111 protein-coding genes, 3 tRNA genes and 1 pseudogene (1 of these 115 running past the window's edge) are annotated in these 110,691 nt (G+C 72.6%); 51 read left to right on the top strand and 64 right to left on the bottom strand.

The genetic code is table 11. The annotated features are described in order from the left end of the window. The 3 genes in view from ACH34S_RS19715 to ACH34S_RS19705 are tightly spaced (each overlapping or abutting the next) and all read left to right on the top strand, a layout consistent with a single transcriptional unit that may run on beyond the window. On the top strand, positions 1-705 hold the 3' portion of the coding sequence (locus ACH34S_RS19715; protein WP_395954141.1) for an AAA family ATPase. Its footprint begins 279 nt before the window's first position; 705 of the gene's 984 nt are visible here — the last part of the coding sequence; its start codon lies beyond the left edge, outside the window; its stop codon occupies positions 703-705. Continuing rightward, entirely contained in the window at positions 702-2,033 is a 1,332-nt protein-coding gene (locus ACH34S_RS19710; RefSeq protein WP_395954140.1) for a DUF58 domain-containing protein, read from the top strand. Before ACH34S_RS19715 ends, ACH34S_RS19710 begins: the two co-directional genes overlap by 4 nt. Further along, positions 2,030-2,356, top strand: a complete 327-nt coding sequence (locus ACH34S_RS19705; protein WP_395954139.1) for a hypothetical protein — start codon at positions 2,030-2,032, stop codon at positions 2,354-2,356. The genes ACH34S_RS19710 and ACH34S_RS19705 overlap by 4 nt, the downstream gene beginning before the upstream one ends. Here ACH34S_RS19705 and ACH34S_RS19700 read toward each other — a convergent pair. After that, positions 2,304-2,804, bottom strand: coding sequence for an inorganic diphosphatase (locus ACH34S_RS19700; RefSeq protein ID WP_395954138.1), 501 nt, complete (start codon positions 2,802-2,804; stop codon positions 2,304-2,306). The genes ACH34S_RS19705 and ACH34S_RS19700 overlap by 53 nt on opposite strands. A 46-nt stretch (positions 2,805-2,850) precedes the next feature. Further along, complete coding sequence (polA, locus tag ACH34S_RS19695; protein ID WP_395954137.1) at positions 2,851-5,484, bottom strand: DNA polymerase I; 2,634 nt, start codon at positions 5,482-5,484, stop codon at positions 2,851-2,853. A gap of 63 nt (positions 5,485-5,547) precedes the next feature. Between polA and ACH34S_RS19690 the strand changes: the two genes are divergently transcribed. Further along, entirely contained in the window at positions 5,548-6,387 is an 840-nt protein-coding gene (locus tag ACH34S_RS19690) for an LLM class F420-dependent oxidoreductase (RefSeq protein ID WP_395954136.1), read from the top strand. 88 nt (positions 6,388-6,475) lie between these two features. Here the strand turns inward: ACH34S_RS19690 and ACH34S_RS19685 are convergent, their stop codons facing one another. Then, positions 6,476-7,990, bottom strand: a complete 1,515-nt coding sequence (locus tag ACH34S_RS19685; protein ID WP_395954135.1) for a M20/M25/M40 family metallo-hydrolase — start codon at positions 7,988-7,990, stop codon at positions 6,476-6,478. Positions 7,991-8,247: 257 nt separating this feature from the next. On the opposite strand from ACH34S_RS19685, the gene ACH34S_RS19680 reads away from it, so the two are divergent. The 8 genes from ACH34S_RS19680 to ACH34S_RS19645 all read left to right on the top strand — a co-directional run bounded on the left by ACH34S_RS19680 (position 8,248) and on the right by ACH34S_RS19645 (position 16,312). Then, positions 8,248-10,878: a nitrate- and nitrite sensing domain-containing protein gene (locus tag ACH34S_RS19680; protein ID WP_395954134.1), complete on the top strand. Its 2,631-nt coding sequence runs from the start codon at positions 8,248-8,250 to the stop codon at positions 10,876-10,878. Next, positions 10,875-11,318 (top strand): roadblock/LC7 domain-containing protein, encoded by a 444-nt coding sequence (locus ACH34S_RS19675; RefSeq protein WP_395954133.1) that lies wholly within the window; start codon positions 10,875-10,877, stop codon positions 11,316-11,318. Before ACH34S_RS19680 ends, ACH34S_RS19675 begins: the two co-directional genes overlap by 4 nt. Before the next feature lie 13 nt (positions 11,319-11,331). After that, on the top strand, positions 11,332-11,706 hold the full coding sequence (locus tag ACH34S_RS19670) for a DUF742 domain-containing protein (protein WP_395954132.1): 375 nt from the start codon (positions 11,332-11,334) through the stop codon (positions 11,704-11,706). Positions 11,707-11,860: 154 nt separating this feature from the next. Beyond that, positions 11,861-12,475, top strand: coding sequence for a GTP-binding protein (locus ACH34S_RS19665; protein ID WP_395954131.1), 615 nt, complete (start codon positions 11,861-11,863; stop codon positions 12,473-12,475). Positions 12,476-12,537: 62 nt separating this feature from the next. Beyond that, positions 12,538-13,680: an acyl-CoA dehydrogenase family protein gene (locus tag ACH34S_RS19660; protein ID WP_395954130.1), complete on the top strand. Its 1,143-nt coding sequence runs from the start codon at positions 12,538-12,540 to the stop codon at positions 13,678-13,680. 176 nt (positions 13,681-13,856) lie between these two features. Beyond that, complete coding sequence (locus ACH34S_RS19655) at positions 13,857-14,666, top strand: 4Fe-4S dicluster domain-containing protein (RefSeq protein WP_395954543.1); 810 nt, start codon at positions 13,857-13,859, stop codon at positions 14,664-14,666. Then, positions 14,663-15,673, top strand: coding sequence for an NrfD/PsrC family molybdoenzyme membrane anchor subunit (gene nrfD / locus ACH34S_RS19650; RefSeq protein WP_395954129.1), 1,011 nt, complete (start codon positions 14,663-14,665; stop codon positions 15,671-15,673). Before ACH34S_RS19655 ends, nrfD begins: the two co-directional genes overlap by 4 nt. Positions 15,674-15,712: 39 nt before the next feature. Next, on the top strand, positions 15,713-16,312 hold the full coding sequence (locus ACH34S_RS19645; protein ID WP_395954128.1) for a TetR/AcrR family transcriptional regulator: 600 nt from the start codon (positions 15,713-15,715) through the stop codon (positions 16,310-16,312). Here ACH34S_RS19645 and ACH34S_RS19640 read toward each other — a convergent pair whose 3' ends face one another. After that, positions 16,313-16,852, bottom strand: coding sequence for a DoxX family protein (locus tag ACH34S_RS19640; RefSeq protein WP_395954127.1), 540 nt, complete (start codon positions 16,850-16,852; stop codon positions 16,313-16,315). Positions 16,853-17,052: 200 nt separating this feature from the next. Between ACH34S_RS19640 and ACH34S_RS19635 the strand changes: the two genes are divergently transcribed. Then, positions 17,053-17,721 (top strand): hypothetical protein, encoded by a 669-nt coding sequence (locus ACH34S_RS19635; protein ID WP_395954126.1) that lies wholly within the window; start codon positions 17,053-17,055, stop codon positions 17,719-17,721. Between the two features lie 97 nt (positions 17,722-17,818). After that, a complete protein-coding gene (locus ACH34S_RS19630; RefSeq protein ID WP_395954125.1) occupies positions 17,819-19,549 on the top strand; it encodes a cytochrome bc complex cytochrome b subunit in 1,731 nt (576 codons plus the stop codon). 12 nt (positions 19,550-19,561) lie between these two features. Here ACH34S_RS19630 and ACH34S_RS19625 read toward each other — a convergent pair whose 3' ends face one another. The 3 genes from ACH34S_RS19625 to ACH34S_RS19615 all read right to left on the bottom strand — a co-directional run bounded on the left by ACH34S_RS19625 (position 19,562) and on the right by ACH34S_RS19615 (position 22,095). Further along, complete coding sequence (locus tag ACH34S_RS19625) at positions 19,562-20,134, bottom strand: TetR/AcrR family transcriptional regulator (RefSeq protein WP_395954124.1); 573 nt, start codon at positions 20,132-20,134, stop codon at positions 19,562-19,564. A gap of 38 nt (positions 20,135-20,172) precedes the next feature. Beyond that, positions 20,173-20,877: a Crp/Fnr family transcriptional regulator gene (locus tag ACH34S_RS19620; RefSeq protein WP_395954123.1), complete on the bottom strand. Its 705-nt coding sequence runs from the start codon at positions 20,875-20,877 to the stop codon at positions 20,173-20,175. 243 nt (positions 20,878-21,120) lie between these two features. Next, positions 21,121-22,095, bottom strand: coding sequence for a helix-turn-helix domain-containing protein (locus ACH34S_RS19615; protein WP_395954122.1), 975 nt, complete (start codon positions 22,093-22,095; stop codon positions 21,121-21,123). Between the two features lie 260 nt (positions 22,096-22,355). Between ACH34S_RS19615 and ACH34S_RS19610 the strand changes: the two genes are divergently transcribed. Continuing rightward, positions 22,356-23,000, top strand: coding sequence for a dioxygenase (locus ACH34S_RS19610; RefSeq protein ID WP_395954121.1), 645 nt, complete (start codon positions 22,356-22,358; stop codon positions 22,998-23,000). A 230-nt stretch (positions 23,001-23,230) separates the two neighbouring features. Beyond that, positions 23,231-24,421 carry a DUF2637 domain-containing protein gene (locus ACH34S_RS19605; RefSeq protein ID WP_395954120.1) on the top strand — a complete coding sequence of 397 codons (1,191 nt, stop codon included), beginning with the start codon at positions 23,231-23,233 and terminating at the stop codon, positions 24,419-24,421. A gap of 70 nt (positions 24,422-24,491) precedes the next feature. Here ACH34S_RS19605 and ACH34S_RS19600 read toward each other — a convergent pair whose 3' ends face one another. From ACH34S_RS19600 to ACH34S_RS19565, 8 genes are all read right to left on the bottom strand, one after another. Continuing rightward, entirely contained in the window at positions 24,492-25,094 is a 603-nt protein-coding gene (locus ACH34S_RS19600; protein ID WP_395954119.1) for a YbhB/YbcL family Raf kinase inhibitor-like protein, read from the bottom strand. A gap of 218 nt (positions 25,095-25,312) precedes the next feature. Then, positions 25,313-26,455 (bottom strand): hypothetical protein, encoded by a 1,143-nt coding sequence (locus ACH34S_RS19595; protein WP_395954118.1) that lies wholly within the window; start codon positions 26,453-26,455, stop codon positions 25,313-25,315. A 36-nt stretch (positions 26,456-26,491) separates the two neighbouring features. Further along, positions 26,492-28,579, bottom strand: coding sequence for a hypothetical protein (locus tag ACH34S_RS19590; RefSeq protein WP_395954117.1), 2,088 nt, complete (start codon positions 28,577-28,579; stop codon positions 26,492-26,494). A 10-nt stretch (positions 28,580-28,589) separates the two neighbouring features. Next, positions 28,590-29,222 (bottom strand): SRPBCC family protein, encoded by a 633-nt coding sequence (locus ACH34S_RS19585; protein ID WP_395954116.1) that lies wholly within the window; start codon positions 29,220-29,222, stop codon positions 28,590-28,592. Next, entirely contained in the window at positions 29,219-29,581 is a 363-nt protein-coding gene (locus ACH34S_RS19580) for an ArsR/SmtB family transcription factor (protein WP_395954115.1), read from the bottom strand. Before ACH34S_RS19580 ends, ACH34S_RS19585 begins: the two co-directional genes overlap by 4 nt. A 50-nt stretch (positions 29,582-29,631) precedes the next feature. Continuing rightward, a complete protein-coding gene (locus ACH34S_RS19575) occupies positions 29,632-30,225 on the bottom strand; it encodes an FMN reductase (RefSeq protein ID WP_395954114.1) in 594 nt (197 codons plus the stop codon). After that, positions 30,222-31,301, bottom strand: a complete 1,080-nt coding sequence (locus ACH34S_RS19570) for an LLM class flavin-dependent oxidoreductase (protein WP_395954113.1) — start codon at positions 31,299-31,301, stop codon at positions 30,222-30,224. The genes ACH34S_RS19575 and ACH34S_RS19570 overlap by 4 nt, the downstream gene beginning before the upstream one ends. Before the next feature lie 34 nt (positions 31,302-31,335). After that, a complete protein-coding gene (locus ACH34S_RS19565) occupies positions 31,336-31,506 on the bottom strand; it encodes a MerR family transcriptional regulator (RefSeq protein WP_395954112.1) in 171 nt (56 codons plus the stop codon). A gap of 114 nt (positions 31,507-31,620) precedes the next feature. On the opposite strand from ACH34S_RS19565, the gene ACH34S_RS19560 reads away from it, so the two are divergent. Beyond that, entirely contained in the window at positions 31,621-31,983 is a 363-nt protein-coding gene (locus ACH34S_RS19560) for a hypothetical protein (protein WP_395954111.1), read from the top strand. On the opposite strand, the gene ACH34S_RS19555 is transcribed toward ACH34S_RS19560, so the two are convergent. Beyond that, positions 31,980-32,546, bottom strand: a complete 567-nt coding sequence (locus ACH34S_RS19555; protein WP_395954110.1) for a YceI family protein — start codon at positions 32,544-32,546, stop codon at positions 31,980-31,982. The two genes, ACH34S_RS19560 and ACH34S_RS19555, sit on opposite strands and share 4 nt — an antisense overlap. A 109-nt stretch (positions 32,547-32,655) precedes the next feature. Between ACH34S_RS19555 and ACH34S_RS19550 the strand changes: the two genes are divergently transcribed. The 5 genes from ACH34S_RS19550 (at position 32,656) to ACH34S_RS19530 (ending at position 34,857) form a co-directional block, all read left to right on the top strand. Next, positions 32,656-33,459: a universal stress protein gene (locus ACH34S_RS19550; protein WP_395954109.1), complete on the top strand. Its 804-nt coding sequence runs from the start codon at positions 32,656-32,658 to the stop codon at positions 33,457-33,459. 155 nt (positions 33,460-33,614) lie between these two features. Then, positions 33,615-34,571, top strand: a complete 957-nt coding sequence (locus ACH34S_RS19545; RefSeq protein WP_395954108.1) for a CHAP domain-containing protein — start codon at positions 33,615-33,617, stop codon at positions 34,569-34,571. A gap of 33 nt (positions 34,572-34,604) precedes the next feature. Continuing rightward, a tRNA-Gly gene (locus ACH34S_RS19540) sits at positions 34,605-34,677 on the top strand. Between the two features lie 29 nt (positions 34,678-34,706). Continuing rightward, positions 34,707-34,777 (top strand) — tRNA-Cys (locus tag ACH34S_RS19535). Positions 34,778-34,782: 5 nt separating this feature from the next. Continuing rightward, a tRNA-Val gene (locus tag ACH34S_RS19530) sits at positions 34,783-34,857 on the top strand. 475 nt (positions 34,858-35,332) lie between these two features. On the opposite strand, the gene ACH34S_RS19525 is transcribed toward ACH34S_RS19530, so the two are convergent. Both ACH34S_RS19525 and ACH34S_RS19520 read right to left on the bottom strand, forming a co-directional pair. After that, the gene (locus tag ACH34S_RS19525) at positions 35,333-35,671 is read right to left on the bottom strand and encodes a TraR/DksA family transcriptional regulator (RefSeq protein ID WP_395954107.1); all 339 of its coding nucleotides are present in this window, start codon (positions 35,669-35,671) and stop codon (positions 35,333-35,335) included. Positions 35,672-36,262: 591 nt separating this feature from the next. Then, positions 36,263-36,349, bottom strand: a complete 87-nt coding sequence (locus tag ACH34S_RS19520; RefSeq protein WP_395954542.1) for a hypothetical protein — start codon at positions 36,347-36,349, stop codon at positions 36,263-36,265. A 152-nt stretch (positions 36,350-36,501) separates the two neighbouring features. Between ACH34S_RS19520 and ACH34S_RS19515 the strand changes: the two genes are divergently transcribed. Both ACH34S_RS19515 and ACH34S_RS19510 read left to right on the top strand, forming a co-directional pair. After that, positions 36,502-36,852, top strand: coding sequence for an ArsR/SmtB family transcription factor (locus ACH34S_RS19515; protein WP_395954106.1), 351 nt, complete (start codon positions 36,502-36,504; stop codon positions 36,850-36,852). Between the two features lie 2 nt (positions 36,853-36,854). Continuing rightward, on the top strand, positions 36,855-38,198 hold the full coding sequence (locus tag ACH34S_RS19510) for an alpha/beta fold hydrolase (protein WP_395954105.1): 1,344 nt from the start codon (positions 36,855-36,857) through the stop codon (positions 38,196-38,198). 132 nt (positions 38,199-38,330) lie between these two features. Here ACH34S_RS19510 and ACH34S_RS19505 read toward each other — a convergent pair whose 3' ends face one another. After that, complete coding sequence (locus tag ACH34S_RS19505) at positions 38,331-38,525, bottom strand: hypothetical protein (RefSeq protein WP_395954104.1); 195 nt, start codon at positions 38,523-38,525, stop codon at positions 38,331-38,333. A gap of 667 nt (positions 38,526-39,192) precedes the next feature. Between ACH34S_RS19505 and ACH34S_RS19500 the strand changes: the two genes are divergently transcribed. Both ACH34S_RS19500 and ACH34S_RS19495 read left to right on the top strand, forming a co-directional pair. Beyond that, entirely contained in the window at positions 39,193-39,807 is a 615-nt protein-coding gene (locus ACH34S_RS19500; RefSeq protein WP_395954103.1) for an RNA polymerase sigma factor, read from the top strand. Between the two features lie 56 nt (positions 39,808-39,863). Further along, positions 39,864-40,676 (top strand): hypothetical protein, encoded by an 813-nt coding sequence (locus ACH34S_RS19495; RefSeq protein ID WP_395954102.1) that lies wholly within the window; start codon positions 39,864-39,866, stop codon positions 40,674-40,676. 186 nt (positions 40,677-40,862) lie between these two features. On the opposite strand, the gene ACH34S_RS19490 is transcribed toward ACH34S_RS19495, so the two are convergent. Continuing rightward, a complete protein-coding gene (locus ACH34S_RS19490) occupies positions 40,863-41,267 on the bottom strand; it encodes a hypothetical protein (RefSeq protein ID WP_395954101.1) in 405 nt (134 codons plus the stop codon). A 132-nt stretch (positions 41,268-41,399) separates the two neighbouring features. Then, the gene (locus ACH34S_RS19485; protein WP_395954100.1) at positions 41,400-42,836 is read right to left on the bottom strand and encodes a protein kinase; all 1,437 of its coding nucleotides are present in this window, start codon (positions 42,834-42,836) and stop codon (positions 41,400-41,402) included. Positions 42,837-42,919: 83 nt separating this feature from the next. On the opposite strand from ACH34S_RS19485, the pseudogene ACH34S_RS19480 reads away from it, so the two are divergent. Further along, positions 42,920-43,087, top strand: a pseudogene (locus tag ACH34S_RS19480) (hypothetical protein); the annotation flags it as partial. A 443-nt stretch (positions 43,088-43,530) separates the two neighbouring features. Here ACH34S_RS19480 and ACH34S_RS19475 read toward each other — a convergent pair. The 16 genes from ACH34S_RS19475 to ACH34S_RS19400 form a co-directional block, all read right to left on the bottom strand. Then, the gene (locus ACH34S_RS19475) at positions 43,531-43,851 is read right to left on the bottom strand and encodes a DUF5955 family protein (RefSeq protein ID WP_395954555.1); all 321 of its coding nucleotides are present in this window, start codon (positions 43,849-43,851) and stop codon (positions 43,531-43,533) included. Between the two features lie 47 nt (positions 43,852-43,898). Then, on the bottom strand, positions 43,899-45,380 hold the full coding sequence (locus ACH34S_RS19470) for a hypothetical protein (protein ID WP_395954099.1): 1,482 nt from the start codon (positions 45,378-45,380) through the stop codon (positions 43,899-43,901). Between the two features lie 345 nt (positions 45,381-45,725). Next, positions 45,726-46,199 (bottom strand): flavin reductase family protein, encoded by a 474-nt coding sequence (locus ACH34S_RS19465; RefSeq protein ID WP_395954098.1) that lies wholly within the window; start codon positions 46,197-46,199, stop codon positions 45,726-45,728. A 30-nt stretch (positions 46,200-46,229) separates the two neighbouring features. Beyond that, a complete protein-coding gene (locus tag ACH34S_RS19460) occupies positions 46,230-47,387 on the bottom strand; it encodes an LLM class flavin-dependent oxidoreductase (protein ID WP_395954097.1) in 1,158 nt (385 codons plus the stop codon). Positions 47,388-47,391: 4 nt separating this feature from the next. Beyond that, a complete protein-coding gene (locus ACH34S_RS19455; RefSeq protein WP_395954096.1) occupies positions 47,392-48,378 on the bottom strand; it encodes an ABC transporter substrate-binding protein in 987 nt (328 codons plus the stop codon). Continuing rightward, positions 48,375-49,145: an ABC transporter ATP-binding protein gene (locus tag ACH34S_RS19450; RefSeq protein WP_395954095.1), complete on the bottom strand. Its 771-nt coding sequence runs from the start codon at positions 49,143-49,145 to the stop codon at positions 48,375-48,377. Before ACH34S_RS19450 ends, ACH34S_RS19455 begins: the two co-directional genes overlap by 4 nt. Beyond that, positions 49,118-49,954: an ABC transporter permease gene (locus tag ACH34S_RS19445; RefSeq protein WP_395954094.1), complete on the bottom strand. Its 837-nt coding sequence runs from the start codon at positions 49,952-49,954 to the stop codon at positions 49,118-49,120. The genes ACH34S_RS19450 and ACH34S_RS19445 overlap by 28 nt, the downstream gene beginning before the upstream one ends. 78 nt (positions 49,955-50,032) lie before the next feature. Further along, complete coding sequence (locus ACH34S_RS19440) at positions 50,033-50,560, bottom strand: NADPH-dependent FMN reductase (protein WP_395954093.1); 528 nt, start codon at positions 50,558-50,560, stop codon at positions 50,033-50,035. A 64-nt stretch (positions 50,561-50,624) separates the two neighbouring features. After that, positions 50,625-51,530, bottom strand: coding sequence for an ABC transporter substrate-binding protein (locus ACH34S_RS19435; protein ID WP_395954092.1), 906 nt, complete (start codon positions 51,528-51,530; stop codon positions 50,625-50,627). After that, a complete protein-coding gene (locus tag ACH34S_RS19430) occupies positions 51,527-52,720 on the bottom strand; it encodes an LLM class flavin-dependent oxidoreductase (RefSeq protein ID WP_395954091.1) in 1,194 nt (397 codons plus the stop codon). The genes ACH34S_RS19435 and ACH34S_RS19430 overlap by 4 nt, the downstream gene beginning before the upstream one ends. Further along, positions 52,710-53,639: an LLM class flavin-dependent oxidoreductase gene (locus tag ACH34S_RS19425; RefSeq protein ID WP_395954090.1), complete on the bottom strand. Its 930-nt coding sequence runs from the start codon at positions 53,637-53,639 to the stop codon at positions 52,710-52,712. The genes ACH34S_RS19430 and ACH34S_RS19425 overlap by 11 nt, the downstream gene beginning before the upstream one ends. Continuing rightward, positions 53,636-54,664, bottom strand: coding sequence for an ABC transporter substrate-binding protein (locus ACH34S_RS19420; RefSeq protein WP_395954089.1), 1,029 nt, complete (start codon positions 54,662-54,664; stop codon positions 53,636-53,638). Before ACH34S_RS19420 ends, ACH34S_RS19425 begins: the two co-directional genes overlap by 4 nt. After that, complete coding sequence (locus ACH34S_RS19415) at positions 54,661-55,425, bottom strand: ABC transporter ATP-binding protein (RefSeq protein WP_395954088.1); 765 nt, start codon at positions 55,423-55,425, stop codon at positions 54,661-54,663. The genes ACH34S_RS19420 and ACH34S_RS19415 overlap by 4 nt, the downstream gene beginning before the upstream one ends. After that, positions 55,422-56,291: an ABC transporter permease gene (locus ACH34S_RS19410; protein ID WP_395954087.1), complete on the bottom strand. Its 870-nt coding sequence runs from the start codon at positions 56,289-56,291 to the stop codon at positions 55,422-55,424. The genes ACH34S_RS19415 and ACH34S_RS19410 overlap by 4 nt, the downstream gene beginning before the upstream one ends. Further along, positions 56,288-57,337, bottom strand: a complete 1,050-nt coding sequence (locus tag ACH34S_RS19405; RefSeq protein WP_395954086.1) for an ABC transporter substrate-binding protein — start codon at positions 57,335-57,337, stop codon at positions 56,288-56,290. The genes ACH34S_RS19410 and ACH34S_RS19405 overlap by 4 nt, the downstream gene beginning before the upstream one ends. Positions 57,338-57,625: 288 nt before the next feature. Beyond that, positions 57,626-57,802: a hypothetical protein gene (locus ACH34S_RS19400; RefSeq protein ID WP_395954085.1), complete on the bottom strand. Its 177-nt coding sequence runs from the start codon at positions 57,800-57,802 to the stop codon at positions 57,626-57,628. Between the two features lie 110 nt (positions 57,803-57,912). Between ACH34S_RS19400 and ACH34S_RS19395 the strand changes: the two genes are divergently transcribed. Then, positions 57,913-58,680 carry a FadR/GntR family transcriptional regulator gene (locus ACH34S_RS19395; RefSeq protein ID WP_395954084.1) on the top strand — a complete coding sequence of 256 codons (768 nt, stop codon included), beginning with the start codon at positions 57,913-57,915 and terminating at the stop codon, positions 58,678-58,680. Between the two features lie 144 nt (positions 58,681-58,824). Next, entirely contained in the window at positions 58,825-59,664 is an 840-nt protein-coding gene (locus ACH34S_RS19390) for an enoyl-CoA hydratase (RefSeq protein ID WP_395954083.1), read from the top strand. A 15-nt stretch (positions 59,665-59,679) separates the two neighbouring features. On the opposite strand, the gene ACH34S_RS19385 is transcribed toward ACH34S_RS19390, so the two are convergent. Next, complete coding sequence (locus ACH34S_RS19385; RefSeq protein WP_395954082.1) at positions 59,680-60,300, bottom strand: class F sortase; 621 nt, start codon at positions 60,298-60,300, stop codon at positions 59,680-59,682. An 85-nt stretch (positions 60,301-60,385) separates the two neighbouring features. Next, positions 60,386-60,895: a hypothetical protein gene (locus ACH34S_RS19380; protein WP_395954081.1), complete on the bottom strand. Its 510-nt coding sequence runs from the start codon at positions 60,893-60,895 to the stop codon at positions 60,386-60,388. A gap of 266 nt (positions 60,896-61,161) precedes the next feature. On the opposite strand from ACH34S_RS19380, the gene ACH34S_RS19375 reads away from it, so the two are divergent. From ACH34S_RS19375 to ACH34S_RS19355, 5 genes are all read left to right on the top strand, one after another. After that, entirely contained in the window at positions 61,162-61,452 is a 291-nt protein-coding gene (locus ACH34S_RS19375; RefSeq protein ID WP_395954541.1) for a 2-oxo acid dehydrogenase subunit E2, read from the top strand. Between the two features lie 94 nt (positions 61,453-61,546). Beyond that, positions 61,547-62,914 (top strand): FAD-binding oxidoreductase, encoded by a 1,368-nt coding sequence (locus ACH34S_RS19370; protein ID WP_395954080.1) that lies wholly within the window; start codon positions 61,547-61,549, stop codon positions 62,912-62,914. 228 nt (positions 62,915-63,142) lie between these two features. Further along, on the top strand, positions 63,143-64,279 hold the full coding sequence (locus ACH34S_RS19365; protein WP_395954079.1) for a Glu/Leu/Phe/Val dehydrogenase dimerization domain-containing protein: 1,137 nt from the start codon (positions 63,143-63,145) through the stop codon (positions 64,277-64,279). Positions 64,280-64,394: 115 nt separating this feature from the next. Further along, positions 64,395-65,297 (top strand): TenA family transcriptional regulator, encoded by a 903-nt coding sequence (locus tag ACH34S_RS19360; RefSeq protein WP_395954078.1) that lies wholly within the window; start codon positions 64,395-64,397, stop codon positions 65,295-65,297. Between the two features lie 86 nt (positions 65,298-65,383). Beyond that, entirely contained in the window at positions 65,384-66,397 is a 1,014-nt protein-coding gene (locus ACH34S_RS19355; protein WP_395954077.1) for a DMT family transporter, read from the top strand. On the opposite strand, the gene ACH34S_RS19350 is transcribed toward ACH34S_RS19355, so the two are convergent. After that, positions 66,369-67,313, bottom strand: a complete 945-nt coding sequence (locus ACH34S_RS19350) for a D-2-hydroxyacid dehydrogenase (RefSeq protein ID WP_395954076.1) — start codon at positions 67,311-67,313, stop codon at positions 66,369-66,371. The two genes, ACH34S_RS19355 and ACH34S_RS19350, sit on opposite strands and share 29 nt — an antisense overlap. A 74-nt stretch (positions 67,314-67,387) precedes the next feature. Here ACH34S_RS19350 and ACH34S_RS19345 point away from each other — a divergent pair, with 74 nt between their 5' ends. From ACH34S_RS19345 to ACH34S_RS19330, 4 genes are all read left to right on the top strand, one after another. After that, positions 67,388-68,041 carry an O-methyltransferase gene (locus ACH34S_RS19345; protein WP_395954075.1) on the top strand — a complete coding sequence of 218 codons (654 nt, stop codon included), beginning with the start codon at positions 67,388-67,390 and terminating at the stop codon, positions 68,039-68,041. Continuing rightward, positions 68,038-68,955: a branched-chain amino acid transaminase gene (locus tag ACH34S_RS19340; protein ID WP_395954074.1), complete on the top strand. Its 918-nt coding sequence runs from the start codon at positions 68,038-68,040 to the stop codon at positions 68,953-68,955. Before ACH34S_RS19345 ends, ACH34S_RS19340 begins: the two co-directional genes overlap by 4 nt. Before the next feature lie 111 nt (positions 68,956-69,066). Continuing rightward, positions 69,067-70,032 (top strand): RNA polymerase subunit sigma-70, encoded by a 966-nt coding sequence (locus ACH34S_RS19335; RefSeq protein ID WP_395954073.1) that lies wholly within the window; start codon positions 69,067-69,069, stop codon positions 70,030-70,032. Positions 70,033-70,101: 69 nt separating this feature from the next. Further along, positions 70,102-70,713, top strand: coding sequence for a maleylpyruvate isomerase family mycothiol-dependent enzyme (locus ACH34S_RS19330; RefSeq protein ID WP_395954072.1), 612 nt, complete (start codon positions 70,102-70,104; stop codon positions 70,711-70,713). Between the two features lie 43 nt (positions 70,714-70,756). On the opposite strand, the gene ACH34S_RS19325 is transcribed toward ACH34S_RS19330, so the two are convergent. Further along, a complete protein-coding gene (locus ACH34S_RS19325; protein ID WP_395954071.1) occupies positions 70,757-71,473 on the bottom strand; it encodes a VOC family protein in 717 nt (238 codons plus the stop codon). 72 nt (positions 71,474-71,545) lie between these two features. Between ACH34S_RS19325 and ACH34S_RS19320 the strand changes: the two genes are divergently transcribed. After that, complete coding sequence (locus ACH34S_RS19320; RefSeq protein WP_395954070.1) at positions 71,546-72,013, top strand: MarR family transcriptional regulator; 468 nt, start codon at positions 71,546-71,548, stop codon at positions 72,011-72,013. A gap of 105 nt (positions 72,014-72,118) precedes the next feature. Here ACH34S_RS19320 and ACH34S_RS19315 read toward each other — a convergent pair whose 3' ends face one another. The 3 genes from ACH34S_RS19315 to ACH34S_RS19305 all read right to left on the bottom strand — a co-directional run bounded on the left by ACH34S_RS19315 (position 72,119) and on the right by ACH34S_RS19305 (position 76,513). After that, positions 72,119-73,126 carry an SMP-30/gluconolactonase/LRE family protein gene (locus ACH34S_RS19315; protein WP_395954069.1) on the bottom strand — a complete coding sequence of 336 codons (1,008 nt, stop codon included), beginning with the start codon at positions 73,124-73,126 and terminating at the stop codon, positions 72,119-72,121. Between the two features lie 224 nt (positions 73,127-73,350). Beyond that, a complete protein-coding gene (locus ACH34S_RS19310; protein ID WP_395954068.1) occupies positions 73,351-74,964 on the bottom strand; it encodes a serine/threonine-protein kinase in 1,614 nt (537 codons plus the stop codon). A gap of 82 nt (positions 74,965-75,046) precedes the next feature. After that, positions 75,047-76,513 (bottom strand): amidohydrolase, encoded by a 1,467-nt coding sequence (locus tag ACH34S_RS19305; protein WP_395954067.1) that lies wholly within the window; start codon positions 76,511-76,513, stop codon positions 75,047-75,049. Positions 76,514-76,678: 165 nt separating this feature from the next. Between ACH34S_RS19305 and ACH34S_RS19300 the strand changes: the two genes are divergently transcribed. Both ACH34S_RS19300 and ACH34S_RS19295 read left to right on the top strand, forming a co-directional pair. Then, positions 76,679-77,467: an alpha/beta fold hydrolase gene (locus ACH34S_RS19300; RefSeq protein WP_395954066.1), complete on the top strand. Its 789-nt coding sequence runs from the start codon at positions 76,679-76,681 to the stop codon at positions 77,465-77,467. A gap of 76 nt (positions 77,468-77,543) precedes the next feature. Further along, positions 77,544-78,011, top strand: coding sequence for a nitroreductase family deazaflavin-dependent oxidoreductase (locus ACH34S_RS19295; RefSeq protein ID WP_395954065.1), 468 nt, complete (start codon positions 77,544-77,546; stop codon positions 78,009-78,011). Between the two features lie 89 nt (positions 78,012-78,100). On the opposite strand, the gene ACH34S_RS19290 is transcribed toward ACH34S_RS19295, so the two are convergent. Further along, the gene (locus ACH34S_RS19290) at positions 78,101-78,331 is read right to left on the bottom strand and encodes a phosphopantetheine-binding protein (protein ID WP_395954064.1); all 231 of its coding nucleotides are present in this window, start codon (positions 78,329-78,331) and stop codon (positions 78,101-78,103) included. A 179-nt stretch (positions 78,332-78,510) separates the two neighbouring features. On the opposite strand from ACH34S_RS19290, the gene ACH34S_RS19285 reads away from it, so the two are divergent. Genes ACH34S_RS19285 through ACH34S_RS19270 form a run of 4 tightly spaced genes read left to right on the top strand, consistent with a single transcriptional unit; the run spans position 78,511 to position 82,726 of the window. Beyond that, the gene (locus ACH34S_RS19285; RefSeq protein WP_395954063.1) at positions 78,511-79,269 is read left to right on the top strand and encodes a 2,3-dihydro-2,3-dihydroxybenzoate dehydrogenase; all 759 of its coding nucleotides are present in this window, start codon (positions 78,511-78,513) and stop codon (positions 79,267-79,269) included. A gap of 16 nt (positions 79,270-79,285) precedes the next feature. After that, positions 79,286-80,455, top strand: a complete 1,170-nt coding sequence (locus ACH34S_RS19280; RefSeq protein WP_395954062.1) for an isochorismate synthase — start codon at positions 79,286-79,288, stop codon at positions 80,453-80,455. Next, positions 80,455-82,068: a (2,3-dihydroxybenzoyl)adenylate synthase gene (locus tag ACH34S_RS19275; protein WP_395954061.1), complete on the top strand. Its 1,614-nt coding sequence runs from the start codon at positions 80,455-80,457 to the stop codon at positions 82,066-82,068. The genes ACH34S_RS19280 and ACH34S_RS19275 overlap by 1 nt, the downstream gene beginning before the upstream one ends. Positions 82,069-82,075: 7 nt before the next feature. After that, entirely contained in the window at positions 82,076-82,726 is a 651-nt protein-coding gene (locus tag ACH34S_RS19270; protein WP_395954060.1) for an isochorismatase family protein, read from the top strand. A gap of 84 nt (positions 82,727-82,810) precedes the next feature. On the opposite strand, the gene ACH34S_RS19265 is transcribed toward ACH34S_RS19270, so the two are convergent. Together ACH34S_RS19265 and ACH34S_RS19260 are read right to left on the bottom strand one after the other, a co-directional pair. Further along, a complete protein-coding gene (locus tag ACH34S_RS19265; protein WP_395954059.1) occupies positions 82,811-83,914 on the bottom strand; it encodes a PQQ-dependent sugar dehydrogenase in 1,104 nt (367 codons plus the stop codon). A gap of 261 nt (positions 83,915-84,175) precedes the next feature. Next, a complete protein-coding gene (locus tag ACH34S_RS19260) occupies positions 84,176-88,657 on the bottom strand; it encodes a cation-translocating P-type ATPase (RefSeq protein ID WP_395954058.1) in 4,482 nt (1,493 codons plus the stop codon). Positions 88,658-88,785: 128 nt separating this feature from the next. Here ACH34S_RS19260 and ACH34S_RS19255 point away from each other — a divergent pair, with 128 nt between their 5' ends. Continuing rightward, a complete protein-coding gene (locus ACH34S_RS19255) occupies positions 88,786-89,349 on the top strand; it encodes a dihydrofolate reductase family protein (RefSeq protein ID WP_395954057.1) in 564 nt (187 codons plus the stop codon). Here ACH34S_RS19255 and ACH34S_RS19250 read toward each other — a convergent pair. The 3 genes from ACH34S_RS19250 to ACH34S_RS19240 form a co-directional block, all read right to left on the bottom strand. Continuing rightward, complete coding sequence (locus ACH34S_RS19250) at positions 89,346-90,629, bottom strand: RNA polymerase sigma factor (RefSeq protein WP_395954056.1); 1,284 nt, start codon at positions 90,627-90,629, stop codon at positions 89,346-89,348. The two genes, ACH34S_RS19255 and ACH34S_RS19250, sit on opposite strands and share 4 nt — an antisense overlap. Before the next feature lie 17 nt (positions 90,630-90,646). Then, a complete protein-coding gene (locus ACH34S_RS19245; RefSeq protein ID WP_395954055.1) occupies positions 90,647-91,066 on the bottom strand; it encodes a YciI family protein in 420 nt (139 codons plus the stop codon). A gap of 126 nt (positions 91,067-91,192) precedes the next feature. Next, a complete protein-coding gene (locus tag ACH34S_RS19240) occupies positions 91,193-92,587 on the bottom strand; it encodes an MFS transporter (RefSeq protein WP_395954054.1) in 1,395 nt (464 codons plus the stop codon). A gap of 84 nt (positions 92,588-92,671) precedes the next feature. Here ACH34S_RS19240 and ACH34S_RS19235 point away from each other — a divergent pair, with 84 nt between their 5' ends. Next, positions 92,672-93,268 carry a TetR/AcrR family transcriptional regulator gene (locus ACH34S_RS19235; RefSeq protein ID WP_395954053.1) on the top strand — a complete coding sequence of 199 codons (597 nt, stop codon included), beginning with the start codon at positions 92,672-92,674 and terminating at the stop codon, positions 93,266-93,268. Here ACH34S_RS19235 and ACH34S_RS19230 read toward each other — a convergent pair. Next, on the bottom strand, positions 93,251-93,751 hold the full coding sequence (locus ACH34S_RS19230) for a GNAT family N-acetyltransferase (protein ID WP_395954052.1): 501 nt from the start codon (positions 93,749-93,751) through the stop codon (positions 93,251-93,253). The genes ACH34S_RS19235 and ACH34S_RS19230 overlap by 18 nt on opposite strands. Before the next feature lie 102 nt (positions 93,752-93,853). On the opposite strand from ACH34S_RS19230, the gene ACH34S_RS19225 reads away from it, so the two are divergent. Beyond that, positions 93,854-94,408: a CGNR zinc finger domain-containing protein gene (locus ACH34S_RS19225; RefSeq protein ID WP_395954051.1), complete on the top strand. Its 555-nt coding sequence runs from the start codon at positions 93,854-93,856 to the stop codon at positions 94,406-94,408. A gap of 11 nt (positions 94,409-94,419) precedes the next feature. Here ACH34S_RS19225 and ACH34S_RS19220 read toward each other — a convergent pair whose 3' ends face one another. From ACH34S_RS19220 to ACH34S_RS19195, 6 genes are read right to left on the bottom strand one after another with little or no spacing between them, the layout of a single operon-like run. Then, positions 94,420-95,613 carry an acyl-CoA dehydrogenase family protein gene (locus ACH34S_RS19220; protein ID WP_395954050.1) on the bottom strand — a complete coding sequence of 398 codons (1,194 nt, stop codon included), beginning with the start codon at positions 95,611-95,613 and terminating at the stop codon, positions 94,420-94,422. A gap of 5 nt (positions 95,614-95,618) precedes the next feature. Continuing rightward, complete coding sequence (locus ACH34S_RS19215) at positions 95,619-96,680, bottom strand: acyl-CoA dehydrogenase family protein (RefSeq protein ID WP_395954049.1); 1,062 nt, start codon at positions 96,678-96,680, stop codon at positions 95,619-95,621. Between the two features lie 49 nt (positions 96,681-96,729). Further along, positions 96,730-97,161, bottom strand: a complete 432-nt coding sequence (locus tag ACH34S_RS19210) for a nuclear transport factor 2 family protein (protein ID WP_395954048.1) — start codon at positions 97,159-97,161, stop codon at positions 96,730-96,732. Next, a complete protein-coding gene (locus ACH34S_RS19205) occupies positions 97,161-97,697 on the bottom strand; it encodes a Zn-ribbon domain-containing OB-fold protein (protein ID WP_395954047.1) in 537 nt (178 codons plus the stop codon). The genes ACH34S_RS19210 and ACH34S_RS19205 overlap by 1 nt, the downstream gene beginning before the upstream one ends. 2 nt (positions 97,698-97,699) lie before the next feature. Beyond that, complete coding sequence (locus tag ACH34S_RS19200; RefSeq protein WP_395954046.1) at positions 97,700-98,932, bottom strand: thiolase C-terminal domain-containing protein; 1,233 nt, start codon at positions 98,930-98,932, stop codon at positions 97,700-97,702. Continuing rightward, on the bottom strand, positions 98,932-99,819 hold the full coding sequence (locus ACH34S_RS19195; RefSeq protein WP_395954045.1) for an LLM class F420-dependent oxidoreductase: 888 nt from the start codon (positions 99,817-99,819) through the stop codon (positions 98,932-98,934). Before ACH34S_RS19195 ends, ACH34S_RS19200 begins: the two co-directional genes overlap by 1 nt. Positions 99,820-99,913: 94 nt before the next feature. Between ACH34S_RS19195 and ACH34S_RS19190 the strand changes: the two genes are divergently transcribed. Beyond that, the gene (locus ACH34S_RS19190) at positions 99,914-101,626 is read left to right on the top strand and encodes a thiamine pyrophosphate-binding protein (protein ID WP_395954044.1); all 1,713 of its coding nucleotides are present in this window, start codon (positions 99,914-99,916) and stop codon (positions 101,624-101,626) included. 15 nt (positions 101,627-101,641) lie between these two features. Next, positions 101,642-101,989, top strand: a complete 348-nt coding sequence (locus ACH34S_RS19185) for a DUF6907 domain-containing protein (protein ID WP_395954043.1) — start codon at positions 101,642-101,644, stop codon at positions 101,987-101,989. 65 nt (positions 101,990-102,054) lie between these two features. Here the strand turns inward: ACH34S_RS19185 and ACH34S_RS19180 are convergent, their stop codons facing one another. From ACH34S_RS19180 to ACH34S_RS19170, 3 genes are read right to left on the bottom strand one after another with little or no spacing between them, the layout of a single operon-like run. After that, complete coding sequence (locus tag ACH34S_RS19180; RefSeq protein ID WP_395954042.1) at positions 102,055-102,972, bottom strand: enoyl-CoA hydratase; 918 nt, start codon at positions 102,970-102,972, stop codon at positions 102,055-102,057. Beyond that, entirely contained in the window at positions 102,969-104,492 is a 1,524-nt protein-coding gene (locus tag ACH34S_RS19175; RefSeq protein WP_395954041.1) for a class I adenylate-forming enzyme family protein, read from the bottom strand. The genes ACH34S_RS19180 and ACH34S_RS19175 overlap by 4 nt, the downstream gene beginning before the upstream one ends. A gap of 8 nt (positions 104,493-104,500) precedes the next feature. After that, positions 104,501-104,809 carry a hypothetical protein gene (locus ACH34S_RS19170; RefSeq protein ID WP_395954040.1) on the bottom strand — a complete coding sequence of 103 codons (309 nt, stop codon included), beginning with the start codon at positions 104,807-104,809 and terminating at the stop codon, positions 104,501-104,503. A gap of 151 nt (positions 104,810-104,960) precedes the next feature. Between ACH34S_RS19170 and ACH34S_RS19165 the strand changes: the two genes are divergently transcribed. After that, complete coding sequence (locus ACH34S_RS19165; RefSeq protein WP_395954039.1) at positions 104,961-105,860, top strand: VOC family protein; 900 nt, start codon at positions 104,961-104,963, stop codon at positions 105,858-105,860. Positions 105,861-105,948: 88 nt separating this feature from the next. On the opposite strand, the gene ACH34S_RS19160 is transcribed toward ACH34S_RS19165, so the two are convergent. The 4 genes from ACH34S_RS19160 to ACH34S_RS19145 form a co-directional block, all read right to left on the bottom strand. Further along, positions 105,949-106,839, bottom strand: coding sequence for an SDR family oxidoreductase (locus ACH34S_RS19160; RefSeq protein WP_395954540.1), 891 nt, complete (start codon positions 106,837-106,839; stop codon positions 105,949-105,951). A gap of 176 nt (positions 106,840-107,015) precedes the next feature. Next, on the bottom strand, positions 107,016-107,696 hold the full coding sequence (locus ACH34S_RS19155) for a TetR/AcrR family transcriptional regulator (RefSeq protein ID WP_395954038.1): 681 nt from the start codon (positions 107,694-107,696) through the stop codon (positions 107,016-107,018). A 62-nt stretch (positions 107,697-107,758) separates the two neighbouring features. Beyond that, a complete protein-coding gene (locus tag ACH34S_RS19150) occupies positions 107,759-108,991 on the bottom strand; it encodes a CaiB/BaiF CoA transferase family protein (RefSeq protein WP_395954037.1) in 1,233 nt (410 codons plus the stop codon). A 4-nt stretch (positions 108,992-108,995) separates the two neighbouring features. Then, positions 108,996-110,645 (bottom strand): AMP-binding protein, encoded by a 1,650-nt coding sequence (locus tag ACH34S_RS19145; RefSeq protein ID WP_395954036.1) that lies wholly within the window; start codon positions 110,643-110,645, stop codon positions 108,996-108,998. Positions 110,646-110,691: the final 46 nt, after the last annotated feature.

Genomic DNA, 110,691 nt, shown 5'->3' with positions numbered 1-110,691 from the left:
GATCCCCGCACGTCGGACGTGGTGTTCCGGCCCGGCCCGGTGTTCACCCAGTTACTGCTGGCGGACGAGATCAACCGGACGCCCCCGAAGACCCAGGCCGCGCTGCTGGAGGCCATGGAGGAGCGGCAGGTCAGCGCGGACGGCGAGAGCCGCCCCCTGCCCCGTCCCTTCATCGTGCTGGCGACCGACAACCCCATCGAGTACGAGGGCACCTATCCGCTGCCGGAGGCGCAGCTCGACCGGTTCGCGCTCCGGATCCGGCTCGGCTACCTCAGCTCCGCCCAGGAGAGCGAGATGATCTCCCGGCGGCTGTCGCGCGGCGCGGCGCCGCCCCGGCTGCGCGCCCTCGCCGGTCCGGACGACGTGCTCGCCATGCGCGAGTGCGTCGAGCGTGTGCACGTCGACGACGCGATCGTCCGGTACGCGGTCGCGATCTCGGCGGCCACGCGTGAGCACCGCAAGGTGACGGTCGGGGCGAGCTCGCGGGCGACGCTCGGCGTCGTCCAGCTCGCGCGGGCGCGCGCGCTGCTCGCGGACCGCGACCACGTGCTGCCGGAGGACGTGAAGGACGTCGCGGTCCCGGGACTGGCGCACCGGCTCGTGCTGCAGCCGGAGATGTGGGTCCGGCAGGTCAGCGGCGAGGACGTGGTCACCGAGATCCTCGGCCAGGTCCCCGTGCCGCGCGCCGCGGACCAGCCGGCGTGAGCGAGCTGAGCTGGCGCCCGGCGCCCGCCGCGCGCGGCCTGGCCACGCTCGCGGTGCTGGCCGGCCTGGCGGCGCTGCTGCTGTCCCGCGCGAACCTGCTGCTCCTGGCCGCCCCGCCCGTCGGGGTGCTGGCCGCCGGGATCGCCGCGCGGCGTCCGGCGTCCGTCACCCTGCGGGCGACGGACTACCCGCGGCGGTGCTTCGAGAGCGACGCCCTCGAGATCACCGTCACCGCCGACGCGGGCGGCCCGGTGGACGAGATCGCGCTCCGCCTCGACGACGCGCCCGCGTTCGGCGTCGAGATCGCCGCCTACGTCGAGGACCACGCCGCAGGGACGGCGCGGGCCACGTTCGTCCTGCGGCCCGGATACTGGGGCCGCCACCGCCTGCCCCGCGTGGTCGTCGACTGCCGCAGCCGCTACCGCGTCGCGCAGGCACGGGCGGCGCTGCCGCTCGGCGATATCAGCGTCTATCCCGCCGGGCCGCCGGTCCGCCCGCGGCTCGTCCCGCTGGACCTGCCGCGACGGCTCGGCGACCACGTCGCCCGCGCGACGGGGTCCGGGGTGGAGTTCGCCGGCATCCGCCCGTACCTGCCGGGCGACCGGGCGCGGGACGTCAACTGGAAGGCCAGCGGGCTGCGCGGACGGCTGCACGTCACGACGCGCGCCGACCAGCGGCAGGCCGAGCTCGTCCTCGCCCTGGACGCCTACACCGACCTGGGCGAACGCGACCGTCCTCCACCCCCCACCCACCGCCATCCAACGGACGAGCTTCGCCAGACGCTGCTCGACCGCGCCGTGCGCGGCGCGGCGACGGTCGCGACGGCCTACCTGCGCGGCGCCGACCGCGTCGGGATCGTCGTGTTCGGCGGCGCGCTGCGGTGGCTCGCGCCCGGCCAGGGCCGGCACCACTTCTACCGGCTCGCCGAGGCCGTCATGGACGCCCAGAGCCTCGGCGCCGACCTGGCGGGCGGCATGGCCGGCGACGAGGCGGGCGACCTGCGCCGGGCGCCGCGGTCCGCGCTGCCGCCCGGCGCGCTGGTGATCGTGTTCTCGCCGCTGCTGGACGACCGGGCGGTGCGCACCGTCCAGGACCTCCGCCGCCGCGGCACGCCCGTCGTCGTCGTCGACACGCTCGACCGGGAGCCGCCGGGCGGCGGCCGCGAGGAGTACCTGGAGCTTTCCCTGCGGCTGTGGCGGCTCGACCGCCGGGCGCTGCGGGCCGGGCTCGCCGACCTCGGCGTGCCCGTGGTGCCCTGGGCTCCCGAGGACTCGCTGGACGTCGTCGTCGGGTCGTTCGGGCACCGGGTCTCGGGGAGGCACTCGTGAACCGGCCGCGGCCCCGGCTGACGACGGTGGCCGCGGTGGCCGCCGTGCTGGCCTGCGTGCTCTGGGACCCGGGCGTCCCGGCGGCGGCCTCCGCAGGGCTGCTGGTCACGGCGCTGCTGCTGCTCGCGGACGCCTTCGGCGCGTACGGCGGCGCGGGCCGCTACCTGCCGCCGATGATCGCGGGCGGTGCCTGCACCGTCCCGGTCGCCGCGGTGCTCGTGCTGCCCGCGGCGTCCAGCGCCCTCGCGGTGGTCGCCGGGCTGGCGGCGCTCACCGGGGCGTTCCGGCTGACGTACGCCGGGCGCGGTCGGCGGCCTCGGTGATCGTGCGGTCGGCGACCTGCTTGTCCTGCCAGCCCCGCACGTCGGAGCCCTTGCCCGGCTCCAGGCTCTTGTAGATGTCGAAGAAGTGGCCGATCTCGTCGAGGACGTAGTCCTGCACGTCCCGCAGATCGCGGATCTCGCGGTAGCGGACGTCCCGCGCCGGGACGCTGAGGATCTTGGCGTCGGGCCCGCCCTCGTCGTGCATCCAGAACACCCCGAGGCTGCGGACGGTGATCTCGCAGCCGGGGAAGGTCGGCTCCTCCAGCAGCACCATCACGTCCAGCGGGTCGCCGTCCTCGGCGAGCGTGTCCGGGATGTAGCCGTAGTCGACCGGGTACTGGGTCGAGGTGAACAGCATCCGGTCGAGCCGTATCCGGCCGAGCCGGTGGTCCATCTCGTACTTGTTCCGCGATCCTCTCGGGATCTCCACGACCATCTCGATGTCCATCGGTTTCCTCCCGGGATGGCCCTGCCCGGCGGGGCGGGCTTGATCGTCAGTGGGCGGCGGCGTCCCAGTCTGGGCCCGTGCCGATCGCGACGTCCAGACCGACCGACAACGGATACGCGGTGGTCATCCGATCGCGGACGATCTCCTCCACCGCGTCCCGCTCCCCCGGCGCGACCTCCAGGACGACCTCGTCGTGGACCTGGAGGAGCAGGCGGCTGCGGAGCCCGGCGGCGGTCAGCGCCCCGTCCACCCGAAGCATAGCGATCTTGACGATGTCGGCGGCGGAGCCCTGCACCGGCGCGTTCAGCGCCATCCGCTCCGCGGTCTCGCGGCGCTGCCGGTTGTCGCTGGTCAGATGCGGCAGGTAGCGGCGGCGGCCGAGGAGCGTGCGGGTGTAGCCGGTGACGCGGGCCTCGGCGACGACGTGGTCGAGGTAGTCGCGGACGCCGCCGAGCCGCTCGAAGTAGGCGTCCATCAGCGGCCGCGCCTCCCCCATCGGGATCCGAAGCTGCTTGGCCAGCCCGAACGCCGACAGCCCGTAGGCGAGGCCGTACGACATCGCCTTGATCTTGCGGCGCATCTCCGGGGTGACGGCGTCCGGGGCGACGCGGAACACCTGCGCCGCCATCGTGGTGTGCAGGTCCTCGCCGGACTCGAACGCGGCCAGCAGCGTCGGGTCCTGCGACAGGTGCGCCATGACCCGCAGTTCGAGCTGGCCGTAGTCGGCCGTCATCAGCGACTCGTACCCGGGCCCTGGCAGGAACGCGCGGCGGATGCGCCGGCCCTCCTCCGTCCGGATGGGGATGACCTGGAGGTTCGGCTCGATGGACGAGAGCCGCCCGGTGGCCGCGACCGTCTGCTGGAAGCTGGTGTGGATCCGGCCGTCCGCGCCGATCTCCCGGATCAGCCCGGCCACCGTCGTGCGCAGCCGCGCCTGGTCGCGGTGCCGCAGCAGGGTCTCCGGGAGGCCGTTGTCGGTCTGGGTGGCGAGCCAGGTCAGCGCGTCCACGTCGGTGGAGTGCCCGGACTTGATCTTCTTGGTCTTCGGCAGCCCCAGCTCGCCGAACAGCACCTCCTGGAGCTGCTTGGTCGAGCCGGGGTTGAAGGGGTGCCCGGCGATGTCGGCGGCGTCGTCGGCGGCGCGCTGCATCTCGGCGGCGAAGTGCTTCTCCAGCTCGTCCAGCATGCCCGCGTCGACGTGGACGCCCGCCCGTTCCGCGCGGGCCAGCAGGGCCGACAGCGGCAGCTCGACGTCGCGGAGCACCTCGTCCATGCCGGTGGAGGCGAGGTCGGCGGCGGACTTGCCGGCCAGGTCGAGGACGGCGCGGGCGTTCAGCATCAGCCCGGCCGCGCCCTCCGCGGACGGGCGGCGGCCCAGGTGGCGCCCGGCGAGGTCGGCGATGCCGTAGGCGGCGAGGCCCGGCAGGAGCAGGTAGGCGGCCATCGCGGTGTCGGTGGCGACGCCGTCGAGGCGCCACCCGCGCTCGCCGAAGACGCGCAGCAGCGACTTCACATCGTGCAGCGCCTTGGGGCGGCCGGGGTCGGCCAGCCATTCCGCGAACGCGCGCTCGTCTTCTCCGGTGAGCGCGGACGGCTCGAACGACGCGGCATGGTCGTCGCCGGTCGCGAGGGCGATCCGGGTGATGTCGCCCGCGCCGCGCTCCCAGGTGTAGTCGGCGGCGAGCCCCGTCAGCCCGGTCGCTCGGGACGCCAGCCAGGGCGCCATTTCGCCCGGCTCCAGCTCACGGCCCTCGATCGTCTCCGGTTCGGCGGCCTCCTGCGGGCGGCCGCCGCCGGGGTCGGCGGCGAAGAGGCGCTGGCGGAGGCTGACGTTGCGGAACTCCAGCTCATCCAGCAGGGACGTGAACGCGGACATGTCGTAGGGCCGCCGCCGCAGGTCGCCGAGCTCCACCGGCAGGTCCAGATGGCGGACGAGCTCGGTCAGCCGCCGGTTCAGCCGCACCGTGTCCGCCGCCGCGCGCAGCTTCTCGCCCGCCTTGCCCTTCACCTCGTCCGCGCGCTCCAGCAGCGCGGCGAGGGAGCCGAACTCGCGCACCCACTTCGCGGCCGTCTTCTCGCCGATGCCGGGGATGCTCGGCAGGTTGTCGGACGGGTCGCCGCGCAGCGCCGCGAAGTCGGGGTACTGCGCCGGGGTCAGCCCGTACTTCTCCTGGACGGCGGCGGGCGTGTAGCGGATCATCTCCGACGCCGTCCGGTAGAAGTAGAGGACGGTGACGTTCTCGCTGACGAGCTGCAGCACGTCGCGGTCGCCGGTGATGATCAGCACCTGGTGGCCGTCCGCCTCGGCCCGGACGGTCAGGGACGCGATGACGTCGTCGGCCTCGTAGCCGGGCGCGCGCAGCACGGGCATGTTCATCGCGGCGAGGAACCGGTCGAGGATCTCCAGCTGGCTGCCGAACTCGTCCGGCGACTTCGCCCGGCCGGCCTTGTACTCGGGGAACGCCTCGGTGCGGAACGTGCGGCGCGACACGTCGAACGCGACGGCCGCGTGCGTCGGGCGCTCGTCGCGCAGCGCGTTGGCCAGCATGTTCGCGAACCCGTACACGACGTTCGTCGGCTGGCCCGCGGTGGTGCTGAAGTTCTCGACGGGCAGCGCGTAGAACGCCCGGTAGGCCAGTGAGTGGCCGTCCAGAAGCAGCAGGCAGGGCCGGTCTTCCATGCGCTCATCCTGGCACCTGGGTAGGAGGGCATGAAACGGCCGGACGACGTGTTAGGGCGGAACATGACCAAGACCCAACTGGGGCGCCTCGGGATCTGGCGTCCGTGGAACCAGCTCGACCCGGCGCTGGCCAAGGACGTCGAGGACCTCGGCTACGGCGCGATCTGGGTCGGCGGCTCACCGTCCGGGGATCTGGACGACGTCGAGCGGCTGCTGGCGGCGACGGAACGCATCGTGGTCGCGACGGGCATCGTGAACATGTGGAAGACGCCGGCCGCTGAGGTCGCGGCGTCCTACCACCGGCTCCACGACGCCTACGGCGGGCGGTTCCTGCTCGGCGTCGGCATCGGCCATCCGGAGCGGACGCAGGAGTACCGGAGCCCGTACGAGACGATCGTCCGCTACCTCGACGACCTGGACGCCGGGAACGTCCCCGCGGAGGGGCGGGTGCTCGCCGCGCTGGGGCCGAAGGTGCTGCGGCTGGCGGCGGAGCGGACGGCGGGCGCGCACCCGTACCTGACCACGCCCGAGCACACGCGGCACGCGCGGGAGGTGCTGGGCGGCGGGCCGCTGCTCGTCCCGGAACAGAAGGTCGTGGTCGACGCCGATCCCGCCCGCGCCCGCACGCTGGGCCGGCGGACGCTCGACCACTACCTCGGGCTGGCGAACTACGTCTCCAGCTGGAAGCGGCTCGGCTTCACCGACGCCGACGTGGCGGACGGCGGCAGCGACGCGCTCGTGGACGCGGTCATCGGGCACGGCGACGCGGCCACGGTCGCGGCGCGGCTGAGCGCCCATCTGGACGCGGGCGCCGACCAGGTGGCGGTCCAGGTGCTGACCGCGCCCGGTGGCGATCCGCGTCCCGCGCTGCGCTCGATCGCCGAGGCCGTGCCACCGCGCTGAAAGCAGGCCGCCGCACTGAAGGAATGCGAGAAAAGGATGAGGGACGCACCCTGCGGGGGTGGGCGCGTCCCTCAAGCCGATCCGGCGGTTACCGGGTCGCGTAGTGACCGAGGTGGTCGGGCAGGGCGCGCTTGGCGGGCGCCTGCCGCCGGGCGAACTCGTTGCCGTTGACCGTCAGGGTGCTGAGCGCGAACCCCTGGGTGACCGCCGCGGCGGCGTCGATCATCTGGTCGTAGCCCTTGAGGTCGACGTTGCCGTAGGTGTCGCACTCGGAGTGGTAGCACGGGTCGTAGGCCTCGCCGGCCGTGCCGCCGTACACCTTGGCCTGCTCGGCCGTCTTGATGCCCTCCGCGCCGGTGAACAGGCCGCCTGCGGGGATGCCCACGGTGATGAAGGCGTTGTAGTCCGACCGGCCGTTGAACGCCGACTGGTCGGAGGCCAGCTTCTTGCTCGCGAAGTGGTCGTGGAACGCCTTCTCGATCGCGCCGGAGCCCGCGGGCGGCGGGACGGTGCTGCCGCCCGTGCTGTTGTCGCCGTCGTAGACGAACCGCACGAAGTTCGGCGAGCCGATCATGTCGAAGTTGAGGTTGAGCGCGATCTTGTTCCGCTCGGCCTCGGGAAGGTTGTCGACGTAGTACTGGGATCCGAGCAGGCCTTCTTCCTCGGCGCCCCAGAACGCGAACCGCACCTTGTTGCGGAGCTGCTTGCCCTTGAGCTTGTTGATCTGCTTGGCCATCTCCAGCAGCGCCGCGATGCCCGACCCGTTGTCGTTGATGCCGGGCCCTTCGAGGACGCTGTCGTTGTGCCCGCCCACGACCACGACGTTGTCGGGGTTGCCGCGCTTGGTGTCGGCGATGACGTTGGCGGCCGTGCGCTTCTGGGTGAAGGTGTCGGTCTTGACGTTCAGCGTCACGCCGCCGTTCTGCGCCTGCTCGACCAGGGCCTTGCCGACGTCGTTGGTCGGGCCGACCACCGGGATGCCGTACGGCTTGCCGAGCGTGCCCGCCACCGGGCCGGGCGTGCCGGGGAGCTGGTAGATCACGACGGCGCTCGCACCCGCGGCGATCGCGTTGTCGGCCTTGACCGAGAAGAAGCAGCCGCCGCGCTGGATCAGCGCGATGTTGCCCTTGGTGAAGCCGGTGAAGTCGTCGGCCTCGCACCCGCTGCCCAGGCCGGTCGCGCCCGGGTCGACGGGGCTCGCGGCGGCGGTGACGTCGCCCTTGCCGGAATACTGCAGGGTCAGGAAGTCGGTTCCGGGCGTGAACGTCTTCTGCCCGGGAGCGGTCTGGGCGAAGGCCGGTTCGGAGACCTCCTGCCAGAAATCGAACTCGAACTCCTGGACCGTCGGGCTGTATCCGGCCCGTTTGAGCTGGTCCGCAAGGTACTTCACAGTGATCACGTTGCCGGGAAGTCCGGCGGCGCGGTTACCGCCGTTGGCATCGGAGATCTTCTGCAGGTTGTTCTGGTGGTGACGGACGTTCTTGAGCGTCACTAGGTCGGCGAGCACCGGATTGTTCGGTGCGGCCTGGGCCTGGGTGGCCACCGCCAGCGTGGTCGCGGCGAGGGACAGCCCGAGAAACGTTGCGAGCGCGGCTCTGCGCATGACTCGGTCTCCGTTGGTGGGGGGACGAAGCATGCCGCAGCCTTGCACGGCGACATTTCGCACAACAAGTCACAACTCTCACATAACTTCGGCCAACATCGGCCTCTCCGAATTCGGAAAGTGAGCGCGGCGTCGCGGTGCGCACACTGAAACGCCCCGACTTGTCCTAAATCGGTACCGCCTCTGGCTTTCCGCACGTCAGCGTCTATAGGCTCCGTGCACTTCGGTGATGACCGATATACGCATGGGAGTGACCAGTGGGGAAGTCGGAGGCAGCAGGCACGCTGCGCGGGCGTCGGCGCACCTATCCGATCTGGCGCAGGATCGCGCTGCTTCTCGCGGTGCCGCTGACCGCGCTGTTCGTGCAGTGGGGCATCCCGGCCTCCGTCACGGTGTCCAACGCGCTCCAGCGCTTCGACTTCTCGACCGTGTACAACAACGTCGCGGTGCCGGCCACGCAGGTGACCGAGACGCTGCAGGAGGAGCGGGCGGGCGCCGTCCAGTTCCTGTACCGGTTCAAGATCGCCGACCGGCAGCGCTTCGGTGACCTGGTGGCCAAGACGGACGCGGCGGTGGCCGCGTTCCGCAAGCGGGCCCTGTCGTCCGACACCAGGGGCGCGATGGACGACACGATGGAATCGCGGGTGCGCAAGCTCAGCGACGCCTACAACCACCTGATCACGCTGCGGGAGCGGGTCGGCATCGGCGGCACCACGCCGCTCGGCGCGATCGAGGGGTACAGCCAGGTCGCCGACATCACGATCCGGCTGCTGACCACCCTGGTGAGCATCGACGACAGGACCGTCTACCTGCACACCACCGCGCTGCTGCACAACTTCTGGGCCCGCGAGTTCATGCTGCGCGAGCACGCGCTGCTGTCCTCGCTGCCCGAAGGGCAGATGACCGGCAGCAGCCGCGCGGCGTTCGCCGCATGGTCGGAGGCCCGGATCCAGTACTTCGAACTCGGCCGCGCGCAGTCCTCGGGCGAGATCGAGCAAATCATGTACGATCTGGCGAACTCGGGGGAGTTCACTGCGTATACGACCATGGAGAACAATGTCGTGAACAACGGCATCGTCCCCAATCCGGCCGAGTGGCGCGCCGCGATCGACGCGCTGCGCCCGGCCTGGGCGAGGGACGCCGCCAAGGCGGAGTCCGTGGTGAACAACACCGACGTCAAGCCCGCCGGCCGCCGGATCATGCTCCAGTTCTTCGTGATCGCCGTGGTCGGGCTGCTCGGCGTGATCGCGTCGGTGATCCTCTCGCTGCTGTTCGCGCGGCGGCTCAGCGCCGAGCTGCGCGAGCTGCAGGAGTCCGCGCAGCGGCTGGCGAACGAGCGGCTGCCGCGTGTCGTGGCCAGATTGCGCCGCGGTGAGCAGGTGGACGTGGAGGCCGAGTCGCCGGCACCGGTGACCGGACGGACGAAGGAGGTCGCCCTGGTCGGCGAGGCGTTCGGCACCGTCCAGCGCACCGCGGTCGCCACCGCGGTCGCCGAGTCCGACCTGCGCGCCAGCATCAACCGCGTCTTCATCAACCTGTCGTGGCGGAGCCAGTCGCTGCTGCACCGCCAGCTCAGGCTGCTCGACCAGATGGAGCGGCGCGCCGCCGGGCCCGAGGAGCTCGACGACCTGTTCCGGCTGGACCACCTCACCACCCGCATGCGCCGGCACGCCGAGGGCCTGGTCATCCTTGCCGGGTCGCCGACCGTCCGGGCCTGGGACCATCCGGTCGCCGCCGAGGACGTGGTCCGCGCCGCGGTCGCCGAGATCGAGGACTACACCCGGGTGGAGCTCAGCGGATCCGCCACGGTCGCGGTGACCGGCGACGTCGTCGCCGACATCATCCACCTGCTCGCCGAGCTGATCGAGAACGCGGCCGTGTTCTCCCCGCCCACCACCGAGGTGACGGTCAAGATCGAGACGGTCGCCAACGGCCTCGCGGTCGAGGTCATCGACCGCGGCATCGGCCTGCACCCCGACGAGCTGGACCAGCTCAACCTCCGGCTGGAGGGCGGCGGCGAGTTCGACCTCATCGACACCGAGCGGCTGGGCCTGTTCGTCGTCGCGCGGCTGGCCGCCCGGCACGGCGTCAAGGTGTCGCTGCAGCCGTCCGCGTACGGCGGCACCACCGCGGTCGTGCTCATCCCGCACGCGCTGGTCACGCTCGACGACGACCTGGCCCGCAACAACCCCATCCCGGGGACGGCCCGCACGATGGTCGCCGCCATGGCGACCTCCGACGGGCGGCAGCGGCTCGGCCGCCCGGCCCGCCCGGCGATCCCGGCCCCGGCCGCGCGGCCACAACCGGACGAGACCCGGGAGGACCCGCAGGACGGTCCGCCGCTCACCGGAGCACCGCCGATCGTGACGTCGCCGTCGCCCACGCTCGACCAGCCCGCGCCGTGGTTCGACGACCACTCCGCTCCATACGAGGAGCCGGCTCCTCAGTACGACACGCCGCAGTACGACTCACCTCGGTACGAGCGGACACCCTCACTGGACCCGCCCGCCGTCGCGTTCGAGCAGCCCGCCGTCGCGTTCGGCCAGGCCGCGCCGTACGACCCGGCCGACCCGTACGGGTCGCGCGGTGACCGGCCCCGGCCGCCCGCCGGGGACGAGGAGCCGACCGAGGCGGAGTCCAGCGAGGTCACCGGCAGGCTGCCACGGCGCGTCCGCCAGCGCAGCCTCGCCCCGCAGTTGCGCCGGGGGCCCGCCCCCCAGCGCGCCGAGCCCGCCGAGGTCGCCGCGCCGGACGACGACTTCGACGAGCCCAGCCCGGAATCCAGCCGCGCCCTGATGTCCTCACTACAGTCGGGATGGCTGCGCGGCAGGGTCATGGACGACGAACCGGACGACTCCGGTCCACGCGATGAATGGGGGGAACGATGACGCAGCAGGGCCACGCATCCGGCGAGCTCGACTGGCTCCTCGAAGATCTGGTGCAGCGGGTCGGCGAGGTTCATCAGGCCGTCCTGCTGTCCAGGGACGGCCTGGTGATGGGCGCCTCGAACGGCGTCACCCGCAAGGACGCCGAGTTCCTCGCGGCGCTGTCGTCGGGGTTCCACAGCCTCGCCAACGGCGCCCGCGAGCACTTCAAGGCCAAACAGGTCCGGCAGACGGTCGTCGAGCTCGACGGCCTGCTCTTCTTCGTCATGCCGGCCGGCAACGGAAGCTGCCTGGCGGTGCTGAGCGACGCGGGCGGCAACGCCGGGCTGGTCGCCTACGAGACGACCATGCTGATCAAGCGGGTGCGGCGGCACCTGGCGACCTCGCCGCGCGCCGCCGCCGAGGCTCAGGATCCGACGCTGCGTACGGGCGCCTCGGGCTGAGGCTGAGGCCGCCGTGGAGACTCCCAGAGAACGCTGGGTCGGGCAGGACGCGGGCCCGGTCGTCCGGCCGTACGCGGTGACCCGGGGGCGCACCCGTCCCCAGGGGATCGTCATCGACCTGGTGACGATCCTGGTCGTCACCGGCCGGACGCCCGGTGAGCGGGTGTGGCTTTCCCGCGAGCACCGGCGGCTGCTGGAGCTCTGCGCGCGGCCGTCCACCCCGGCCGACCTCGCCTCGGAGATCGATCTGCCCTTCCGCGTCGTCCAGATCCTCCTGGAGGACCTGTTCCAGCACGGACTGATCGAGGAGACGACCCGCACCGAGCAGCCCGACCGCCCCGACCCTCGAATCCTGATGAGAGTGCTCGATGAACTTCGCCGCCTCTAACCGAACTCCGGGCGAAGCCCGGGGGGTCTGGGAACCCGCTCCCGGGAACGAACCCGCGCCGCCGCCCCCGCCGACCGCTCCCCCGCCGAACCACCTCCCGCCTCCCCCGCCACTCTCAGCCCCGCCCATGGCCCCGGCCCCGATGCCGCCGCCCATGGCCCCGTCCACCATGCCGCCGCCCGTCGCACCGTCGGCGGCTCCGTACCCGGAGCAGGACGTCGACGTCCCGCTGCACACGCTGAAGATCCTCGTGGCCGGCGGCTTCGGGGTCGGCAAGACGACGCTGGTCGGCTCGGTCAGCGAGATCCGGCCGCTGCGCACGGAGGAGACGCTCACCGACAAGTCCGTCGGCGTGGACGACACCGAAGGCGTCGAGCAGAAGACGACCACGACCGTCGCGATGGACTTCGGGCGGCTGACGTTCTCCGGCGGCGTCCGGCTCTACCTGTTCGGGACGCCCGGGCAGGAGCGGTTCTGGTTCATGTGGGACCAGATCTCCTACGGCGCGGTCGGCGCGATCGTCCTGGTCGACACGCGGCGGCTCACCACGAGCTTCGCCTCCATCGACTTCTTCGAGCAGCGCCGGATCCCGTTCGTCATCGCCGCCAACGTGTTCGACGGCGCCCGCCGCTACCGGGTCGAGGAGATCCGCGACGCGCTGGACGTCGACCCGGACGTCCCGATCCTGCTGTGCGACGTCCGGCACCGGGACACGGCGAAGGGCGTCCTCGTCGCGCTGGTCGAGCACGCCCTCCAGTCGTCGCGCTGACGGACCCGGGCGGGGCGAGCGTCCGGGCGGCATTACTGTGGTGGGCGCGAAAGGAGCCGCCAATGCCCGCCACCCGCCAGCTGCCCACCCCCGAGGCCGAAGGCCTCCTCGCGCTCACCCGTGAGATCGCGGCGAAGGAGCTGGCGCCGCGGGCCGCCGACGCCGAGCGCACCGGGACCTTCCCCCGCGAGGTGTTCACGACGCTGGGCCGGGCCGGGCTGCTGACGCTGCCGTACCCGGAGGAGTTCGGCGGCGGCGACCAGCCCTACGAGATCTACCTCCAGGTCCTGGAGGAGATCGGCGCGGCCTGGGCGAGCGTCGGCGTCGGGGTCAGCGTGCACGCGCTGTCGTGCTTCCCGCTGTTCGCCTACGGGACGGCCGAGCAGCGCGCCCAATGGCTCCCCGACCTGCTGTCCGGCGAGCGGCTCGGCGCGTACTGCCTGTCGGAGGCGCACGCGGGCTCCGACCCGGCGGCGATGCGGACCAGGGCCGTCCGCGACGGCGACTCCTACGTCCTCAACGGCGCGAAGGCCTGGACGACGCACGGCGGCAAGGCCGACTTCTACACCGTCATGGCCCGCACGTCCGACGACGGGTCGCGCGGCATCTCCTGCTTCCACGTCCCGGCCGGCACGCCGGGCCTGGAGTTCGACCGGCCCGAGGACAAGATGGGCCTGATGGGGTCGACGACCGCGACCGTCCGGTTCGTGGACGCCCGCGTCCCGGCCGGCAACCTCGTCGGCCGCGAGGGCGAGGGCCTGTCGATCGCGCTCGCCGGGCTCGACGCCGGCCGCCTCGGCATCGCCGCCGTCGCCACCGGCCTCGCCCAGGGCGCGCTCGACACGGCCGTCGCCTACGCCAAGGAGCGGGAGGCGTTCGGCCGCGCGATCATCGAGCACCAGGGCCTCGCGTTCGTGCTGGCCGACATGGCCGCCGCGATCGAGTCGGCGCGCGCCACCTACCTGTCGGCGGCGCGGCTCAAGGACGCGGGCCGCCCCTACGGCCGGGAGGCGTCGATCGCGAAGCTGGTCGCGACCGACAACGCGATGAAGGTGACGACCGACGCCGTCCAGGTGCTCGGCGGCGCGGGCTACACCCGCGACTTCCCCGTCGAGCGCTTCATGCGCGAGGCGAAGGTCATGCAGATCTTCGAGGGCACCAACCAGATCCAGCGCCTCGTCATCTCCCGCCACCTCGCCCGCTGACCCGCCCCGGCCCGGCCTCCCCCGGCCGGGTGTAGGAGGCGCGCGGCGGGGAAGTCGGTGAAGGTCGCCGCGCGGATGGGAGGCCGGGTATGGGCAGTTTGGTGGGACGGAACCTTCTCGCCGGTCCCGAACCGGACGTCGCCGCGAACGCGGGCCATCCCGACCCGCCGCCACGGATGGGGTTCTTCACCGACACGTCCGTGTGCATCGGGTGCAAGGCGTGCGAGGTGGCGTGCAAGGAATGGAACGCCGTGCCCGAGGACGGCCTGGAGTTCACCGGCATGTCCTACGACAACACACAGGGCCTCGGCGCCGACACCTGGCGGCACGTCGCGTTCATCGAGCAGAACAAGCCGATGGGCCACGCCGAGACCGGCGTCGAGCACGGCGACGGCGGCCCAACCGACCTCCGCTGGCTGATGGCGTCCGACGTCTGCAAGCACTGCACGCACGCCGCCTGCCTGGACGTCTGCCCCACCGGCTCGCTGTTCCGCACCGAGTTCGGCACGGTCGTCGTCCAGGAGGACATCTGCAACGGGTGCGGATACTGCATTCCCGCGTGCCCGTACGGGGTCATCGACCAGCGCAAGGGCGACGGCCGGGCGTGGAAGTGCACGCTGTGCTACGACCGGCTCGGCGCGGGCATGGAACCCGCGTGCGCGAAGGCGTGCCCGACCGACTCCATCCAGTACGGCCCGCTCGACGAGCTGCGCGAGCGTGCCGCGCTGCGCGTCGACCAGCTGCACGATCTCGGCGTGGACGACGCCCGCCTGTACGGCCACGACCCGGACGACGGCGTCGGCGGCGACGGCGCGTTCTTCCTGCTGCTGGACGAGCCCGAGGTTTACGGCCTGCCACCGGACCCGGTCGTCACGACCCGCGACCTGCCGTCGATGTGGAAGCACGCGGGCGTGGCGGCGGCCGCGATGCTCGGCGGGCTCGCCGCCGTGTTCGCCGCCCACGGCCGCGCGGGAGGCGGGCGATGAGCACCGCGGAGGTCGGCAAGGGCCCGCGGCGCTCCGGCCGCGGGCGCGGCAGGCACCGGGGCGAGAAGGCGATGGTGCCGGACGCCGAGTTCACCTCCTACTACGGCAAGCCGATCCTGAACCCGCCCGTGTGGAAGGCGTCCGACGTCGCCGCGTACTTCTTCCTCGGCGGCCTGGCCGGGGCCGGTTCGGTCCTGGCGGCCGGGGCGCAGCTCACGGGGCGTCCCGTCGCGGCGCGGGCGCTGAAGATCTCCTCGCTGGCCGCGATCGGCGGGTCCACGGCCGCGCTGATCCACGACCTCGGACGGCCGAAGCGGTTCGTCAACATGCTGCGGGTGATGAAGCCGACGTCGCCGATGAGCATGGGCTCGTGGCTGCTGGCCGCCTACGGTCCCGCCGTGGGCGCGGCGGCCGTCCTGGACGTCACCGGCCTCTTCCCGCGCCTGGGTGGGGCGGCCACCGCCGGAGCCGCCGCGCTCGGCCCGGCCGTCTGCACCTACACGGCCGTGCTCGCCGCCGACACGGCGGTGCCCGCCTGGCACGAGGCCCATCGCGAGCTGCCGTTCGTGTTCGCGGGGTCGGCGGTGGCGGCGGCGTCCGGCATGGCCCTGGTCGCGGCCCCGCCGCGCGAGACCGGGCCGATGCGCACCGCCGCCGTGCTCGGAGCGGCCCTGGAACTGGCCGCCGCGAAGGTTTTGGGGCGCCGGGCCGGGCTGGCCGCGGAGCCGTACAGGACGGGCAAGGCCGGCCGGTTCGTGCGCGCGGGCGAGATCCTGTCGGCCGCGGGCACCGCCGGTAGCGTCCTGCTCGGCGGGCACGTCCTGCCCGGCGGGCGCGTGTTGTCCGAAAGGCGCCGCCACGCGGCGGCGGCGCTCTGCGGCACGGCGCTCCTGGCGGGCTCGGCCTGCACGCGCTTCGGCGTCTTCCACGCGGGGATGCAGTCGGCCCGCGATCCCAAGTACACGGTGATTCCACAACGGGAGCGTGTCCGGGCCGCGGCTGGATAGGCTGGCCCCCCACCGCAGGCGCAGGAGAGGGGCCGTCCCGTGCCCGGTCAGGCCGCCGCCGAGCGAACGCGCATCATCGAGGCCGCGTACCGGTGCCTCGCCGAAGCGCAGGGCGCCCCCGTCTCCATCACCGAGATCCTGACCGCGGCGGGCCTGTCGACCAGGGCGTTCTACCGGCAGTTCGAGTCCAAGGACGCGCTGCTGCTGGCGATGTTCCGGCGCGACGGCGGGCGGGTGATGGCCGAGCTCCGGGAGCTCGCCGCGTCCGCCGGGTCCCCGGCCGAGGCGCTCGGCGCGCTCATCGCGGGCATGCTCGGCATCACCGCCGACGAGCGCCGCCGGCAGCGCGTCCTGGCGCTCACGTCCGGCGAGGCGACCCGCGCGCGGGGCTACGCCGCGGAGCGCGGGCGCGTCATGGCGGAGCAGGAGGCGATCATCGCCGAGATCCTCGCGGCCGGGCGGGCCTACGGCTCGTTCCCGTGGGCCGACCCCGGACCGGACGCGCGGTTCGTCCTCGCCGCGCTCGGCCAGGCGTTCGAGGACCAGATGGCCGGGACGGCCGAGGTCACGGCCGCCGAGGCGGCGGCGCAGCTCACGAGGTTCGCGCTGCGGGCTCTCGGCGCGCGCCCGCCCGGCTGATCAGGCCGCGGATTCGTCCTGCGCCTTCGCGGCCGGACGCCAGAAGACCGCCAGCAGCAGCGCGGCGCCCAGGCCGCCGGCCGGCGCGGTGATCGCGAGGCCCGTCCACCCGGAAAGGTCGTCCGCCACCCCAAGCGCCCGGTCGAGCGACACGGCGCCGCCGCCGAGCGCCCCGGCCGCGCACGCCACCATGATGATCATCACGACGTACTCGTAGCCCTGGCCGGGCCGGAAGATGAAGAAGCCGTTGCGCAGGTGCGCGGTGAGGAACGCGACCGCCATCGTCCCGACCGCGCCCGCGGCGGCGAGCGGGGTGAGCAGCCCGAGCAGCAGCAGGACGCCCGCGCCGAGCTCGGTGCCGGTGGCCATCAGCGCGTGCAGCCGGCCCGGCCGCAGCCCCATCGACTCGAACCAGCGCGCCGTGCCCGCGATCTTCCCGCCGCCGAACGCGTGGTTCCAGCCGTGGGCGACGAGCGTGCCGCCGACGGACACCCGCAGGATGAGGGACGCGATGTCGGCGCCCGCCGCGTCCACAGCCATGAGCGGCCCCTTTCCGGCCCCGGGACGTCACGTCCCCCTGCATCGACCCCGACAACGTACAGGGCGCCCGAATACCGGACGAACCGTGGGGCAAGTCACAGGGGTCGAACTCTGGATCGCGTCACATTTCGGGGTGCTCGGCACATCTTCTGTACGGGTGCCCTCCGGCGGCGCCCAGGGGTGCGGAGCTGGGAGGCGGCATGGGCACTGAGCCACGGCGGTTCGACCTGACGATGCTGCACGCCGCCTACGACGCCTTCCGCCGCGACACCGCCCAGTTGGAGGCCGCGGCGGAGTCGGACGACGTGCTCGCCAAGACGGCGGTGGAGAACACCTGGGCCCTGTTCAGGTTCCACTGGCACGTCCAGGACGTCGCGGAGAAGCGCGCCCTCTGGACGGTGATGTACGCCAAGGAGCCGGACCCCGAGCCCGAGCAGGGCGGCGGCGGCGTGGGACGGCGGCTGGGAGTCGTCCTGGAGGCGATGGACCTGCACGCGCTGCGCGTCGTCCCGATGATGGACGGCGTCGACGCCGCGCTGGAGCAGCACGACCGCGCCATGTTCGCCCGCTACGCGCGCGACCTCCGCGCGACGGTGGGCACGCTCCTGGACTTCAAGGAGTCGGCCGTCCTCCCGCTGATCCCGGACACGCTGACCGCGTTCGAGTGGGGCACCTTCGACGTCGAGTTCCGCGGCGAGCTGGGCCTGCGGGGTCTCGGCGTGTTCCTGCCGTGGCTGCTGGACGGCGCGCCCGAGCCCACCCGCCGGGCGGTGCTGCGGCTGCTGCCGCCGCCGATCCGGCTCGCCTACCGGGCCCGCTGGCGGCCCCGCTACCGGCGGCGGAACCGGCCGGTCGGAACCACCGGCTGACCCCCGGAGTCCGCTCGCCCGCGATGTGACGGGACCCACATGAGGTCGATCCGGCCGGGATGTCACATTCCCTCGCCCCGATAAGTCTCCTGTGTGGATGCGCATGCGCATCCAGCTCGACGGCGACGAGAGGACGTTGACGATGGCGGGATATCGGACGGCCGGCGCCCGGCCCGGCGGGCGGGAACCATCGAAGCTCGTGGGCGGGACGGCGCGGGCCCTCGACGAGCGGTTCGGCACGAACGGCTTCGTCCGCAAGGCCATGCGCAAGGCGTTCCCCGACCAGTGGAGCTTCCTGCTCGGCGAGATCGCGATGTACTCGTTCGTGGTCATCCTGCTGACCGGGGTGTACCTCACGCTGTTCTTCAAGCCGAGCATGCACGAGGTCATCTACAACGGCTCGTACACCAAGCTGCAGGGCGTGAAGATGAGCGAGGCGTACGCCTCCACGCTCGAGATCAGTTTCGACGTGCGGGGCGGGCTGCTCGTCCGGCAGATGCATCACTGGTCGACGCTGATCTTCATGGCGGCGATCCTCATCCACATGCTGCGGAACTTCTTCAGCGGCGCGTTCCGCAAGCCCCGCGAGCTGAACTGGCTGATCGGCATCCTGATGTTCATGCTGGTCATGCTGAACGGCCTGTTCGGCTACTCGCTCCCGGACGACCTGCTGTCGGGGACGGGCCTGCGGATCCTGGAGGGCGTGCTCGCGGGCATCCCGCTGGTCGGCTCCTACGCGGTGATGTTCGTGTTCGGCGGCGAGTTCCCGGGGACCGACATCATCCCGCGGCTGTACGTCGTCCACGTGCTGCTGATCCCGGGCATCCTGGCCGCGCTGATCCCGCTGCACGCGATCGTGCTGACGTGGCGGCAGACGCACACGCAGTTCCCCGGCAAGGGCAGCTCGAACACGACCGTCCGCGGGTACCCGTTCTTCCCGGTGTTCATCGCCAAGACCACGGCGTTCTTCCTGTGGGTGATCGGCGTGACGGTGCTGCTGGCGGCGTTCGTCCAGATCAACCCCGTCTGGCTGTTCGGCCCGTACGACCCGGGCGCGATCAGCTCCGGCTCGCAGCCCGACTGGTACATGGGCTGGCTGGAGGGCGCGCTGCGGACCATGCCGGGCTGGGAGATCAACGCGTGGGGCCACACCGTCTCGCTGAACGTTCTCGTCCCGGCGCTGGTGGTGCCCGGGGTGCTGTTCACGGGCCTCGCCCTCTACCCGTTCCTGGAACGGTGGGTGACCGGCGACCACCAGATCCACCACCTGCTCGACCGGCCGCGCGACGTCCCGGCGCGCACCGGCATCGGCGTCGCCGGCGTGGTGTTCTTCGGGCTGCTCTGGCTGGCGGGCGGCAACGACATCCTCGCCGAGCGGTTCCACATCTCGCTGTTCGCGACGACCTGGTTCTTCCGCGTCGCGATCATCGTCGGGCCGATCATCGGCTACATCGTCGCCTACCGGATCTGCGTCGGGCTGCAGCGCCGCGACCTCGGCGTCGCCGAGCACGGGCTGGAGACCGGCATCATCCGCATGTCGCCGGACGGGAAGTTCAGCGAGGTCGAGCGGCCCATGCCGGACGAGGCCATCGCCGCGATCACCGACCCGCGCCCGGCCGTGGCCGTCCCGCTGGAGGTGCCGCCGCCGAAGGAGGGCGTGGAGAGCCCGCGCGCCCGCAGCGGCGTGCAGCGGGTCCGCGCGGCGCTCAACCGCCGGTTCCGGGCCGATCTGGTGGCCGTCCCGGAGCGGCACCCGGAGGGGGACGGCGACGGCCGCGGACGCGAGCTCACGAGCGCGGAGGACGCGGAATCCGTCTCGCGGCGGTGAGCGGCGGGCCGGTCAGCGCTCGTCGAAGAGGAGGCGGATGACGGGACGGGCCACCGCCACGGGATCGTCGCCGACATCGGCCAGCGCGCCGCTCAGCCAGAGATGCGCGAAGCCGTGCACGATCGACCAGGCGGCGAGCCCGGCCGTCCGCTCGTCCTCGGCGCCGCCGACCGACACGCTGCGGACGCCCCCGGCGAGGACCCGGGCGGCGCGGTCGCGGGCGGCGGCGACGTCCGGGTCGTCGGCGCGGTAGAGCGCGGGCGTGAACATCACCTCGAAGTAGGCGCGGTGGCCGACGGCGAAGCGGATGTAGGCGAGGCCCATGTCGTGCAGGTCGTCGCCGGCGGCCTCGAGGGCGTCCGCGAACCGGGCGTAGCCCTCGGCGGCGACGGCGGTGAGCAGGCCCGCCTTGTCGCCGAAGTGGTGCGCGGGCGCGGCGTGCGAGACGCCGGCGCGGCGTGCGATCTGACGCAGGCTCCACCCGGCGGTGCCCTGCTCTGCGATCGCCTCGACGGCGGCGTCCAGGACGGCCCGGCGCAGGTTGCCATGGTGGTAGCCCTGATTGCGGCTGAGCTGGTCGGTCATACCCCGACCATATCTTGTCATTGACAAGATATGGGGGTTCAGTCGGGTTCTTTGGCGAACTCGCGCAGGCCCGGCAGATCGATGACGGTGATCTTCCGCCAGCCGGTCCGGATGAGGCCCTTGCGGCGCAGGCCGTTGAGGGCGCGCGCGACCGTCTCCCGGGAGGCGTCCATCCAGCTGCCGAGCTCCTCCTGGGACAGCGGCGGCCCGATCTCGATCGAGCCGTCCGCCGCGGGCGGGACGTGGTGCGCCGACAGCTCCGCCAGATCGGTCAGCAGCGCGGCGAGCCGCTGCGCGCCGCCCCTGCTCATGTGGGCGGTCAGCCGCCGGTCGGAGTCGTCCAGGCGCTGGACGAAGGTGCCGGTGACGAGCATCCACACGTCCGGGTGGACGTCGAGGAAGCCGGTGAAGCGGGCGGCGGGGACCACCAGCGCGCGGACGGGCGACAGCGCGGTCACCGTGGCCGACCGGGTCCGGCCGCCGAGCACCGCGCTCTCGGCGAGCAGGTCGCCGGGCCCGCGGACGGCGAGGACCACGTCATGGCCGTCCTCGGTCGCCGAGGTCACCTTCGCCCAGCCCCGCTCGATGATGATCACGTGGTCGGACTCGTCGCCCTGGTACACCAGGGGCGCCTTCACCGGGTACTGCCGGGGCCGTCCCGCGGCGCGCAGCGCGGACCGCTGCGCCGGATCGAGCGCGGCCCAGAACCCCGCGCGCGGGGAGGACGCCGCGTACGGTGCCACCAGCCGCCTCCCTTGCCTGTGGCCTACCTGAACAGTAAACCCGACGAGGGCGCGCGGGCACGGCGCCGACCGGCCGCCGCGTCCGCCTCCGGCCGCGGCGCGGAGCCGTCGGCAAAAAGTGACAGAATTCGCGGCGGCCCGTATCCGTGGCGGCCCGCAGGCGCGCAGCGCGCGCCCGTGCCCCGGATCGGGCGCCGATGCGACCGATCCGGGGCGGGGTGCGGCAGGGGCGCGACGGGGGCGCTAGGCGTCCCGCAGGATGCCGGTGGTGGCCGCGCGGTAGGCCGTCGGGGTCACGCCGTAGGCGGCGCGGAAGGCGCGGCTGAACGCCGCCGCGTCGGGCAGGCCCCAGCGGTTCGCGATCGCGCCGATCCGCTGCGTCCCGAGGAACGGGTCGCTGAGCTCGCGCCGGCAGTGCTCCAGGCGGCGGGTGCGGACGTAGCGGGCGACGGTCGTGCCCGCCGGCTGGAACACCCGGTACAGCTGCCGGACGGAGATGTGGTGCGCCTCCGCGATCGTCGCCGGGCACAGCGCCGGATCGTGCAGCCGTCCCTCGATCCACTCCTTGATCGAGCGCAGCATCTCGGCTCCCTCCGGTGACGGTGACGGCGGCGCGCCCAGCCATTCGCTGGCCGCGCCGGTGACGAGCTCGACGATCGCGCCGCCGAGGTGGTGGGCGTAGGGCTCGTCGGTCGCCGCGCCGTCCTCGACGCCGTCCTCTGCGAGGGCGCCGAGGAGCGAGGAGACCAGGCGCCCATGGCGGGTGCGCTCGGCCATCAGCGTGCCGCCGAAGGCGGCCAGGCGCTCGGGCGGGAGCGGGACGGCCCGGTGCGGGATCACCACCGTGAAGATGTGGTGCGCGTCGAAGGAGATCTCGACCGGGCGGGTGAGGTCGTAGAACACGACGTCGCCGACGCCGACGCGGGCGTGCCGGCCGTTCTGGCGCAGCACGCAGGAGCCGCGCAGGACGAGGCCGAGCTTGTAGCACTCCCTGGTGTCCCGGGCGATCTGGCGGGCGCTGCGGCGCACCGCGTGCGCGGGCGCGTACACGTCGCCGGCCTCGACCGGGCCGAGCGTGCGGCCGGCCAGCCGGGCGGAGAACCCGCCGGCCAGACGCGGGTGAATATGGAAAGGACCGAAAGCCGACGTGATCAGGTGGCGCCAGTACTCGGCCTGATCGCGGGCAGCATGATCCGAGGTGTCAGCGAGCGTTGACATGACGCTCCTCCGAGGTGAGCGGGCGGGGGGTCTCGGACGCCACCCGCCAGGTTTCTACGAGGTTTCGGGAAGGTCAATGAGCGAGTCGGCACGAGGCTCGCGGCGGGCTTTGTCACTCGGCGCCAAATGTCGGGCAGGGAAACCCAAGACCCACCCCTCGTGACCGGCCTATACATGTCGCGACGACTCCTGGGAGCCCCGCCAGCCGGGTATCGGAAGATCCCGAAACACCCGGATAGACCTCGAGAGGAAACCTCCCCATGCCAGAGGACGAGCAGGAACAGCTGGAATCCGGCATCAGCCGGAAGAAGTTCATCGTCGCCGCGGGCATCGGCGCGCTCGCCGTCCCCACGGCCGTGACGGCTGTGACCTCGGCGACCGCGTCAGCGGGCACCACCGCGCCGCGACGGCTGCCGCTGACGCCCAAGTGCACCGACGGCGACGACGAGCCCACGCCGGCCCAGACGGAAGGCCCGTACTTCACCCCGGGCTCGCCTGAGCGGACGGACATCCGGCAGGGCAAGCAGGGAACCCTGCTCACCGTGACCGGGATCGTCTACTCGCAGGACTGCAAGCCGGTGAACCGCGCGCTGCTCGACTTCTGGCAGTGCGACGCCGCGGGCGTGTACGACAACGTCGGCTACGTCCTGCGCGGGCACCTGTTCTCGGGCGCCGACGGCCGCTACAGCCTGACGACGATCGTGCCCGGCCTCTACCCCGGCCGCACCAAGCACATCCACGTCAAGGTCCAGGCGCCGAACGCCCGGATCCTCACGACGCAGATGTACTTCCCGAACGAGCCGCGGAACAACACCGACACGATCTTCGACCGCCGGCTCCTGATGACCATGAGCCAAGGCCCGACCGGTATGACCGGCACGCTCGACTTCGTCGTCCGCGTCTGACCCCGTCCGGCCGTCTGACCGCCTACTGAAGCAAGGTTCCGTCGCTCCCGCGGAATCCAGTCCCCGCCCGGGCACCGGCGCGCCCCGGCGGGGACTTCCGCATGCCCGGAGGAAAAACGGCCCGGATGAAACCGGGAAGTGATCCGAATCGGCCGCGAACCGCCATAGAAATGGATAGTCTCCCTCCGATCACTTTCCGTTGTGTAAGGAAAACTGGGAGCACACGCGGCATGAACGCTGCCAACCGGGCACAGGTCATCACACGGTGGGGAGCCATCTCCTTCATGGCGGCCGCGGTGCTGACCGCCACCGCGGGCGGCTTCGCCCAGTCCTACGCGGGCCTCTACCACTGGGCGCTGGAGCACGGCCTGCGCGGCTGGAAGGCCGAATCGTTCCCGCTGCTGGTCGACCTTTTCATCATCGTCGGCGAGCTCGGCCTCTTCCTGCTGGCGATCGACGCCTTCGTGCTGCGCCGCCGGCAGCTGATGAGCTGGCTCGACTTCTCCCTGCCGCTGACCATCGCCCTCGCGGGCTGGACGGCGAGCCTCATCTTCAACGTCGGCCACGTCGGCCAGCAGTCGTTCTCCTTCCAGGCGACCGCCGCCGTCCCGCCGATCGTGTCGATGCTCGGCCTGTTCGTCCTGCTGCGGACGCTGCACCGGTACGTGTCGCGCGAGGTCGAGATGGCGAACGAGAAGGCCAAGCCCGAGCCGCAGACGCGCGCCATCGCCGGGCCCGTGACGCTGAACCAGATCACGCTGATGCCGCTGCGCAACACCGGCCCGTTCCCGCAGATCCAGGTTCCCGGCCATTCCGGGCGGGCGATCGAGTCGGGCGCGCCGTCCACCGCCACCGCGACCCGGCAGGCACCGGACGGGACGGCCGAGGGCGCCGAGCCCGCGGAACCGGCGGAGTCCGCGGACGGAGCCGCGCCGAGCCCGGCCGCCGCCCAAGCGGCGGCAGCCGCGCCCGCGCCCGCTGCGCCGCCTGTGCCAGCGCCCGCCGCGTCACCCGCGCCCGTTCCGGACCCCGAGCCCGAACTGGCCGTCGTCAGCGCCGCGGCGCGCGGGAGCGTCAACGGCCGCAGCGGCTACGGCGCCACCGTCGAGGAGCCCGCCGCGCCGCCCGCCGCCGTGCCGGTCGCCGACCCGGAGACCCTGCGGGCCCTGGTCATCGAGGTGCTCGAACGCCGGCATGGCGACGTCGCCGCGACGCTCGCCGACGTCAGGGCCCAGGGCCACGTGTGCGGCGAGGCCGACATCCAGCGGATCAGCGACAACCACTGGTTCCCGTACGCGGTGTACCGGCTGCTGGCCAAGCACCACGGCGACGGCGCGCTGGTGGCGCAGGAGCTGAGGGCGCAGGGCATCCGCTACGACCAGGCCGCGCTGGACGAGCTCGTCCGCTCCTGGCGCGTCTGACGCCCTCGGTGCGTCCGGCGCGCCGGGTGCGTCCGGTGCCCGCCCAGCGCTTCGGGACCTTCCGGACGGCCTACGACTCGCCGGAGATCACGGCCGAGCCCAGCGACGCCTGGGTGATGCTGTTGGCGGCGGTCTGGATCGTGGAGTTCTCGTTGAGCTCCGTCAGCGTCGCCCGGTTGAGGGCGTAGACGGTGAACGTGTAGGTGTTCACCGAAGAGGGCGAGCACGGGCCCTGGTATCCGAACAGGCTCGCGCTTCCGCGGTAGTAGATCTGCCTGGATCCGGCGGGGACGGCCGGCTTGTAGACGTGCTCGACGTTCTGCGGGAGCTCGGCCACCGTCGCCGGGATGTCGTAGATGATCCAGTGCAGCAGGTTCCGGTTGTCGACGTCCCGCATGATGATCGCGTAGCTCTGCGTCTCGGCCGGGCCGCCCGTCCACGCCAGCGGCGGGGACTCGTTCTTCTTGCGGGGGTCGTTGTCGCCGCTGCTGGTGCACTCGTGGACGATCGGGATCCGCCCGCCGTTGGTGAAGGCGGTGCTCGTGATGGCCAGCGCGGCGCCGTCCGGCCCGGCGTCGGGCGACGCGGACGAGGGCGACGTGACGGCGGCGACGGCGGAACCGCCTGCGCAGACGACGAGCAGAGCGGACAACACGACTCGTTTGATGGTCACGGAGGGCTCCTAGAGGGTTGCGAAAGCTGACTCCCCCGCCCTTCACCCAGGTGGTTCTGGCCGCAGCGTAGGAAACGCGTCCGGCGTCCGCCATTGCAGGCAGTGCCGGATGCGAATCCGTTCTTGTCCCTCCCTGCCAGACCCGTCCCGGCCGGACCCGGCCACCGTCAACAGCCGTGCGCGGTCGACAGGCGTAGGCGGTCAACGGGCGGGCGCGGTCAATAGGCGTAGGCGGTTCCGCACAGCGGGACGTCGTCGGCCTCCGAGAGGTCCCCGCCGATCGCCCTGCCGAACGGGTCGACGCCGGTCAGGCAGGCGTACCGGGGCGGATCATGCGCAATGAGCACCCCGACCGAGGTCGCGACGCCGGCCTTGGGGGTGATCGTCCGGGTGACGCGCATCGGCTCGCCTTCCTCGAACTCGAAGAAGATCGTGCTCTCCGGGGAGCCCTTCCGCAGCACGCCGTAGCCGGTGCGTCCGTCCGGGCCCATCACGGCGCTGGTGAGGACCGCGGCGGCGTCCCGCTGCCGGAACAGGACACGGCCCGCGCGCAGGTCGGCGCCCTGCGCCTCGGTGTCCAGGGCGTGCACGGCCGCGTTCCCCACGTCGAATCCCAGCCCCCCGCGGCCGCCGCTCCCGACGTCGATCCCGGGCGTCGCGCCCGGCCGGACGTCGCTGATGACATAGCCGAGCGTCCGGTCGTTCTCCGCCCAGACGATCTGGCTGACGAGCGCCGGGCCGGGCGTGCTCCACGTCCGGCGGCGCCCGGAGCCGATGTCGAGGACGGTCACCGAGGCGCCCTGCGGCGGCGCGGCCGAGCCCTTCCCGTCCGCGCAAGGGGCCGTCGTGTAGGCGAGCCTGCCGCCGTCCGGGCTCATCGCCAGCCCGCCGACGCGTGCCGGGACGGCGTCCGGAGTCAGTGGCGCGGTACCCGTCGCGTGCCCAGCGCTGGTGAGCTTGAAGCGGTAGAGCCGGGTTTCGCACGGCTCGTCCCGGGTGGAGGCGACCACGAACGTCCCGCCCGGGCCGCCGACGATCTCCCGTGCCTTGCCGGCGGACGGCGACGGAGACGGAACCGAGCCCACCGGCAAGTAGCGCCCGTCCTGCCGGTACGCCTCGACCCTGATCCACGGCTCAGGCCCGCCCTGCCGGGAGGCCGTCGGGAGGCTTCCCACGCTGAGGACGAAGCGCGGCTCCCGGCCGCCGGGCCACCCGCCGGACGAGGCGCCGTCGCCGACCAGCAGTTGCACCGCGCCGATGGAGGCCGCGACCGACACGGCCAGGGCCACCGGCGCCGCCCATCGTCGGAGCCGCCAGGACGGGGGTTCGCGGTCCTGCGGCTCATCCCGTACGTCAGCCATCGGATGATCATGCCGTGCCGGATGCCCACCGTGTGGCTATACGCCACGATTGGTAACGGATTCCTCCGGATCGGTGAGCAGCCGGGACGCGAGGGCGCGCAGCTCCCGGTCCTCGTCGAAGGCGCGCCAGCCACCGTCCCAGTGGTGGCGCCGGTCGGAGTCGAGCAGCCGCCGCGCCGCCGCCGCTTGTCCCGCCGTCGCCGGTCCCAACTCGGCGAGGTACCGCATGGCCGCCCACCGCATCGGCAGGTACCGGCCGTCGGCCAGCTCGTGCAGTTCCGGCCACAGCATGCAGGCCGCCGCTTCGGTGTCGCCCGTGACCCGATGGTAGGCATGCGCGGCCCTGACCCCCGTCCAGTCCTCCCGGACGTCGAGGAGCGGCCGCAGCCGTGCGGCGTGGACGGCCGCGAGCGGCCCGAGGTCGGCGACCCGGGCGAGCACGATGGGAGCGTCGCCGGGGTCCTCGAAGCGGCCCTCCACGGTGGCGAGCAGCGGCTCCGGGTCACCGGTCACCTTCCAGAACGCCCAGGGCAGCACGACCCTCCCGTTCCGCGCGGCCCAGTCGTCGCCCGGCTCGAGCGGCGCGGCGAGCGCGGGCGCCGCGTCGATGGCGGCCGGGCCGATGGCGCCGAGCGCCTCCGCGGCCTCGACGACCGCGTCCGTCCGCAGCAGCGGGATGAGATCGGGGACGGCGGGCGCCGCCGCCGGTCCCCACTCCGCCAGCACCCCGGCGAGGCCGCGGGCGAGGGCGGGCTCGCCGAGCCGCGCGCGGATCGCCGGGAGCAGGACGTCGGCATGCCCGCCGAGCAAGGCCAGTACGTGCCGGATCGATGGGGGGCTCGTGCTGAACGGGCTGGACGAGCCGGTCGTCACGTCGATGTCGGACGGTGCGCCCCCGAGCCGGTCCAGGAGCCGCGGGAGGCAGCGCGGATCCCGCCGCCGCGCCAGGCCCCAGACGGCGAGGTCGGCGATCCGGCGGTTGCCGTGGCGGGACAGGCGCGCATCGTCGTCCAGGCGGGCGGCGAGCAGGTCCGAGCGGGTTCCGGGCGGGCCGGTGTCGTCATCGTCGAGCACCGCGAGGAGGTGGGTCGCGTAGGCGCGCACCACCGGCACCGCGTCCGCGGACGCCCGGACCAGATCGGGCAGGAGCCGCCGCGCGGGCGAGCGCCAGTGGACCAGGACATCGGCGGCGATCCGGACGGCCCCGCGCCGCCGGTCGGCGTCCGGCGCGCCGATGAACGCGGCGGCGAGGTCGGTGCGCGCCTCGGCGGCGCCCGCCGGGGCGATGGGGCCGGCTCCCCCGGCTCCGGATTCTCCGGGACTGGTGGCCGCGAGCCGGAACGAGATCCAGCCGAGCAGCCGCGCCGCGACACCGCCGTAGAACTCGACCAGTTCGGGGGGCGTGTCCCCGACCCACGGGACGTCCCGCCACACCGCGACGTCGCCGCGGGCGGCCGCCATGAGCGCGCCGAGATCGGGACGGTGCGCGCCGACCGCCTCCGCCAGCGCGATCTCGGCGGCCGGCGCGACCTGCCCGCCGGCGCCGTCGTCATGGCGCAGGTCCCGGAGCCAGCCGAGGGTCTCCGGCAGAACCTCGGCGGTGCAGCCCTCGGCCAGCCTGCCGGCCGCGAGCACGATGCAGATGCGTGCCGCGCCGTCGTCCTCGCCGGGCCATCGCCCGCGCAGCGCGGGCACGATCACGTCGGCGTCGCCGGTCGCCTCGGACAGCGCCTTCGCCAGCCCCCGCCGCACCGCGACGTCCGGGTCACCGACCAGCGTCAGGAGGCGCGGGAGGGCGGCGGCCCACGCGTCCGGCCATCCGGCGTCGACGCTCCGCACCAGGTTCGCCTCGCCGACGAGGCTTCCGATGAGCTCCAGCACACCGGGCCGCACCGCGATGGCGGGCGACGCCGCCATCGCGGTCAGGTAGGGCAGCGCGGCCGTCGCGGCCGAGCAGACGAACCCGCCCTGATGGAAGATCTTGACGTCGAGCCGGTTCAGGTCGCGGCCGGGATCGGGGCCTTCGGCGATGCCGCGCAGCAGGCCGGGGACGTCGTCCGCAGGCCCGTACGCGTGCTCAAGGGCGGTCCAGTCGATGTCGTCCAGGCCCCGCAACAGCGTCACAAACCGGAGATCATTCCATGGTCCCGGTGTAGGCGGCGATCGTATTGTCCGCGGCGGACCGGGCGGTCGCCTCGTCGTCCCCCGACTCGACGTGGGCCCGGTACCAGCCCTCGCCGCTCTGCCGCGTGAACTCCTTGCCCTCGTCCGTCATGGCCCACTCCGGGCCCATGTCCGCCTGGACGTCCGCGCCGGACGCCAGGTGCAGCGTGAGGCCGAGGAGCCCCTGCTCCCAGCCGATGCCGACCGCGCCGGGCCCGTACTGCTCCCAGTGGTCGTCGACGTGCGCGATGTGCTCCAGCTCCAGCCGGGACCGGCCGCCGTCCTCGGGCGTCAGCCGCACCTCGATCCAGCTGACCTGGCCGCCGAACTCCCAGGTCGCGAAGTAGCTCTTGGGCGGGTCGCAGCGCTCGATCGTCCCGCTGGCGTTGCCCTCCAGCTCGAACCGCCCGCCCTGCCGCAGGTCGCCGGAGACGGGCAGGAACCAGCGGGAGATGCGGTCGGCGCTCGTCACCGCCTCCCAGAGGTCGTCGACGTCGGTGTCGTAGGTCCGGCCGATGGTCACGGTCCGCGCGGTCCCGGCCTCCAAGACCCGTTCGCCGACCTGCCGCCGCACGGCGTTGATCTGGCCCGTCACATCGATCATGGCTCGCTCCCTGAGTCGCTGTCGCTCCGATCCAGGCGGCGGGCGCGCTTGCCGCGCGCGATCTCCGTCGCCAGGGCGTCCAGATGCGGCGTCCAGTACTGGCGGAACCGGTCGAGCCAGGCGTCGATCTCCCGCAGCGGACCGGAATCGACGGCGTAGAGCCGGCGCGTCCCCTCCGCCCGCACCACCGCGAACCCGCTCTCCCGCAGCACCTTCAGATGCTGCGACACCGCGGGCTGCGAGATCCCGAACTCCTCCTGGATGACCGCCGACACCTCCCCGGAGGACCGCTCGCCGTCGGCGAGCAGCTCCAGGATCCGGCGCCGCACCGGGTCACCCAGCACATCGAACGCGTGCACGCCCACAAGCTACAGCCTTCACTTATATAAGCCAAGCGTTAACGAGAGAGCTATCCGCGGGTCAGGAGGTCCTCGAACGGCACCGGATCGTCGTACGGGTCGGCCTTCGCGGGGGCGGGCCTGGAGTCCATCAGCGCGGCCAGCTCGCCGGCGGCGCGGGTGACGCGGTCGGCGAGCCGGCCGGCGCCGCCGCCCCAGTCCTCGGACGCCGCGTACACGGCGGTCGGCACGACGGCGGCGCGCAGGTAGGCGAACAGCGGCCGCATCGCGTAGTCGATGGCCAGGGAGTGCCGCTCGGTGCCGCCGGTCGCGCCGAGGAGCACGGGCCTGCCGTCCAGGGCCTCGCGCTCCAGGACGTCGAAGAACGTCTTGAACAGGCCGCTGTAGGACGCGCTGTAGACGGGCGTCACGGCGATGAGGCCGTCGGCGTTCGTCACCGTCTCGACGGCGGCGCGGAAGGCCCCGGACGGGAAGCCGGTCAGGGTCGCGTCGACCATCGCGTGCGCGTGGTCGCGCAGCTCGATCGTCTCGACGGCGACGTCCCCGCCGAGCGCCGTCGAGGTCGCCGCGGCGAGCCGGTCGGCGAGGAGCCGGGTGGACGACGGCTGCCCGATCCCGGCGGAGATGACGGCGAGCGTGCTCATCGGGCCTCCTGAGTGATGCGCGAAGCATGCGTCGGAGCGGTGGCGGGGACGTGTGCCGGACGAAGCGCCTCGAACTCCCTGCGCAGCACCGGGACGACCTCCTCCCCCAGCATGTCGATCTGCTCCAGGACGGTCTTCAGCGGCAGCCCCGCGTGGTCCATCAGGAACAGCTGCCGCTGGTAGTCGCCGAAGCTGTCGCGGAACGTCAGGGTCTTGTCGATGACCTGCTGCGGGCTGCCGACCGTCAGCGGCGTCTCGGCGGTGAACTCCTCCAGCGACGGGCCGTGCCCGTACACCGGGGCGTTGTCGAAGTAGGGCCGGAACTCGCGGACGGCGTCCTGGGAGTTCTTCCGCATGAACACCTGCCCGCCGAGCCCGACGATCGCCTGGTCGGCGGACCCGTGCCCGTAGTGCTCGTAGCGCCGCCGGTAGAGGCTGATCAGCCGCTGGAAGTGCTCCTTCGGCCAGAAGATGTGGTTGGCGAAGAAGCCGTCGCCGTAGTAGGCGGCCTGCTCGGCGATCTCCGGGCTGCGGATCGAGCCGTGCCAGACGAACGGCGGGACTCCGTCCAGCGGGCGCGGGGTCGCGGTGAACGACTGCAGCGGGGTGCGGAACCGGCCCTCCCAGTCGACGACGTCCTCGCGCCAGAGGCGGTGCAGCAGGTGGTAGTTCTCGATGGCGAGGTCGATGCCGTCGCGGATGTCCTTGCCGAACCACGGGTAGACGGGTGCGGTGTTGCCGCGCCCCATCATCAGGTCGACCCGGCCGTCGGCCAGGTGCTGGAGCATCGCGAAGTCCTCGGCGATCTTCACCGGGTCGTTCGTGGTGATCAGCGTGGTCGCGGTGGACAGGATCAGTTTCTCGGTGCGGGCCGCGACGTAGCCGAGCATCGTGGTCGGGGAGGACGGCACGAACGGCGGGTTGTGGTGCTCGCCGGTCGCGAAGACGTCCAGGCCCACCTCCTCCGCCTTGTCGGCGATCGCGACCATGGCCTTGATCCGCTCGGCCTCGGACGGGACGCGCCCGGTGGTCGGATCGGGCGTGACGTCGCCGACGGTGAAGATGCCGAACTGCATGCCGGCCTCCCAAATAGTAGAACGTTCAATTAACCTACCGGAACCACGCACCCCGGGCCCGTATTCCGGGCCGCCGGACCCGGCACGCGCTGCGCCCCGCGTCGAGCAGTCCCGCGTCGCAGTGGAAACGGATGGTGCGCACGGGAACGCCGGTCAGCGCCGCCAGGTCGCCGATCCCGAGCGACGTGTCCTCCGTCACACTCACTTGAACCTCCACCCGGCTGGAGTTCCCACGGTACGGGCGCACGACGCCGCGAGAACGAAGGGACCAGGTCACCCGGTCCTCGGGACGCGCCCGGCCGTCATGTGGCCGCGCCGGATGGCGCACGAGACGTCCGTCCACCACTACGACGCGGCCCTCACGGCGGGCTTGGCGTTCGCCGTCGCACCCGACCTCGCCGCCAACGCGATCACCGAACTCCTGGAGCTCCTGTCAGGCGCGGCCGCAGCCGAGACGCCCTACAAGCCCGAGCCGGCCGAGCTGAGCGGGATCGGCTGGCCGATCACCCGCGAGCCGGGCGGCCCGACCTGGGAGCGCCGGGCGGCCAAGGAGGGCGTGACCATCACCGGCCCCACCGGCGATCTGGTCCTGGTGCCGGCCCGCCGCGTCGCCCCCACCGCCGTGACGGTGACCGGCGACCGATCGCTCCTGGACCACTGGCCGGCCCGCACGATCGTCTAGGCGGCCTGGACGGCCTGGATCTCCAGCGCGAGGGCGATCTCGTCGCCGAGCATGACCCTGTCGCCCTGGAAGGGGATGTTGAACTCGATGCCGAAGTCGCGGCGGCTGAGGGTTCCGGTCGCGGTGAAGCCCGCGCGGGTGCCGCCCCACGGGTCCGGGCCGACGCCGTGGAACTCGGTCAGCAGCCGGACCGGGCGGGTCACGTCCTTGATCGTCAGGTCGCCGTCCAGGTGGTAGCGGGGCGTGCGGGCCCGGCGGCCGATCGCGGCGGGCGCCACGCCGGTCGCGGCGAACGTCATGACCGGGTGCTTGTCGACCTCCAGGAAGTCGGACGAGCGGATGTGCTCGTCGCGCTCCGGGCTGCGGGTGTCGATCGAGGCCATCCGGATCTCGGCGCGGGCGCTGGAGTCGAGCGGGTCGTCCCCGATCACGACCTCGCCGCCGAAGTCGGGAAACGTGCCGCGCACCGTGGTCATCAGGTGCCGGATCGTGAAGGTGATCTCGGAGTGGACCGGGTCGATGGTCCAGCGGCCTGGTTCGAGGTCCGACGCCTCGGCCCCCATGTCACATCCCCCCAAAGATTGACAACCAGGAAAAACTACCTCAAATCACCCCTGGTCTGACCGGCGCCCTGCGGGGAATGCTCGGTCACATGAGCGGAGCTCGGTTCGCATGATCGGGGACCATGTCCTCGCCGGATACGTCAACGACGCCGGCGGGAGGGAGGCCCTCGACCTGGCCTGCGCGATGGCCGCGGTGACCGGCGGGCGGCTGAGCGTGGCGACCGTCCACCCGCCGGGCCTGCCCGCGGCCGCCGGCGAGGCCCGCACGCTGCTGGACCAGGCGGTGGACCTGCTGGACGACCGCCCCGCCGACCTGCACGTCCAGGAGGGACGCAGCGTCGGCCGCGGCCTCACCGTGCTCGCCAGCCGGATCGGCGCCGACCTGATCGTCGTCGGCTCCCCCGAGGGCGGCGCCCGCGGCCGCATCGGCGTCGGCGCCGCCGCCGACCACCTGCTGCACTCCGCGACCGAGGCCGTCATGCTCGCCCCGTCCGGCCACACCCCGCCCGACGAGCTCGACCGCCTCACGGTCATGTACGTCCGGCGGCCCCAGTGCGACGACGCGGTCGTCCGCGCCGCCCAGGCCGCCGAGCGCCTGGAGATCCCGCTCCGCCTGGTCACCCTGGCCGTCGGCGACGTCGGCGCGGAACGGCTCCGCGACGACCTGGCCCTCGCCATCCGGCTCGCCGTCGACTCCGCCGAGCTGCCGCCCGAGGACGTGTCCGCCGAACTCGCCGAGGGCGCCGACGTCGCCGACGCCCTGGACGACGTCGACTGGCAGGACGGCGAGATCCTCATCTGCGCGTCCAGCGAGGACGCCGCCGCGCACCGCGTCTTCGTCGGCGAGGTCGCTCTCAAGGTCCTGCGCGCGGCCCCGTGCCCCGTCACCGTCCTCCCGCGTGGCTACTTCTGACTGGTCCCTTCCGGCCGGATCTCCGGAACAGGTTGCCGCCCGCGCTTTACCTTCGCTACATTCCGTCGAGACCGGAACGTGACCTTGGAACGGGGCACGTTCCGACCCCGGTCGGGCGCCACCCTGCCCGAACGAGCGAGGCGGCAGGGAGCGAAATGGACCCCATCGGCAAGAAGCTGCTCGACATCGCCGAAAAGGAGCTCGGCTACACCGAGAAGGGCGACGGCTACACCAAGTTCGGCGAGTGGTACCGCAAGAACGTCGACGGCGACCACGACGAGTACTTCTCCACCGCCCCCTGGTGCGACATGTTCCTCGCCTGGGCCGCAGACAAAGCCGGCGTCACCGAGCAGACCGGCCAGTTCGCCGCCACCTCCGACCACGCCAAGTGGTTCAAGAAGAACGACGCCTGGGGCCGCGAGCCCGAACCGGGCGCCATCGTCTTCTACGACTGGAGCGGCTCCCGCGACCTCGACCAGATCGACCACGTCGGCATTGTCGAGAAGGTCGACGGCCGCACCCTCCACACCATCGAGGGCAACGCCGACGGCTACAAGCTCATGCGCAAGACCCGCGACATGGACCACGTCGTCGGCTTCGGCTACCCGTCCCAGGTCAAGGTCGTCGCCACGTACACCCCCAAGCACGCCGCCCCCGCCCCCACCGTCGACAGGGTGGGCACGCCCGCCACCGCGACCAACACCCATGAGCAGGAGCAGACGGTCCCGGAGAACCTCCCCACCCAGGAGGTCGTGCTCGGCGGCATCCTCGCCGTGGTCCTCTGCGGCACCCTCGCCCTCACCGCCGGCCGCGCCGCCGCCGCCAAGGCCCCCAGCGCCGCGCCGATCCGCGTCCGCAAGCGCGGCAAGCACCACCGCCCCTCGCACCCCGTCGCCCTGCCCGCCGACATCACCCCCGTCGACCTCGACCGTGCCGAGGCCGGCACCGCCGTCATGCCGGCCCTCTCCCTCGCCGCCGCCCACGAGGCGGAAGACCGCGAATTCTGGGGCCGCATCGCCCACCTGGAAGAGGACGGCGAGCTCGCATTCTGGAACACCCTGCACGCCGAACTCGCCGAGTCCGAGTACGCAACCACACCGGGAGTCCGCTAAAGTTATGCGTGCGGGTCACCCACCGGCCCGCCTGCGGACGTGGCTCAGCTGGTAGAGCATCACCTTGCCAAGGTGAGGGTCGCGGGTTCGAATCCCGTCGTCCGCTCTGAGAGGCCCCTCGTCAGGCCTCGCTCTGGTGGAGTGGCCGAGAGGCGAGGCAACGGCCTGCAAAGCCGTGTACACGGGTTCAAATCCCGTCTCCACCTCGCAAGGGCGATTAGCTCAGTGGGAGAGCGCTACCTTGACACGGTAGAGGCCACTGGTTCAATCCCAGTATCGCCCACCACACCCCTGCCCAGATCAGGGCCCATGCTTGTGGTGTCGACAAGCGAGGCCTGAGGCCCGCTTTGGCGATGATCTTTCTCTCGCCCACTCTCACCCTTCCGGCCCGCTGCTTCATCTGCTCTCTAGCGAGCACCCTTCCCATCTGAGGCACGGCGGCAATGAGCCGCATCCGCTCATCGGCCCGCAAGGCCAGTCGAGTCTGGCCCCGCGAGCCCGTAGAGCGCCTCCACGCCAAGACCGGAGCCGACCCCGAGGAGAGCGCCGATGGCCGAGCGGCGATTCCCATCGTGCGACGCAGCAGAGGCCCTTCTCGTCGCACTGCTGCCAGGTATTGCGACGCGATTCCACGAACCGGGCGGCCACCATGTCCAGGGCTGCCTCAAAGGGCGAGGCGCTGCCATTCGGTGGCGTGCGCAGCCCGGTAGAGCACCTTCGTCTGGGGATCCTCCCGCTCCGGCTCTGGGCCCGGACGCGGCTCAGGCGCTGGCGCAACCGAAACAGGTACGGGCGAACGGGCGCGCTTCCAGGCGTTCCGCCGCGATGGCGTCACCACATCGTTCGCAGACGCCGTAGGTACCGTCGCCGAGCCGGCGCAGCGCATCGTCGATGTCGGCCAAGCGTGCACGGGCTCGGGTCAATGACGCCTCGATCCGGGCACGCTCGAAGGCGATGGTGGCGCCCTCCGGGTCATGCTCATCGTCCACATTGGCCTGCACCGACGCGTTGACGACGCCGTCCCAGTCAGCGCTCAGCGCCGCCACGAGTTCCAGCGTGCTCTCTCGGTCGGCGACCAAGCGTTCCTCTGCCGTGGTCACGCACGCTCCAACGCTCGCGGTGCCAGTCTGCTTCCAGACCGAACGGTGGAACACCGATTCTCAGCATCGGAACCAGGTTCGACGCGCTTAGCCAACCAGGAGGGCACCGCCCACCTGAACGTGGTCGGGACTCGAAGGCGGCCGTCCCACCAGGCAGTTGGTGGAACGGCCGCTTCAGCACCTGGAACGCGCACTCGCCCGCATCGCCGGACATACAGGTCTCGACCTGCGAACCTCCGCTCTCGGCCATGAAGAGCCCGGGGCGGTGCGAGGCGACGACGTCACAGATCGCAACTTGGACGCGCAGGGCCTCCAGCACCGGCCGCACGACATCGGTGTCGCTCAGGTCGCTCACCAGACCGCGATCTTGCGCGTGGCGACCGACCTGGGCTGGTCGTCCATGTTGAGCGCCGGGGACGACCTGCCGTGGTTGGGGGCGGTGGCCTCGGGCGGAGGAAAGCCGAGTCCGGCCGCCGCGAGGCGCTCGCGCAGGCATCAGCCCGGGCACGGCGGCCGGCACCTCGGGACGGGTCAGCTCCTCAGGCGCGCCCGCGAACAGGAGCCGGACGTCCTCGGCGAGGCTCCCCGGTGTCAGGGATGCTCGGCTCGTCCGTCCGGCGACCGCGGGAACGCCGCCTCGTGCACCAGTCGGGCCTTCGAGGGCCAGCGCAAGTACACGGTCGGACGGCCGACGCCCGCCCTGCGGGCCACCGCCTAGGCCCGCCGCGCAGGGCGGGACCATGCGCGAACTCCACACCGCGTCCAGCGGCAGGGCCATGACCTCGGTACATATACTTGCGCATATATATGTGCTCGTGTATCTTCGAGGCGTGGTCAACAGCGTGCAACAGCGAATGACGGCGATCTCGGAGCCGAACCGGTTCCGGATCGTCGAGTTGCTCAGGAACGGCCCGCAGCCGGTGGGCGCGATCGTCGACGCGCTGGGGTTGGGCCAGCCGCAGGTGTCGCGGCATCTGCGGCTGCTCGCCCAGGCGGGCGTGGTCGAAGTGACCAAACGGGCCCAGCAGCGGATCTACCGGCTGCATCCCGAAGCGATGCGCGAGCTGAGCGACTGGGCGCAGGGATTCGCCGCCCTGTGGTCAGACCGGATGGACCGCCTCGGCGCCTTCCTCGAAGACGACGACAGCACACCCGACACGGCGAACCAGCAAGGAGGTTGAAGATGCCCGAAGGCACCGCGGACGGCATTGTGATCGACAAGTCGAGCAACACCATCCAGATCAGCCGCACCTACGCCGCCGGCGTCGAGCGTGCGTGGTGGGCTTGGACCGACCCCAAGGCGATCACTCACTGGTGGGGCCCGCAGGGCTGGGCCGCGACCGTGTACGAGATGGACGTGCGTCCAGGTGGACGCTGGCGGTTCCAGATCGCGCCGGTGGACGGATCGGCCGCCCCGGTCCGCACCATCGCCACCTACAGGGTGGTCGTCGCCTCTGCCCAGCTGCGCTACGACGACGAGTTCGCCGACCAGGCGTGGCGACCCGACGGCACGGGCACCTTCCCCACCACGGTCAGCTTCGTGCCGGCCGGCACCGGCTGCACCGTCCAGGTCATGGCCGGCTTTCCCGACGGCCAGGCGCTACAGCGGGCAGTCGAGCTCCAGATGGCCGAAGGCTACGCCGAGGCCCTCGACCGGCTCGGCGACCTGCTGGACACCCCGCACACCGACACACCTTCACCCGAAAGAGAGACGATCATGTCCGACCTTCGCACCGTCACCTCCGCCGACGGCACGACCATCGCCTACCAGAAGTCTGGTTCGGGCCCCGCGATCATCGTGATCAGCAATGTCGCCGAGGACCACACCGGCGTCTCGGGCGTCGCGCAGGCGCTGTCCGAACACTTCACCGTCATCAGCTTCGACCGCCGCGGGCGCGGCGCCAGCGGCGACCCCCAGCCCTACGACCCGGCACGCGAGATCGACGACATCGCGGCACTGATCGATGTCGCAGGCGGCTCCGCGGCCCTGACCAGCGGATCGGGAGGCTGCGGTCTCGCCCTCGACGCCGCCAGCGCACTGGGCGGCAAGGTGACCGGGCTCTACCTGTACGAGCCGCCCTTCATCGTTGACGACTCCCGCGCTCCGGCGCCCGCCGACTACCTCGAACACCAGGAAGCGCTGATCGCGGCGGGCAAGCGCAGCGAGGCCGTCGAGTACTTCATGACCGAGATGATCGGCGTCCCCGCCGAGTACATTCCCGCGATGAAGCAGGACCCTTCCTGGGACGCCATGGCCAAATACGCCCACACCTATGCCTACGACGGCCGCATCATGCGCGGGCTCCAGGACGGCAAGCCACTGCCCACCGACCGCTGGTCGATCGACGCGCCGGTCGCGGTGGCCGTCGGCGGCAACGGCGAGGACTTCATCCGCCAGAGCGCCAACGCGCTGGCCGCACTCCTACCGAACGCCACCGTGCTGACCCTGCCCGACCAGGACCACTCCGCGTTCTGGATGGCACCGGAACCCGTCGCCGAACAAGCACGCGCCTTCCTGCTCGGCTGACGACCACGGTGCAGCCCGTCCAGCCGCGCCAGCACGAACCTGCGGTGACCGGAGCTGTGGTGACGCGATGCTCTGCACGGGCCGGCCGGGATCTTCCGTGCCCGTGCCGCCACGGCGCGGCGGCGCGGACGATCAGTCGTCGTCGCCGCCGTCATCGTCTTCGTCATCGCCACCGTCGTCATCGTCCCCGGCCGCACAGCCGGCCGTAATGGCCACGGTCGAGCTGACGGCGACGAGGGTGGCGATGGCCGGAACGGACGTCGGCATCAAGGCCATGACGACGGCGAACAAGCCCTTGAACAACGCGTGCAGCAACTTGGCCAGCATGGTGATCCTTCCTCGGCAAGAGCGATCCAAGGGTAGGGCGCCGCCTGAACGGTTCGCCGTCCAATGCATGGATAGCACGTGGCGACCTTTAGAGCGCGCACCGCGCACCCACCTTCGTTGCCTTCAAGCACGGCTCAGGGTCATCGCGCCGCGCGTCGGTAACGCGGTGGAGACGGCTCTGTCGTCCGGGCGCCGCCTGATCCAGCGCCAGATGATCAGCCGACTGCCCCCGACTGGCGGGCGGGCGGTGGTCGAGGCCGGTGCTGGTCGGGGCATGGTGCGGGGCCAACGCAGGGAGACCAGATGCAGGGCGACCGCGAGTGGGACCGCCGTGGTCGGGATGAGCGCGAACGGAAGAAGTCCCAACGCCTCGATGGTGGAAGTGACGTCGAGGAGCCGGGTGGGTCCGAGCCCGGCGAGGAAACCGATGCTCACGGCTACGGCCAGGTCGAGCGCGTCCGCAGCGGCGGGTGGTTACCACGCGTTGGAACGGCATGAGCGAATCCTCGGAGTGTGCTGATGCTCCGCCGAGTCGTGATAGGACGGACGCGTTATCACCAAGGGTGATGAGTCTCCGATGCGTGGTGTGAGCCGGAAGGGCCGTCGAAGGGGGCCTGCTGATCCTTTGGTGGGGCGACACGGAGAGCGATCGAGCTCGGGAGCGGACGTGGCCGACAGCGACAAGCGTTTGTCAACGGCCCTGCGAGCGGCTCGGCACGGTGACCAGGATGCCTTCCGCAGGTTGTACGGAGCCGTGCAGCCGCGGCTGCTGCGCTATCTGCGGGTCCTGGTCGGTGACGCCGCCGACCAGATGGCGGCACAGACCTGGCGGGACGTCGCGCACGGTCTGTGCGACTTTCGCGGTGACTTCCAGCGTTTCTGCGGCTGGGTCACGCTGACCGGCCGCGACCGAGCCCTCGACCACATGAGCGGACGCTCGCGCGCCGAGGCGTTCCAGGAGCGACCCGGGCTGGTCGAGAATGACGATCGCGTTGCGCCCATGATTGAACCGCTGTCCACCGAAGCCGCGATCACCCTGATCGCCGCGCTGCCCGGAGACGAGGCAGAGGCGGTGATGCTTCATGCCGTGATGGGCCTGGACTTCAGCCAGGCGGCCCCGATCCTGGGCAGGAGCCCTGAGGCGGTCCAGGCGGCGGCCAACCAAGGTCTGCGTCACCTGGCCGACCGCTTGGAGCCGTCCAGTGAGCCGCCAGGGGCGGAGGACGAGCCGGGGCCCGGCCCGGCACACCGGCCCCAGCCCGGCACTCGTGGCGACCGGTAAGGGGACACCATGATGACAACGCCCGCGACGCTGAAGGACATAAGGGTGCGCCGCTCATGAGCTTTGAACCTCGCAGCGATGGCCGAGGCGCCGACCGGGACCTCGATGGGGATACCGCCGAGGATCTGCTGTCGGGGCGCTGGCGTGACTCACGGGCGGCCGCGCATCCGGTCGCGGGTCTGCTCGCCGCCGCCGCCGCGCCGCCGCTTGACCGCGAACTCGCTGGCGAGGAGGCGGCCGTGGCCGCCTTCCGAGATGCCCAGATCGCCGGGCAACGCCGGCGTGGGCGCGGCCGTCCGGCGCGCCAAGCCTTGATGAGGATCGTCACCGCCAAGGCCGTCGTCGCGCTGGCGCTTACCGGGACGGCGGCCGGTGGCGTCGCCTTAGCCGCGGGCACCGGTCATCTGCCCGTCCTGGAACCGCCCTCACGCACGCGGCCATCGGCCTCGGCCACGACCGTCACCAAGACCACCCCTGCCCCCGAGCAGGGGCACCGCAGTCCAACCACTGTGGGCCCGGACCGCGGCTCGCCGAATTCCCCCACTCTGGGCGATCTCTGCCACTCCTACATGGCCTCCGGCAAGTCCCGCCGGAATGGGAAGCCGACCCCGAGCGGCTCCGATCCGGCGTTCGCCCGGTTGGTCGCCGCCGCGGGCAGTCCCGACAAGGTCAACGGCTACTGCGCCAAGTTGCTGTCCGGCAAGGGGCCGGAACACAAACGAACCGGCCCTCCAACGGGAGGGCCCCAAAAGCCCAACAAGCCGGAGAAGGAGGAAAAGGGGAAGCCGGGCAAAGAGAAGCCAGGGAAGCCAGAGAAGCCGGACAAGCCAGAAAAGCCGAAGAAGTCGAAGAAGAGTTCCAAGGAGTAGACGGCAGCGGCCGTGGCCCCCTCACAGCTCTCATTGCGCCAAAGTCCCAGTTGCGGGGCGGCAGAGCGTCTCGGTTTCGATCCGGCCGCCTAGCGCTCAACCAGCAGGGCCCGGTATGGACGCCAAGTCCCGTTTGCTCTGCGGCCTGGGCCTGCCCCGGGCTGGCCCTGTGATCGTGTCGAGGCGTCAGTGGCGGTTCAGGGCACGGACGATGAGTTGGCCGACGACGAGGTAGAGCAGCGCGGCGAATCCGTAGTTCAGGACGACACCGAGCGTGGCGTCCTCGGGGGTGAAGACGTCTCCGAGACCGAGGACGAGGGCCTTGGCGACGTTGTAGATGCCGTGCACGAAGCCGTTGCCCTGGTTGGCGTCGAAGACGACGAACAGGATGTGCAGCAGGAAGATCGCGGCGACGGTGCCGGTGACCACGCGAACCACGTTGGCGACGGTTGCTGAGCCGTCATGCCGGCGGCGGACGTCGTGGCGCGACTGGTACGGGTCCACCCCGGGGTGGGGTGGCGGCGGGTGAGGCCCCTGGCCGTAGGGGGGAGCATTTCGAGGATCCTGACCGTACGGGGGAGGATGTGCCATGCCCCCGCATTGTAGGGGCTTGCGTACTCATCGTCACAAACTTCGTGGTTCATTCTTCCTGTTCGCCGATCGGGGTCACCATAGACCAAAGCGATATCGAGATGCCGCTCCGACCATTGATCCGGAATGTTGTCACTGTGCGGCTGCCAACGTGTCGAGGAGGCGCAGGGTGGTGGGGTCGGGTGTCCAGTCACCACGGCGGGAGGCCTCGTCGAGCTTGTCGCGTATCTCGGTGACCTTCTCGCCGAGCTCGTCGTCCTTGCCCTCGCGGAGGTGTTCGGCGATCTTCTCCAGATGTTCGGTGACCTTGTCGGCGGTTTTCCTGTCGAGCCGTCCGCCGTCGGCCTGCTGGGCGATGCGTTGCTGGAGGGCGATCAGTACCGAGGACGTGGACTGGGGACGCGTCGCCGGGTCGGGTGATCGCGCGCTGCTGGGTTCTTGAGCCGATGGAGTACCGGCCTGGGAGGGGCCGGCGGCAGGTCGGTCCTCCGGCCCGGCGACGGCGACGATGACGGCGACCATGATGACGGCCACCGCGCCGAGGGTGGCGACGAGCAGCGGGCGCCGTGCGAGCCACGCCATCGGGGAGGGCTGAGGCGGCGGCAGCACCTCGGTGTGCGGACGGGCGTGCCGGGCGCCGGCCGGGGTAAGGGTGGGCAGCACTTCGGTGGCGTTGGGCGGCTCGTCCGCCACCGGGCTCGGGGTGCCTGCCTGGCCGATGAGCTCCAGCACCTCGGCCACGCGGGTGGCGTCGCCGGTCCGCCCGTCGGGGTGTTTGGCCAGCAGCCGCAGGATCACCTGCTCCAGGTCCGGTGGGATGTCCGGACGCAGCCGTGCGGGCGGGACCGGGGGGTCGTGCAGATGCCGGTGGAGCATCGAGACAGAGGTGTCGGCGGTGAACGGCGGCTGTCCGGTGGACAGCTCGTACAGCACGCAGCCCAGCGCGTACAGGTCGCTGGCCTTGCCGGGCGGGTGCCCGAGGGCCACTTCGGGGGCCAGGTACCCGGCGGTGCCCACCACCTTCCCGCCGGCCTTCTCGGTGGTGACGGGCAGAGGACGGGCGATGCCGAAGTCGGTGAGTTTGAGGACGCCGTCGTCGGACAGCAGCAGGTTCGCCGGCTTGACGTCACCGTGCACCACGCCGGCCGTGTGGGCGGCGGCCAGCGCGCGGGCCGCCTGTGCCCCGAGCCGGGCCGTCCGGGTGGGGGTGAGCGGTCCCCGTTCGTCGATGATCGCGGCCAGGTCCCGGCCGGTCACCAGCTCCATCACCAGGAACACCCGGTCGCCGTCGGCGGCCACGTCGTACACCTGCACCACGTTGGGATGCACCAGGCGCGCGGCGCCGCGGGCCTCCCGCCACACCCGCTCACCGGCCGTGCCACCCGACTCGTCGCGGGTCCCGGTGCCGGGGGACACGGGATCCAGCAGCTTGACCGCGACCCGCCGCCCCAGCGACACGTCCTCGGCGCACCACACCTCGGCCATCCCGCCCCGGCCGATCGGCTCGATCAGCCGGTAACGGCCCGCCAGCAGCACCGCACCTTCGGTCGAGTGTCCATGTCGTCCCATGACTCCAGATTCCACTAACGCCACCACGACGCCCGCCGGGGTGGCGCCAACCGGATCGTCCGATTGGCCCGTGTCTCTTCCCTTTGAGCGCTCGCAGCGACAGCGACGTCACAGGAAGGTCATCGCATGCCAGGCGTCTTGAGTTCTTCGCCAGGCGGTGCTGCCACGCCAGCGCGGGGCGCGACGTCGCGTTCAGCCGGGACGGCGGCACGCTCGCGAGCGCCGCCGACGACGACGACGACAAGACCGTCCGCCTCTGGGAGGTCAGGCACCGCACGCGGCTCGCGGTCCTCCCTGGACATACGGGCGAGGTTCTCAAGGTGGCTTTCAAGCCCGGAGGGGCGCAGGCTCGCCAGTGCGGGCCTGGACGAGGAGGTCCGTCTGTGGGACGTACGGAGCCGATCGGCCACGACGACGTTCACCGCGAGCACCGGCCTGGCCGGCGTGGCCTTCGTGGAGCAGGCCGCAGCGTACGTCTGCGCCGCGGCGGAGGCCGACCTGACGGACGAGGAGTGGCGCAGGCACGCGCCATCGTGGCCGAATCAGCACCTATGCCACGGAGAGAGATGACGCGCATGAGATCACTGGCCGTTCGACGTGCCGACCGGGCAGATCGGCGAGCTCGCGGCGCTGCGAGCGGATTCTCTGGTGCCGCCTCTTGGCCGTGTCAGTGCTGCTGCCTACGGTTGGAAGGTCATAGCCGCTCGATGGCGGCGGCGACCTGTTCAGCCGCGCCCGCTACGGCGGTGGTGCCCGCGGCCGACGCCGTGATCTGCTCGATGAGGCGGCGGAGCCGTCCCGGATTGGGTTCGCCGCTTTCGAGTTCCGCTTCGAGCTGCCCGGCGGCCTCTTCGACGTCGGCGGGGAGCTGTGGCGTCGCGGCGCCTATCTGCCGCCGGAGTTCGCGGACCAGCGAGCCGAGATCGGACGCTTCATGGTGATGGACATGCCGGCCGCCGTCCCCGAAATGGTGGCCTGAGCCGGTGACTTCACCGGAAAAATTGAAGGTGCTCACAATGACCTCCTGAGTCCGCGGCGCTGATGGTGTGGGCCTGCCACTGGTTACGTCGACTCTCCGGACTGGGGCGGGTCGACCGTGTGCTTCTGCACTCCCTGGTCGCCGAAGATGTGGCCGGGGCCGGTGATGTTTCCGGTGAAGTTGTAGGTGTGCTTGCTGGTGATCTGCTGTTGCTTGGTCTTCAGGTCGGAGGTGTCGACGTTGTGCTCGTCAAGGAACTTCCTGGTGGCGGTGAGAACACCCTGCTGGAGCCGTTGGAAATAGTCCGTGGCGTCGGTGCGTTCCGCGAAACCCATTTCGGCGAAGTCGCTGACGACCTCACGGATGACCATGACGGCGCCGTAGTCGTAGTCGCGTTTTCGGTCGATGTCGGCTCGGCCTTCGGACTGCTGCGCGAGAAACTCGCCGGAGACGAACCGACGCGCCAGCAGCATGGCGGGCGCCGCCAGCACGAGCGGCAGCCCCTGGAAGCCGTGAGTGGCGGCCGTGTCCCAAAAGAGTTCGTTCCGTCTCCGCGGCAGCGTGTCCACCTTGGAGAACACCGGGGACAGCGGTGGCAGGACGTAGGCGTGCGTCTCCCAGGTGAGTCTGTCCTGGACGAGACGGGCGCGCACGTACATGGAGACGACGAGCGCGCCGCCCCGGCTGACGTGCTGCAAGCACAGGTAAGTGCGTGCGTGGCCCCCTTGGATGTTCACACCCGCACGGACCAGGCGCTCGTCCACCGTCGACACCGGGGCGCGTAGCGGATCCGGTACCAGCCCTGGAACCTTCACTGCCGACTGACCGGGAACGTAGAGCCGGTCGACCGCGGTCAGACTTTCGAAGCCGAGAGCCGGCATCTGCTTGATCAGAAATGTGTGCAGGTCGGCGGCGGTGAAGGGGCGGATGGTCAGCGGCCGGCCGGAGTCGTCGTCTGCCGCGGTGCCCACGTCGATCGGAGCCCATACCGCCTCGGTTATGCGCCATCCGCTGCCGATGAACGGGTTTTCGTTACCGATTTCAGCGTCGTAGACGACCACGTTGGCCCGCGAGCGCTCCACGAGCGATCGTTCCAGCGTGGAAGAAAGGCGCGGTGCCGATTCTTGCGGGTCGGGATCGGGGTTGCGCACGAGGCTCTGCGCGATGCGCCTTATCATCAGTTCCGAGCGAACATTGACCACTGCGCCGGCCGCCAGCAGGGCGACCGCGACGAGCCCCAGCGTGACCGCACCCAAGCCGAACCCATTGACCGCTGACATGATGGCCAGAGCAACGGCGCAATAGAACGAGAGAGTGAGCAGGCTCATGCGGCGGTAGCGGGATCTCTCCAAATGGAAAGCATGGACCGCGTGCCGGGCGACTGCGATATCGTCAATGCCGTGCGGTGGCGCACCTGCCACGATGCTTGGGTGACACAATTGCTCGCGGCAGAACTCGGCGAATCGCCAATCCAGGTACACGGCGGCACACAGTTTTCGCGTTACGGCATCGGCCTGCGTCTCGGGTAAGCCCAGAACAGACAGAAGTCGATCCGAATCGTCCACGTGCCCATCAGCTCCCTACACCGACAGTTCGGCCCGGACCGTGACCTGGCAAGGCGAGCCGAAGCCGCACCTTTGCCGCCTGTGGCAGCCGCCTTGCGTCGAGGCTAGCCTCGGCACGCCAACAGATCCGTTCCATCTCGGCACTGACCGTAATCGGCCAGGTGATCTCTGCAGGCGCGCCCGTGGGCGGCGAAATTGCCGTCCGTAGCGCTCGATTCCACGGCAAAGGGAGTGGACATAACCCACGCAGGAGGACGGTCGCGGTCGCCCTCACGGGTGTCCGATCTGCTGTCGGTACCCCGGCCGGCCCCACCCTCGCCCCAGCCCTGACCGGCGGACCGGCGGTCAGGGCAGTCGGTGGAAGCGGCTGGCGTGGAAGACCAGCGGAGGGGTCCCGGCGGCGGCGTCCAGGTCGTGGACGCGCAGCACGACGATGTCGTGGTCGCCGGAGCGGATCCGCTGCTCGACGGTGCAGTCGTACCAGGCGGCGGCGCCCTCGATGAGCACGCAGCCGCTCGCGGTGGAGCGCCACGGGACGCCGGCGAAGCGGTCGCCGCCGCGGGTTCCGAGCCGCCTTCCCGCCTCCTCCTGGTGGGCGCCGAGCACGCTGATCCCGATGTGCGGGAGGTCGCGCAGCAGCGGCCAGGTCGTGGACGTGTGCGCCATGCAGACCGACACCAGCGGCGGGTCGAGCGACACCGGCACGAACGAGCTGGCGGCCATGCCGACCGGCCGTCCGTGGATGAGGCCCGCCACCGCCGCCACACCGGTGGGGTAGGCGCCGTAGACGCGGCGCAGGTCGATTTCCGCCATGGTCATGCCGGTGCCTCCAGTGGTCGGCCGCCCTGCTCAGGCGGTGGCGCGCAAGTGCGGTGCCCTGCCGCGCCGGCGCAGTTCGGGCAGGACGCCCTCGCCGAACCAGTACGCCTCTTCGATGTGCGGGTAGCCGGAGAGGATGAACTCCTCGATGCCGAGAGCGGCGTACTCCTCGATCCGGTCGGCGACCTCGGTGTGGCTGCCGACCAGCGCGGTGCCGGCGCCGCCGCGGACCAGGCCGACACCGGCCCACAGGTTGGGGTGGATCTCCAGTTCGCGGGGGTCCGTGCCGCCATCGGCGCGGTACCGCTCGTGCAGGGAGCGCATCCGTTGCTGGCCCACGGAATCGCTGGCGGCCAGGGCCTGCTGCGCCTTGGCGACGGAGGCGGGGTCGACGCTGGCCAGCAGCCGTCCGGCCTCGCTCCATGCCTGCTCGGACGTGTCGCGGGTGACGATGTGCAGCCGGATGCCGAAGCGCACGGTGCGGCCCTGCTCGCGGGCCAGTTCACGGATGCGGCCGACCTTGGCGGCGACCTGGCCGGGCGGCTCCCCCCAGGTGAGGTAGACGTCGGTGTGGCGGGCCGCGACGGGTCCCGCGGCGGCCGACGAGCCGCCGAAGTAGATCTCCGGGGCGGGTTCGGGAGGCGTCCGGACGGTCGCGCCCTCCACCCGGTAGTGAGCGCCGGTGAAGTCGAACGGCTCGGCTCCCCAGGCGCCGCGCACGATGGAGAGGAACTCGCCGGTGCGCGCGTACCGCTCGTCGTGGTCGAGGTGGTCGCCGAAGCGGCGCTGCTCGGCGGCCTCGCCCCCGGTGACCACGTTGAGCGCGAGCCGCCCGCCGGAGATCCGCTGGTAGGTGGCGGCCATCTGGGCGGCGAGCGTGGGCGAGATCAGGCCGGGCCGGAAGGCGACCAGGAACTTCAGCCGGCGGGTCTCCCGGACGAGCGCCGCGGTCACCAGCCAGGCGTCCTCGCACCACGTTCCCGTGGGGGTGAGGACGGCCTCGAAGCCGAGGTGCTCGGCGGTCCGGGCGACCTGGGCGAGGTAGTCGATGTCCGGGTCGCGGAACCGGTCGGCCGATCCCGGCCGCCCGGCGGGCAGCCCGATGCCCTTGGGGACGCTGTGCCCTCCGCCGACCAGGGAGCGGCCGTCGCCGGTGGTGGGCAGGAACCAGTGGAATCGCAGGGTCATCGCATCACTTTCTCTGCTGTGCGACCGCGGCGAGGTCGTTGAACCGCCGGTCGAAGAAGTCGGCGATCGTGACCTTGCCGGGGATCAGCCCGACGCCGGAGAAGGCGTCGGCGATCTGCTGTTCGGAGGCGATCACGGAGTCGTCGATCGGGATGATGGCGGAGAGGCGGCGCTCGACGGCGCGTTCGGCGACCGGGCCGGGCAGCCGGGTCTGCTTCGCCCAGATGGCCGCCCATTGCGCGGAATGGGCGTTGGACCATTGCACCGCCCGCTGGTAGCGGGACAGGAAGTCCTTGAGCGCGGCGGTCCGGCGCTCGTCCTTGAGGGTCTCCTTGGAGGTGACCTGGAATCCGTAGCCGTTGGTGTAGCCGCGGCCGTCGGCCAGAATGCGGGCGCCGTTGTCCAGCTCCGCCTGGGCGGTGTACGGCTCCCAGGTCGCCCAGGCGTCCACGCGGCCGCCGGTGAGCGCGGTGAGGGCGTCGGCCGGCTGGAGGTACTGCGGCTCGATGTCGTCGAACGTCAGCCCGTTCCTGGTGAGCACCGACAGCAGGTGGTAGTGGGCCGAGCTGCCCTTGGCGACGGCGACCTTCCTGCCCTTCAGCTCGGCCGGGGTGCGCAGGGCGGAGCCCTTGGGCACCACGACCGCCTGCCCGGTCACCCGGGACTCGGTGGCGCCGACGATGACGATCCGGGCCTTGGACGCGGCCGCGAACACCGGTGGCGTGTTGCCGACCGAGCCGAAGTCGACCGATCCGGCGTTGACGGCTTCGAGGATCGGGGGCCCGGACGTGAACAGCGACCACTTGATCTTGTAGGTGAGGCCGTCCAGCTGCCCGGCCGCGGCCATCATCTGCTGGATGCTGGCGCCCTTCTGGTCTCCGACGCGCAGGGCGACCTCCCCGTCCTCGGACCCGCCGCCGCCGGACGAGCAGGCGGTCGCGAGCGTGAGGAGCGCGGTGAGCAGGAGCGCGGCGCCATGGCGTCTGGTCATGTCGTTCCTTCATGGGTCACGCCCAGGCGGGCGAGGAGGACGGAGCGGAGTTCGATGAGTTTCCGGTCCACACGGGCACGGGGCCGCGGCAGGTCGACCGTTGTCTGGTGCGCGATCCGGCCGCCGTCCAGGACCAGGACCCGGTCGGCGAGCAGCAGCGCCTCGTCCACGTCGTGCGTGACCAGCAGCACGCCGGGACGGTGCCGGGCCCACAGGTCGAGCACGAGCCGGTGCACGTTGATGCGGGTCAGCGCGTCGAGCGCGCTGAACGGCTCGTCGAGCAGCAGCAGGTCGGGGTTGCGCACCAGGGCGCGGGCGAGGGAGACGCGCTGGGCCTCCCCGCCGGAGAGGGTGAGCGGCCACACCTCGCTCCGCTCGGTCAGCTCGACCTCCGCCAGCGCCCGTTCGGCGGCGGCCACCGGGGAGGGGCCCCGCAGGCCGAGCGTGACGTTGTCCAGCACCCGTTTCCAGGGCAGCAGGCGCGGTTCCTGGAAGGCCACCGACACCGTGCCGTCGACGTGCAGGCCGCCGCCGCCGTCGCGGTCGAGCCCGGCGAGCAGGCGCAGCAGCGTGGACTTGCCCGAGCCGCTGCGGCCGAGCAGCGCGACGAACTCGCCGCGCCCGATGTCCAGGTCCACGCCGTCGAGGACGGTGCGGGGGCCGAACCGCTTGGTCAGGCCACGCGTCCGGGCGACCTGCGCGGTGCCCTCGGAACCGGTGGCCTGCCGGGTGGCGCCGGTCACGTCGCCACCAGCCCGCGCCGCCATGTCAGGGCCCTCCTTTCCAGCAGCCGCACCAGCGCGTCGGTGGCGAGCCCGAGAACCGCGTAGACGAGCAGCCCGAGCACGACGATGTCGATGCGCAGGAACTCGCGGGCGTCGTTGATCATGAAGCCGAGGCCCTTGCTCGCGTTGACCTGCTCGGCCACGATCAGCGCCAGCCAGGCGACGCCCAGGCTCTGCCGCAGCCCGACCAGCGTCTGCGGCAGGGCGCCGGGCAGCACGATGTGCCGGATCAGCGCGGCCCGGCCGAGCCGCAGGACCCGCCCGACCTCCGCCAGCCGGGCGTCCACCCCGCGGATGCCGGCGTAGGTGTTGAGGTAGATCGGGAAGAGCACGCCGAAGGCCACCAGGATGACCTTGGGGACCTCCCCGATCCCGAACCAGAGGATGAACAGCGGGATCAGCCCGAACAGCGGCAGCGCGCGCAGCATCTGCATGGGCGGGTCGACGAGGCCGTCCCCCACCCGGCTGAGGCCGGCGAGCAGCGCCAGCGCGAGCCCGGCGACGGCCCCGGCCAGGAAGCCGATCAGCGCCCGCTGCAGGGACACCGTGACGGCGTCGATGAGCGTTCCGTCGGCGGTCAGCGTCACCGCGGTGCCGGCGACCGTCGAGGGAGACGGCAGCAGCCGCTCGGGCAGGGCTCCCGCGAGACTCGTGATCTGCCACAGCGCCAGCAGCGCCGGCGGGCTGATCAAGCGCAGCCCGAGGCGCGGCCGCGGCAGCGCGGAGAGCCCGGGAAGTCCGGGGCGCGCCCGGGGCGCCGGGGGCGCGAGATCGATGGGCGATGCGGACATGGAACTGCGGGTCCCTTCGTAGGAAGCCGGTCACTGGAAGGCGACTGACTCAATAGGAATTGCATGAAATGGGGCGGCTCACGCCACGGCGGTCCGGCCGGCGAGCACCGGCACCACCTGTGGTGCGATCCGGTCGGCCCAGCCGTCCAGGATCTCGCCCGCCTGCCCGATCCGGTCCTCCAGCAGCACCGCCCCCGGCGTGGGGACGAACGCCCCCAGCTCCACCAGCACCGGACGCAGATGCACCTCCACGGCGAGCGCGTGCCGGGCGTCGCCCATCACCATCAGCGGCAGGGCCACGGCCGAGGCCAGTGCCGCGCCGGGGAGCCGGTCCAGGAAGACCTTCAGCAGGCCGGTGTAGGTGCCCTTGTAGGTCGGGGTCGCCACGACCAGCACATCGGCGCCGCGGACCGTCTCCACCGCCACCTCCACCACGGCGGAGGCGGACGGCGAGGCCAGCGCCGCGGCCAGCGCCGACAGGTCGAGGATTTCCTGGCCGGCGGCACCGACGCGCCCGCTGACGATCTCGGCCGCCTGGATCGCGACGGCGCGGGTGCGCGAGTCCGGCCGGGGATTGCCGACCAGCGTGACGATTCGCGTGGACATCGGGGCATTGCCTTTCGGTCGGGCGGAGTACGGCACTCGGGGTCGTGTGAGGTGTGACCGTCGCCTAGGCGCGGGTGACCAGGTCGGCCAGGTCCGGCAGGACGGCGTCGGCGACGGTGATCCGCCGGTCGAGCAGGCCGTTGGCGTGCAGCAGGTCGGCGGCCCGCTGCTGCTCTGCGACGAAGTCGTCGCCGACCGGGAGCAGCCCGAACGGGCGGCCGCGCAGCGCGTGCTCCCAGGCGTCGAGGTCGCCGCCGTCGTCTGCGGCGAACAGCGCGGCCGCCTCGCGGGGGTTGGCGCGGATCCAGGCGTCCGACTCCTGCAGCGCCCCGACGATGGCCGCCAGCTCGTCGCGGTGCCGGACGGCGAAGTCGCGCCGCGTGAACCACAGCGAGCGGTGGCTGAACAGCCCGTCCGTCTCGATCAGCGTCACCGGTTCCGTCTCGCTCTCCAGCGCGGCGAGCGCGGGATAGCTGCCCGTCCAGGCGTCGACCTTGCCGTCCAGAAGCAGCTGCGCGCCCTCGGCCCCGGCGTCGACCGGCTCGATGTCCCGCCAGGTCAGGCCGGCCTGGTCGAGCGCGAGCAGCAGGAGCGTGGTCTGCCAGGAGCCGTGGCCGAGCGCGACCCGCCTCCCGGCCAGGTCGGCCGGGGCGGCGATGCCGGAGCCGGGCAGGGCGACCAGCCGCCCGTTGTCGACCCGCGGCCCGGAGATCGCCACATAGACGATGTCGTGGCCGCGGGCCTGCGCGGTGACCGGCGGCGTGGAGCCGGTGCCGATGAAGTCGTAGCCGCCGTCGAACAGGTGGTCGCCGTGCGCGGACGGCAGGCCCTGCGTGGGCGTGGGACGGGCGCCCGCGGGAAGCGACCGCAGGTCCACCCATTCCACGTCCGGCAGCGACCGCTCCAGGATGCCCCGGTGACGCAGCACCCAGAGCGAGTTGTTGTGGGGGAAGAAGCCGACGCGGGTCATCGGGTGGTTCCTTTCGCTTCGAGAGCTTCGAGAGAGGGGATCGACGTGTCGGGCGCGGTGTCCGGCCAGCGGCCGCGCAGCAGTGGAAGGACGTTCTCGCCGACGCGGCGTGCCTCCTCCAGGTGCGGCACCCCGGCGAGGATGAACGCGTCCACGCCGAGCGCGATCAGCTCGTCGAGCCGGGCGGCGACCTGCGCGTAGCTGCCGACCAGCCCGAACGCGGGACCGCCGCGCAGCAGGTGGAACCCGCCCCACACGTTGGGGCTCGCCTCCAGCTCGCGGGGCGCGCGCACCGGCCAGTCGATGAACCGCGAGCTGCGCAGCCAGCCGACCGAGTCGCCGGTGGAGTCGGGGCCCCGCAGCCGCTCGGGGTCGACGTGCCGCCAGCCGCGGCGGATCTCCGCCCACGCCTCGTCCTCGGTCTCGCGGGCCAGCACGTCGATGCGGACCGCGAACCGGGGCGCGCGGCCGATGGCGGCGCTGTGCTCGCGGACCTGGTCGAACTTGGCGGCCAGCGCGGGGAACGGCTCCAGCCACGACAGGTAGTGGTCGGCGTGCCGCCCGGCGGCCTGGATCGCCGCCCGGGACGAGCCGGAGAAGTAGATCTCGGGGAAGGGCTGCCCGGCGAGGCGCTCGGGGAGCCCCGCGCCCTCGACCCGGTAGAAGCGGCCGTCGTGGTTGACCGGGCCCCCGTACCACACGGCCTTGAGCACGTCGAGGAACTCCGAGGTCCGGGCGTACCGGTCGTCGTGGCCGACCTTGTCGCCCCACCACAGCTGGGCGGGGCCGCCGCCACCGGAGATGATGTTGTAGACGACGCGTCCGCCGGTGGCGCGCTGCAGGCTCGCCGACATCCGCGCCGCCTGTACCGGGTGCAGGAAACCGGGCTGGAAGGCGATCATGAACCGGTAGCCGGTGGTCTCGCGCGCCAGGCTCGCGGCCGCCGCCCAGGGGTCGTCGGTGAAGGGGAACGAGGGCAGCAGCCCGCCGGCGAACCCCGACAGCTCGGTGGAGCGCGCGACGTCGGCCATGTGGTCCAGGTGGCTGTAGCCGTCCGGCCGCCCCTCGCGCAGCCCCGGGGTGATGCTGCCCGGCACGACCGGCGACCAGTCGCCGCGGGTCACCAGGCGGCGGCGCAGCGAGGATTGGTCGCCGTGCGTCCCGATGCGCCAGTAGATGTCAATCGACATGGGCGTGCTCCCGAACGAAGAGGGGCAGCAGCTGCTCCCCGAGCCGGTAGATCTCCTCGACGCGCGGCGCCGGCTCCAGCACGAACGTGCTCACGCCCCGGCCGGCATAGCCCCGCAGCTCCCCCGCGACCTGCTCGAACGATCCGGTGATGGCGTGTCCGGGGACGCCGCGGACGGCGTGCGCCTCGGCCTCGTCCTCGCGCGCCACCACGGTCAGGCGCAGGCCCGCGGCGACGCCGCGGCCGTGTCCGGCGGCGCGTTCGCCCAGGTCGGCGATGAGCGCGTCGAGGTCGTCGGACACGTCGAAGACGTGGACGTCGGCGTGCTTCGCGGACAGTTCCAGGGCGTCGGCCGAAGCGCCGGACAGATGGACGGCCGGGAAGGGCCGTCCGGCCAGCGGGCCTTGGAAGCCGCCGGCGAGGACCTGGAAGAACCTGCCCTCGTAGGTGTAGTCCTCGTGCTGCCACACGCCCTTGGCGACGGTGAGGAACTCGTCGGCGCGGGCGTACCGGTCCGGGCCGTCCAGGAAGTCGCCGTGCGCCCGCGCCGTCGCCGGGGGCGGATCGACGACCGGCCACCAGCCGAAGCGGTCTCCGCTGAACCGTTGCAGCGACGCCGACAGCTTGGCCGCGTACACCGGGGTGCCGAGGCCCGGATGGAGGCCCGCGACGCCGTGGATCCAGCGGCTGCCGCGCAGCAGCCCCGCGACCACCACCAGCGACTCCTCCGCGTCGGCCGCGAAGGGGGCGACGACCCCGTCGAATCCGGTGACCTCGGCGGCGCGCGCGGCCTCGGTGATCGTGTCGAAGGCCCCGTAGCGGCCCTGGCGGGTGTCGGTGACGAACTCGGGCAGCGGCGCCGGCGCCGTGTCCGGCCCGGTCGTCGGCAGCGTGAGCAGGAACCTGGGCGGCGGGGTCATGCCGCCGCCTTCGCGGTGACCTCGCGCAGCGGCTCGGGCGCCGCCCACGACACGACGTCCACGTCGGCGGCCAGGAAGCCGTGGAGCAGCAGGAAGTCCTTCTGCTTCACGAGCAGGTCGAGGCGTTCGGGTGAGAGGTCGGGGCGCAGCGTGCGGTGGAACCCGTCGCGGTAGGCGGTGCGCACGCCGGACGCGCCCGACCGGGTCTCCCCCGCGAGGATGCGCCGCACGCCGTCCAGGTCGGCGGCGGCCCAGTCGGCGGCGCGCAGCGTGGCGGCGAGGAACGCGGTCACCAGCTCGGGCCGCTCGTCCAGCAGCCGCTCGTGCACGGTGATCGGCCGCGGCGTGCCGTTGTTGACGCGGGTCGCCGGGTCGGGATGGGCGTCCAGGTCGACGCCGACGGCGAGGCCGAGGGCGGCGGCCTGCTCGGCGGCGCGGGCGCCCTTGGCGTACACGGCGTCCACCTGGCCCCGGACGAGCTCGTCCAGGCCGGGCCACGCGATGCGGCCGCCGCCCGCGTCCCGTCCCACCGACGGCGACAGGTCGGCGGCGACCTCGACGAACGTGACATCGTCCAGGCTGAGGCCGCCCTGGGTGAGCGCGCCCTTGATGCCGTGCAGCGCCATCGCGCGCGGGAAGCTCTGCGCCCTGGTCCGGGCCCAGCCGGGCAGCGCCACGCGGGCGCCGCGCAGGTCCTGCGGCCCTTCGATGCCCGAGCCCGGACGGACGAGGACCGACTGCCACTCCTCGATCCACGTCAGCCCGATCAGCCGGGTCGGCGCGCCCTCGCTGCGGGCGGCCAGCGCGGGGACGTTGCCGCCCTCGCGGAACAGCCCCGGCAGGTCGTGGTCGAAGTGGTGGCGGGCCAGCTCGGGGCCGGCGTCCTGGAGGACGCCCACCTCCAGCCCGTGCGGCGCGAACGCCTCGGCCAGCCCGCCGAGCCGGTGGGCGAGGCCGCTGGCGGTCGGCACCGGGCAGCGGGTGAACCAGATCTTGTCGACACCACGGTCATGCGGGCTGCTCATGCGTTCACTCCTCGGTCGGATGGCACGGTCGGTCGGTCGGTGGGCACGGAGACGCCCAGGCGGGTCAGCAGCTCGCGGCGGTGCTCCAGCACCGCCGGGCCGGACGCGGCCGGCGAGGCGCCGCGCGGGCGGGGCAGGTCGATGGCGCGGTCCAGCACGAAGGCGCCGCCGTCCAGCACGGCGACCCGGTCGGCCAGGCGGATCGCCTCGTCCACGTCGTGGGTGACGAGCACGACCGCGGGACGGTGCCGGGCGCACAGCTCGGCCACCAGCTCCTGGGCCTGCAGCCGGGTCAGGGCGTCGAGGGCGGCGAACGGCTCGTCCAGCAGCAGCACCTGCGGGTCGCGCACCAGCGCGCGGGCCAGCGCGACCCGCTGCGCCTCCCCGCCCGACAGGGTGGCGGGCCAGGCGCGCTCCCGTCCGCCGAGGCCGACCTCGGCGAGCGCGCGGCCGCCCTTGTCCCGCGTCGAACGCGGCAGCCCGAGCGTGACGTTGGCCAGCACGCGCCTGGCCACCACCAGCCGCGGCTCCTGGTAGACCGTGGTGACGCGCGGCGCGGTCAGCACCGTCCCCGCGTCGGGCCGCTCCAGCCCGGCCAGCAGGCGCAGCAGCGTGGTCTTGCCGGTGCCGCTCGGGCCGAGCAGCGCGAAGAACTCGCCGCGCCTGACCTCCAGGTCGATCCCGTCCAGGACGGTCTTGGCGCCGAACGCCTTGCGCAGCCCCCGCACCCGCACCGCCACCTCGTGCCCGTCGCGGGTCATCGGGCCGTCACCTGCCCGCGCCACGGCGTGGCGAGCCGTTCCAGACCCCTGATCGCCAGGTCGATGAGCAGCCCGAGCAGCGCGTAGATCAGGATGCACAGCACCATGTAGTCGTTGCGGTAGTACTGCTGCGCGAGCGTCACCAGGTAGCCGATGCCCTCGGTCGCGCCGAGCTGCTCGGCGGCGATCAGCCCGGTCAGCGACACCGACAGGCTGATCCGCAGGGCCATCAGCACGCTGGGCAGCGCGGACGGCAGCACCACCGACAGCGCCAGCCGGGGGCCGCGGAGCCCGAACCCGCGCGCGGCCTCCACCACCTTGCGGTCGACGCTGCGCACGCCCAGGTAGACGTAGGCGTACATGGGCGCGGACGCGGCGACCGCGATGAGCGCGACCTTGAACGTCTCGCCGACGCCGAACCAGGAGATGAACAGCGGCACCAGCGCCAGGAAGGGCACCGCCCGCTTCATCTGCAGGGTCAGGTCGATCAGTTCCTCACCGAGCGCGGACAGCCCGGCGGCCGCGCCGAGCACCAGCCCCGCACCGCAGCCGACCAGGACGCCGAGGCCCGCGCGGCGCGCCGAGGCGAGCACGTAGTCGGCGAGCTGCCCGGTGGAGGCCAGCTCCCCCAGCGCGGACAGCACCGCGCCCGGCCCGGTCAGGACGTCCGGCGGGATTCGGCCGCTGCCCGTCCCCCACCACCAGGCGGCCAGCAGCGCCAGCGGCACCGACAGCCGCAGGGCCAGCGAGATCGCCGGACGACGACGCCGCTGCCCCAGCCACGGCGGCGGGCGCAACTCGCCGGCTGCTTCCGCCGCGGGACGCCGGCCGGCGACCCCGGCATCGGCCGCGATCCCGGCGGTCATCGGGCGGCCCCCAGCTTGAACAGGACGTCCTCGGGCCGGATCGCGTTCGGCAGCACGCCCTGCTCCTGGAACAGGCCGGCGACCGCGATGACGTGAGCGCCATCGGCGTCGGTGACCGGACGCGGCACGTTCTGGTAGCGGGCCTTGGCGAGCGCGTCGTCCAGCCGTGCGCCGGACAGCGCGGTCGGGCCCTTGTCGAGGAACACGTTCTGGAACTTGCGCGGGTCGCGCTTCTCCTGCTCGGTCAGCTCACGGACCACGTCCAGGAAAGCTTGGACGGCGCGCGGGTTGGCCTGGAGCACCTCAGTGCGCGCGGCGAAGATGGTGAGGTCCCGGTCGGGGAGGTCGCGGCCGTGCAGCAGGACCCGCGCCCCCTTGGCGACGACCTCGGGGTAGGCGTCGACGATCGCCCACCAGGCGTCCACCTTGCCGGTCGCGAACGCCGACGCGCCCTGCGCGGGGTTCAGGTGGACGCGCTGGACCTGAGAGGCCGGGATCCCGGCCTGCTTGAGCGCGAGCAGCAGCAGGTACTCGCCGCGTCCGGCCTTGTTGACGGCGACGCGCTTGCCGACCAGGTCGCGCACCGTCCTGACCGGGCTGTCCGCCTTGACGACCAGGCCGTCCTCGTAGGGCGCGGCCTTGTCGGTGACGCGGTCGGCGGTGGCGAAGATGCGCAGGTCGCGGCCGTTGGCCAGGTAGCCCACGGCCGGTGAGATCGCACCCTCCAGCACGTTCACCGACCTGGACCGCACCGCGTCGATCGTCGCCGTGAACGAGGCGTACGAGCCGCCCCACTCCACCCGGGCTCCGACGGCCTCGAGCCGCTTCTCCAGGATCTTCTCGCGCTTGGCGTAGGCGAGCACACCGGCGTTGCCCGGGTCGCTCAGTTTGATCACCGTGCCGGGCCCGGAGCCGCCGCCCCCGGCCGTGGCCGCCCCGCCGCAGGCGGCGGTCAGGCTCAGCAGCAGGGCGAGGACGGCGCAGACCAACGGCGGCTGACGGCGTGCGGCTTTCGCCCGGAATGCGGGCAGGACGGAACTCGGCATGGCTGATTTGGCCCTTCACGAACGAGCGAGAAAGACCCGCGCGGTGTCCGGGCAGAACATGGCGGCGGGTTCTCGCTGGAGGAGAACTCGAGGGGAGGAGGGAAGAGGGCAGATCCGGATCAGCGACAGAGAGTGCTGTCCAGCCGCATGTGGTCCACCACACGCCGGACTGTGAGTGCGGGCGCCATATTCCTATAATTATGGTAGGAAAAGTCTGATGTCAAGCCCATTGTGCAGGTCAGACCGGCCACCGCCCGGCACATCGGCACCCGGCCCGCGCCTGCGCCGCTACTCCGGGTCAGCGGGCGGGCTCTGCGCCAGCCGCGACAGGAGCCGCATGAGCCTGTGGCGGACGTGGTCGATGTCCGTCACCTCATAGGTCACGCTCTGCGCAGCCCAGGCCTTCCGTCGCCGCAGCGGCAACCGCGCGACGGTCCAGGGCCGGTCGTCGTCGTGCAAGGCCATCAGCGCGTCACATCTCTGCCGCGCTTTCTTTTAAAAGATAGTATATTTAGAACGTTCGTCGGGGCCCGGGATCGTCAAGGTCGACCACACGCCACCCATGGAGGTCGAAGGTGCAGCTCCACCAGCCGCGGCTTGCGGAGATGGTCGCCTCCCTCCTGCGTGACCGCATCCTGCGGGGCGAGCTCAAGGACGGCGACGCGCTGCCCGCCCAGGACGAACTGCTCCAGGAGTTCAAGGTCAGCAAGCCCTCGCTGCGGGAGGCGCTGGGCATCCTGGAGGCCGAGGGCCTGATCACCGTGCAGCGGGGCAACCGGGGCGGCGCCGTCGTGCACGTCCCCGACGCCGCCGGCGCCGCGTACATGATCGGCCTGGTCATGCAGTTCCGGGGCGTCCCGTACAGCGATCTGAGCGACGCCCTCAAGCAGCTTGAGCCGGTGTGCGCCGCGCTCTGCGCCGCTCGCGAGGACCGCGCGACCGAGGTGCTGCCGCAGCTCAAGCTGATCCATGAGCAGACCCTCGCCGCGGTTGACGACGAGGTGGAGTTCACCCTGGTCACGCGGAGGTTCCACGAGGCGCTGGTCCGGCTGTGCGGCAACCAGACGCTCATCCTGATCGCCGGGGCGCTGGAGTCGCTCTGGTCGTCGCAGGAGCAGGAGTGGGCCGCCGAGGCCCTGGCGGCGGGCGACTTCCCCGACGTGGCCCGGCGCGAGACCGGCATCCGGGCGCACGAGCGGATCATGCAGCTGATCGAGCGGGGCGACACCGAACGGCTCGAGGCGTTCGCGCGCGTGCATCTCGACAACACCCTGCGGTACGCCTCGTCCCCCGGCCCGGTCGCCATGGTCTCCTCCAGGCGGCTCAAGGGCCACGCGACCTGAGCCCCGTGTCTTGAGTTCCCCACCTATAGACCGACAGGTCCACGGAAACCAGAACGCCGTTCCATGGGCCTTTGCAAGTTAGCAATCTTGTAGAAGATTCTCGTGTTAATGCCGATGACCGGCACCCTAGAGAGAGGTCACCCCATGGCTGAGGAGACGGTCCGGTACGAGCGGCGCGGGCCGGTCGCGGTGGTGACGATGGACCGGCCGGACTATCGCAACGCGCAGAACTCGGCGATGACGTACGCGCTGGACGCGGCGTTCTACCGGGCGGCGGACGACGACGAGGTGAAGGTGGTCGTCCTGGCGGGTGCGGGCCCGCACTTCTCGGCCGGTCACGACATCGGCACGCCGGGCCGCGACGCGGACCAGAGCTTCGACCGGCGGGCGTCGCTGTGGTGGGACCACGTGGGCAAGTCCGGCGGCGAGAGCCGGTACGCGCGCGAGTCCGAGGTGTACCTGGGGATGTGCCGGCGCTGGCGCGAACTACCCAAGCCGATGATCGCGATGGTGCAGGGGGCGTGCGTCGCGGGCGGCCTGATGCTCGCGTGGTGCTGCGACCTGATCGTGGCCTCGGAGGACGCGTTCTTCGCCGATCCGGTGGTGCGGATGGGCATCCCCGGCGTGGAGTACTTCGCGCACCCGTGGGTGATGCCGCCGCGGGTGGCGCGGGAGTTCCTGTACACCGGCGACCGGATGCCCGCGGCACGCGCCCGCGAACTGGGCTGGGTGAACCGGGTGGTACCGCGCGACGACCTGGAGGCCGAGACCCTCGGGCTGGCCGAGCGGATCGCGGCGATGCCGAGGTTCGGGCTCGCGCTGACGAAGAAGGCGATCAACCAGGCCGAGGACCTGATGGGCATGCGGGCCGGCATGGACTCGGCGTTCGGGCTGCACCATCTCGCGCACGCGCACAACGCGGAGGTCGGCGGCGACTCGCTGGGCGGCCAGACCGCGAAGAGCATGGCGGAAGGCGGCAAGTGAACGACCGCGAGCAGCTCACCGCGAAGCGGGCTGCCGGACCGCCGTCTGGGCCGCGTAGACGATGACGTTGTCGCGGTAGCTGCGCTCGCCCTCGTCGAACGAGCCGCCGCAGGTGACCAGCCGGAGCCCGGGGTGGTCGAGCGGGCCGTAGACGCGGCCGGTGGGGAACCGGTCCTTGGCGACGCGCTCCACGGACTCGACGGTGAAGACGGCGGTCCTGCCGTCCTGGCGGGTCACCTCGATGCGGTGGCCGGGGCGCAGCCGTCCCAGCTCGTAGAAGACGGCGGCGCCCTTCGCCGAGTCGACGTGGCCGAGGATGACGGCCGCGCCGCGCTCTCCCGGGGCGGGGCCGCGGTCGTACCAGCCTGCCAGGTTCAGCCGGTCGGCCGGCGGTACCTGGACGGAGCCGTCACCCGCCAGCCCCAGCCGGGACAGCGGGGCCCGGACCCCGATCGAGGGGACGGCCACCTGGACGGGCGCCGAGCGATCGAGCACCGGCCCGCGGTGCTCGACGGCCCGGGGCACCGCCGCCCACGCGGGCGGCTGCGGCGGCCCGCCCGCACCGCGCAGCCCCAGCCCGACCACGACGAGCCCGGCGGCCACCAGAACGGCCGCCAGCGTCAGCAACCCGCGCATTTCCCTGCACCCGCTCGCTGTCATTAATCCCCGAGAATGGCTCCGGTGGCGGCCACCGAAAGGGGCCGCCACCGGAATTCCGTCATTACGCGGCGAGGTCACCGCGCCGGCGGACCGCCATTGCGCCGATGCCGATCCCACCCAGCAGCAGAACGCCGCCACCGGCGAGCAGCGCGGTGTCGGCACCGCCCGCGCCGCCCCCGATCCCGGTCCCGGCGCCGCCGGCCGGGGTGGGCGTCGACTTCGGCCGCGCCTTGCCGTCCACGACCACGATCTCGCCGACCGACTTGTGGCCGCCGCACCTGACCAGGATGGTGTAGGTGCCCGGGAAGGTGTCGTTCTTGATGGACGCCAGGCCGGCCCGCCCGTCGACCTCCTCGGCGCCGTTCAGCACGACGGCCCCGCCCACGAAGGCCAGCGAGCCGGCCGTCCCGTCGGTGGTGCACTTCTTCCCGACGACGGTGATCTGGTCGCCGGGGCGGGCCTGCTTCGGCTGCACGACCACGTCGCCGGGGTCGGCCATCGCGGGCGCGGCGAGCCCCACCGTCATGGCGCCGACGACGAGACCGAAGACAGTGGCTTTTCCGAGTCGCATTTCTTCTCCATTACGACACGGTGGCTTACTCGACCTTCAGCTCGTGAACCCGTGCCCCCATACGCCTTCATACGATGAGGGCACCACACGTTTGGTTCGGGCTTTCCGGGAGCAGTTCCGGACACGCAAGATCAGAATTCCATCCGAAAAGGTTGTCGTGATAGCCGTCACACTCCCGATCGGTCCGGGTCAGGTCGTCGGCGGTGAGGCCGGCCTCCTCGACGTACCGGACGGCGCGGAAGCAGGGGTGGTCGCTGCCGAACAGGATGCGGTCGATGCCGAAGTCTCGATGGCGCACCGCTGGGACGGGGCGTGGAAGTGCGGCGGTACTCGCCGTCGGAGCCGCGAAACTGCGGCCCGTCGTCCGCGATGGCGAACCGGCGGTCGGGACCGTGCTGCACGTGACCCTTTCGGTCGGTCACCGGCCCATCGACGGGACGGTCGCCGCGGAGTGGCTGAGCACCTTCATTTCCCTGATGAGAATCCGCTCCAGATCCTGGTCTGAGTTTTCGGCTCCTCCGGAACAGCCGGTTGAGGCCCCGAATAGGCGTCCTTGAAATTCCCGCGTGGGAGAGTAAGGGGCGACCGAAATGGAGCTGGCTGTAATCTCCGGGTCGGGAAGGGCTGCACTTCAGTCAACGCGGAGGGGCCATGGCGGATTTCGAAGAGCTGGTCGAGGTGCTGCCTGCGGGGCGGGTGGTCGTCGATCCCGACGTGGTGGCGTCGTATGCCCGGGACCGGACGTTTCTGGCGCCGGGCGTCGCGGGTGCCGTCGTCCGCGCGCGGGAGGTGGGGGACGTGGTCGCCGCTCTCCGGTGGGCGAACCGGCATCGGGTTCCGGTCGTGCCGCGCGGCGCGGGCACCGGGCTGGCCGGTGGGGCCCTCGCGGTGGACGGGTGCGTGGTGCTCTCGCTCCGCGGGATGGACGCCGTCCGGGAGGTCGATCCGGCGAACGCGCTCGCCGTCGCCGAGCCGGGGGTGATCACGGCCGATCTCGACCGGGCGGCGCGCGCCCACGGCCTGATGTACGCGCCCGACCCGTCCAGCCACGAGATCTCCACGATCGGCGGGAACCTCGCGACCAACGCGGGCGGGCTGCGCTGCGTGAAGTACGGGGTGACGCGCGACTCGGTGCTCGGGCTGGAGGCCGTGCTCGCCGACGGCCGGGTGGTCCGCACCGGCGGGCGCACCGTGAAGGGCGTCACCGGGTACGACCTGACCGGCCTGCTCGTCGGTTCCGAGGGGACGCTGGGGGTCATCACGGCCGCGACCCTGCGGCTGCGTCCGGTGCCGCCCGACCCGGCGACGGTCCTGGCGCTGTTCGACTCCACGCGCAGGGCGGCCGGCGCGGTCGCCGGCATCGTCGCGGCGGGGGTGCGGCCGAGCCTGCTGGAGCTGATCGACCGGGCGACGCTGCGCGCGATCGACGCGTGGAAGCGCATCGACCTCGACCCGGACACCGGCGCGGTGCTGATCGCGCAGTCCGATGCCGCCGATCCGCGGGGTCCGGCCGCCGAGATGGCCCGGTGCTGCGAGCGGGCCGGGGCGGCCCACACCGATGTGTCGCGCGACCCGCAGGAGGCGGTCGCGCTGCTGGAACTGCGGCGCCTCGCCTACCCGGCGGCGGAGCGGCTGGGGGCGTGCCTCGTCGAGGACGTGTGCGTCCCGCCCTCCAGGCTGGCCGAGATGTTCGAGGCGATCGAGGCGGCGGCGGACCGGCACGGGGTCACCATCCTGACCGTGGCGCATGCGGGCGACGGCAACCTGCACCCGGTCTTCGTGTTCGACCGCGGCGGGTCCGGAGCCCCTGAGGTGCCGGAGGCGGTGTGGACGGCGGCCGACGAGGTCTTCACCACCGCGCTCGAACTCGGCGGCACGCTGACCGGGGAGCACGGCGTGGGCGCGCTCAAGCGGCGGTGGATCGGACGCGAGCTCGGCCCCGACGCTCTCGCGCTGCACCGGGCGATCAAGCACGCCTTCGATCCCGCGGGGATCCTCAACCCGGGAAAGGCATTCTGACCACCCGAAATACCCAAGATCATTCTTGACCTATTTTCGGCGGCCTCTTACTCAAGCCTCTGACCAGTGGAACATTTATCGGTCGCCCCATATTCAAGCTCCGGTCGGGCCGCTCCCCCATCGAACGAGTACCTTGACACGTCAAACGGCCCGGACAAGACTCTCTCGTGCCTTGCAAAAGGCGACTGGTCGCTCGGGGGAGTCTTTTCGTCACGCTACGGAGGCTGAATGACTGGCGCTATCGTCACCACCCTGAACGATGGCAATTCCGGATTAGAAGCGTATGTAATCGTCGACACGCTGGTCGCGGGAAAGGCGATGGGCGGGGTGCGGATGACCCCCGACGTCACCCCCGCCCAACTGGCCGGGCTCGCCCGCCAGATGACACGGAAGCTGGCGCTCGCCGACCTGCCGATCGGCGGCGCCAAAGGCGGCATCGTGAGCGATCTGCCGCCCGGCGCGGAACGGGACGGGCGGCTCCGCGCCTTCGGCACCCGCATGGCACCGCTGCTCAAGGGCGGCATCTACGTCGGCAGCGACCAGGGCATCTGCTACCGGGACCGGGGGCTCATCTTCGAGGCCGCCGGGTACGAGGTCGCCAAGTCCGGCGACACCGCGCTGCTGCCCTGCTCGTGGGCGGAGTTATGGGAGCGGTGCTCCCAGATCACCGGGTTCGGGATCGCCGAGGCGATCACGGCTGCCCTGCCGCCTGACGCCCCGGCGTCGACCGTCGCGGTCCAGGGCTTCGGGACGGTCGGCCGCGCGGCGGCGGTCCACCTGCACGCCCGCGGGCATCGCGTCGTCGCGGTGTCCGACCGGCTCGGCGTGATCTGCCATCCGGCCGGGCTGCCCATGCCCGACCTGGTGGCGGCGACCGACCCCACCGGCCTCGTCGACCGGGGCGCGCTGCCGGCCGGCCTCACCACCGGCGCGGATCCGGACCGGCTGCTCGACGTGCCCGCCGACATCCTGGTGCTCGCCGCCTGCTCCCACACCGTGGAAGAGAGCGACGTGCCGCGCATCTCCGCGGGGCTGATCGCCGAGGGCGCCAACGATCCCAGCACCCCCGCGGCGCTGGCCGCGTTCGAGGCGCGGGGAACCACGGTCCTGCCGGGGATCGTCGCCAACGCGGGCGGCGCGATCGCCACCGGGGCCGTCCTCACCGGTACCGCCCAGGACGCCAAGGACGCCGACGCCCTGGCCGACGCGCTCCACCAGGAGGTCCGCGATCGCATCCGGTCGGCCTACGCGGCGGTCAGCGAGCGGGCCGCCGCCGACGGGCTGTCCCTCCCGCGGGCGGCCGCGCGGGTAAGCGCCGAACGGGTCGCCGCACGCCAGGGGGCCGCCGCCGTCCCATCGCTCTAGCCAGCACGAAGGGCCCGATCACCCCCGCCGGCACCCGCCGGCTCAACGGCCCACGACAGATCGCAGGCAGGCACCAGACAGGTAAGTGACCGCGCAAGAGCTAGGGAGCACATCCATGACGCTGGACGCTCATCAGGAGCGCGAGACCGTCCGCCAGGTTCGCGACCGTCACGAGGGCGAGCTGCATCACGAGCTCGACCACGCCCCCATCGGCACGCCGACGACCCGGCTCACCGACCCGGTGCCGGCCGTGCTGCCGCCCGAGCAGTTCGTCAAGGAGCTGACCGACGAGGTGATGAACTCGGCGGCGGCCAACATCGGGCCGTTCTACGAGCGCCTCATCGCCCAGCAGATCCCGCTCGAGGGCGTCCGCGAGTGGGTCAAGCAGTGGTACATCGACGCCCGGATCTTCCCCTCCGTGATCGCGCAGATCTGTGCCAACGCGACCTACTTCTACGACGCCCGGCAGTTCATGGGCGCCAACCTCGCCGAGGAGCTCGGCGAGTTCAACCCGGCCCGCGAGCATCCCGTCACCGTCCGCAAGCTCGGCAACGCGCTGGGCGTCAGCGACGAGGAGATGGAGTTCACCGAGCCCTACCCCGAGACGCTGGTGTACGTCGAGTACCGCCAGCACCTGGTGCGCGACTACCACTGGCTCGAAGGGCTGGCGGCCGGCAGCTTCGCCATCGAGCTGACCATTCCCAACCGGTTCCGGCAGATCGCGCGTGCGCTCAGCGCCCAGTTCGACCTCGACGACGAGGCGCTGGAGGTCTTCCGCATCCACGCCGGCGACGAGCGGCTCGAGCACGACTACGGCGGCGACGACCAGCACGCCGAGGAGGCCGCGAACCTGCTGCGCAAGTACGCGGTCACCGGCGACCTGCAGCACCGGGTGCGGCTCGCGGTGTGGCGTTCCATCCAGGCGCGCCGCATGTACCAGTGGGGCCTCTACCGGGAGATCGTCCTCAAGCGGCACCCCGCCTGGGAGACGCTCAACTCCGGATCCGCGGGCAGCTGACCGTGCCCGCCGGAACCTGACCCTCCCCTTCTCCCGAGATCCCCGCCGGGATCGCACGCTCCCGCTTCACCATCGAGGACGCACCTTTGAACTGGAAGTTGCTCGTTCTGCTGGTCTCGGTGCCGGTCACGGCGGCCGGCAACCTGATCGCCGGACGGTACGCGCTGGACAGCTTCAGTCCGGTGGAGGCCAACGCCATGCGCTACCTGCTGGCGCTGGTCGTCCTGCTCCCGCTGCTGGGGCGCTGGCCGCGTCCCGAGCGGCGGGACGTGCCGTGGCTGATCGGCACCGGGCTGGTGGGGATCTGCATCTACAACATCCTGTTCTTCAGGTCGCTGGAGCTGATCCCGGCGTCCGAGGCGGGGCTGATCGAAATGATCATCCCGGCCGCGTCGCTGGCGCTGGCCTGGCTGGTGCTGCGGGAGCGGATCGCGGCGCGGCAGGTCGTCGGGATCGCGGCGGGCTGGGTCGGCATGCTGTGGCTGATGCGGATCCTGCCCACCGACGCCGCGAGCGAGAAGAGCTCCGACGACTGGCGGGGCGAGATCCTGATGGTCGTCGCGGTGCTGCTGTTCGCGGTCTACGCGATCATCAGCAAGTTCGCGATGCGGCGGCTGCCGCCACCGGCCGTCGCGACCTGGAGCTGCCTGATCGGCACGGTGCCGCTGGTGCTGCTGGCGGCGCCGGGCCTGATCGGCTCGCCGGAGACGTTCACCGAGGCGTCCGCGGCGAGCTGGCTCGGCGTCGCCTACGGCGGTGTCATCGGGTTCGTCTACAACATCATCGCCTGGTACTACTGCTTCCGCCAGGTGGGGGTGGCCAAGACCAACGTGTTCCTCTACCTGGTCCCGGTCTTCGGGGCCATGCTGGCCGTCCCGATCTTCGACGAGTCGCTGAGCGGCTGGCAGATCTTCGGCTCGGCGGTGACGCTGGTCGGCGTCGTCCTCGCGACCTGGGAGCGGTCGCCGCGCGGCGCGGCGGACGGCGAGCCCGCCGCTCCCCCGGAGGCGGTGGCCTCGGGCGCGGCGCCGGCCGGTCCGATGCCGGACGGCGCCATGCGGGACGGCCCGCTCAGCGGGGGGCGGGAGCCGGAGCGGTGACGAGGTTGTGCAGCGGTTCGCCCGCCCGCAGCCGGCGCAGGTTGCCGGCGATCAGGTCGGCGAGGTCGGCGGCCTCGCCCGGATAGCAGAACGCGGCGTGCGGAGTGACCCACAGGCCCCTGGTGCTCCACAGCGGGCTGTCGGAAGGGAGGGGCTCGTGGTCGTGGACGTCCAGCAGCGCCCCGCGCAGCCGCCCGCCGCGCAGCGCCGCGACGACCGCGCCGGTGTCCACGACCTCCGGCCGCGCGACGTTGATCAGGCAGGCGGTCGCGGGCAGCGCGGCCACCACGTGCGCGCCGACCAGGCCGCGCGTCCCCGCGCCGCCGGGCACCGCCACCACGAGATGGTCGGCGTCCCGGGCCACGTCCGGCAGGGCGGAGGGCGGGACGGTCAGATCGGCCGCGGCGGACTCCCGCCCGGTCCGGGTCACCCCGACCACGCGCATGTCGAAGGCGCGGGCGCGGCGGGCGATCTCGCCGCCCACCCGGCCGAGACCGACCTGCACCAGCGTGCCCCCGGCCAGCAGCCGCGCGCCGGGGAGCCGCCAGGCGCGGGCGTCGTGCCCGCGCACCAGCGCCGGGGCCTCCTTGGCCAGGGCGAGCATCCCCATCAGCGCGAACTCGGCGACCGCCCGCGCCGGAATCCCGCCCGCGTTGGTGACGATCAGCCCGGGGCGCGGCCGTCCGGCGGCGAGCTGGTCGGTGCCGACGCTGGTGAGCTGGAGCCAGCGCAGCCGGGCGCCGCGGGCGAGCAGTCCCGGCGGGAAGGCGTTGGCGACGAGGACGTCGTACCGGCCGAACTCCGGCGGGTCGCCGCGCTCGTCGTGGACGACGTCGACCGTGACCCCGGGCAGCCGGCCGTCGAGGTGTGCGCGGAGCTCGTCGCCGAGCCGCGGATGCATGATGCACATCCTCATGGCGGTCAGGTTAGGACAGTTCCGGCACGGCGGCCACGGCCGCCGTGCCGGACAGCCGAGAGAAGGTGAGCGAAATGGTCATGGCGACCGACGCGGGCCGCGTGCTGGCCCGCCTTGAAGAACGTTCCGCGCGGGAGCGGCCCGAGCTGGACACGCTGAACGCGCAGGGCGCCCGGTACACCCGCGCCGCCGCGCCCAGGCTGATGCTCGACGTCGGGCCGGACGTCGGGCGGCTGCTCAACACGCTGGTCCGGCGCGGGCGGGCCCGGCGGGTGGTCGAGATCGGCGGGTCGGTCGGCTACTCCACGATCTGGCTGGCCGACGCCGTCGCCGACACCGGCGGCTCGCTCGTCACGATCGAGGCCGACGCCGGCAAGGTCGCCGAGCTGCGGCGCAACGTCGCCGACGCCGGCTTCGCCGGGATGGTGCGGATCGAGCACGGCGACGCCGCCGAGATCGTCCCGGAGCTGCCCTATCCCTTCGACGTGGTGCTCATCGACCACTGGAAGGACCTCTACATCCGCGAGTTCGATCTCGTCTGGCCCCGGCTCGCGGCGGGCGGGGTGGTCGTGGCGGACAACATCCTCGAGCCCGAGGCCACCGCCGAGCAGATGCGCGCCTACGTCGAGCACGTCCGCAAGGTGCCGGGCGCCTGCTCGCACACCCTCCCCCTCGGGGCCGGCGTCGAGCTGACCATCCGAGACCACGCACCCGAGGAGTCCTGGTGATCGAAGCGGCCGAGACCCTTTGGCTGGACGGCGAGCTCGTCCGCTCCGAGACCACGCGCGCCCACCTGCTGACCCACACCCTGCACTACGGCTTCGGGGCCTTCGACGGCATCCGCTGCTACCGCCAGGAGGACGGCGGCCGGGCCATGTTCCGCGTGGGCGAGCACATGCGGCGGCTGCGCGACTCGGCCGCGGCCCTGTCGATCCCGATCGAGCACACCGAGGAGACGCTGGTCGACGCGGCCCGCCGCACGATCGAGGCCAACGGCCTCGCCGACGCCTACGTCCGGCCCCTGGTCTACGTCGGCGAACCCAACATCATCTTCGCGCACTGGCTCAACGACGCCCACACCGCGGTGATCGCCTTCGCCTGGTCGGGCTACTCCGACCGCAACCGGGAGGAGGGCACCACGGCCACGTTCTCCAGCCATCGCAGGCCCAAGACGCACGCCGACCTCTACAAGGCCAAGGCGTGCGGGCACTACCTGCTGAGCGTGGTCGCGTTCTCCGAGGCCAAGCAGCGCGGCTTCGCGCAGGCGATCTTCGTCGACGAGGACGGCATGGTGTGCGAGGCGACCGGGGAGAACATCTTCGCCGTCCACGGCTCCGTCGTCTCGACCCCGCCCGCGTCGCGTTCGCTGCTGCCCGGCATCACCCGCGACACCGTCATGCGGCTGGCCGCCGACCTGGGCTACGAGGTGGTCGAGCGCGATCTCGGCACCGACGACCTGCTCGGCGCCTCCGAGGTGTTCAGCACCGGGACGGCGTCCGAGCTGCTCCCGATCCCGGAGATCGACGGGCGCAAGATCGGCTCCGGTGCCTTCGGCCCGGTCACCCAGGCCCTCCAGCAGGCGATGATGGACGTCGTGCGCGGACGCGTCCCCGACACCCGAGGCTGGATGACCCCGATCTAGACACCGGCGCGATCTGGTCCGGGGTGGACCGCAGGCGATCCGGCGCTGGTCTAATGGACCGTATTCGTGCCAATACGCTGACGGGGGTCGCTCGTGCGGGCAGGCTGCGGGGTGACGGTCGAGGATCTGGAGGCGCTGCGGGTCCCGCTGACCGGCTACTGCTACCGGCTCCTCGGCTCGTCCGCCGACACGGACGACGCGGTCCAGGAGACGCTGATCCGCGCGTCGGCCAAGCGGGACCACTACGACCCGGGCAAGGCCCGGCTCAGCACGTGGGTCCACCGGATCGCCACCAACGTCTGCATCGACATGCTCCGGGCGGCGAAACGCCGCGCCCTGGTCATGGACGTGGCCTCGGCAACGCAGGGCCCGGACCTCGGCACCCCGCTCCCCCCGGAGGCGTGGGTGGAGCCGATGCCCGACGCGCGGCTGCTCGGCGGCCAGAACCCCGATGACGTGGTCCTGGCGCGGGAGTCGGTGCGGCTGGCGTTCATCGCGGCGCTCCAGCATCTCGCTCCACGGCAGCGGGCCGTCCTGGTGCTCCGCGACGTCCTGGTGTTCTCCGCGCAGGAGACCGCCGAGATCCTCGGCACCACCGTCCCGGCGGTGAACAGCGCCCTGCAGCGCGCACGGGCCACCCTCGCGGCGAACCGTCCCGACCCCTTCGACCTCTACGACCCCGAGGACGCCGGGCAGCGTGATCTGCTCCGCCGCTACGTGTCCGCGTTCGAGTCCCACGACATCGCCGGGCTGACCGCGGTGATGCGCGAGGACGCGGTGGCCTCGATGCCGCCGTTCCCGTGGCGGATGGACGGCGCACGGACGATCGCCGTGCTCGCCGGGTCCAGCGACTCCTGCGCGGGCGCTCGGCTGGTGCCCTGCCGCATCAACGGCGCCCCGGGGTTCGGGCAGTACCGGCCCGGCGACGACGGCGTCCTGCGTCCGTTCGCCCTCGTGTCGGTCGACATGCGGGACAGACGCCTCACCCAGATGATCACCTTCCTCGGCACGCACGACCGGTTCGCCGAGTTCGGCCTCCCCGCGTCCCTCCGGGCCGGGGAGGAGGTCACCGGCTGAGCGATGAGTTCCCACGCGCCGCGTCGTACAAGCCGGTGAACACCCGACGACGCGGAAGGACACAGCGCGATGGACACGTCCACGGCCCATCTGACCAGCGAGACCCGGGCGGAGCGGGAGCGGCTCGCCGGCCTTTTCGCCGACCTCACGGCGGAGCAGTGGGACACGCCGTCCCTGTGCGACGGCTGGCGGGTCCGCGAGGTGGTCGCCCACATCACGATGCCGTTCCGGACCAGGCCCATGGGGTTCGCTGCGGGCCTGGTCCGGGCGCGGTTCTCGTTCAACCGGTACGCCGACCGGGACGCCCGGTCGGCGGCACGGGCGATGAGCGAGGCCGAGCTCCTCGACCTTCTCCGGCGCAACATCGAGCACCCCTGGCGGCCGCCCGGCGGTGGCCAGGCTGGCGCTCTGAGCCACGACGTCATCCACGGCCTGGACGTCACCGAACCGCTGGGGCTTCCCTCGCCGTCGCCCGAACGCATCGCGCTGGTCCTGGGGTCGGCCGTCGACAAGCAGCTGAAGTTCTTCGGCGCCGACCTCGGCGGACGGAAGCTGGTCGCCGGCGACGCGGACGTCTCCGTCGGTGATGGACCCGCCGTCGTGACGATGCCCGCCAAGGAGATCCTCCTGGTGATCACCGGACGGCGCGCCCTCGACAAGGCCCGGGAAACGCCCCGCTGAGGCGATCCGCCCCCGGCCTGGAGTCTCGGGAGGGCCCGGAGTCTCAGGAGGACCGGGCGGCGAGCTCGGCCAGGCCGGGGGCACCGGACGGCGCGCGCAGCGCGATCTCCTCGCCGTCGCGGGTGATCAGCCCGACCCCGGACAGCCCGGCGGGACCGTCGACGAACCGCAGCGGGAGCGCGGCGAAGGTCTCGGCACCGACGTGCTCCTCCAGTTCGGCCGGGTCGCCGCCCACCTCCAGCCAGCCGATCTCGCGCAGCGGGCGCTCGTGGTCCAGGGGGACGCGGCGCGCCGGGTGCTGCGCCATGTCCTCGTGGAAGTAGAAGTTCGGGAGCCCCCTCCCCCAGGTCACCGCGACGTTCCCCGGGGCCATGGTCGTGCTCCAGGTCGAGCCGTCCGGCCGGCGGGCGCCGGGCGCCGTGACCACCTCGCCGCCGAAGCGCCGCGCGACCTCCGCAAGGTCGGCGAGGCTGCGGGCTCTCAGGTTCCAGCTCATCCAGTGGTCGCCGCGGCGGGTCGTCCGCTCGAACCAGTCGCGGAACGCGTCGATCCCGGGCGGCAGGCCGGCGTGGTGGTCGATGACCGACTCGACGTTGACGTAGGCGTCGCCCGGCAGCGGGATGGTGCGGTGGGCGGTCGGGACGGCGTCCAGCCATCCGCCCTCGTGGCTGCGCAGCCCGGTCTCGCCGCGCAGCCGCTCGGCGCTCGCGTAGAGGTGCCGCACACCGAGCGTGAAGTGGTCCAGGTCGTAGACGGCCATGAGAGCCCTCCGGCATAATAAGCCTTGCTATCAAAATAGATTTGAAAGCAACACTAAATCTCGGAGGGTTCGATGTCAACCGACGGCCCGACCGTCGACGAGGGCGTGCGCGAGATGCTCCGGCTGATGCCGCGGCTGATGGCGCGGGCCAAGCGGATGCCGGTCCCCGAGCGGCTGCGCGACTTCGCGCTCACCCCCCGGCACCTCTCGCTGCTGGCCCTGCTGCTCTACGACGAGTCCGCCACGGTCAAGCAGCTCGCCGACCAGCTCCAGCTCGCCTCGACGACGGTCAGCCTGATGGTCGGAGACCTGAGCCGGCAGAACATCCTGGAACGGCGCGAGGACGAGCACGACCGCCGCCGGACGATCGTGAGCATCGCCGCCGCCCACCGTCCCGCGATCGAGGCCTGGCTGGGCGCGGGGGCGGCGGCCTGGCGCACCGCGCTGGAGCCGCTGTCCCCGGCCGAGCGGCACCTGGTGATCAACGCCCTGCTCACCTACGAACGCGAGACCATGGCCCTGACCCGCCAGCCCGACTGACCCGCGGGAAACGCGGAACGGGCCCTGGCCACCGGCGGGACATGCGCCCGGCCGGTGCCCCACTGCCAGGGCCCGGGTATCACGCCCTAACGGACGGCGACCTGGTCAGAGGCCGCGCACGGACGCGACGGAGAAGGGCAGCTGCGGGGTGCCCGGACCCGTCGGGCCGCCCTTGTCGAACTGCGAGCGGACCACGTACAGCTTCCCGTTCTTGCGCAGCAGGGTCGTCGGGGTGCCGAGCGCCGCGTCGGTGAGCCGCCGGGTCATGTGGGCCGTCCGGCCGTCCGAGCCGATGCGCCACTTGCTGATCGCGTAGGCGTTCGCGATGGGGTGGGCCACCCACAGCGTGCCGCGCTGCAGTTCCATGCCGTCGCCCGTGAGGATGCTTCCGCCGCTCAGGGCCACCTTCTCGACCTTCCCGGAGGGCAGCGCGATGCGGTAGAGGTCGGCTCCGGTCATGTCCACCGTGAGCAGGTAGCGCCCCGACGGCTCGGCGACGATCCCGTTGAGGGTGATCGTGTTGGGCGCGTGCGGCTCCACGACCTCCGACAGGTCGAACGCGGGCGTGAGCGGCACCTCGCCGCCCTGCTCGGCCGCGTCCGCGAGCTGCTTCGGCGTGACGCGGTAGACGATGGCCTGCCGGCTCTCGGTGATGTAGGCGGTGCCGTCCGGCGTGATGGCGACGTCGTTGACGAGGCGCGGGTCCTGGTTGGGGACGACGAACCGGGCCACCAGGCGGCGGCTGGGAATGTCGTAGACGGCGAGCCCGGTGAGGCGGTCCATCACCCACAGGCGCCTGGACCGGTCGACCTCCAGCCCGAGGGCCTGCGATCGCCCGTCCCCGCGCGCGGGCAGGAACTCCTCGGCGACCCGCTGCCCGGGCCTGGCCCGGTAGATCGCGCCGCCCTCGTACGACCCGGTGTACAGGTCGCCGGTGTAGGGGTCGGCGGCGATTCCCTCGGGGTAGACCCGGTCCCCCGGGATCTCGAACGCGGTGGAGATCCGGGCCTGCGCATCGGCGGAAGCTCCTGCGGCCTGTGCGGCCGAGCCGGCGAGCAACGGCACGGTGAGGGTCGCGACAACGATGACGTGTCGCCGAACTGTGCGGTACATGACTACCTTCTCCGTCGGTTTTCCCCAGACGTCACGGCGGCGCCTCATGTGCATCGCCGCTCCATCCGTCTCTCTGGACGCAACGTAGAGACCCGTAGGGAACCGGAGGGTTTCCTACCAGGCAGGCCATGTAGCCGGCAGGTGAGGGTCTACGTATTACGTAGATTGTCGGATGTCAGACATACTCTGGCAAGACCCGGCTTCAGATCCGTCCGGAAGCGGTGTCAGCAGGACTTATGCGGGCTGATCGGTTTTCCGGTGCCGTACAGGTAGCGGGCCGTACCGCCGAGGCCGTCGAAGGTGACGGCCATCCCGGTCGCGATGTGGTTCGCGGACGAGGTGGCCTGCCGCTCGACGTAGGCGCCGCATCCGTCCCGGCCGCTCTGCGCCGTCGCGGCGGAACTCCACGTGCCCGTGAACGAGCCGGACTGCCCGTAGACCGAGACGGTCACCTTCCCGCAGCCCGAGCCATAGGTCCTGACCTGGGCGAACGCGGTGTTGCCGAAGTTGCCGTATCGGACGCGGTACAGGCAGGCCGTCCGCTTCAGCTGCGGGGTGAGGTCCGTCGACGCCCATTTGTAGGTGGTGACCGAAGCCCGCTCCTTGCCGGGCCTCGATATGGTCGCCGTGCCTCCGGCCGGGGCGTGGGACGCGCCGGGGGTCGAACCGGTGGGCGGTGTCTGGGAGGTGGCGGTCGCGCTCGGACTCGACCCGCGCGCCGATGGCAGCACCGTCGCGCCGGGCGCCGGGGGCTGCCGGCCCGCGTGCGTCGGGTCGTCGTCGGGGTCGGCCTGGGTGGACGGCAGCAGCGTGGCGGTGACCAGGGCCGCCGCACCCGCCGCGACGATGGCCGTGGCCGCCGTGATGGCGGCGCGGCGCACCCGGCGCGGCGACGACGTCCCGGCGGCGGGACCGGCGGCTTCGGGAGCGGCGATCTCGGACGCGCCGGCCTCGGACGCGCCGGCCTCGGGGGCGGCCGTTTCGGGGCTGGCGGCTGCGGCGGCGGCCTGGAGGCTCACCTGGCCGTGCGGCTCGCGGCGCAGCAGGCCGAGCAGGAGTTCTTCGCTGTCCGGACGTCGCGCCGGGTCCTTGTCCAGGCAGCGGGCGACCAGCTCGCGCAACCGTCCGCCCAGGTCGCCGAGGTCGGGCTCGTCGTCGGTGATGCGCCGCATGACCGCCTCGATCGTGGCGGCCGCGAAGGGGGACCGCCCCGTCGCGGCGAACACGACGGTGCAGCCCCACGCGAAGACGTCGACGGCGGGCCCGGCGCGGCCACCGGAGAACAGCTCGGGCGCCATGTAGGCGGGGGTGCCGACCACCTGGCTGGACTCCTCGCCAGCGCCTTCCAGGACGCGGGAGATCCCGAAGTCCACGACCCGCGGGCCCTGCGCCGACAGCAGCACGTTGCCCGGCTTGAAGTCGCGGTGGACGACCTGCGCCTGGTGGATGGCCACCAGCGCGGTCGCGGTGCCGATCGCCAGCCGTTCCAGGTCGGCGCCGGTGCGGACGCCCTCCTCCCGGACCGCCTGTAACAGGGAGACCCCTTCGACGAACTCGCTCACGAGGTAGGGCACGGAGCCGTCGAGGTCGGCGTCCAGGACCCGGGCCGTGCAGAACTCGGCGACGCGCTGGGCCGCCGCGACCTCGGCGGCGAACCGCGCACGCGCCTTGGCGCCGCCGTCGAGCCGAACCTTCAGGCACTTGACGGCCACCCGGCGGCCGGCCGGGTCCTCCGCGAGGTAGACCACGCCCTGCCCGCCCTCGCCGAGCCGCGCGACCGGCCGGTACCCGCCGATCGCGGACGGATCGTGGCCCAGCAGCGGGGAACCCTCGGTCATGTCGCGCTCCGTCCAGCCCTCGGCACCGCATCGAGATCGTAGTGCCGGACCCGCACGGCCGCCCTCGTTATGGCGCGCGGCGTCAGGCGATGGGCGGGTACCGGACGGGGCCCTCCGAGGTGATCTCGCCGTTGGTGATGGTCATCAGGCGGGTCGCGCTCGCGAGGCGGTCCGGGGGCGTCGTCAGCGGGTTCTCCTTGATGACGACGAGGTCGGCGTAGTTGCCGGGCTCGACCGTGCCGCGGTCGCGCTCCTCGAACGAGGCGAACGCGGCGCGGGAGGTGACCAGGCGCAGCGCGGTGGGGACGTCGAGCCGCTGGTCCGGGAGCCAGCCGCCGGGCGGCGTGCCGTCGAACTCGGTGCGGGTCACCACGCGCTGCAGGCCCCACATCGGGTCGAGCGCCTCGATGTCGAAGTCGCTGCCGCCGACCATCGGCACCCTCGCGCGCAGCATGTCGCGCCACCGGTAGGCGTAGCGCAGCCGGTGCCGTCCGATCGCGTCCTCGGCGAACCGCTGGTCGGACGTCGCGAAGCTCAGCTGGATGCTCGCGATCACCCCGCGCCGGATCATCCGCTCCAGCAGGTCGTCCTCCGCGACCTGGACGTGCTCGACCGCCCACCGGTCCCGCGGCGAGACGTCGTTGTGCTCGTAGGCGTTCAGCGTCACCTTCAGCCCGCGGTCGCCGATGGCGTGGGTGGTGATGTTGAAGCCCAGCTCCCGGGCGCGGGCGACGTCGCGGTTCGCGCGTTCCTGGGCGAGGAACAGGATGCCCTTGCGGGGGAAGCCGTACGGGTCGTCGCTGTAGGGCTGCCGCAGTGCGGACGTCCGGGGGCCGAGCCATCCGTCCGAGTAGAGCTTCACCCCCAGGACCTTCACCCAGTCGTTGCCCGAGCCTGTGCGCAGGCCCATCCGGGCGGCCTCCTCCATGCAGCCCCATGCCACCCGCACCAGGAAGCGGACCTTGAGCTTGCCTTCGTCGGCGAGCTGGAAGAGGGCGTCCAGCGCGCCGAGGTCGCGCAGGCCCGCCTCCACGACCGTGCTGACGCCCTGCTTGGCCACCTCCTCCTGCATGACCAGCAGGTCGTTCTTCATCTTCTCGGTGACCGGGCTGTGAGTGCACTGGTCGACGGGCGTCTCGCCGCGCGCGTGGAGATCGACGTGCCGCTGGCCGGTGCGCCTGCGCGCCTCGAACGCCTCGTCCTCGTCGTACGGCTTCCACACCGGCCGGTACGCCTCCGGGGCCGCGCCGGTCAGCGCCCGCTGGATGAGGTGGGTGTGCTGGTCCCGGAACCCGGGGCCGACGAAGGCGCCCTTCAGGTCGACCCGGCGCGTGCGGTCGCCGGCGAGCTCCAGCACGCGCCGGTCGGAGCCGACGGCCACGATCCGTTTGCCCTTCACGGCGACGGCCTGGGCGGTGGTGTGCCCCGTCCAGACGGCGCCCGAGTGCAGCACCAGGTCGGCGTGGCCGCGCGGGCTGCCCGCGGCAAGGGTCCCGGCGGCGGCACCGGTCAGGACCAGAGCGGATCGACGGGTTATCGGTGACTCCATGGAACACTCCTCACATTTCGCCTCATGATCAATGTGAGGGTGCAATGCGGTCTTGTCGACCCTGAAAAGGAATGGACCGTCCTCCGGCCCCCACCCGCCACCATTCAACGGACGAGCTCCGCTCGACTGTCTGGCCACAGGATTGAGAACGGTTATCATTGCGTCATGAAGACCTCTCCCCACGAGCGCATGGTCGTGGACGTCGAGTACGCCGTCGCCGACGGTGAGCGGCTGCTGCTCGACCTGTACATCCCGGAGGGCTCGGGACCGCATCCGGTGTCCCTGTGGGTGCACGGCGGAGCATGGCTTTTCGGCGACCGCTACAGCGGCGCCACCTCGTTCGCTGCCGAGCTCGCCGAGCGGGGCGTGGCGATCGCGAGCATCGACTACCGGCTCGGCGAGGCCGGGGCCTTTCCCGCCTCGATCGACGACGTCCGCGCCGCCGTCCGCTGGCTGCGCGCCCACGGGGCCCGGCACGGGCTGGCCATCGCGAGGATCGGCGCGTGGGGCGCCTCGGCCGGGGGGCACCTGTCGCTGATGGCGGCGCTCGACCCGCGCGGCGACCGCATCGACGCCGTCGTCGACTTCTTCGGGCCCACCGACCTGGTCGCCCGGCTGGCCCGGACGGAGCTGGAGCGCGAGATCCTGCCGGACCCGCCCGACGCCCGCTACCTGCGGACCACCGTCAAGACGCTCGACCGAAACCGGGCGCGTGCCGCCAGCCCGCTGTACCAGTGCCTCGACCAGGCGCCGCCGACGCTGCTCGTCCATGGGGACCGCGATCAGCAGATCCCGCTGGACCAGAGCCTGCGCATGCATCAGGCCCTGGTCGCCGCCGGACGCGACGCGCAGCTGCTCGTCCTCGGCGGCGCCGGGCACGAGGACGCCCGGTTCCAGCAGCCGTGGGTCCTCGACACCACGGCCGCCTTCCTCCGCCACCACCTGACCCGCTGACCTGACCGGCCGGCGGGGAGAGACCGGTCAGGAATCGAGAAGCGGCATTGACCTGGCCGCATCTAGCGTGAGTGGCATGGCAGCGAAGCACATGGACAAGAAGCGCAAGCCCGGGACGCCCGGAACGTTCTCACGCTGGATGCAGCACCGCATGAACGCCCGCATGAACCGCAAGGTCCGGCGCGGACGCGGCTCGTTCATGGGCATGGACGTGCTGATCCTGCACACCGTGGGGCGCCACAGCGGGGAACGGCGGGAAACGCCGGTCGCGTGGTTCCCCGATGATGACGAGGACGCGCGGTTGATCGTGGCGTCGGGCGGCGGGAGCCGGCACCCGGACTGGTTCGCCAACCTGATGGCGCACTCCGACGAGGCCTCCATCGAGCTGCCCGGGGGCGGCACCGTGCCGGTAACGCCGCACCGCCTGGAAGGCGACGACCGCGAGCGGGCCTGGCAGCGCATCGCCACCGCGCAGCCCCGCATCGCCAAGTACCAGAGCAAGTCCGACCGGCAGTACCCGGTCGTCCGCCTCACCCCGAGCTGATCGCGGCGCTCCGCCGGAACCGCCCGCCGTCCACTGGACGGCGGGCGGTTCGCGTTCCGAGGGCCGCCGCAGGGACAAGGGTCGGCGGGTCAGCGCGCGAGGAGAGCGACCCACTGCGTGACCGTCGGCTGTTCGGCCAGGTCGATGAGGTCGACGTCGGCCCCCTCGGCGCGCCAGCGCTCCACCAGGGTCATCAGCCGGATCGAGTCCAGGCCCTGATCGAGGAGCTGGACGTCGTCGCCGACCTCGCGCGGGTCCAGGTTCAGCACTTCGGCCACATCCGCGCGGACGCGATCCGGAGTGAGCGGGGTCCGCTCCATGACGTCACTCTCCTTGAAATTAGAAAATTAGGTAAGGCTTGCCTAAGTTCACAATCTAGTCCATTATCGGTCAAGCCCGACATGATCGTGCTTGAGTCCCCTCTTGACGAGACGACTTGATCATCGGATTATAAGCAAGGCTTACCTAAGTTAGGTAGCCCTAACCTCCGAGGAATGCCATGGCTCCCAATGGCGTAGCGGTGGTGACCGGCGCGGCAGGCGGAATCGGTGCCGCGACGGTCGAGGCATTAGCCCTGAACGACCACCGCGTGGCCGCGCTCGACCTCGACGCCGGCCGCGTGCGCTCCCTCGCCGACCAGGCCCGCGAACGCGGCCTGGACGTCACCGGGCACGCCGTCGACGTCGGCGACGCGCCCGCGGTCGAGGCCGTGTTCGACAAGATCGAGGCCGAGCTCGGCCCCATCACCGACGTCGTCAACGTGGCCGGGCTGCTGCGCCCGGCCGCCGTCCTGGACACCACCGACGCCGACTGGGCCGCGACCTTCGCGGTCAACGTCACCGGCGTGTTCGTCGTCTCCCGCGCGGCGGCCCGCCGGATGCGGCGCCGCCGCCGCGGCGCCATCGTCACCGTCGGGTCCAACGCCGGCGGCGTCCCGCGCGGCGGCATGGCCGCCTACGCCGCGTCCAAGGCCGCCGCCGCCCACCTCACCCGCTGCCTCGGCCTGGAGATGGCGCCCCACGGGGTGCGCTGCAACATCGTCTCGCCGGGCTCGACCGACACTCCCATGCTGCGGACCCTCGGCGCCGGCGACGTGATCGCCGGGGACGCCGCCGCGTTCCGCACGGGCATCCCGCTCGGCCGGATCGCCGCGCCAGCCGACATCGCCGAAGCCGTGCTCTTCCTGCTCTCCGAGCGGGCCCGGCACATCACCATGCACGAGCTGTACGTCGACGGCGGCGCCACCCTGCGCGCCTGAACCCCGGAGCCGACCCTTGACCATCCTCACCGAGCGCCATGCCGACCTCCTCAGCGACTACCGCTTCGGAGACTCCTTCTTCTTCCGCTCCCCCGGCCACACCCTCCTGGCACGCGGCACCGCCGCCACCGTCCCGACCTGCAACTCCGGCCACCCGGCGGAAACGCTCGCACGCCGGGTGCGGGAGACCCTTGCCGAGGCGCGGGCGGCCGGGCAGCCGCGGCCGATCGTCGTGGGCGCGCTGCCCTTCGACACGACCACGCCGGCGCGGCTGACCGTCCCGGCGACCGTCCACTGGACGGGCCCGACCTGGACGCAGGACCCGCCGGACGAGCCGCCCGTCGCGTTCGGGGCCGTCCGGCACACCCCGTCCCCCGAGACCTACAAGCGGAGCGTCGCGGACGCCCTGGACCGGATGGAGGAGGGCACGCTCGAAAAGGTCGTGCTCGCCCGCGCGTTCGACCTGGACGACGTCACCCGGGCGGACGTGCCCGCGATGCTCCACCGCCTCGCGCACGGCAACCCCGCCGGCTACGTCTTCGCCGTCGACCTCCTGCGGGGCCGCACGCTGCTCGGCGCGAGCCCGGAACTGCTCGTCCAGCGCACCGGCGGCCTCGTCACGGCCAACCCACTCGCCGGGTCCGCGCCCCGGCACCCCGACCCGGACACCGACGCCCGCGCCGGCGAGGCGCTGCTCTCGTCGGAGAAGGACCTGTACGAGCACTCCATGGTCGTGGACGCCGTCGCCGCCGGCCTGCGGCAGTTCTGCGGCGACCTGAAGGTCCCGCGGAAGCCCTCGCTGTCCCGGACGCCCACGATGTGGCACCTGTCGACCCGGATCCAGGGGCGGCTCCTCGACGCCGACGTCGCGTCCATCCACCTCGCGGGGGCGCTGCACCCCACGCCCGCCGTGTGCGGCACCCCGCAGGAGCTGGCCCGCAGCGCCATCCAGCAGCTCGAACCGTTCAACCGCGGCTTCTACAGCGGCGCCGTCGGCTGGACGGACTCGTCCGGCGACGGCGAGTGGGCGATCGCGCTCCGCTGCGCCGAGGTCGCGCCGCACGAGATCCGCGCCTACGCCGGCGCGGGGATCGTGACCGGATCGGACCCGGAGGCGGAGCTGGCCGAGACGACCGCGAAGTTCCGCACGTTCCTGCGTGCGCTCGGCATCGACAAGGACCTCTGATGCTGCCGCACTGCACCCCCTGGCCCCCCGAGGCCGCCGCCCGCTACCGCGACGCCGGCCACTGGCGCGGCGAGACGTTCGGGGCGCTGCTCGCCCGGCTGGCCGCCGAGCACGCCGCGCGCACCGCGGTCGTCGCCGGGCCCAGCCGGCTGACCTACCGGCAGCTCGACGACCGGGCGTCCCGGCTCGCCGCGGGCCTCGCCGAACTGGGCGTGCGGCCCCGCGACCGCGTCATCGTCCAGCTGCCGAACATCCCGGAGTTCCTGGAGACGGCGTTCGGGCTGTTCCGGCTCGGCGCGATCCCGGTGTTCACGCTCCCCGCGCACCGGTCCAGCGAGATCGTCCAGCTGGCGCGGCTCGCGGAGGCGGTCGCCTATGTGATCGCGGACGAGCACGACGGCTTCGACTACCGCGTCCTCGCCAGGCAGGTCCGCGCCGAGGTGCCCGGCGTGCGGCACGTGCTCGTCGCCGGGGACGCCCAGGAGTTCACGCCCCTCGACACCGTCTCCGGGCCGGGCGACGCCTTCCCGGACTCCGATCCGTCCGACGTCGCGCTCTTCCAGCTGTCGGGCGGCACCACCGGGACGCCGAAGATGATCCCGCGCACGCACGACGACTACCTGTACAGCGTCCGCGCCAGCGCCGAGATCTGCGGCCTCACCCCCGACAGCGTCTACCTGGCCGCGCTCCCGGCCGCGCACAACTTCCCGATGAGCTCCCCCGGCGTCTTCGGGGCCCTGCACGCGGGCGGACGCGTCGTGATGGCGCCGCAGCCCACCCCGTCCGTCGCGTTCCCGCTGATCGAGGCGGAGCGGGTCACGCTCACCGGGCTCGTCCCGCCGCTCGCGCTGCTGTGGATGGAGACCGCCAGGACGACCCGCCACGACCTGTCGAGCCTGCGGACGCTGCAGGTGGGCGGCGCGCGGCTGAGCAACGCCGCCGCGGCCCGCGTGCGCGGCGCCCTCGGCTGCGACCTCCAGCAGGTGTACGGCATGGCGGAGGGGCTCGTCTGCTACACCCGCGCGGGCGAGCCCGAGGAGTTCCACCTCACGACGCAGGGCCGGCCGATCTCGCCCGACGACGAGATCCGCGTCGTGGACGCCGACGGCGCCGACGTGCCGCCGGGCGAACCCGGCGAGCTGCTCACCCGGGGGCCGTACACGATCCGCGGCTACTACCGGGCCGACCGGCACAACGCCGTCGCGTTCACCCCCGACGGCTTCTACCGGACGGGCGACATCGTGAGCCGCCTGCCCTCCGGCCACCTCGTCGTCGAGGGCCGCGAGAAGGACCAGATCAACCGCGGCGGCGAGAAGGTCGCCGCCGAGGAGGTCGAGAACCATCTGCTCGCCCACCCGGCGGTGCGGGACGCGGCCGTCGTCGCCGTCCCCGACCGGTTCCTCGGCGAGCGGACGTGCGCCGTCGTCGTCCCCCGCGGGGACGCGCCGGACGCCGCCGGCCTGCGGGCCTTCCTGCGCGACCGCGGGCTGGCCCCCTACAAGATCCCCGACCGGGTCGAGATCGTCAGCGAGTTCCCCGTCACCGGGGTCGGCAAGATCAGCAAGCGCGAGTTGCGCCGCGCGCTGGCCGCCGGCCTCGCCGCCCCCCGTTAGGAGCGTCATGGGCCTGCCCAGAATCACCTCGTATCCGATGCCCGACACCCTGCCCGCCAACCGGGTCGGCTGGACCCCGGACCCGGACCGGGCCGTCCTGCTGATCCACGACATGCAGAACTACTTCGTGGACGCCTACGCGCGCGACGTCGCGCCGATCCCCGAGCTCATCTCCAACATCATCGCCCTGCGGTCCCGCTGCGCGGCGCTCGGCATCCCCGTCGTCTACACCGCCCAGCCCGGCGCGCAGACCCTCGCGCAGCGCGGCCTCCTCCAGGACTTCTGGGGCGACGGGGTGCCCGCCGACCCCCGCGCCGCCCAGATCATCGACCCACTGCGTCCCGGCGCCGAGGACATCGAGCTCACCAAGTGGCGCTACAGCGCGTTCCAGCGGACGTCCCTGGGCGCCACCATGGCGGAACTCGGCCGCGACCAGCTCATCATCACCGGCATCTACGCCCACATCGGCTGCCTGATGACGGCGGCCGAAGCGTTCATGCGCGACATCGAGTCGTTCTTCGCCGCCGACGCGACCGCCGACTTCTCCGCCGAGCACCACGCCTCGGCCATCACCTACGCCGCCGAGCGCTGCTCGGTCGTGCTCAGCACCAGCGCGCTGCTCACCGAGCTCGCCCGTAGCCGCGCCTCCGTCGGCTGACCCGCCCCCGCCTCCCGCCAGCACGCATGGCTACGAGATCGCCCGCCGTCCCTGAGGACGGCGGGCGATCAGCTGTGCGCTCGGTCAGGGGGTGACCCTCGGGAAGCGGAGGATGCGGTCGTCGGTCGCGGCGGGCTGGCCGCGCCCGTCGCGGTTGCTCGTCATGACCCAGAGCCAGCCGTCCGGGCCGACGGCGACGGTGCGGAGCCGCCCGTAGGTGCCCTGCAGCACCGCGGTGGGCGCGCCGGCCGCGCCGCCCTTGCCGTCCAGCGGGACGGTCCAGAGCCGGCGGCCGCCCAGCGCGGCGGCGTACAGCGTGTCGCCCGCGACGGCGCCGCCGCTCGGCGACGCCTCACGCGTCGACCAGACGGCGAGCGGGTCGTGGTAGGTCGGCTCGCCGCCGGTGCCCTCGACGTTCGGCCAGCCGTAGTTGTCGCCGGCCTCGATGTGGTTGACCTCGTCCCAGCGGTTGTTGCCGAGCTCGACGTTGTACATGACGCCGCCGGGGCCCCAGGCGAGGCCCTGCACGTTGCGGTGGCCGAGGGTGTAGACGACCGAGCCGGCGATGGGGTTGTCGGCGGGCGCGGAGCCGTCCGGGTTCATCCGCAGGATCTTTCCGGCCGGGCTGTTGCGGTCCTGGGAATGGGCGGTGCGGCCGGCGTCGCCGGTGCCGGCGTAGAGTTTTCCGTCGGGGCCGAAATGGATTCGGCCGCCGTCGTGGTAGGAATTCTTCGGAATGCCGGAGAAGATCACCTGCTGCTGCGGCGACGCGGCCAGTTTGAACCGGACGATTCTGTTGTCGGACGCCGCGGTGTAATAGGCGTAGACGTATCCGTCCTGCTCGTAGGTCGGCGAAACCGCGATGCCGAGAAGGCCGCCTTCGCCGGTCGGCGTGACGCCGGTGAGCTTGGCCACCTCGACCGGCGCCGAGCCGGGCTTCATCTGCAGGATGCGGGCGCTGTTGCGCTCGGAGATGAGCGCGCTGCCGTCGGGCAGGAAGGCCAGTCCCCACGGGACCGTCAGGTTGGTCGCCGCGACGGTGGGCTTGGTGAAGTCGAAGGCGGGGTCGGCGGCCGTCCGCGCGGGCGGGGTGACCGCCGCGCCGGTCGCCGGGGAGATGGGGGCTGCGAGCACGGCCGCGACCGCGAGGGCCGCGGCGGGGGCCAGCATCCGCGTTTTACGGGGCATCTTCTCTCCTAAGTCACCCCCGAACCACTATGGGACCTCGGCTGCTGCCCCTTGATGACGAGCGGTTTCGCAGTTCACGGGCACCGGGGAGCCTTGCTGGCGCGCCTCTGTCAAACGGTGGGGCGGGGGGTCGTTTCGGGCAGCGCGACCGAGGGGAGCGCTCGGTTCGGCTCCAAACTACTCGGCCCTGCAGCGGCTGTGAAGCGCCGGTTTTTCACCTTTCAACGGGGGGCGGGCGGAGGAATCGAAAATGCGATCCGCTCAGCGCGTGCCAACCGCCGGGAGCAGGCGCGGGGCCAGCGCGGCGCCGAGGGTCGCCGCCGCCGCTGCCGCGGTGACGATCGTCCAGGCGCCGGGGCCGAGCGGGGTGCAGCCGAAGAACTGGCTGATGCCGGGCGTCTCGACCACCGCGAACAGGGCCGCCGCGGACACCGCGCAGGTGGCGAGGACGAGCGGGCTGCGCCAGCGGGCGATGAGGGTCTGGCCGAGCTGCGCGCCGACCAGCGCGGCGAGGCCCATCGTGGACGCGCGCCGCCCGCCGCCCGGCACCAGGCCGGTCATCCGGCCCGCCTGCCAGGACAGCAGCGCGGCGGCCGCGGTGGCGGTGCCGCGGACGGCCAGCGCGCGGCGCATGTCCTCGCCGGTGAAGCCGCGGACCGGCGCGCGGGCGTGCGGCGCGTCGCCGTCGCTCCCGTCGCTCGCGGGGGTGATGGCGACGGCCAGCGCGGGGAGCATGTCGGTCAGCATGTTGACCACGAGGAGCTGCCGGGTGCTGAGCGGGGCGTTCCCGCCGAGGGCCGTGCCGAGGACGGTGAAGGACACCTCGCCCGCGTTGCCGCCGACGAGGATCGCGGCGGCGTCGCGGACGCTGCGCCACAGCGCGCGGCCCTCCCGCAGCGCGTCCAGGATCAGCGCGGTGTCGGGCGCGGTGAGGACGAGGTCGGCGGCGCTGCGGGCGGCGCCGGAGCCGCGCCCGGCGACCGCGATACCGACGTCGGCGCGGCGGATGGCGGCGGCGTCGTTGGCGCCGTCGCCGGTCATCGCGACCACCCGGCCCGCGCGGCGCAGGTCCTTCACGATGCGCACCTTCTGCGCCGGGGAGACGCGCGCGAAGACCGCGGCGTCCTGGACGGCCGCGGTCCGCTCGGCGGCGGACATCGCGTCGAGCTCGGCCCCGGTGACGACCCGGTCGGCGCCGGGGATCCCGAGCTCGGCGGCGACCGCGGCGGCGGTCGCCGGATGGTCGCCGGTGATCATGGTGGTGCGCACGCCGGCGTCGCCGAGCCGCTGCACGGCCTCCTCGGCGGTGGGCCGCGGCGTGTCGGCGATGCCGATGAAGCCGAGCAGCGTGAGGTCCTCGACGTGGTCGGCGATCCGGCCGCGGACCTTCGCCGGGTCGGGGACGGGCCGCTCGGCGATGGCGAGGACGCGCAGCCCCCGCCCGGCCAGTCGGCGGAACGTCGCGGCCGCGGCGCGGCGCCGCGCCGCGGTCATGGGCTCGTCGCGGTCGGCGGCGCTGCTCGGCAGGTGGATCCGGGCGCAGCGGGCGAGCAGCACCTCGGGCGCGCCCTTGACGGCGAGGACCGTCCGGTCGCCGTCGTGGCCGAGGGAGGCGGAGAACCCGCGGGTCGTCTCGAAGGGCAGCTCCTCCTCCAGCGACCAGCGGGTGTCCGGCTTCAGGTCGCCCGCGTAGTCGAGCACGGCCCGGTCGGTGGCGTGCGCGACCTGCCGGCCGGGCGGGGGCGGGCAGGCACGGGCGGCGACGCGCAGGATGCGCCGCCCGCCGTCGCTGGTCAGCGGCAGCGCGCGGGCGGGCCCGGCGGCGCGGACCAGGCGGAGCCTGCCCTCGGTGAGCGTGCCGGTCTTGTCGAAGCAGAGGGTGTCGACGCGGCCGAGCGCTTCGAGCGCGCGGGTGGTGCGGACCAGCACGCCGAGCCGGGACAGCCGCCGCGCCGCCGCGAGCTGCGAGACGGTCGCGACCAGCGGCAGCCCTTCGGGGACGGCGGCCACCGCGACGGCGACGCCGGAGCCGAGCGCCCGCCGCAGCGGCAGCCCGCGCAGCATGCCCAAACCGGTGACGGCCGCGCCGCCGAGCACGGTCGCGGGAAGCGCCTGGTGGGTGAGCTCGGCGAGGCGGGTCTGCATGCTGGACGAGGCGTCCGCCGCCCCGGCCAGCGCGGCGGCCCGGCCCGATTCGGTGGCCTCGGCCGTCGCGACGACCAGGGCGACCGCGCCGCCCGCGACGACCGTGGTGCCCTCGTAGACCATGCAGTGCCGGTCGGCCGGGTCGTCGCCGGGCGAGGGCTCGATGTTCTTGTCGACGGGCACCGACTCGCCGGTGAGGGTGGCCTCGTCCACCTCCAGCGACTCGGCCCACAGCAGCCGGGCGTCGGCGGGGACGACGTCCTCGGAGCGCAGGACGATCACGTCGCCGATCCGCAGCCGTCCGGCCATGACCTGCTCGGCGTCGGCGGAGCGCAGGTGCTCGAACGCGTCCGGGCCCGGGGCGCGCGGGGACAGGTCGGCGCCGGGCCGCAGCCGCCGCGCGTGGACCTGCTGCCCGAGGAGCAGCTCGCCGAGCGCCTTCTCCGCGCGCATCCGCTGCGCGCCGCCGATGAGCGCGTTGCCCGCCATGACGCCGGTGACCAGCAGCGCGTCCACGCTGGAGCCGACCACGGCGGAGGCGGCGGCGCCGAGCGCGAGGACGGGGATCAGCGGGTCGTCGAGTTCCTGCCGCACGGCGGCGGCCAGCCGCGCCCCCGCGCCACCGGACCGGGCCGGGCGGTCCGGAGCGGTGTCCCGGGACGCGGTGCGCGACAGCCGCCGGACGGCCTCCTCGGCGGTGAACGCGTGCCACGCGTCGCGGACGACGGGCGGCGGCAGCGGCCGATGGTCCAGCCGCCGCGCGCTCACGGCGTTGGTGAGCATCGCCACGAGGGCGGCCGCGTGCACCGGCGGCACGCTCGGCCAGGGCGTGATCGAGCGGCGGCGGGGCCGGCGGCCCGCGATCAGCAGCGCGCCCAGCGCCGACGCGCTCAGCGACAGCTCCGCGGCGCGCTCGCTGGCGCGCCGCGCGGGGCGGACCGCGGTGAGCAGCCGCCACGCCTCGGCGAGCCCCGGCCCGCAGACCAGGTCGGCGCGCCAGTCGGCGGGGCCGTCCCCGCGCAGGACGCCGACCCCGACGTCGGCGGCGTCCAGCGCCCGGTCCTGCCCGGACGACACGGCCAGCACGACGTGGCCCTCGCGCTGCAGCGCGCGCACCGTCTCCGCCAGGTCCTCCACGGCGACCGGGGTGTCGTCGCCCCAGGCGACCAGTTCGCGGGTGCTGGCGTGCTCGGTCAGGAAGACCACGTCGGCGGCCTGGTGCGCCGCCGACAGCAGCGCCTCGGCGAGCGGGTCGAGGGAGCAGCCGACGCGGACGCGTCCGAAGCGCCCGCCGGTCTCGCCGGTCAGGTCGAGGGTGAGGCCCTGCGGGTCGGCGGGGGCGCCGGGCGGGGCGTCCTCCGCCCGCACCAGCCGCCATCGGTTCCCCGCGCCGTCCCAGGGGCCCGGTCCGGTCAGGTCGCCGGGGTCGCGGCCTGCGAGAACGTCGCCCGCCGCGCGCCAGACGGCCGCGTCGTCCAGGTCGTCGCCGGTGGCGACCGCCGACAGCAGCCGCAGCTCGCCGTCGCACAGGACGGAGGAGTCGATGACCATCGCGTCGACCCGGTCAAGGCGGCGCAGCGCGGCCGGGTCCAGGACCACCGTGCCGCGTCCGGCCAGGTCGTGGGCCAGCACGGCGGCGAACGCCTCCCGGCCGTGCCGCGCCGCCTTCGCCAGCGTCGCCAGCAGCAGGTCGGCGACGGCGGACGCGTCGCGCGTGCCCGCGAGGACCCCGGCCCCGCCGAGCAGGTGCCCGAGCGCGGTGCGGGTCCCGGCCTTCTCCACCGGCCCGTCCGGCAGCGGGCACGGCCGCTCGGCCCGGGCGCCGCACTCCTGCGGCTGCCCTCCCGCCGCCAGCACCGGTTCCCGCCGCCGCCACGCCGCGCGCCGCGCCCCGATCTCGTGGAGCTGGAAGACCCGGTGGACGGCGTCGGTGACCGGCGGTCCGATGCCGTGCCCGGCGCCCTGGACGACGGCGTTCGCGACCCCGAGCAGCGCGTCGGCGCGCAGCAGGCCCAGCCGCCGCTCCACGGCGGTCCGCACCTGCGGCATCGAGTCCGCCACCGCGACCGCCGCCCGCACCGGGCTCGGCACCGGCGGAATGGCCAGCAGCCTGCCCGCGACGGCCCCGAAGGCTCCGGCGATGTCCGCCGCCAGGGCGGACGTCGCCGCGGTCCATGCCATGTCGTCGTCGGGCCGGCGCGTGTGGGCGTCTCTGTCCTTGTTGCGCGGGTCGAGCCGGCCGGCCCGGCGCGCCTCCTCCACGTCCTCGACGACCTCGACCAGGGCGTCGAGGCTCACGTCACCCTCTTCGTACGCGACCAGGATGTGGCCGGTGACCGCGTTGACCTCCGCCCAGTTCACGCCGTCCAGCCGCCGCATCGCCTCGGTCAGCGCGCGCACGTACCGCAGGTGCCGGGGCCCCTCGCCCGCCAGGCCGCGCGCCTCGATGTGCGCGCGGCCGGCGTGGGCCCACACGCGCCGCCCGCGCCCCCCGGCGGCCAGGGCGGCGACCGCGCCGGCGGTCCGGGACGCCCGCTCCGCCGCCGCGGCCGGGACGCTCAGCACCGTCCTGGCCAGGGACGCGCCCGGAATGCCCACGACCGCTCCTCCCCCACGGAAACGCGATCCGGGTACCCGCGACCACGCACCGCAAACAAGGGCGGATCCGCGATGAGTTCGGGGATCGCGCGCGGTCTAACGGGAAAGGCGCCCAACGGGAGGACACCATGCGGAAGCTCGTGGTCACGGAGAACATCACGGTCGACGGGGTGATCGACATGGCGGAGGGCTGGTTCGATCCGCTCGCCGAGGACGTCGACCAGTCCGACATCACCGCGGCGACGACCGAACATCGCGAGGCGGCGGACGCGCTCCTCGTCGGCCGGAACACCTTCGAGGCGTTCCGCGGTTTCTGGCCGAACCAGACCCACGACCCGACGGGCGTCTCGGACTACCTCAACGCGGTGCACAAGTACGTCGTCTCCAGCACCCTGGAAGACCCGCGATGGGAGAACTCCACCGTGCTGCGCGGGCCTGTCGTGGACGAGGTCAACGCGCTGAAGATGGCCCCGGGCCGCGACATCGTCGCCACGGGCAGCATCCGGCTCGTGCACGCGCTGATCGCCGCTGACCTGGTCGACGAGTACCGGCTGTTCGTGTTCCCCGTGGTCGTCGGGCACGGGGCGCGGCTGTTCGAGTCGGCGTCCGTGCGGCTGCGGCTCCTGGAAACGCGGCGGTTCGTCTCCGGCGCGGCGCTCCTGCGCTACGCGCCCGAGGCCGCCGCCCCCTAGCCCAGGTCGGCGAGCTTGCGTTCCAGGACGGCGCGTTCGCGCTCGTTGCCGCACATCCGCACGGCGCGTTCCAGCTCGGTGCGCGCCTCGCCGGTGCGCCCGATGCGGGCGAGCAGCTCGCCGCGGACGCCGGGCAGCAGGTGCGAGGTCGGCAGCGCGCCGGCGGCGGCCAGCTCGTCCACGATCGGGAGCGCCGCGGCCGGCCCGTCCGCCATGGAGACCGCGACCGCCCGGTTGAGGTCGACCACCGGTGACGGCGCGAGCCGTCCGAGCGCCTCGTAGATGAGGACGATGCGCTTCCAGTCCGTCTCGTCCACCGAGGGCGCGACGGCGTGGCATTCGGCGATGGCCGCCTGGAGGCCGTAGGCGCCGAGGCCGCGGCCCGCCTTCTCCGCGCGGTTGAGCGCGGCACGGCCGCGGCGGATCGCGGCGCGGTCCCAGCGGCGGCGGTCCTGGTCCTCCAGCAGGACGGGCTCGCCGTCCGGGCCGGTGCGGGCGGGGAAGCGCGCCGCGGTCAGCTCCAGGAGCGCCAGCAGGCCGCGCACCTCGGGCTCGTCCGGCACGAGCCGGGCCAGCACCCGGGCCAGCCGCAGCGCCTCCCCGGCGAGGTCGAACCGGATCAGGTCGCCGCCGGAGCTGGCCGAGGACCCCTCGGTGAAGATCAGGTAGATGACGCCGAGGACGGAGCCGAGCCGCTCGGCCCGCTCCCCCACCGGCGGGACCTGGAACGGCACCCGCGCCGCCGCGAGCGTCTTCTTCGCCCGGGTGATGCGGGCCTGCACGGTGGCGGTCGGGACGAGCAGCGCCTTGGCGATCTCGTCGCTGGTCAGGCCGCCGACGACGCGCAGCGTGAGCGCCAGCCGCGCCTCCCGCGACAGCACCGGGTGGCAGGACACGAACATCAGCGCGAGGACGTCGTCGTCGATCTGGTCCGGGTCCCACAGGACGTCGCCGGCGGCGGTCGGGTCGGCGGGCTCGCCGCCCGCGGCCACGCCGCCCTCGCCCAGGTCGCGGGCGAGGACGGCGTACCGGTCGTCGAGCGTGGAACGGCGGCGGAACCCGTCGATCGCGCGGCGCCGCCCGACGGTGAGCAGCCAGCCGGCGGGGCTCCGCGGGACGCCGTCGCGCGGCCAGGTCACCAGCGCCTCGGCCAGCGCCTCCTGGGCGAGGTCTTCGGCGAGGGCGAAGTCCCCGGTGTAGCGCGCGAGCGCGCCCACGATCCGGGCGGACTCGATCCGCCACACGGCGGCCACCGCCGCACGTCCCGTCGGGTCGGCCATCTCCGCGTTCCTCCCGGTCAGAGCTGGCCGTTGGCCTCGCGCCACTCCCGCTCCTTCTTGATCCACTCGTTGTCCTGCGGGAACTCGTCGACCTCGGTGACCCGGCGGATCTCGGTCTTGAAGCCGGGGCCGGTGAACGGCATCCGCTTGGCCCACTCGACGGCCTCCTCCTTCGACGCGACGTTCAGGATGTAGAAGCCGCCGAACAGCTCCTTCGTCTCGCCGTACGGTCCGTCGGTGACGACGGGCGGCTCGGACGAGTAGTCGACGACCACGCCCTCGCTCGCGTCGGCCAGGCCCTCCCCGGCCAGGACCACGCCCGCCCGGATCATCTCCTGGTTGAACCTGCCGACGGTCTCGATCATCTCGTTGTGGTCGATGTCGCCCATGTTCGCGAAGGCCTCGTCGGTGGCGCGCATGATCAGCATGTACTTCATCGTCTTCGTCTCCCTGTGGATCGTCCGGGCCCCTCTGCGGGACCCTCTCATCCCTAGGTCGAACGGGGGCCGGTGCGGATCGACACGGCCCCCGAACTTTTTTTGAAACCTTCCTGACCTGCGACGTCACCGCGCGGGCGCCCGGCCCGGCGTCAGGACGGCCGCCGCGAGCGCGCCCGCGGCCGCGGCGACGGCGGCGAGGACGAACCCGTCGGTGAACCCGTCCAGGGTGTCGCCAGCCAGGCTGGCCGCCGCGACGCTGGAGATGACGGCGGCCCCGATCGACGCGCCGAACTCGTGGAACGTGCTGACGATCCCGGACGCGATCCCGGACTCGTGCGGGGCCACCTGCCCGAGCGCGGTCGCCGACGCGACGACGAACATCGCGCCCGTCCCGGCGCCCGCGACGGCGGTGCCCGCGACGACGGTCCAGGGGTTCATCGACAGGGCGGGCACGGCCATCCCGATCGCGGCGAGCACGAGCCCGGCGACCGCGAGCGGGCGCGCCCCGGCGCGGGCGATGGCCCGGCCGGTGAGGTTCGCGCCGAGCATCGTCGCGACCGCGACGGGCAGGAACAGCAGGCCGGTCCGCAGGGCGCCGAAGTCCTCCGCGTGCTGGAAGTAGAACGTGCCGAGGAAGAACACGGCGATCATCAGGGCGGTCGCCATCAGGATCAGGAACGTGCCGGTGGCCACGGGCCGCCGGACCAGGAGCGCGACGTCCATCATCGGCGACGCCGCCGTCCTCTGCCGGATCACGAACGCCACATATCCGGCCGCGGCGAGCAGCACGAGCGCCCCGGTCGCGGCGGTGACCCAGCCGTGGTCCCCGGCACGGATGAACGCGTAGATCAGCGCCGCGGACGACGCGGTGACCAGCAGCGCGCCGAGCACGTCGAGCCGGGGACGCGGCACGGCCACCGCCTGGGCGGGCAGCATCCGGGCGAGGGCGGCGAGGATCACCAGGCCGAGCGGCACGTTGATGTAGAAGACCCAGGGCCAGCCGGGTCCGGCGGTGAGCGCGCCGCCGAGCAGCACGCCGAGAGCCGCGCCGCCGCCGCCGAGCGCGGACCAGACGCCGAGCGCCTTGTTCCGCTCGTCGCCGTCGAACAGCCGCACCACGAACGACAGCGCGGCCGGGGACATCAGCGCGGCGCCGACGCCCTGCGCGATCCGGCCGCCGAGGAGGAGGCCAGCCCCGCCGGCGAGCCCGGTCGCGAGCGACGCGGCCGTGAAGATCAGCAGGCCGGCCAGGACGGTGCGCTTGGCGCCGAACAGGTCGGCGGCCCGGCCGCCGATCAGCATCAGGCCGCCGAAGGCGAGGGTGTAGGCGCTGACCGTCCAGGTCACGGCCTGGCGGCCGAGGCCGAGGTCGGTCTCGATGTGCGGCAGCGCGATCGCCACGACGGTGACGTCGAGGATCAGCATGAGCTGCGCCACCCCGAGGAAGCCGAGGATGCGCCAGCGCAGGGGGTGCGCGGCGCCGTCCCGCGCGGCGGGGTCGTGTGTCTTCTGTGTCATCGCGGACTCTCCTTAACTCGTACGCCGTCGTACAACTTCTTGGAGAGTAACACGTATTCCCGTGTACGAGTTAGGATGTCCGGCATGCCGACCGCCGCTTCCGGACGCCGCCGGCGCGCAGACGCCGAGCGCAGCATCGCCCGCATCGTCGCCGCCGCCCGCGAGAGCCTCAGCCGGGACCCGAACGCCAGCATCGACGACATCGCCAAGGCCGCCGGGGTCGGCCGGATGACGCTCTACGGCCACTTCCGCAACCGCGCCGAGCTGGTCGAGGCCGCCCTGACCGACGCGCTGCGGGCGGGCGAGGAGGTCCTGTCGGCCGTCGACCTGACCGGCGACGCGCGCGCGGCGCTCACCCGGCTGCTGGAGTCCAGCTGGTCGCTCGTGGCCGAGTCGACGGCGCTGCTGACGGCGGCGCAGGGCACGCTGCCGCCCGGACGCATCCGCAACCTGCACACCGCTCCGGCGGAGCGCGTGGAGGAGCTCATCCGGCGCGGCCAGGATCAGGGCGTGTTCCGCACCGACCTGCCGATCACCTGGCTGGTGGGGGTCATCCAGTTCGTCCTGCACGGGGCGGCGGAGGAGATCCGAACCGGACGCCTGGAGCCGGACGACACCGCCCACGTCATCATCGCGACGGTGCAGTCGATCCTGGCCGTCCCCTCAGCGAACGACGGCTAGCGCGCCGAGAGCCTTCGCGTACCGGAGCACCGGGACGGGGACCGTGCCGCCGGCCGAGGTCGGCGCCGCGTAGGTCATGGCGCCGGTGTTGCGCCATCCATGGAACTCGTAGAAGCGGCGGGCCCGCGCGTTGCCGGGCACCACCGCGAGCCACGCCTCCGCGTGCTCGCCCGCGAACCGCTCCTCCGCGCTGCGCAGCAGCGCACCGCCGACACCCTGGCCGCGCGCCGACCTGCCGACCGCCAGCTGGACGACCTCGCCCTCCGCCGGGCCGAGGATGATCATGCCCAGGAAGCGGCCGTCGTCGTCGGTGGCCACGGTCGTGGAGCCGGCGTACTTCGCGGCGTGGACGGTGAAGTGCTCGGGGCCGCGCGCGTCCATCAGCTCGGCGGGGACGTGCCCGGCGTGGCCGTCGAGCCACGCCGCGCGCCACATCGGGGCGAGCCTCGGCAGGTCGGCCGTCTCGGCGGGTCGCAGGATCATCGCCGTCACCTTCTCCCGGATGCCGTGTCTTTCAGGTGCGCCGTCACTGGCGTATCCTTTTACGACAGTTACACGCTAACTCGGGCAGAGGTCACTGGTCAATTGCTTCTAGACAGTTACGTGGACGCGGGCGTGCTCGTCGCCGCCGATCTCGTCAACCGGCTGGTGATCCGTCCCGAAGGGGGCGAGGGCACGGCCGTCCTGCGCGAGGTCCTGGCCGTCGATCCGCCGTCCGTCGAGCAGCTCGCGCCCGGGCACGTGCCCAGCTTCGGCGAGCTGGCCCGCGAGCTGCGAGCCGTCTTCGGCGACCTGGCGGGCGGGGACGAGGACACCGCCGCCGGACGGCTCAACCGGCTGCTGGCGGCGCACCCCGCCCACCCGCACCTGGCCAAGGAGGACGGACGGTGGCGCCTGCACCACCACCCCGCCGGCGCGCCCCTGGTGCCGATGTGGACGTCCATCTGCGCCGAGGCCCTGGCACGGCTGCTGGCGGGCGGTCACGGCGACCGCGCCGGCTCCTGCGCCGACGACCGCTGCGGCCGGGTGTTCGTGGACACCAGCCGCAACGGCAGCCGCCGCTTCTGCTCGACCACCTGCCAGAACCGCGTCAAGACCGCCGCGCTGCGCCGCCGCCGCGCCGCCGCCCCGGACGGCTGACCGGCGTCGCGTCAGGCGCCGCGCGGGTACCGGGCGTACCGGGGCAGGCCCAGGACGCGCTCGGCGATGATGTTGCGGTGCACCTCGGTCGTGCCCGCGTAGATCGCGGTGCCCTGCGCGAAGCGGTGCGCCCACTCGATGACGCCGTCCTCCAGCGCGCCGTCCTCGCCGCGCCCGATCAGCGCCTTCGGGCCGACGAGGTCGATGATGTCGGCGGAGGCGCGGATGAGCAGCTCGGACGCCAGCACCCGGCCCATCGGCGGCGGCGTGTTGCGGGACGCCTCGACGTCCAGCGCGACCTGCCCGAGCCGGGCGCGGACGAGCGGGTCGTCGATGGGCCGCGTGCCGTCCGCCCGGACGTCCGTCACGGCCCAGTGGAGGGTGTGCTCCAGCAGCCGCTCCAGCGTGTGGAAGTACGTCAGCCCGGACGGGTTGATCTCGGCGAGCCCGTGCGCGTCGTCGCGGCCGATGCCGTGCTCGGCGCGCAGCGGCTCGGACAGGACGGCCCACCCGTGCCCGCGCGGCCCGAGCCGGTAGTGGTCGGGGACCTGGACGTCGCCGTAGTAGACGACGTTGGTCCGCTCGCCGCCGAGCGTGTGCACGGGCCTGATCTCCACGCCCGGCGAGTCGAGCGGCACCAGGAACATCGTCAGGCCCGCGTGCTTGGCCGCGTCCGGCTCGCTGCGCGCGAGCAGGAAGCTGTACTGGCAGTTCTGCGCGCCGGTGGTGAACATCTTGGAGCCGGAGATCGTCCAGGTGTCGCCGTCGAGGACGGCCTTGGTCCGGGCCCCGGCCAGGTCCGAGCCGGTGTCGGGCTCGGTGTAGCCGAGGCAGACGCACACCTCTCCCCTGGCGATCCGCGGCAGCACGTCGGCCTTGAGGTCGTCGTTGGCGTAGGCGCGGATGCCCGCCACCGACAGGCCGGTCGTGCCCTTGGTGATGCTCGGCGCGTCGCGGCGGCGCAGCTCGCGGTCCAGCAGGTGGACGCGCAGCGGGTCGAGCCCGGCGCCGCCCTCCTCGACCGGCCAGGCGGGGAAGACCCAGCCCTTAGCGCCGAGGGCCCGGTGGAAGGCGCGGTTGTGCCCGGCGCCGGTCTCCCATTCCTCGTCCAGGACGTCCTGGGTGAGGTGCTCGTCGAGGAACGCGTCCACCTCCTTCACGAAGGCGGTGAGGTCCTCGTCCAGTTCCAGCACGCTGAAGTCCATGTGTCTCAGCTCCTCACGCGGTCGGCGAGCAGGTCGCCGATGGCGGACAGCTCGGCCCTCGGGTCGCCGGCGAGCACGCTCCAGCCCTTGGCCCGGCGGAAGTACAGCTGGACGTCCGACTCGACCGTGAACCCGAAGCCGCCCTGGACGTGCGTGGCGACGGTCACCGCCTTGGTCGCGGCCTGGGCGCCGTAGGCGAACGCCATCGGGATCAGTTCGGGCCGGGTGCCCGGTTCGCTGGCGGCGTACCAGGCCGCCTTGCGGGCGAGGTTGCGGGCGCCGACGACCGCAGTGTGCGCGTCGGCGAGCGCGTGCGAGATCGCCTGGAAGGCGCCGATGGGCGTGTCGAACGCGGTGCGGTCCTTGACGAAGTCGAGGCCGAGCGCGAGGGCGCCCTCGCCGAGCCCGGCCAGCGCGGCGGCGGTGAGCAGCTTCCATTCGCGCACCGCGCCCTCGTACAGCTCGCGCGCCCGGTCGCCCCTTGCGAGGACCACACGGTTCTCGGGGGAAGGACGCCACCAGGCGATCGGCGCGCGCCCCTGGTTCCCGACCGGCGGCTGCGGCTCGGCCGCGTCGTGCAGCACCAGCTCGCCGCCCGCCAGCGCGATGACCGCGCCCGTGATCGCCCCGGCCGGGACGAGCTGTGCCGCGCCATCGGCGTCTGCGGGACGGAGTGCGAGCGTCGGGAACCGGCCGCCCTCCGCCGCGCCGTCGATCCACGCGGGCGCGGCGTCCGGCGCGGCCGCGGCGAGCAGCCGGAGCGCGACCGCCGCCTCGATCAGCGGGACGGGCGCGAGATGGCGGCCGAACGTGCCCGCCACCAGCGCGAGGTCCAGGACGGACGCCCCGCCCCCGCCGATCGCCTCGGGGATCCCCATCGTGGCGGCGCCCGTCCGGGCGAGGGAGCGCCAGAGCTTCTCGTCGTAGCCGAGCGGCTCGGCGTCCCGGACCCGCGAGCCGGGGCACTCCCGGAGGAAGAACTCGGCGAAGACCGCCTCGACGTCCTGCTGTTCCTCGCTGAGCCTGTAGTCGTTGCGTCTGAGCTCCGGGCGGCGCGCTGTCTGCACGGCATCTCCTTCCGGTCGCCGTAAATCTACCAGTCGTCTGGTAGTTTGCCTAGCCGTGCGCGGCGCGCCCGTCGACGGCGACGCGGCGGTGCGCGAACAGCCAGCGACCCCCGATCAGCACGTATTCGTCCAGGTAGCGGCCCCAATGGTCGAGGCCGTGCGGCATCAGGACCTGGAAGTGGCTGCGGCCCTTCGCACGGTCCCCGCCCAGCAGGTCGATCTGGTGGGTGGCGGTGAAGTGCCGGACGTAGGGCGGCACGCCGCGTGCCTGCGCGGCCGCCCGCCAGCGGTCCCCGGTGCCGGTGAAGATCGTGGCGATCTCGTCGCGGCCCCGGTAGGTGCGCCCGTCGCCGACGTCCATCGTCGCGTCCGGCGCGAACAGCTCCAGGAGGTGCTCGAACCGCCCGCTGTCGCCGTTGGAGTTGTAGCGGGCCACCAGGTCGCGGATGCCCTCCCGGGCGGCCAGCTCCCAGAGCTCCATCAGGACGCCCGCTCGGCCGCGCGCCACGGGGTGTGCTCGGGCGGCTCGCCGCTCAGCCGGAACTGCGGCAGCGCCAGGCCGTCGCCGAGATCGGTGAAGCACACCCGGACGCGCAGGCCGATCGCCACGTTCGCCTCGTCCTCCGGGCGGGCCGGGTCGGCGCCGTCCACCAGGTTCGCGATCTTGCGCAGCGAGACGGACTCGTCCTCGGCGCCGCCGCGCCACGGCACGCCGCGCTGTTCGTCCAGCTCGACCAGCACCACCGGGTAGGGCACCCAGTCGGCGAACGCGGGATTCACCGCCCGCGCGACGACCTGGTAGCTGTAGATCACCCCGGTGCCGGCGACCGGCCGCCACTCCCATTCCAGGCCCGTGCAGAACGGGCAGGCCGCGCCGATCTGCCCGCGCATCAGCCCGCACTCCCCGTTCGTGCAGCGCTGGACGACCAGCTCGCCGCGTCCGGCCGCCTCGAAGTACCCGCGATGCTCGGAGCCCGCCGGGTCCGCCGCGATATCGAAGCCCTTGTAGACCGCCACCGCTACCTCCTCATGATCAGCGCGCTGGACACCGCCGGGGTCCCCCAGCCCATGTTCATCGCCAGCTCCACGTCCCGGACCTGGCGGCAGCCGCCCTCGGCGTAGTCGTAGGTGTGCCGCCCCTCCCGCCACCCCGGGCACGAGTCGTCGGCCTGGTGGCGGAGCTGCCGGACGTTCTCGATCACCAGGTTCATGCCGTGCGTGTAGCCCTCGCAGAGCTGCCCGCCGCTGGTGTTGTTCGGACGCGCCCCGCCCAGCTCGATCGTCCCGCCGGACACGTACTCGCCGCCCTCGCCCTCCGCGCAGAACCCGTAGCCCTCGAACAGCAGCACGGGCGTGAAGGTGAAGGCGTCGTAGCAGCCGGTGAGCTGGATGTCGGCGGGCTCCACCCCGGCGTTGCGGAACGCGATCCGGCCGCCGTAGTAGCCGGCCTGCCGGGTGATCGGGTCGCACTGGTAGTGCGCGAGAGGGTCCTGGTACGGCTTGTTGGCGCGGCCGACCACGGACATGATGTGCGCCGGACGCTGCCGCAGGTCGCGGGCCCGGTCGGCGGACGTCACGATCACGCAGGTCGCGTTGTCGGTCTCGATGCAGCAGTCCAGCAGGTGGCAGGCGGGCTTGACGATCCAGCGCGAGTCGAGCACGTCGTCGACGCTCACGCGCTTGCGGTAATACGCCCGGGGGTTGTTGGACGCGTGCTTCGCGTGCGCGACCTTGACGTGGGCCAGCTGCTCGTTCGTCGTCCCGTAGGTCTGCATGTGCCGCGCGAACGTGAACTGGAACCGCTGCGCGGGGCTGCCGATGCCGTAGGGCGTGGTGTCGAGCGCGTCGCCGACGAGCCGCGCGGGGCCCGGCCCGGTGGGCGCGGGACGCCCGCCCATCCGCAGCGACGAGTAGCCGTTCATCGACCGGAACACCGCGACCGTGCGGCACATGCCCGCCTCGATCGCGCCCATCGCCAGCCCGATGATCGTCTCGGTGCTGGACCCGCCGCCGTAGGTGTCGGTGTAGAAGTTGAGCCGGATGCCGAGGTCGGTCGCGATCGTCTGGGACAGCGTCGAGTCGCCGACCTGGTAGCAGAGCATGCCGTCGATGTCGGTCGCGTCCAGCCCCGCGTCGTTCATCGCGTTGCGGACCGCCTCCACGCCCATGCTCCGGGTGGTGCGGCCCGAGCCGCGGACGTAGTCCGTCTCCCCCACCCCGACGATGCAGTACTTGTCCTTGAGGCCGCCCATCAGCCGTCTCCCGTCCGCGCGATCACCTCGTCGGCGAAGCGCTTGATGCCGTCCAGAACGTCCTCCCTGGTGATCCGCCCGGTATGCCCGCGCACCGGGGACGCGATGACGCGGGTCACGCCCAACTCCTCCGCGCGGCGCACGGAGCCGACGTCGGCGGGCACGCTGCACGTGACCTCGAACGGCTCGTCCGCCCGGCCCGCCTCCTCCCGGGCGGCGCGCACCACCGCCAGCATGCGGGCGACGTCGTCGAGGTCCTTCGCGCCGATCTCGATCCAGCCGTCGCCGAGGCGGCCCGCCCTGCGCAGCGCGGGCGGGGACGTGCCGCCGACCTCCACCGGGATGCCGCGCCCGCCGCCGCGCCGCTGCACCGGCTTGGGCTCGAACGCCACCGGCCCGAACGCGTAGTGGCGGCCCTCGTGCGTGACCGTCTCCTCGCTCCACAGCCGGCGCAGCAGCGGGATGATCTCGTCGGTGCGGCTGCCGCGGTCGCGGAACGACTGGCCGACGATGCCGAACTCCTCCTCCAGCCAGCCCACCCCGATGCCGAGCGTGACGCGTCCGCCCGACACGCGGTCGAGCGTCACCACGGACCGCGCGGTGGTGATCGGGTGCCGCAGCGGCAGGACGTACACGTTCGTCGCCAGCCGGATCCGCTCGGTCGAGGCCGCGATGGCCGCGAGCACCACCCACGGGTCGTACATCGGGGTGCGGGGCTCGATCGGCGGGCGGCCGTCGGGCGTGTAGAGGTAGGTCGGCGGGATCTCGGCGGGGAGCACCAGATGCTCGGGCACCCACACCGACTCGAAGCCGTTCTCCTCCGCCAGCCGCGCGGCCTCCGGCTGGTGCCGCGGACTCAGCCCGTACATCGGCAGCCCGAACCTCATGCCCCGCTCCTCCCGTCCGACGGTGCGCAACGCGATCCTATATCTACCAGACGGTTGGTTGACTAGCGAGATCCGGTGATGGCATCGTGAGGTCATGCCGACACAGCGGATCTTCACGACGCCGACGCCGGTTCCGGAGGCCATCGCGACGGTGCTGGCCGAGGCCGGGATCGACACGGTCTTCGGCGTCCCCGGCGGCGAGACGGGCCGGATCTTCAACGCGCTGGAGAAGTACCGGGACTCGATCCGCACGATCGTGGTCCGGCAGGAGTCGCTGGCCAGCGCCATGGCGGAGGTGTACGGGCGGCTCACCGGCCGTCCCGGCGTGCTCATCGGCCAGGGCCCCTGGGTGCTCGGCTACGGCGTGATCGGCACGCTCGAAGCCCACCTGTCGAGCAGCCCCATGCTCCTGCTGACCGACTTCTCCGACGGCGCCGGGCTCACCCAGCACGGCTCGTACCAGACGGGCACCGGCGAGTACGGGAACTGGGACGCGCGGCAGAGCTTCGCCGGCATCACCAAGGAGGTCGTGGACGCGCGCGGCCCGGCCGAGGCGGTGCACGGCACGCAGCTCGCGATCCGGCACGCGCTGGCCGGGCAGCCGGGTCCGGTCGCCGTCCTGTACTCGGGCGCGGCGCTCCGCGGAGACGTCGGGCCCGGGTCGCGGCCCCGCCTCTACCCGACCGCCGGGTACCTGCCGCAGGCGTCCCCGCCCGCCCCCGCCGATCGTGTCGAGGCCGCCGCGGAGGCCATCGCCTCGGCGCGCCGCCCTGTCGTGATCGCCGGGAACGGGGTACGGATCGCGCGGGCCGAGGACGCGCTGCGCCGCTTCGCCGAGACGCTCGACGCGCCCGTCGTCACGAGCCCGTCCGGCAAGGGCTGCATCGCCGAGACCCACGACCTCGCGCTCGGCGTCTACGGCACCTTCGGGACCGGGGCCGCGAACGCGGCGGTAGGCGGCGCCGACACGGTGATCGCGGTCGGCACCAAGCTCAGCTCCGGCGACACCGCCATGGAGAACCCGGACCTGCTCGACCCGGAGCGGCAGACGCTCGTCCACGTGGACGTGGAGCCGCTCAACGCCGGGCGTTCGTTCCCGAGCGAGCACGCCCTGCTCGGCGACGCCGCCGCCACGCTCGGCCACCTCACCGAGGCGCTCGGCCAGGGCGGCACCGGAGGCGGCCGGGAACGCGTCGCGGAGCTGCGGGAACGGCACGGCCACTTCGACCATCCGGCGGCCACGTCCGGCGCCACACCGATCATGCCGCAGCGGCTGATCGCCGAGCTCGCCCGCGCGATCGGCGACGACGGCATCGTGACCTGCGACGCGGGCGAGAACCGGATCTTCATGACGCACTACTACCGGACGCCGAACGCCGGCGGCTTCCTGCAGGCCGCCGGGATCGGGCCGATGGGCTACGCGATCCCGTCCGCGCTGGGCGCCAAGCTCGTGCATCCGGGACGGCGCGTCGCCGCGGTCACCGGCGACGGCGGCTTCGCCATGACGATGAACGGCCTGATGACGGCGGTCGAGCACGGCATCCCCATCGTCACCGTCGTGTGCAACAACGCGTCGCTGGGCTGGGTCGTGCACGGCGGCTCGTCGGTGTCCCATTTCAACGACTTCGACCATGCGGCGATCGCCCGGTCGATGGGCTGCCGGGGCGTCCGCGTGGACGACCCGGCACGGCTCGGCGACGCGCTGCGCGAGGCGTTCGCCGAGGAGGAGCTGCCGACGGTCGTCGACGTCAGGATCTCGATGGAGACGTCGTTCCGGGACGTCACGTCACCCCTGGTGCGTGTTTGAAGGAGGAGAGGACCCATGCCGCTGGCCTCGAAGGACCCCTGCGCGCGGGACCAGCGCTGCCCGGACTGGTGCGCCCTGGACCATTCCGGGACGCGGACGGCGCTGCTGCACGAGAGCGAGACGCAGGGCCTGTCCCTGTCGCATCGCCACGACGTGCGGCTGCCCGAGTCGATCGACGCCAGGGTCGTGCAGTACGAGCCGGACGAGGCCGCGGACGGCGGTGACGCCGCGGAAGCCGCTTCGCCGTCCGTCGAGCTCAGCTACCACGTCGGGCCCCGCTACCGGGTGATCAGCCTGTCGCCGTACGAGGCGCGCCGGCTCGCCGGGATCCTGCTGGCCTGCGCCGACCGCACCGAGCAATAGCCCCCGACCAGAACGGCCGCCTCCGGGGTCTCCGGGGGCGGCCGTTCTGGTGACCGGGGTCCTGTTTATGCGGGGGCCTCGGCGGTGTCCTTCTGGGCGGGCTTGACGGGCGGGGCGTTGCGCCAGTCCGGGACGCCGTGCTCGGGGGTCGCGACGATGCTCTCGCCCTTGGTCTCGGTCGACCAGTGCGCGTGGTTGAGCTCGTGCAGCGTGAAGCAGGAGTTCAGCGAGTTGTAGAAGCCCATGTTGTCGACGGTCTGGTTCACCGACTCCTTGATCAGCAGCGCGGCCATGGTGGGGAGCGCCGCGATCCGGCGGGCCAGCGCGACGGTGTCGTCGGCGAGGCGGTCGGGGGTGAACACCTTGCTGACCATGCCGAGGCGGTGCGCCTCGTGGACGTCGATCGAGTCGCCGGTCAGCAGCAGCTCCTTGGCCTTGCGCGGGCCGAACTCCCACGGGTGGCCGAAGTACTCGACGCCGCACATGCCGAGCCGGGTGCCGACGACGTCCGCGAACTTGACCTTGTCGTCGGCGACGATCAGGTCGCACGCCCACATCAGCATCAGCCCGGCCGCGTAGACGGTGCCGTGCACCTGCGCGATGGTGATCTTGCGGAGGTTGCGCCAGCGGCGGGTGTTCTCGAAGAAGTAGTGCCACTCCTGGAGCATCATCTTCTCGATGCCGGTGCGGGAGCCGCCGTTGATCTTCGTGGTCGGGTGCTGGTCCGGGCCCGGGCTGTACTCGGCGCGGGCCTCCGCCGAGCCGATGTCGTGGCCGGAGGAGAACATCGGGCCGACGCCGCCGAGGATGACGACGCGGACGGTGTCGTCCTGCTCGGCGCGCAGGAAGGCGTCGTTCAGCTCGACGAGGAGGCCGCGGCTCTGCGCGTTGCGGGTCTTCGGCCGGTTCAGGAGGATCCGGACGATCGTCCCGCCGTCGAGCTCCTCGTAGGTGACGAACCTGTAGTCGGGCTTGTCGGTCACGGCATGCTCTCTTCCTGTTCGCCGAGCAGTTCCGCGCGCAGGTCGCGGCGGAGCAGCTTGCCCGTGTCGGTGTAGGGCAGTCCGGTGCGGAATGCCACGTGCTCGGGGGTGCGGGACGAGCGGAGCCGCGCCCGCACCCAGTCCTGCAGCTCGTCGCGGCCGGCCTTGTGACCGTCGTGGAGCACCACGGCGGCGACGACGCGCTCGCCCCATTCGGTGTCGGGGAGGCCCACGACGGCCGCGTCCGCGACGGCGGGATGCGCGGTGAGGACGTCCTCGATCTCGCCGGGCGAGATGTTCTCCCCGCCGCGGACGATCACGTCGTCCAGGCGGCCCTCGACGTAGAGGTAGCCGGCGTCGTCGAGGCGGCCCTCGTCCCTGGTCGGGAACCAGCCGTCGGCGCGGACGGCGCGGCGGTCGAGATACTCGCCCGCGACCTGCTCGCCGCGCACCCAGATCTCCCCCGCCGCCCCGGCCGGAACCGGCCGCCCGGACGGGTCGCGGATCTCGACCTCCACCGAGGGCACCGGGACGCCGACCGAGCCCAGCCGCCGCCGGACGGCGGGGTCCGCGCTGCCCATCGCGGCGCGGTGGTCGCCGGGGCCGAGCACGGCGATCGTGGAGCTGGTCTCGGTCAGCCCGTAGGCGTTGACGAACTCCACGTGCGGGAGCAGCCGCATCGCGCGCTCGATCACCGGCACCGGCATCCGGCCGCCGCCGTACGACAGCGTCCGCAGCGCGGGCAGCGGGCGCGGGGTCTCGGGGAGCGCGTCGAGGATGCGGCCGAGCATCGTCGGCACCACCATCGCGTGCGTGACGCGCTCCCGCTCGGCCAGCCGCACCCACGCGTCCGGGTCGAACGACGGGAGCTGCACGATGCGGCGTCCGGCGTAGACCGAGGTCAGGACGGCCGAGATGCCCGCGATGTGGTACGGCGGGACGCTCACCAGCGTGGCCTCGTCCTCCGCCGCGCCCATGAACTCGACCGTCGACACGACGTAGGACGCCAGGTGCCGGTGCCGCAGCACGGCGGCCTTCGGCTCGCCGGTCGTGCCGCTAGTGAACAGCAGCACCGCGATCCCGTCAGGGTCGGCGCCCGATGGGGCAGGGCCCTGATCGGTGGTGGTCGCGTCGAGGAACGTCGCCGCGTCGACGGGGGCGAGCGCGTCCTGGAGGGTGCGGACCCGTCCGGTGAAGGCGGGGTCGGTGACCGCGACGCCGGGGACGACGCGGCGCAGCACGGCCGCGAGCCGCTCGTCGGCCAGCCGGTAGTTGAGGGGGGCCATCGGGATTCCGGCGAACGCGGCACCGAACAGGAGAAGCGGCACGGCCGGGGAGTTCACGCCCAGCAGGACGGCGTGGCGCGCGTCGCGTCCGGCGAGCCAGGCGCCGGCCCGCCGGGAGCGCTCGTGCAGCTGCTCGTAGGTGAGCATCTGGGCGGGGCCGCCGTCCCGGGGGCCGATCGCGGCGCGGCCGCCGAACCCCTCGGCGGCCATCTGGAGCAGGAGTGTGACGTCCATCGGCGGGCTCAGTCGGACGACGGCAGCGGCTTGGCGTCCTTGATGCCGAGCGGCTCGTCCGCCTCCGCGAGCGAGCCCGTGCCCGCCTTGGTGCACAGCAGCTCGAACCGGCCGCCCGCGCCGACGTAGCGCTTGCCGAGCAGGACGCCGTCCGCGAAGCCGGGTTCGGGCGCGGCGCCCGGTTCCGCCGTCGCGTCGATGGCGATCATCGGACGGCCGCCGCAGCGCAGATCCACCTCCTCGCCGCTCGCTCTGACCACCACGACCTCGCCGTCGCACACCGCGCTGCGCAGCCGCGAACCGATGCTCAATATCACCGCAGACCCCCTCCGACCGGTGCGAATCTCAGTTTCCAGCATCTCATAGCCGGACGGTTAAACAACCAACCGTCTGGTAGATATGTTAGGGCCGGGCGAGCGGATTCGCCAGGGCCGGGGCCACGAGAGGGCCGAGAGAGGGAGCGGAACGTTGTTCGAGATCGGCAGGTTCTACCACGCGATCCACATGGTCTCCGACCTGGACGCCGCGGACGGCTGGTACGACCGGGTGTTCGGCGTCGAGCGCTTCTACAAGGGGCATCTGGCCGTCGAGAAGCGGGACGCCTCGCTCGTCGTCATCGCCGACTTCGTGATGGAGCCGATGATGTCGAGCCGGCTGCCGGGCGCCGAGGCGACCCCGGTCGGCAGGTTCTACGCGCGGTTCGGCGAGCACCTCCACTCGCTGGCCTGGTACGTCAAGGACCTGCGGGGCCTCTACGAGCGGCTGCGCTCGGCGGGCGTGCGCGTGACCGGCCCCGGCGGCGCGGACATGGAGGCGGCATCCGCCTCGGGCGAGTTCCCCGGCTCGCTCTACACCCACCCCAGGGACAGCCACGGGGCCATCGAGTTCGTGGACGTCGAGGCGGTCAGCGGCCTGGTGGACCCGCGGTTCCGTCCGGGGTTCTCCACGTCCTACTGGAGCGACGAGCATCCGCTGGGCGTCGAGCGCGTCGCGTACATGACCGTGGTCGTCCGCGACCTGGACCGGGCGGCCGGGTTCTACGCGGGCGCGCTCGGCGGCGAGGTGCTGCGCCGGGGCCGCGGCGCGGACGCGACCGACAGCGTCTTCGTGCACGTCGGCGAGGACACGGTGATCGAGCTGGCCCGGCCGGACGACGAGCGGAGCCGGGCCGGCCGCGACCTCGCCCGCAACGGGGAGATCATGCACTCGGTCACCTTCGAGGTCCGCGACCTGGACGCCGCGCGGCGGCATCTCGCGTCCTGCGGGGTGCGGATCGCCGAGCGCCAGTCCGATGACCTGGTCCTCGACCCGGACGACTGCTTCGGGGCCGTGCTGCGCCTGACCGAGAGCCGAACCCCCGGGCGCTGAACCGCCGGCCGTGGCGTTACCGGGGGCCCCGTCCCCGGCAACGTCACGGCCGGCCCCCGACGACCTCATGGGGCGCGGGCCGGGGTCGTCAGCCGCCGAGGGTGATGTTCCCGCGGGCGCGGGCCACGAGCTCGGGCATGACGGCGGCGAGCTCGTCGGGGTCCCAGCGCCGGCCCTTGTCGACGACCGGGCCCTCGTTCCAGCCTTCGAGGACGCTGATCCGGCCGCCGTGGACGTTGAAGACGCGCCCGGTCACGTCCTTGGACTCGCTCCCGGCGAGCCAGGCCACCAGCGGCGCGATGTTCTCGGGGGCGAACGGGTCGAAGTCGTCGCGGGCGGCCATCCGCTCCTGCCCGCGCGGCGTGATCATGCGGGTGCGCGCCGACGGCGACACCGCGTTGACCGTGATGCCGTAGCGGGCCAGCTCCAGCGACGCGATGATCGTGAACCCGGCGATGCCGGCCTTGGCGGCGCCGTAGTTGCTCTGCCCGGTGTTGCCGAACAGGCCGGACACCGACGAGGTGTTGATGATGCGGGCGTCGACCCGCTCGCCCGCCTTGGACCGTTCCCGCCAGTGCCGGGCGGCCTCCCGGGTGACCAGGAACGTGCCCCGCAGGTGGACGGCGATGACGGAGTCCCACTCGTCGTCGGTCATGTTGATGATGGTGCGGTCGCGCAGGATGCCCGCGTTGTTCACCACGGCGTGCAGCGCGCCGAAGCTGTCGAGGGCCAGCCGGACGAGCCCGGCGGCGCCGTCGGCGGTGGACACGTCGTGACCGCTGGGCACGGCCTCTCCACCGGCGGCGACGATCTCCTCGGCGACCTCCTTGGCCGCGGCCGAGTCGGGGTTCGCGCCGTGCACGTCGCCGCCGAGGTCGTTGACCACGACCCGGGCGCCCTGGCGCGCGAGCTCCAGCGCGTGCCCGCGGCCGATCCCGCGCCCCGCGCCGGTGACCACCGCCACCCGGCCTTCGCACATCCTCGCCACAGCCGTTCTCCTCACTTGTCGAGTCGAAGGAGGGCGACCCCTCCAGCGGGGGCGGTCGCGGGCCGCGCCCGGGGCCGCCCGCCCTCTGCTAGACTACCAACCGTCTGGTCGATATCCAATTGCCGGCAAGGGTTTATCCGAAGGCTCGGCAGAACGGCCTGGCCGGTTTACCCGGATTCGCCGGACGACTTCGCCACAACCTCGTCGGAACCGCCGAGGCCGCGGATGAAAAAGGTCGCGTACCAGTCGGCGAGTTCGGCGTAGGAGAGCCGCCCCGAAGGCTTGAACCACGTCTGCGTCGTGTTCATCAGCTCGAACAGCGTGCTGGTCACGACGCTGGGGTCGATGCCCGAGTCGAAGTCGCCGTCGCGCATTCCCTGCTCGATTATCTCCTTCGCGAACGCGCTGAATTTGTCGCGTTCGGCGATGACCTCCTTGAGGCGCTTGCCGCGCAGCCTCCCGAACTCGCTCTCCGCGACGCCGCGCCAGAGGCGCTGCTTGCGGTTCAGCGCCATCCACCGCCGGATGAAGGCCCGCAGCCGCACGGGCGCGGCGGCCTCCGCGATCGCGGGCTCCTCCACCAAAGAGGGCTGGTGGGCGTCCAGGGCGCGCTGCACCAATTCAAAGAGCAAGTCTTCCTTGTTCTTGAAATAGTAGTACATGCTGCCCTTGAGGATGCCGACCGTATTGGCGATGTCCTGCAGGCTTGTGGCCTCGTAGCCCTTCTGCGAGAAGATCTTCGCGGCGGCTTCGACAATCTCTTCCCAACGCTGTTCTCCGGCCACCCGTGATTTGGTGGCGGTGCGCTGTCGTCCTTGGGACACGCTCAAAATCATCATTCCCTTCATCGATTCGGCGTGCCCGGCGAGTCTACCAAGCGCGAGGTCGCGAAATCGCCCGTACTCGCATGTCAGGCGATGGCGCCGGACTCCTTCAGCCGGCCGATTTCCGCCCAGTCGTGGCCCAGCTCCAGCAGCACCTCTTCGGTGTGCGCGGCGGCCTCCGGCGCGGGCCGCAGCTCAGGCTGGCGGCCGTCGAACCGCACCGGCGCCCGGACGAGCGTGATGTCCTGCCCGGACGGATGCTTGACCTCGGTCGTGTAGCCGTTCGCGGTGACCTGCGGGTCGTCCAGGACCTCGGGGAGCGTCTGCATCGCCTCCCACGGCGCGCTCAGCGGGCCGAGGCGCTCGCGCCACTCCGCGAGCGTCCCGCTCTCGAAGGTCGCGGCCAGCTCCGCGACGCACTCGGCGCTGTTGGCGTTCCGCTGGGCGGCGCCCGCGAAGCGCGGGTCGCCGACCAGGTCCTCGCGGCCGAGGTGCCGGCACAGCGGCGCCCACCAGCGGTCGGACTCCAGCATCAGCAGCGCGATCCAGCGGCCGTCGCCGGTGCGGTAGACGTGCGAGATCGGGTTCGGGACCTTGACCTCGCGGCGGCTGAAGTCGCCGCCGATCGCCTTGGAGTACACGACGTCGCTGGAGTTCACCCAGAGCGCGGTGCCGAGCAGCGACACGTCCACCTCGGACGGCGTCCCGGTGGTGGCGCGGCGGTACAGCGCGGCGGCGACCCCGAAGGCGAGGTTCATCGCACCGGTCTTGTCGCCGAAGCCGGGGCGCTGCCGGGTCGGGCGCTCCGCGCCCTCCTCGGTGAGCGCGTGCGCGATGCCGCTGCGGGCCCAGAACGCGCTCATGTCGTAGCCGGGCTTGCCGCTCTCGGGGCCTTCCGGGCCGACCGCGTCGGCGCGGACGTAGATGATGTCGGGGTTCACGGCGCGGAGGTCGTCGACGTCGATGCCGAGCTTGGCGCGGTTGCCGGGCAGGAAGCTCGTCATGAACACGTCGCAGCGGGCCGCCATCTCCAGCAGCAGCTCGCGGCCCTCCGGCTTGGAGATGTCGAGGCCGACGCTGCGCTTGCCCCGGTTGGTCTGCTCCATCGTGATGCTGATCCCGGCCATGCTGGGCGCGTAGCCGCCGGTGGACAGGCCGCGCTGCGGGTCACCGCGCAGCGGATGCTCGACCTTGACGACGTCGGCGCCGAAGTCGGCCAGCACGGCGGCGGCCGCCGGGACGAACGTCCAGGTGGCCACCTCCAGCACGCGGATCCCGTCGAATATGCCGTCCATCTCGTGCAGCTCTCCGTTCCTCACGTGCTCACGCGGGCGCGGGGCCCGCCAGGGCCTCCCGCAGCGCGTACTTCTTGATCTTTCCGGACGCCGTTCTCGGCAGGTCGTCGACGTAGCGCCAGATACGCGGGATCTTCTGCGGGGCGAGACCTCCCGCGCGCAGGAACGCGGCGAGGCCGTCCGGCTGGACGGCGGCGCCCGGCCGCAGCAGCACGAACGCGGCGGGCTGCTCGCCGAGCCGCTCGTGCGGCGCCGGGACGACCGCCGCGTCCAGCACCTCGGCGTGCCGGACGATCGCGTCCTCGATCTCCCGGACGGAGATCTTCTCCCCGCCCCGGTTGATGATCTCCTTGGACCGCCCGGTGACCTGGCAGGAGTACCGGACTTCGCCGTCGCCCGTGTCGTGCGCGGTGAGGAGGCCAAGGTCGCCGGTGCGGAACCAGCCCTCGCCGGTGAAGCCCTCGCGGGTGTGCGCCGGGTCGATGTAGCCGAGCGCGAGCTGCGGGCCCCGGACCAGGAACTCCCCCGCCTCGCCCGCGGGCAGTTCGGCGCCGTCCGGGCCGAGCACCCGGATCTCGCAGCCCGGCATGATCCAGCCGTCGGTGGCCAGGCGGATGTGCGGCGGGTCGAGGCGCGGGCTGCTGCCGGTGACACCCGGGCACTCCGTCATCCCGAACGCCCTGGCCGGGGCGAGGCCCTTCGCCTCGGTCGCCTCGGCGAGCGAGGTCGGGATGGACGAGCCGCCGCACGGGTAGCCGCCGGGCAGCGGCAGCCGGTCGATGCCGCGCCGGTCGAGGGCGTCCACCAGCTCCTTCATGAACACGGCGGCTCCCGCGGACGTCGTGACCTTGTATTCGAGGATGTCGTCGATGGCCTGGTCGGCGTCCCACCGGTCGCGCAGGACGACCGACGCGCCCGTGTAGAGCGGGACGGCGATGGCCGACAGGAGGCCGGTGGCGTGCGCGACCGGTGCGGGCATGTAGGCGCGGTCCGTCCAGGTGGTGCCGGACGCGCGGGTCGAGCGGACCGGTGACGCGATCAGGCCGCGGGTGCTGTGCACGACGGCCTTGGCGCCCGACGTCGTGCCGGAGGTGAAGCCGATGAGCGCGGGTGCGTCCGGGTCGATGTCGGTGGCGATGTCCGGCTTGCCGGTCACCGTCGTCTCGAAGGGCGTCCAGCCGGTGGCGGTGCCGCGCAGCACGACCCGGACGGACGGCTCCCAGCCCGCCATCCGGCACGCCTCGTCGATCAGGTCCGGATGCCGGCAGCCACGGAAGTCCGCCGCCGTCACCACGCAGGCCGGGCGGACCGCGGCGACGATCGCGGCCACCTCGTGCTCGCGGTAGATCGGCACGATAGGGGCGCTGATCGCGCCCGCCGCCCAGATCCCGTACGCGACGGCCAGCGACTCCCACCAGTTCGGCGCCTGCCAGGCCACGACGTCGCCGGGGCCGACGCCGCGCGAGCCCAGGAACCCGGCGAAGCGCCCGGCGATGCCGGCCAGCTCCCGCCAGGTCAGCCGGACGTCGCCGTCGTACACGGCGGTCAGCCCGCCGAACTCCACCCGGTTGCGCGCCATCAGGGAGCCGATCGAGACGGGCACCTGGTGCCCGTGCCGCTCGTACCGGGCGTTCAGTCCTGGCGGTCTCGGCGCGGGCGCGAACTCGAACGATCCCATCGGGCTCCCCTCCACGTTCCTGGCCTGATCGGAGTCTCGGGGTCGG

The sequence above is a fragment of the Actinomadura sp. 3N508 genome, assembly GCF_044326375.1.
Lineage (GTDB): Bacteria > Actinomycetota > Actinomycetes > Streptosporangiales > Streptosporangiaceae > Spirillospora.
Note: the sequence above shows the minus strand (reverse complement) of the source record. Positions and strands in the feature narration are given on the sequence as shown.

Bases quoted from the DNA above. Each gene is read 5' to 3' on its own strand.
- ACH34S_RS19460 (WP_395954097.1), bottom strand. From the start codon at position 47,387: ATGACCCTGCGATTCCACTGGTTCCTGCCCACCACCGGCGACGGCCGC.
- ACH34S_RS19675 (WP_395954133.1), top strand. From the start codon at position 10,875: ATGACGCAGCAGGGCCACGCATCCGGCGAGCTCGACTGGCTCCTCGAA.
- ACH34S_RS19295 (WP_395954065.1), top strand. From the start codon at position 77,544: ATGGCAGCGAAGCACATGGACAAGAAGCGCAAGCCCGGGACGCCCGGA.
- ACH34S_RS19175 (WP_395954041.1), bottom strand. From the start codon at position 104,492: ATGGACGTCACACTCCTGCTCCAGATGGCCGCCGAGGGGTTCGGCGGC.
- ACH34S_RS19275 (WP_395954061.1), top strand. From the start codon at position 80,455: ATGCTGCCGCACTGCACCCCCTGGCCCCCCGAGGCCGCCGCCCGCTAC.
- ACH34S_RS19365 (WP_395954079.1), top strand. From the start codon at position 63,143: ATGACTGGCGCTATCGTCACCACCCTGAACGATGGCAATTCCGGATTA.
- ACH34S_RS19220 (WP_395954050.1), bottom strand. From the start codon at position 95,613: ATGGACTTCAGCGTGCTGGAACTGGACGAGGACCTCACCGCCTTCGTG.
- ACH34S_RS19505 (WP_395954104.1), bottom strand. From the start codon at position 38,525: ATGCTGGCCAAGTTGCTGCACGCGTTGTTCAAGGGCTTGTTCGCCGTC.
- ACH34S_RS19425 (WP_395954090.1), bottom strand. From the start codon at position 53,639: ATGACCCCGCCGCCCAGGTTCCTGCTCACGCTGCCGACGACCGGGCCG.
- ACH34S_RS19635 (WP_395954126.1), top strand. From the start codon at position 17,053: ATGGGCACTGAGCCACGGCGGTTCGACCTGACGATGCTGCACGCCGCC.
- ACH34S_RS19230 (WP_395954052.1), bottom strand. From the start codon at position 93,751: ATGATCCTGCGACCCGCCGAGACGGCCGACCTGCCGAGGCTCGCCCCG.
- ACH34S_RS19555 (WP_395954110.1), bottom strand. From the start codon at position 32,546: ATGGGGGCCGAGGCGTCGGACCTCGAACCAGGCCGCTGGACCATCGAC.
- ACH34S_RS19495 (WP_395954102.1), top strand. From the start codon at position 39,864: ATGAGCTTTGAACCTCGCAGCGATGGCCGAGGCGCCGACCGGGACCTC.
- ACH34S_RS19490 (WP_395954101.1), bottom strand. From the start codon at position 41,267: ATGGCACATCCTCCCCCGTACGGTCAGGATCCTCGAAATGCTCCCCCC.
- ACH34S_RS19390 (WP_395954083.1), top strand. From the start codon at position 58,825: ATGGCTGAGGAGACGGTCCGGTACGAGCGGCGCGGGCCGGTCGCGGTG.
- ACH34S_RS19330 (WP_395954072.1), top strand. From the start codon at position 70,102: ATGGACACGTCCACGGCCCATCTGACCAGCGAGACCCGGGCGGAGCGG.
- ACH34S_RS19420 (WP_395954089.1), bottom strand. From the start codon at position 54,664: ATGAGCAGCCCGCATGACCGTGGTGTCGACAAGATCTGGTTCACCCGC.
- ACH34S_RS19610 (WP_395954121.1), top strand. From the start codon at position 22,356: ATGCCAGAGGACGAGCAGGAACAGCTGGAATCCGGCATCAGCCGGAAG.
- ACH34S_RS19640 (WP_395954127.1), bottom strand. From the start codon at position 16,852: ATGGCTGTGGACGCGGCGGGCGCCGACATCGCGTCCCTCATCCTGCGG.
- ACH34S_RS19630 (WP_395954125.1), top strand. From the start codon at position 17,819: ATGCGCATGCGCATCCAGCTCGACGGCGACGAGAGGACGTTGACGATG.
- ACH34S_RS19385 (WP_395954082.1), bottom strand. From the start codon at position 60,300: ATGCGCGGGTTGCTGACGCTGGCGGCCGTTCTGGTGGCCGCCGGGCTC.
- ACH34S_RS19290 (WP_395954064.1), bottom strand. From the start codon at position 78,331: ATGGAGCGGACCCCGCTCACTCCGGATCGCGTCCGCGCGGATGTGGCC.
- ACH34S_RS19400 (WP_395954085.1), bottom strand. From the start codon at position 57,802: ATGGCCTTGCACGACGACGACCGGCCCTGGACCGTCGCGCGGTTGCCG.
- ACH34S_RS19160 (WP_395954540.1), bottom strand. From the start codon at position 106,839: ATGTGCGAAGGCCGGGTGGCGGTGGTCACCGGCGCGGGGCGCGGGATC.
- ACH34S_RS19305 (WP_395954067.1), bottom strand. From the start codon at position 76,513: ATGGAGTCACCGATAACCCGTCGATCCGCTCTGGTCCTGACCGGTGCC.
- ACH34S_RS19240 (WP_395954054.1), bottom strand. From the start codon at position 92,587: ATGACACAGAAGACACACGACCCCGCCGCGCGGGACGGCGCCGCGCAC.
- ACH34S_RS19190 (WP_395954044.1), top strand. From the start codon at position 99,914: ATGCCGACACAGCGGATCTTCACGACGCCGACGCCGGTTCCGGAGGCC.
- ACH34S_RS19265 (WP_395954059.1), bottom strand. From the start codon at position 83,914: ATGCCCCGTAAAACGCGGATGCTGGCCCCCGCCGCGGCCCTCGCGGTC.
- ACH34S_RS19625 (WP_395954124.1), bottom strand. From the start codon at position 20,134: ATGACCGACCAGCTCAGCCGCAATCAGGGCTACCACCATGGCAACCTG.
- ACH34S_RS19155 (WP_395954038.1), bottom strand. From the start codon at position 107,696: ATGAAGGGAATGATGATTTTGAGCGTGTCCCAAGGACGACAGCGCACC.
- ACH34S_RS19685 (WP_395954135.1), bottom strand. From the start codon at position 7,990: ATGCGCAGAGCCGCGCTCGCAACGTTTCTCGGGCTGTCCCTCGCCGCG.
- ACH34S_RS19270 (WP_395954060.1), top strand. From the start codon at position 82,076: ATGGGCCTGCCCAGAATCACCTCGTATCCGATGCCCGACACCCTGCCC.
- ACH34S_RS19375 (WP_395954541.1), top strand. From the start codon at position 61,162: ATGCGGTCGATGCCGAAGTCTCGATGGCGCACCGCTGGGACGGGGCGT.
- ACH34S_RS19405 (WP_395954086.1), bottom strand. From the start codon at position 57,337: ATGCCGAGTTCCGTCCTGCCCGCATTCCGGGCGAAAGCCGCACGCCGT.
- ACH34S_RS19245 (WP_395954055.1), bottom strand. From the start codon at position 91,066: ATGAAGTACATGCTGATCATGCGCGCCACCGACGAGGCCTTCGCGAAC.
- ACH34S_RS19315 (WP_395954069.1), bottom strand. From the start codon at position 73,126: ATGTACCGCACAGTTCGGCGACACGTCATCGTTGTCGCGACCCTCACC.
- ACH34S_RS19700 (WP_395954138.1), bottom strand. From the start codon at position 2,804: ATGGACATCGAGATGGTCGTGGAGATCCCGAGAGGATCGCGGAACAAG.
- polA (WP_395954137.1), bottom strand. From the start codon at position 5,484: ATGGAAGACCGGCCCTGCCTGCTGCTTCTGGACGGCCACTCACTGGCC.
- ACH34S_RS19430 (WP_395954091.1), bottom strand. From the start codon at position 52,720: ATGTCGATTGACATCTACTGGCGCATCGGGACGCACGGCGACCAATCC.
- ACH34S_RS19250 (WP_395954056.1), bottom strand. From the start codon at position 90,629: ATGGCCGACCCGACGGGACGTGCGGCGGTGGCCGCCGTGTGGCGGATC.
- ACH34S_RS19200 (WP_395954046.1), bottom strand. From the start codon at position 98,932: ATGGGCGGCCTCAAGGACAAGTACTGCATCGTCGGGGTGGGGGAGACG.
- ACH34S_RS19360 (WP_395954078.1), top strand. From the start codon at position 64,395: ATGACGCTGGACGCTCATCAGGAGCGCGAGACCGTCCGCCAGGTTCGC.
- ACH34S_RS19660 (WP_395954130.1), top strand. From the start codon at position 12,538: ATGCCCGCCACCCGCCAGCTGCCCACCCCCGAGGCCGAAGGCCTCCTC.
- ACH34S_RS19665 (WP_395954131.1), top strand. From the start codon at position 11,861: ATGGCCCCGTCCACCATGCCGCCGCCCGTCGCACCGTCGGCGGCTCCG.
- ACH34S_RS19465 (WP_395954098.1), bottom strand. From the start codon at position 46,199: ATGACCATGGCGGAAATCGACCTGCGCCGCGTCTACGGCGCCTACCCC.
- ACH34S_RS19185 (WP_395954043.1), top strand. From the start codon at position 101,642: ATGCCGCTGGCCTCGAAGGACCCCTGCGCGCGGGACCAGCGCTGCCCG.
- ACH34S_RS19440 (WP_395954093.1), bottom strand. From the start codon at position 50,560: ATGTCCACGCGAATCGTCACGCTGGTCGGCAATCCCCGGCCGGACTCG.
- ACH34S_RS19510 (WP_395954105.1), top strand. From the start codon at position 36,855: ATGCCCGAAGGCACCGCGGACGGCATTGTGATCGACAAGTCGAGCAAC.
- ACH34S_RS19445 (WP_395954094.1), bottom strand. From the start codon at position 49,954: ATGTCCGCATCGCCCATCGATCTCGCGCCCCCGGCGCCCCGGGCGCGC.
- ACH34S_RS19655 (WP_395954543.1), top strand. From the start codon at position 13,857: ATGGGGTTCTTCACCGACACGTCCGTGTGCATCGGGTGCAAGGCGTGC.
- ACH34S_RS19455 (WP_395954096.1), bottom strand. From the start codon at position 48,378: ATGACCAGACGCCATGGCGCCGCGCTCCTGCTCACCGCGCTCCTCACG.
- ACH34S_RS19255 (WP_395954057.1), top strand. From the start codon at position 88,786: ATGCGGAAGCTCGTGGTCACGGAGAACATCACGGTCGACGGGGTGATC.
- ACH34S_RS19545 (WP_395954108.1), top strand. From the start codon at position 33,615: ATGGACCCCATCGGCAAGAAGCTGCTCGACATCGCCGAAAAGGAGCTC.
- ACH34S_RS19345 (WP_395954075.1), top strand. From the start codon at position 67,388: ATGGTCATGGCGACCGACGCGGGCCGCGTGCTGGCCCGCCTTGAAGAA.
- nrfD (WP_395954129.1), top strand. From the start codon at position 14,663: ATGAGCACCGCGGAGGTCGGCAAGGGCCCGCGGCGCTCCGGCCGCGGG.
- ACH34S_RS19325 (WP_395954071.1), bottom strand. From the start codon at position 71,473: ATGGCCGTCTACGACCTGGACCACTTCACGCTCGGTGTGCGGCACCTC.
- ACH34S_RS19595 (WP_395954118.1), bottom strand. From the start codon at position 26,455: ATGGCTGACGTACGGGATGAGCCGCAGGACCGCGAACCCCCGTCCTGG.
- ACH34S_RS19560 (WP_395954111.1), top strand. From the start codon at position 31,621: ATGGCGCACGAGACGTCCGTCCACCACTACGACGCGGCCCTCACGGCG.
- ACH34S_RS19605 (WP_395954120.1), top strand. From the start codon at position 23,231: ATGAACGCTGCCAACCGGGCACAGGTCATCACACGGTGGGGAGCCATC.
- ACH34S_RS19575 (WP_395954114.1), bottom strand. From the start codon at position 30,225: ATGAGCACGCTCGCCGTCATCTCCGCCGGGATCGGGCAGCCGTCGTCC.
- ACH34S_RS19450 (WP_395954095.1), bottom strand. From the start codon at position 49,145: ATGGCGGCGCGGGCTGGTGGCGACGTGACCGGCGCCACCCGGCAGGCC.
- ACH34S_RS19210 (WP_395954048.1), bottom strand. From the start codon at position 97,161: ATGGAGCTCTGGGAGCTGGCCGCCCGGGAGGGCATCCGCGACCTGGTG.
- ACH34S_RS19585 (WP_395954116.1), bottom strand. From the start codon at position 29,222: ATGATCGATGTGACGGGCCAGATCAACGCCGTGCGGCGGCAGGTCGGC.
- ACH34S_RS19370 (WP_395954080.1), top strand. From the start codon at position 61,547: ATGGCGGATTTCGAAGAGCTGGTCGAGGTGCTGCCTGCGGGGCGGGTG.
- ACH34S_RS19145 (WP_395954036.1), bottom strand. From the start codon at position 110,645: ATGGGATCGTTCGAGTTCGCGCCCGCGCCGAGACCGCCAGGACTGAAC.
- ACH34S_RS19570 (WP_395954113.1), bottom strand. From the start codon at position 31,301: ATGCAGTTCGGCATCTTCACCGTCGGCGACGTCACGCCCGATCCGACC.
- ACH34S_RS19410 (WP_395954087.1), bottom strand. From the start codon at position 56,291: ATGACCGCCGGGATCGCGGCCGATGCCGGGGTCGCCGGCCGGCGTCCC.
- ACH34S_RS19485 (WP_395954100.1), bottom strand. From the start codon at position 42,836: ATGGGACGACATGGACACTCGACCGAAGGTGCGGTGCTGCTGGCGGGC.
- ACH34S_RS19415 (WP_395954088.1), bottom strand. From the start codon at position 55,425: ATGACCCGCGACGGGCACGAGGTGGCGGTGCGGGTGCGGGGGCTGCGC.
- ACH34S_RS19615 (WP_395954122.1), bottom strand. From the start codon at position 22,095: ATGTCAACGCTCGCTGACACCTCGGATCATGCTGCCCGCGATCAGGCC.
- ACH34S_RS19195 (WP_395954045.1), bottom strand. From the start codon at position 99,819: ATGAGGTTCGGGCTGCCGATGTACGGGCTGAGTCCGCGGCACCAGCCG.
- ACH34S_RS19350 (WP_395954076.1), bottom strand. From the start codon at position 67,313: ATGAGGATGTGCATCATGCATCCGCGGCTCGGCGACGAGCTCCGCGCA.
- ACH34S_RS19285 (WP_395954063.1), top strand. From the start codon at position 78,511: ATGGCTCCCAATGGCGTAGCGGTGGTGACCGGCGCGGCAGGCGGAATC.
- ACH34S_RS19380 (WP_395954081.1), bottom strand. From the start codon at position 60,895: ATGCGACTCGGAAAAGCCACTGTCTTCGGTCTCGTCGTCGGCGCCATG.
- ACH34S_RS19235 (WP_395954053.1), top strand. From the start codon at position 92,672: ATGCCGACCGCCGCTTCCGGACGCCGCCGGCGCGCAGACGCCGAGCGC.
- ACH34S_RS19320 (WP_395954070.1), top strand. From the start codon at position 71,546: ATGTCAACCGACGGCCCGACCGTCGACGAGGGCGTGCGCGAGATGCTC.
- ACH34S_RS19435 (WP_395954092.1), bottom strand. From the start codon at position 51,530: ATGACCCGCGTCGGCTTCTTCCCCCACAACAACTCGCTCTGGGTGCTG.
- ACH34S_RS19690 (WP_395954136.1), top strand. From the start codon at position 5,548: ATGACCAAGACCCAACTGGGGCGCCTCGGGATCTGGCGTCCGTGGAAC.
- ACH34S_RS19550 (WP_395954109.1), top strand. From the start codon at position 32,656: ATGATCGGGGACCATGTCCTCGCCGGATACGTCAACGACGCCGGCGGG.
- ACH34S_RS19310 (WP_395954068.1), bottom strand. From the start codon at position 74,964: ATGACCGAGGGTTCCCCGCTGCTGGGCCACGATCCGTCCGCGATCGGC.
- ACH34S_RS19300 (WP_395954066.1), top strand. From the start codon at position 76,679: ATGAAGACCTCTCCCCACGAGCGCATGGTCGTGGACGTCGAGTACGCC.